General features: G+C 44.2%; 106 protein-coding genes and 6 tRNA genes (1 of these 112 cut by a window edge). 38 read left to right on the top strand and 74 right to left on the bottom strand.

Features of this window, described 5'->3' with window-relative positions; genetic code table 11:
* The first annotated feature begins 285 nt into the window (after window positions 1-285).
* A complete protein-coding gene (locus tag OO774_RS22135) occupies window positions 286-1158 on the top strand; it encodes an endonuclease/exonuclease/phosphatase family protein (RefSeq protein ID WP_264906788.1) in 873 nt (290 codons plus the stop codon).
* Window positions 1159-1350: 192 nt separating this feature from the next.
* Here OO774_RS22135 and OO774_RS22130 read toward each other — a convergent pair whose 3' ends face one another.
* The 5 genes from OO774_RS22130 to OO774_RS22110 form a co-directional block, all read right to left on the bottom strand.
* Window positions 1351-2406, bottom strand: coding sequence for an efflux RND transporter periplasmic adaptor subunit (locus OO774_RS22130; protein WP_264906787.1), 1056 nt, complete (start codon window positions 2404-2406; stop codon window positions 1351-1353).
* Window positions 2403-5711 carry an efflux RND transporter permease subunit gene (locus OO774_RS22125; protein WP_264906785.1) on the bottom strand — a complete coding sequence of 1103 codons (3309 nt, stop codon included), beginning with the start codon at window positions 5709-5711 and terminating at the stop codon, window positions 2403-2405. The genes OO774_RS22130 and OO774_RS22125 overlap by 4 nt, the downstream gene beginning before the upstream one ends.
* Window positions 5712-5741: 30 nt before the next feature.
* A complete protein-coding gene (locus tag OO774_RS22120) occupies window positions 5742-6197 on the bottom strand; it encodes a YeeE/YedE family protein (protein WP_264906783.1) in 456 nt (151 codons plus the stop codon).
* 264 nt (window positions 6198-6461) lie between these two features.
* Window positions 6462-6893, bottom strand: a complete 432-nt coding sequence (locus OO774_RS22115) for a YeeE/YedE family protein (RefSeq protein WP_264906781.1) — start codon at window positions 6891-6893, stop codon at window positions 6462-6464.
* A 73-nt stretch (window positions 6894-6966) separates the two neighbouring features.
* On the bottom strand, window positions 6967-7275 hold the full coding sequence (locus tag OO774_RS22110; protein WP_264906780.1) for a metalloregulator ArsR/SmtB family transcription factor: 309 nt from the start codon (window positions 7273-7275) through the stop codon (window positions 6967-6969).
* Window positions 7276-7452: 177 nt separating this feature from the next.
* Between OO774_RS22110 and OO774_RS22105 the strand changes: the two genes are divergently transcribed.
* Complete coding sequence (locus OO774_RS22105; protein ID WP_264906779.1) at window positions 7453-7638, top strand: DUF2892 domain-containing protein; 186 nt, start codon at window positions 7453-7455, stop codon at window positions 7636-7638.
* 62 nt (window positions 7639-7700) lie between these two features.
* Window positions 7701-9404, top strand: coding sequence for an FAD-dependent oxidoreductase (locus OO774_RS22100; RefSeq protein ID WP_264906777.1), 1704 nt, complete (start codon window positions 7701-7703; stop codon window positions 9402-9404).
* Between the two features lie 165 nt (window positions 9405-9569).
* Here OO774_RS22100 and accD read toward each other — a convergent pair whose 3' ends face one another.
* Window positions 9570-10436, bottom strand: a complete 867-nt coding sequence (gene accD, locus OO774_RS22095; protein WP_264906775.1) for an acetyl-CoA carboxylase, carboxyltransferase subunit beta — start codon at window positions 10434-10436, stop codon at window positions 9570-9572.
* A gap of 109 nt (window positions 10437-10545) precedes the next feature.
* Here accD and OO774_RS22090 point away from each other — a divergent pair, with 109 nt between their 5' ends.
* Together OO774_RS22090 and leuA are read left to right on the top strand one after the other, a co-directional pair.
* Window positions 10546-11451, top strand: coding sequence for a LysR family transcriptional regulator (locus OO774_RS22090; RefSeq protein WP_264906773.1), 906 nt, complete (start codon window positions 10546-10548; stop codon window positions 11449-11451).
* 280 nt (window positions 11452-11731) lie between these two features.
* Window positions 11732-13414 carry a 2-isopropylmalate synthase gene (gene leuA / locus OO774_RS22085; RefSeq protein WP_264906772.1) on the top strand — a complete coding sequence of 561 codons (1683 nt, stop codon included), beginning with the start codon at window positions 11732-11734 and terminating at the stop codon, window positions 13412-13414.
* On the opposite strand, the gene OO774_RS22080 is transcribed toward leuA, so the two are convergent.
* Entirely contained in the window at window positions 13411-14187 is a 777-nt protein-coding gene (locus tag OO774_RS22080) for a helix-turn-helix transcriptional regulator (protein ID WP_264906770.1), read from the bottom strand. The two genes, leuA and OO774_RS22080, sit on opposite strands and share 4 nt — an antisense overlap.
* Before the next feature lie 430 nt (window positions 14188-14617).
* Window positions 14618-15520 carry a LysR family transcriptional regulator gene (locus OO774_RS22075; protein WP_264906769.1) on the bottom strand — a complete coding sequence of 301 codons (903 nt, stop codon included), beginning with the start codon at window positions 15518-15520 and terminating at the stop codon, window positions 14618-14620.
* A gap of 144 nt (window positions 15521-15664) precedes the next feature.
* Between OO774_RS22075 and OO774_RS22070 the strand changes: the two genes are divergently transcribed.
* Together OO774_RS22070 and OO774_RS22065 are read left to right on the top strand one after the other, a co-directional pair.
* Entirely contained in the window at window positions 15665-16207 is a 543-nt protein-coding gene (locus OO774_RS22070) for a peroxidase-related enzyme (protein WP_264906768.1), read from the top strand.
* A gap of 137 nt (window positions 16208-16344) precedes the next feature.
* The gene (locus OO774_RS22065) at window positions 16345-16557 is read left to right on the top strand and encodes a hypothetical protein (RefSeq protein ID WP_264906766.1); all 213 of its coding nucleotides are present in this window, start codon (window positions 16345-16347) and stop codon (window positions 16555-16557) included.
* 173 nt (window positions 16558-16730) lie between these two features.
* Here the strand turns inward: OO774_RS22065 and OO774_RS22060 are convergent, their stop codons facing one another.
* The 5 genes from OO774_RS22060 to OO774_RS22040 form a co-directional block, all read right to left on the bottom strand.
* Window positions 16731-18617, bottom strand: coding sequence for a methyl-accepting chemotaxis protein (locus OO774_RS22060; RefSeq protein ID WP_264906764.1), 1887 nt, complete (start codon window positions 18615-18617; stop codon window positions 16731-16733).
* 184 nt (window positions 18618-18801) lie between these two features.
* On the bottom strand, window positions 18802-18942 hold the full coding sequence (locus tag OO774_RS22055; RefSeq protein WP_264906763.1) for a hypothetical protein: 141 nt from the start codon (window positions 18940-18942) through the stop codon (window positions 18802-18804).
* Window positions 18943-19139: 197 nt separating this feature from the next.
* Entirely contained in the window at window positions 19140-19442 is a 303-nt protein-coding gene (locus OO774_RS22050) for a Fis family transcriptional regulator (protein WP_264906761.1), read from the bottom strand.
* Between the two features lie 78 nt (window positions 19443-19520).
* Complete coding sequence (locus tag OO774_RS22045) at window positions 19521-19727, bottom strand: hypothetical protein (protein WP_264908740.1); 207 nt, start codon at window positions 19725-19727, stop codon at window positions 19521-19523.
* An 801-nt stretch (window positions 19728-20528) separates the two neighbouring features.
* A complete protein-coding gene (locus OO774_RS22040) occupies window positions 20529-22853 on the bottom strand; it encodes an FdhF/YdeP family oxidoreductase (protein ID WP_264906760.1) in 2325 nt (774 codons plus the stop codon).
* 629 nt (window positions 22854-23482) lie between these two features.
* Between OO774_RS22040 and OO774_RS22035 the strand changes: the two genes are divergently transcribed.
* From OO774_RS22035 to OO774_RS22015, 5 genes are all read left to right on the top strand, one after another.
* Window positions 23483-24364, top strand: coding sequence for a LysR family transcriptional regulator (locus OO774_RS22035; protein ID WP_264906759.1), 882 nt, complete (start codon window positions 23483-23485; stop codon window positions 24362-24364).
* 47 nt (window positions 24365-24411) lie between these two features.
* Complete coding sequence (gene fdhD, locus OO774_RS22030) at window positions 24412-25242, top strand: formate dehydrogenase accessory sulfurtransferase FdhD (RefSeq protein WP_264906757.1); 831 nt, start codon at window positions 24412-24414, stop codon at window positions 25240-25242.
* 175 nt (window positions 25243-25417) lie between these two features.
* On the top strand, window positions 25418-26680 hold the full coding sequence (locus tag OO774_RS22025; protein ID WP_264906755.1) for a hydroxymethylglutaryl-CoA reductase: 1263 nt from the start codon (window positions 25418-25420) through the stop codon (window positions 26678-26680).
* 252 nt (window positions 26681-26932) lie between these two features.
* Entirely contained in the window at window positions 26933-28492 is a 1560-nt protein-coding gene (locus OO774_RS22020) for a DUF1800 domain-containing protein (RefSeq protein ID WP_264906752.1), read from the top strand.
* A gap of 9 nt (window positions 28493-28501) precedes the next feature.
* Window positions 28502-29827 carry a DUF1501 domain-containing protein gene (locus OO774_RS22015; RefSeq protein WP_264906751.1) on the top strand — a complete coding sequence of 442 codons (1326 nt, stop codon included), beginning with the start codon at window positions 28502-28504 and terminating at the stop codon, window positions 29825-29827.
* A 67-nt stretch (window positions 29828-29894) separates the two neighbouring features.
* Here OO774_RS22015 and OO774_RS22010 read toward each other — a convergent pair whose 3' ends face one another.
* Window positions 29895-30989, bottom strand: coding sequence for a ketoacyl-ACP synthase III (locus OO774_RS22010; RefSeq protein WP_264906749.1), 1095 nt, complete (start codon window positions 30987-30989; stop codon window positions 29895-29897).
* A 167-nt stretch (window positions 30990-31156) separates the two neighbouring features.
* On the opposite strand from OO774_RS22010, the gene trxC reads away from it, so the two are divergent.
* The gene (gene trxC, locus OO774_RS22005; protein ID WP_264906748.1) at window positions 31157-31591 is read left to right on the top strand and encodes a thioredoxin TrxC; all 435 of its coding nucleotides are present in this window, start codon (window positions 31157-31159) and stop codon (window positions 31589-31591) included.
* 175 nt (window positions 31592-31766) lie between these two features.
* The gene (locus OO774_RS22000; protein ID WP_264906746.1) at window positions 31767-32927 is read left to right on the top strand and encodes an MFS transporter; all 1161 of its coding nucleotides are present in this window, start codon (window positions 31767-31769) and stop codon (window positions 32925-32927) included.
* 54 nt (window positions 32928-32981) lie between these two features.
* On the opposite strand, the gene OO774_RS21995 is transcribed toward OO774_RS22000, so the two are convergent.
* The gene (locus tag OO774_RS21995) at window positions 32982-33356 is read right to left on the bottom strand and encodes a nitrous oxide-stimulated promoter family protein (protein ID WP_263839603.1); all 375 of its coding nucleotides are present in this window, start codon (window positions 33354-33356) and stop codon (window positions 32982-32984) included.
* Window positions 33357-33502: 146 nt separating this feature from the next.
* On the opposite strand from OO774_RS21995, the gene OO774_RS21990 reads away from it, so the two are divergent.
* Window positions 33503-33694 carry a DUF2986 domain-containing protein gene (locus OO774_RS21990; RefSeq protein WP_264906743.1) on the top strand — a complete coding sequence of 64 codons (192 nt, stop codon included), beginning with the start codon at window positions 33503-33505 and terminating at the stop codon, window positions 33692-33694.
* 52 nt (window positions 33695-33746) lie between these two features.
* Here OO774_RS21990 and OO774_RS21985 read toward each other — a convergent pair whose 3' ends face one another.
* Window positions 33747-34499 (bottom strand): siderophore ferric iron reductase, encoded by a 753-nt coding sequence (locus OO774_RS21985; protein WP_264906741.1) that lies wholly within the window; start codon window positions 34497-34499, stop codon window positions 33747-33749.
* Window positions 34500-34895: 396 nt separating this feature from the next.
* On the opposite strand from OO774_RS21985, the gene OO774_RS21980 reads away from it, so the two are divergent.
* Window positions 34896-36227 (top strand): anaerobic C4-dicarboxylate transporter, encoded by a 1332-nt coding sequence (locus tag OO774_RS21980; protein WP_264906739.1) that lies wholly within the window; start codon window positions 34896-34898, stop codon window positions 36225-36227.
* 112 nt (window positions 36228-36339) lie between these two features.
* Here OO774_RS21980 and OO774_RS21975 read toward each other — a convergent pair whose 3' ends face one another.
* Window positions 36340-36828, bottom strand: coding sequence for an NYN domain-containing protein (locus tag OO774_RS21975; RefSeq protein WP_264906737.1), 489 nt, complete (start codon window positions 36826-36828; stop codon window positions 36340-36342).
* 119 nt (window positions 36829-36947) lie between these two features.
* Here OO774_RS21975 and OO774_RS21970 point away from each other — a divergent pair, with 119 nt between their 5' ends.
* A complete protein-coding gene (locus OO774_RS21970; protein ID WP_264906735.1) occupies window positions 36948-37388 on the top strand; it encodes a DUF4174 domain-containing protein in 441 nt (146 codons plus the stop codon).
* On the opposite strand, the gene cobA is transcribed toward OO774_RS21970, so the two are convergent.
* The 4 genes from cobA to nirB all read right to left on the bottom strand — a co-directional run bounded on the left by cobA (window position 37385) and on the right by nirB (window position 42266).
* A complete protein-coding gene (gene cobA, locus OO774_RS21965; RefSeq protein ID WP_264906733.1) occupies window positions 37385-38155 on the bottom strand; it encodes a uroporphyrinogen-III C-methyltransferase in 771 nt (256 codons plus the stop codon). The two genes, OO774_RS21970 and cobA, sit on opposite strands and share 4 nt — an antisense overlap.
* 174 nt (window positions 38156-38329) lie before the next feature.
* Window positions 38330-39178, bottom strand: coding sequence for a formate/nitrite transporter family protein (locus OO774_RS21960; RefSeq protein ID WP_264906731.1), 849 nt, complete (start codon window positions 39176-39178; stop codon window positions 38330-38332).
* 186 nt (window positions 39179-39364) lie between these two features.
* Window positions 39365-39688 (bottom strand): nitrite reductase small subunit NirD, encoded by a 324-nt coding sequence (nirD, locus tag OO774_RS21955; RefSeq protein WP_264906730.1) that lies wholly within the window; start codon window positions 39686-39688, stop codon window positions 39365-39367.
* 13 nt (window positions 39689-39701) lie between these two features.
* A complete protein-coding gene (gene nirB, locus OO774_RS21950) occupies window positions 39702-42266 on the bottom strand; it encodes a nitrite reductase large subunit NirB (protein ID WP_264906728.1) in 2565 nt (854 codons plus the stop codon).
* Window positions 42267-42677: 411 nt separating this feature from the next.
* Here nirB and rnk point away from each other — a divergent pair, with 411 nt between their 5' ends.
* Window positions 42678-43085: a nucleoside diphosphate kinase regulator gene (gene rnk, locus OO774_RS21945; RefSeq protein ID WP_264906726.1), complete on the top strand. Its 408-nt coding sequence runs from the start codon at window positions 42678-42680 to the stop codon at window positions 43083-43085.
* Between the two features lie 185 nt (window positions 43086-43270).
* A complete protein-coding gene (locus OO774_RS21940) occupies window positions 43271-44242 on the top strand; it encodes a diguanylate cyclase (RefSeq protein WP_264906724.1) in 972 nt (323 codons plus the stop codon).
* A 98-nt stretch (window positions 44243-44340) separates the two neighbouring features.
* Here OO774_RS21940 and OO774_RS21935 read toward each other — a convergent pair.
* Window positions 44341-44414, bottom strand: a tRNA-Cys gene (locus OO774_RS21935).
* Between the two features lie 103 nt (window positions 44415-44517).
* Window positions 44518-44604, bottom strand: a tRNA-Leu gene (locus tag OO774_RS21930).
* A gap of 436 nt (window positions 44605-45040) precedes the next feature.
* On the opposite strand from OO774_RS21930, the gene OO774_RS21925 reads away from it, so the two are divergent.
* The 3 genes from OO774_RS21925 to OO774_RS21915 all read left to right on the top strand — a co-directional run bounded on the left by OO774_RS21925 (window position 45041) and on the right by OO774_RS21915 (window position 48354).
* A complete protein-coding gene (locus OO774_RS21925; RefSeq protein WP_264906722.1) occupies window positions 45041-46411 on the top strand; it encodes a diguanylate cyclase in 1371 nt (456 codons plus the stop codon).
* 120 nt (window positions 46412-46531) lie between these two features.
* Window positions 46532-47461, top strand: coding sequence for a CHAD domain-containing protein (locus tag OO774_RS21920; protein ID WP_264906720.1), 930 nt, complete (start codon window positions 46532-46534; stop codon window positions 47459-47461).
* A gap of 104 nt (window positions 47462-47565) precedes the next feature.
* The gene (locus tag OO774_RS21915; RefSeq protein ID WP_264906718.1) at window positions 47566-48354 is read left to right on the top strand and encodes a lipase; all 789 of its coding nucleotides are present in this window, start codon (window positions 47566-47568) and stop codon (window positions 48352-48354) included.
* A 55-nt stretch (window positions 48355-48409) separates the two neighbouring features.
* On the opposite strand, the gene OO774_RS21910 is transcribed toward OO774_RS21915, so the two are convergent.
* From OO774_RS21910 to OO774_RS21885, 6 genes are all read right to left on the bottom strand, one after another.
* Entirely contained in the window at window positions 48410-49210 is an 801-nt protein-coding gene (locus tag OO774_RS21910; protein WP_264906717.1) for a metal ABC transporter permease, read from the bottom strand.
* A 3-nt stretch (window positions 49211-49213) separates the two neighbouring features.
* The gene (locus OO774_RS21905; RefSeq protein WP_264906716.1) at window positions 49214-50140 is read right to left on the bottom strand and encodes a zinc ABC transporter substrate-binding protein; all 927 of its coding nucleotides are present in this window, start codon (window positions 50138-50140) and stop codon (window positions 49214-49216) included.
* Entirely contained in the window at window positions 50130-51278 is a 1149-nt protein-coding gene (locus OO774_RS21900) for a hypothetical protein (RefSeq protein ID WP_264906714.1), read from the bottom strand. Before OO774_RS21900 ends, OO774_RS21905 begins: the two co-directional genes overlap by 11 nt.
* Window positions 51279-51611: 333 nt before the next feature.
* Window positions 51612-51685, bottom strand: a tRNA-Cys gene (locus OO774_RS21895).
* A gap of 123 nt (window positions 51686-51808) precedes the next feature.
* Window positions 51809-51895: transfer RNA gene (locus OO774_RS21890), tRNA-Leu, on the bottom strand.
* Window positions 51896-51969: 74 nt separating this feature from the next.
* Window positions 51970-52045, bottom strand: a tRNA-Gly gene (locus OO774_RS21885).
* Window positions 52046-52406: 361 nt separating this feature from the next.
* On the opposite strand from OO774_RS21885, the gene OO774_RS21880 reads away from it, so the two are divergent.
* Together OO774_RS21880 and OO774_RS21875 are read left to right on the top strand one after the other, a co-directional pair.
* Window positions 52407-53135, top strand: coding sequence for an AzlC family ABC transporter permease (locus tag OO774_RS21880; protein ID WP_264906713.1), 729 nt, complete (start codon window positions 52407-52409; stop codon window positions 53133-53135).
* Window positions 53132-53440, top strand: a complete 309-nt coding sequence (locus OO774_RS21875; RefSeq protein ID WP_264906712.1) for an AzlD domain-containing protein — start codon at window positions 53132-53134, stop codon at window positions 53438-53440. Before OO774_RS21880 ends, OO774_RS21875 begins: the two co-directional genes overlap by 4 nt.
* Before the next feature lie 108 nt (window positions 53441-53548).
* Here OO774_RS21875 and dld read toward each other — a convergent pair whose 3' ends face one another.
* The 5 genes from dld to OO774_RS21850 all read right to left on the bottom strand — a co-directional run bounded on the left by dld (window position 53549) and on the right by OO774_RS21850 (window position 60085).
* Window positions 53549-55255, bottom strand: a complete 1707-nt coding sequence (dld, locus tag OO774_RS21870) for a D-lactate dehydrogenase (RefSeq protein ID WP_264906711.1) — start codon at window positions 55253-55255, stop codon at window positions 53549-53551.
* A 384-nt stretch (window positions 55256-55639) separates the two neighbouring features.
* Window positions 55640-56542: a LysR family transcriptional regulator gene (locus tag OO774_RS21865; RefSeq protein ID WP_264906710.1), complete on the bottom strand. Its 903-nt coding sequence runs from the start codon at window positions 56540-56542 to the stop codon at window positions 55640-55642.
* Between the two features lie 203 nt (window positions 56543-56745).
* A tRNA-Cys gene (locus OO774_RS21860) sits at window positions 56746-56819 on the bottom strand.
* A gap of 140 nt (window positions 56820-56959) precedes the next feature.
* Window positions 56960-58414, bottom strand: a complete 1455-nt coding sequence (viaA, locus tag OO774_RS21855; RefSeq protein WP_264906709.1) for an ATPase RavA stimulator ViaA — start codon at window positions 58412-58414, stop codon at window positions 56960-56962.
* 9 nt (window positions 58415-58423) lie between these two features.
* Window positions 58424-60085, bottom strand: coding sequence for an ATPase RavA domain-containing protein (locus OO774_RS21850; protein WP_264906708.1), 1662 nt, complete (start codon window positions 60083-60085; stop codon window positions 58424-58426).
* 360 nt (window positions 60086-60445) lie between these two features.
* Here OO774_RS21850 and OO774_RS21845 point away from each other — a divergent pair, with 360 nt between their 5' ends.
* From OO774_RS21845 to OO774_RS21835, 3 genes are read left to right on the top strand one after another with little or no spacing between them, the layout of a single operon-like run.
* On the top strand, window positions 60446-60961 hold the full coding sequence (locus OO774_RS21845; RefSeq protein ID WP_264906706.1) for an NUDIX hydrolase: 516 nt from the start codon (window positions 60446-60448) through the stop codon (window positions 60959-60961).
* Window positions 60962-60980: 19 nt separating this feature from the next.
* Window positions 60981-61985 (top strand): low-specificity L-threonine aldolase, encoded by a 1005-nt coding sequence (gene ltaE / locus OO774_RS21840; protein ID WP_264906704.1) that lies wholly within the window; start codon window positions 60981-60983, stop codon window positions 61983-61985.
* A 60-nt stretch (window positions 61986-62045) separates the two neighbouring features.
* Entirely contained in the window at window positions 62046-63041 is a 996-nt protein-coding gene (locus tag OO774_RS21835; protein WP_264906703.1) for a succinylglutamate desuccinylase/aspartoacylase family protein, read from the top strand.
* Window positions 63042-63101: 60 nt separating this feature from the next.
* Here the strand turns inward: OO774_RS21835 and OO774_RS21830 are convergent, their stop codons facing one another.
* Complete coding sequence (locus tag OO774_RS21830; protein ID WP_264906702.1) at window positions 63102-63623, bottom strand: lipocalin family protein; 522 nt, start codon at window positions 63621-63623, stop codon at window positions 63102-63104.
* Window positions 63624-63893: 270 nt separating this feature from the next.
* On the opposite strand from OO774_RS21830, the gene OO774_RS21825 reads away from it, so the two are divergent.
* A complete protein-coding gene (locus tag OO774_RS21825) occupies window positions 63894-64274 on the top strand; it encodes a cystatin domain-containing protein (protein ID WP_264906700.1) in 381 nt (126 codons plus the stop codon).
* Window positions 64275-64387: 113 nt separating this feature from the next.
* On the opposite strand, the gene OO774_RS21820 is transcribed toward OO774_RS21825, so the two are convergent.
* From OO774_RS21820 to OO774_RS21810, 3 genes are all read right to left on the bottom strand, one after another.
* The gene (locus tag OO774_RS21820; protein WP_264906699.1) at window positions 64388-67444 is read right to left on the bottom strand and encodes an SMC family ATPase; all 3057 of its coding nucleotides are present in this window, start codon (window positions 67442-67444) and stop codon (window positions 64388-64390) included.
* Window positions 67445-67453: 9 nt separating this feature from the next.
* Window positions 67454-68587 (bottom strand): exonuclease SbcCD subunit D, encoded by a 1134-nt coding sequence (locus OO774_RS21815; protein WP_264906697.1) that lies wholly within the window; start codon window positions 68585-68587, stop codon window positions 67454-67456.
* A 224-nt stretch (window positions 68588-68811) separates the two neighbouring features.
* Window positions 68812-69807: an NADP-dependent oxidoreductase gene (locus OO774_RS21810; RefSeq protein ID WP_264906696.1), complete on the bottom strand. Its 996-nt coding sequence runs from the start codon at window positions 69805-69807 to the stop codon at window positions 68812-68814.
* Window positions 69808-70047: 240 nt separating this feature from the next.
* Here OO774_RS21810 and OO774_RS21805 point away from each other — a divergent pair, with 240 nt between their 5' ends.
* Window positions 70048-70476 (top strand): MarR family transcriptional regulator, encoded by a 429-nt coding sequence (locus tag OO774_RS21805; RefSeq protein ID WP_264906694.1) that lies wholly within the window; start codon window positions 70048-70050, stop codon window positions 70474-70476.
* A gap of 70 nt (window positions 70477-70546) precedes the next feature.
* Here the strand turns inward: OO774_RS21805 and OO774_RS21800 are convergent, their stop codons facing one another.
* The 7 genes from OO774_RS21800 to OO774_RS21770 all read right to left on the bottom strand — a co-directional run bounded on the left by OO774_RS21800 (window position 70547) and on the right by OO774_RS21770 (window position 77488).
* The gene (locus OO774_RS21800) at window positions 70547-71107 is read right to left on the bottom strand and encodes a DUF1439 domain-containing protein (RefSeq protein WP_264906692.1); all 561 of its coding nucleotides are present in this window, start codon (window positions 71105-71107) and stop codon (window positions 70547-70549) included.
* Between the two features lie 173 nt (window positions 71108-71280).
* Window positions 71281-71955 (bottom strand): response regulator, encoded by a 675-nt coding sequence (locus OO774_RS21795; RefSeq protein ID WP_264906689.1) that lies wholly within the window; start codon window positions 71953-71955, stop codon window positions 71281-71283.
* A gap of 46 nt (window positions 71956-72001) precedes the next feature.
* A complete protein-coding gene (locus OO774_RS21790) occupies window positions 72002-73435 on the bottom strand; it encodes an ATP-binding protein (protein ID WP_264906688.1) in 1434 nt (477 codons plus the stop codon).
* A gap of 164 nt (window positions 73436-73599) precedes the next feature.
* A complete protein-coding gene (locus OO774_RS21785) occupies window positions 73600-73863 on the bottom strand; it encodes a hypothetical protein (RefSeq protein ID WP_264906686.1) in 264 nt (87 codons plus the stop codon).
* Window positions 73864-74094: 231 nt separating this feature from the next.
* The gene (locus OO774_RS21780) at window positions 74095-75852 is read right to left on the bottom strand and encodes a DUF3466 family protein (protein ID WP_264906684.1); all 1758 of its coding nucleotides are present in this window, start codon (window positions 75850-75852) and stop codon (window positions 74095-74097) included.
* A gap of 432 nt (window positions 75853-76284) precedes the next feature.
* Window positions 76285-76728 carry a hypothetical protein gene (locus OO774_RS21775; RefSeq protein ID WP_264906682.1) on the bottom strand — a complete coding sequence of 148 codons (444 nt, stop codon included), beginning with the start codon at window positions 76726-76728 and terminating at the stop codon, window positions 76285-76287.
* A 169-nt stretch (window positions 76729-76897) separates the two neighbouring features.
* A complete protein-coding gene (locus tag OO774_RS21770) occupies window positions 76898-77488 on the bottom strand; it encodes a hypothetical protein (RefSeq protein WP_264906681.1) in 591 nt (196 codons plus the stop codon).
* A gap of 473 nt (window positions 77489-77961) precedes the next feature.
* Here OO774_RS21770 and OO774_RS21765 point away from each other — a divergent pair, with 473 nt between their 5' ends.
* Both OO774_RS21765 and OO774_RS21760 read left to right on the top strand, forming a co-directional pair.
* The gene (locus OO774_RS21765; RefSeq protein ID WP_264906679.1) at window positions 77962-78816 is read left to right on the top strand and encodes a helix-turn-helix domain-containing protein; all 855 of its coding nucleotides are present in this window, start codon (window positions 77962-77964) and stop codon (window positions 78814-78816) included.
* Between the two features lie 65 nt (window positions 78817-78881).
* Complete coding sequence (locus OO774_RS21760) at window positions 78882-79301, top strand: hypothetical protein (RefSeq protein WP_264906677.1); 420 nt, start codon at window positions 78882-78884, stop codon at window positions 79299-79301.
* A gap of 92 nt (window positions 79302-79393) precedes the next feature.
* Here OO774_RS21760 and OO774_RS21755 read toward each other — a convergent pair whose 3' ends face one another.
* From OO774_RS21755 to OO774_RS21690, 14 genes are all read right to left on the bottom strand, one after another.
* Window positions 79394-80779: an ATP-binding cassette domain-containing protein gene (locus OO774_RS21755; RefSeq protein ID WP_264906675.1), complete on the bottom strand. Its 1386-nt coding sequence runs from the start codon at window positions 80777-80779 to the stop codon at window positions 79394-79396.
* Complete coding sequence (locus OO774_RS21750) at window positions 80754-81563, bottom strand: ABC transporter permease (RefSeq protein WP_264906674.1); 810 nt, start codon at window positions 81561-81563, stop codon at window positions 80754-80756. The genes OO774_RS21755 and OO774_RS21750 overlap by 26 nt, the downstream gene beginning before the upstream one ends.
* Window positions 81560-82498: an ABC transporter permease gene (locus tag OO774_RS21745; protein ID WP_264906673.1), complete on the bottom strand. Its 939-nt coding sequence runs from the start codon at window positions 82496-82498 to the stop codon at window positions 81560-81562. The genes OO774_RS21750 and OO774_RS21745 overlap by 4 nt, the downstream gene beginning before the upstream one ends.
* Window positions 82498-84093, bottom strand: a complete 1596-nt coding sequence (locus tag OO774_RS21740; RefSeq protein WP_264906672.1) for an ABC transporter substrate-binding protein — start codon at window positions 84091-84093, stop codon at window positions 82498-82500. Before OO774_RS21740 ends, OO774_RS21745 begins: the two co-directional genes overlap by 1 nt.
* 702 nt (window positions 84094-84795) lie before the next feature.
* Window positions 84796-85524 carry an amino acid ABC transporter ATP-binding protein gene (locus OO774_RS21735; protein WP_264906670.1) on the bottom strand — a complete coding sequence of 243 codons (729 nt, stop codon included), beginning with the start codon at window positions 85522-85524 and terminating at the stop codon, window positions 84796-84798.
* Window positions 85511-86161 (bottom strand): amino acid ABC transporter permease, encoded by a 651-nt coding sequence (locus OO774_RS21730; protein ID WP_014234125.1) that lies wholly within the window; start codon window positions 86159-86161, stop codon window positions 85511-85513. Before OO774_RS21730 ends, OO774_RS21735 begins: the two co-directional genes overlap by 14 nt.
* Window positions 86162-86173: 12 nt before the next feature.
* Entirely contained in the window at window positions 86174-86842 is a 669-nt protein-coding gene (locus tag OO774_RS21725) for an amino acid ABC transporter permease (RefSeq protein ID WP_014234124.1), read from the bottom strand.
* Between the two features lie 12 nt (window positions 86843-86854).
* Window positions 86855-87646: a transporter substrate-binding domain-containing protein gene (locus OO774_RS21720; protein WP_264906668.1), complete on the bottom strand. Its 792-nt coding sequence runs from the start codon at window positions 87644-87646 to the stop codon at window positions 86855-86857.
* 372 nt (window positions 87647-88018) lie between these two features.
* Window positions 88019-88834 carry a MurR/RpiR family transcriptional regulator gene (locus tag OO774_RS21715; protein WP_264906667.1) on the bottom strand — a complete coding sequence of 272 codons (816 nt, stop codon included), beginning with the start codon at window positions 88832-88834 and terminating at the stop codon, window positions 88019-88021.
* A gap of 364 nt (window positions 88835-89198) precedes the next feature.
* A complete protein-coding gene (locus tag OO774_RS21710; RefSeq protein ID WP_264906665.1) occupies window positions 89199-89933 on the bottom strand; it encodes a beta-ketoacyl-ACP reductase in 735 nt (244 codons plus the stop codon).
* Between the two features lie 40 nt (window positions 89934-89973).
* Window positions 89974-91539, bottom strand: a complete 1566-nt coding sequence (locus OO774_RS21705) for a CoA-transferase (RefSeq protein WP_264906664.1) — start codon at window positions 91537-91539, stop codon at window positions 89974-89976.
* Window positions 91540-91634: 95 nt separating this feature from the next.
* A complete protein-coding gene (locus OO774_RS21700) occupies window positions 91635-92573 on the bottom strand; it encodes a LysR family transcriptional regulator (protein WP_264906663.1) in 939 nt (312 codons plus the stop codon).
* Window positions 92573-93202, bottom strand: coding sequence for a response regulator transcription factor (locus OO774_RS21695; RefSeq protein ID WP_014234118.1), 630 nt, complete (start codon window positions 93200-93202; stop codon window positions 92573-92575). Before OO774_RS21695 ends, OO774_RS21700 begins: the two co-directional genes overlap by 1 nt.
* Window positions 93199-94584 (bottom strand): cache domain-containing protein, encoded by a 1386-nt coding sequence (locus OO774_RS21690; protein ID WP_264906661.1) that lies wholly within the window; start codon window positions 94582-94584, stop codon window positions 93199-93201. The genes OO774_RS21695 and OO774_RS21690 overlap by 4 nt, the downstream gene beginning before the upstream one ends.
* A gap of 210 nt (window positions 94585-94794) precedes the next feature.
* On the opposite strand from OO774_RS21690, the gene OO774_RS21685 reads away from it, so the two are divergent.
* From OO774_RS21685 to OO774_RS21675, 3 genes are read left to right on the top strand one after another with little or no spacing between them, the layout of a single operon-like run.
* Window positions 94795-95868, top strand: a complete 1074-nt coding sequence (locus OO774_RS21685) for a TRAP transporter substrate-binding protein (protein ID WP_264906659.1) — start codon at window positions 94795-94797, stop codon at window positions 95866-95868.
* A 50-nt stretch (window positions 95869-95918) separates the two neighbouring features.
* Window positions 95919-96461 (top strand): TRAP transporter small permease subunit, encoded by a 543-nt coding sequence (locus OO774_RS21680; RefSeq protein WP_264906657.1) that lies wholly within the window; start codon window positions 95919-95921, stop codon window positions 96459-96461.
* Entirely contained in the window at window positions 96448-97833 is a 1386-nt protein-coding gene (locus OO774_RS21675) for a TRAP transporter large permease subunit (protein ID WP_264906655.1), read from the top strand. Before OO774_RS21680 ends, OO774_RS21675 begins: the two co-directional genes overlap by 14 nt.
* 96 nt (window positions 97834-97929) lie before the next feature.
* Here OO774_RS21675 and OO774_RS21670 read toward each other — a convergent pair whose 3' ends face one another.
* The 6 genes from OO774_RS21670 to OO774_RS21645 all read right to left on the bottom strand — a co-directional run bounded on the left by OO774_RS21670 (window position 97930) and on the right by OO774_RS21645 (window position 103659).
* A complete protein-coding gene (locus OO774_RS21670) occupies window positions 97930-98181 on the bottom strand; it encodes a DUF2999 domain-containing protein (protein WP_264906654.1) in 252 nt (83 codons plus the stop codon).
* A gap of 134 nt (window positions 98182-98315) precedes the next feature.
* Window positions 98316-98702, bottom strand: a complete 387-nt coding sequence (locus tag OO774_RS21665) for a MazG nucleotide pyrophosphohydrolase domain-containing protein (RefSeq protein WP_264906652.1) — start codon at window positions 98700-98702, stop codon at window positions 98316-98318.
* Between the two features lie 43 nt (window positions 98703-98745).
* The gene (locus OO774_RS21660; RefSeq protein ID WP_264906650.1) at window positions 98746-99171 is read right to left on the bottom strand and encodes a PaaI family thioesterase; all 426 of its coding nucleotides are present in this window, start codon (window positions 99169-99171) and stop codon (window positions 98746-98748) included.
* 114 nt (window positions 99172-99285) lie between these two features.
* Entirely contained in the window at window positions 99286-99561 is a 276-nt protein-coding gene (locus OO774_RS21655) for a nitrogenase-stabilizing/protective protein NifW (protein ID WP_264906649.1), read from the bottom strand.
* A gap of 189 nt (window positions 99562-99750) precedes the next feature.
* Complete coding sequence (gene katG / locus OO774_RS21650; protein ID WP_264906647.1) at window positions 99751-101922, bottom strand: catalase/peroxidase HPI; 2172 nt, start codon at window positions 101920-101922, stop codon at window positions 99751-99753.
* A 195-nt stretch (window positions 101923-102117) separates the two neighbouring features.
* Window positions 102118-103659 (bottom strand): glutamate synthase-related protein, encoded by a 1542-nt coding sequence (locus tag OO774_RS21645; protein WP_264906645.1) that lies wholly within the window; start codon window positions 103657-103659, stop codon window positions 102118-102120.
* 153 nt (window positions 103660-103812) lie between these two features.
* Here OO774_RS21645 and OO774_RS21640 point away from each other — a divergent pair, with 153 nt between their 5' ends.
* Window positions 103813-104292 carry a YbaK/EbsC family protein gene (locus OO774_RS21640; RefSeq protein WP_264906644.1) on the top strand — a complete coding sequence of 160 codons (480 nt, stop codon included), beginning with the start codon at window positions 103813-103815 and terminating at the stop codon, window positions 104290-104292.
* 79 nt (window positions 104293-104371) lie between these two features.
* Here the strand turns inward: OO774_RS21640 and OO774_RS21635 are convergent, their stop codons facing one another.
* Both OO774_RS21635 and OO774_RS21630 read right to left on the bottom strand, forming a co-directional pair.
* Window positions 104372-105064, bottom strand: a complete 693-nt coding sequence (locus tag OO774_RS21635) for a response regulator (RefSeq protein ID WP_264906643.1) — start codon at window positions 105062-105064, stop codon at window positions 104372-104374.
* Entirely contained in the window at window positions 105061-106635 is a 1575-nt protein-coding gene (locus OO774_RS21630) for a sensor histidine kinase (protein WP_264906642.1), read from the bottom strand. Before OO774_RS21630 ends, OO774_RS21635 begins: the two co-directional genes overlap by 4 nt.
* Window positions 106636-106910: 275 nt before the next feature.
* Between OO774_RS21630 and OO774_RS21625 the strand changes: the two genes are divergently transcribed.
* Window positions 106911-108314 (top strand): anion permease, encoded by a 1404-nt coding sequence (locus OO774_RS21625; RefSeq protein ID WP_264906640.1) that lies wholly within the window; start codon window positions 106911-106913, stop codon window positions 108312-108314.
* Window positions 108315-108376: 62 nt separating this feature from the next.
* Here the strand turns inward: OO774_RS21625 and OO774_RS21620 are convergent, their stop codons facing one another.
* Together OO774_RS21620 and OO774_RS21615 are read right to left on the bottom strand one after the other, a co-directional pair.
* Window positions 108377-108925, bottom strand: a complete 549-nt coding sequence (locus OO774_RS21620) for a GNAT family N-acetyltransferase (protein WP_264906638.1) — start codon at window positions 108923-108925, stop codon at window positions 108377-108379.
* A gap of 9 nt (window positions 108926-108934) precedes the next feature.
* Window positions 108935-109390, bottom strand: coding sequence for an NUDIX domain-containing protein (locus OO774_RS21615; protein ID WP_264906636.1), 456 nt, complete (start codon window positions 109388-109390; stop codon window positions 108935-108937).
* A 194-nt stretch (window positions 109391-109584) separates the two neighbouring features.
* Here OO774_RS21615 and OO774_RS21610 point away from each other — a divergent pair, with 194 nt between their 5' ends.
* Window positions 109585-110490 (top strand): DMT family transporter, encoded by a 906-nt coding sequence (locus OO774_RS21610; protein ID WP_264906635.1) that lies wholly within the window; start codon window positions 109585-109587, stop codon window positions 110488-110490.
* Window positions 110491-110541: 51 nt separating this feature from the next.
* Here the strand turns inward: OO774_RS21610 and OO774_RS21605 are convergent, their stop codons facing one another.
* From OO774_RS21605 to OO774_RS21595, 3 genes are all read right to left on the bottom strand, one after another.
* Window positions 110542-110928, bottom strand: coding sequence for an MAPEG family protein (locus tag OO774_RS21605; RefSeq protein WP_263839671.1), 387 nt, complete (start codon window positions 110926-110928; stop codon window positions 110542-110544).
* A gap of 63 nt (window positions 110929-110991) precedes the next feature.
* A complete protein-coding gene (locus OO774_RS21600; RefSeq protein ID WP_264906634.1) occupies window positions 110992-111714 on the bottom strand; it encodes a sulfite exporter TauE/SafE family protein in 723 nt (240 codons plus the stop codon).
* 383 nt (window positions 111715-112097) lie between these two features.
* Complete coding sequence (locus tag OO774_RS21595; RefSeq protein ID WP_264906633.1) at window positions 112098-112487, bottom strand: hypothetical protein; 390 nt, start codon at window positions 112485-112487, stop codon at window positions 112098-112100.
* A 364-nt stretch (window positions 112488-112851) separates the two neighbouring features.
* On the opposite strand from OO774_RS21595, the gene OO774_RS21590 reads away from it, so the two are divergent.
* Window positions 112852-113460, top strand: a complete 609-nt coding sequence (locus OO774_RS21590; RefSeq protein WP_264906631.1) for a response regulator transcription factor — start codon at window positions 112852-112854, stop codon at window positions 113458-113460.
* Here OO774_RS21590 and OO774_RS21585 read toward each other — a convergent pair.
* Window positions 113457-114344: a LysR family transcriptional regulator gene (locus OO774_RS21585; RefSeq protein WP_264906629.1), complete on the bottom strand. Its 888-nt coding sequence runs from the start codon at window positions 114342-114344 to the stop codon at window positions 113457-113459. The two genes, OO774_RS21590 and OO774_RS21585, sit on opposite strands and share 4 nt — an antisense overlap.
* A gap of 181 nt (window positions 114345-114525) precedes the next feature.
* On the bottom strand, window positions 114526-115343 hold the 3' portion of the coding sequence (locus tag OO774_RS21580; protein ID WP_264908683.1) for a GGDEF domain-containing protein. 544 nt of this gene lie beyond the right edge of the window; 818 of the gene's 1362 nt are visible here — the last part of the coding sequence; the start codon falls outside the window, past its right edge — the gene reads right to left on this strand; it ends in the stop codon at window positions 114526-114528.

Below are 115343 nucleotides of genomic sequence, written 5' to 3'. Positions count from 1 at the left end.
CCACAGAGTTATCCACAAATACACTATATGGAGTTGTTTTTTATTCTTTAGACACAATATATTGTGGCGTATTTAACGAGAAGCACCAGTCGAAAACATTGATTTTGATCAACAAAAATTGGGTAGCGGATAAGAACAAATCGATCTTATTGCTGAGGCACTGAATTGCAAAGTAATCGATGAAAATATCAAAATTTGGACGTAATCCACTTGCTTTTTTTAGAGGTCTTATAGGATAAAGGTTACAAAGGGACACATACTCAAACGGGAGTGAAACAAGCCAATATGCGATCACTTTTTACTACAGCCTTGTTAGTTTATTGCTCTTCTTCATTTGCTCAAAATTCAATCAGCCTAACCAGTTGGAATATTGAATGGTTAGCAATAGACGGAGGAAAAGTATCGAGAACCGATAACGATTTTGTCAAACTCAATCACTATCTGGATAAGTTGCAACCTGATGTATTAGCATTTCAAGAAGTTGATAGTGAAGCCGCGATTAAAAAAGTGGTAGGCGATGGATACACTATCTATTTATCTGACAGAGCTAAGTTGAGCAATAAACATATGCAGTTCTCAGACACCAACCAATACACAGGTTTTGCTGTACGTGAAGGCACTTCAATATCCGATCCCTCAGATTTTTCAATATCCCAAGGTAATGGCAAATTGCGCTTTGCGAGCTATATAGTGTTAAACCCAGATGAGAGTAATGAAACACATCTACTTTCTGTTCACCTAAAAGCAGGATGCAGCGGAGCTTATAAAAGCAGTCGTGAATGCAAAACGCTCAAACAGCAAGGTGAAGCACTGAGTAGGTGGATAAAAGCCCGTGAGAAGAACCAAGAGCAGTATGCGATATTAGGCGACTTTAACCATAATTTGGCTTATCAAGGTGATTGGTTATGGTCGACGATGACATCGAACACCAACGCCAGGCTAGCTACCAAAAATACCCAAGCAGAATGTAAGGTGCGTTCGAATCGTAACCCAAACAAAACCCATCAGTTCCGATCCGTGATTGATCACATCGTTGTGAGTGAGAGTCTGGCAGCGCAACCAGCAAAACAGTCGCTATTTAAATCGCAAGATGTGTTGGATTATCAGCTGAGTGATCATTGTCCGATCAGCACGCAGGTAAGGCTCTCTATAAACTGACCTCCCTTATACCACCCTGGGTCATTCCAGCGAGCATTAGCGAGACTAGGAATCTAATATCAAAGTGCTCGAAAATAGATCCTGAATCACGCTCCTTCGTCGCTGTTCAGGAAGACGGATTGGTTAGAATATGCCGCCCGCGTTTAAACGAGCGGCATTGAGCGGAATGTTGTACGTTAAACTCTTACCAAATTATAGCTCTCTCGGGTTGAGTATCACTACATCGCCCTGCTTGAGTCCGGTCCTTACTCTGTCCATCTCTCCTAACTGAACTAATCGCGTTTCAACTTCACCACCTTCTTGCAGCACCTTCACGTAGTCCAACTGGCCTACTTGATAAACGGCTTGTTGCGGGATGCGTAAAACGACATCATCCGTTAAGGTTAGCGCGACCTTTGCAAAGGTTCCCGGGTACACGGTATTCGGTGACTCAAATTGCAATTTGACCGTATAACTGCGTGAATTCGCGTCAGCAGAAGGGGTCACTTCCCTGATCGTCGCAGTTGCGCTCACATCATAAGACGGAAATGCCACGTCCACCTGTTTATCGTAACTGACATAAGGCATGACTGATTCGGCGAAGTTAACCTCTATTTCAAGTGATTCCGGGTTGTACATTGAGAGCAAAAGCGATCCGGGCGTTGCGGTATCTCCTCTGTTGATTGGTTTCTGAGTGATTAAACCGTCGAATGGCGCAGTGATGATGCTGTAACCAAAGGTGGTCTCGGCTTCGGAGACCGCCGCTTGAGAACGATTGAAGTTAGCTTGTGCAGTTTGCAGTGTGCTCTCGGCCTGATCAAACTGCGACTGTGGTATCAGTTTTCTGTTCAACAGTGTCTTAACGCGTGCAAACTCCTTTCGAGCGGCGTTAAGTTGCGCTTGTGCAGAAGACAACGCCTGCTCGCTCTGACGAACTCTCGCGTCCAAATCATCACTTTCTAAACGCGCTAACACGTCTCCCTGCTTGACGTTATCGCCCACTTTAACCAGTACCTCAACGACTGAGGCTGTAAGTCGCGCGGCAATATCAGCTTGCTGATCGGCTACTACAACGCCCGGAAATTCCCGCACAACCGGCTCGCTGGTCAACATCATCTCATGGGTTTTGACTGAGCTGGCATCAATCACGTTGGTTTTCGCGGAATGCTCAGTGGGTAACTTTTCGGAGAAAAAACCAGCCATATAGAGAAAAAGAAGCGCGAGCACAATAATTAAAATGATGCCGAGCAATTTGTTATCTAATTTCATTGTTCTTCCTCCACCTGAGGCAATCCATGTCCTTTCGTATTCTGGTATGCGAGGTTATACACCACTGGAACAACCAGAAGCGTAAATACCGTCGAGGCAGCAATACCAAATATGATTGCCCACGCCAAACCATTAAAAATCGGATCGAGGGTGATAATAATATTACCCAACAGCGTAGTCCCTGCGGTGAGCAGTATTGGCCGCATACGCACTACGCCAGATTCAATTAATGCATCATGTAAGCTACGACCCGCTTCCAGCGATTGCTGAATAAACTCGATAAGCACCAGCGAATTACGTACAACAATACCAGCTAGTGCGATCATCCCAATCATCGCCGTTGCAGTAAACAACGCAGGATTTGGGTAGTTGCCAATATCATTACTTAAGATATTCAATATCCAGAAGCCCGGCATGATGCCGATAACGGTAAGAGGAATGGCCAACATGATTATTCCAGACACGGCAGGCAAACCCGTCTGAATCAACATAACCACGAATACACCCAATAGCGCGGCACCATATGCGATGCCAAGATCGCGGAATACATCAACCGTAATCTTCCACTCACCCTCACCACTCCAGACAACATTAATATTCTCCGGAACGCTCCAGGCAACGCCGGCACCATTGCTCAAGTAGGTACGATCCTGCCAATGAACATGTGCATCACTCGCGTGTTTGGTATTTTGATCGGCAATCACATCCGCAACGATCTCCCCAGGTACCCGCCCTACTACCTCGGCATACACATACACGACCGGTTTGAGGTTTTTATGGAATATCGGTTTATCCGCTGCGCGCTTAACAAAATGACCAATTTCTGAAAGCTGGACAACGGGTTGAGGAGCGTCCACAACGGCGCCGCCCATTTCCACTTTTGCAATCCCAGGTCTGCCACGAACATACAGTTGCTCTAATCGGTTTAAATCATCTCTGTCTTCACGACGCAGCTGAACTTCAATCGGCAGCGGGTTCAGCTCCCTGCGATCCGAAATATGACCAAGAGTTTTGGCATTCGCCGCCGTAATTAACGTGTTATTTACCTCAGCAACAGACACACCGGATAACGCCGCTTTTTCCTGATCAACCACAAACTGCCAGGTCTCCAAGTCACCCTGAACACTCGTATCCACCTCTGATACCAACTGCTCTTTGCGCAGGCGATCTGCCACTTTCTCGGCCTGAACCATTAACTCCTCATAAGAGGTGGTTTCGTCGCCATAAACTTCAGCCGTAATGGTCGCGATAACCGGCGGCCCCGGTGGCACTTCCACCAGTTGGATGTCGGCGCTAAAACGCTCTGCTATCTGTTCTAAATCACTTCGTAACCGAGTGACAATTTCATGAGATTGCATAGAACGATGTTTTTTCGGCGCTAATACAATGCGCAATTCTCCTTGGTATGGCTCGCTACGCATGAAGTAATGACGCACCATACCGTTGAAATCCATTGGCGAAGCGGTACCCGAGAAACCAGAAACGCTGGTCACTTCAGGCACTGTCATCAGGTAATCAGAAAAGCTGTATAGTGCATTGGACGTCTCTACAAAGCTAGAGGACTCTGGCATGTTTAACACTAGCTGGAATTCATTTTTGTTGTCGTATGGCAGCAGTTTGAGTGGCACCAAACGTAATGCAGGCAACAACGCGGCGAGCACAAATAACAATGCTACCAATCCCAGGAAGGCCCAGGCTTTTTTGCGGCTTTCTAATAACGGGATTAAGACACTACGGTACAAACGATACATGGTTGAGGATTGGATATCGTAATGGCCGCTTTCTTGTGCGCCAGTGAGAATTTTTTTCGCCACCCAAGGCGTAATCATAAAGGCGACGACGGTACTGAACATCACACTAATCGGCACATTGAACGCAAGAGGCGCCATGTACGGGCCCATCATGCCGGTAATGAAAAACATTGGCGTAAACACAATGACAATCGCTACAGTCGACATTAACAACGCGCTGCGAATTTCTGCCATCGCCAACACAATCGCTTTGGTCCGAGTGATATCCTTACGTTTTAAGTAACGCTCGATGTTATCAATACTGGCGATAGGATCATCAACGATCAAACCGAGTGCTAAGATCAACGCAAACAGCGTTACCCGGTTAATGGAGTAACCAAAAAGTAAGTCCATGCCAAGAGCGGCGCCGTAACTGATTGGAATCGCTATTCCTACAACTAATGCGCTGCGCCAGTCAAGGAACAGGCCGACGAAAACCACAACGGTCAGTATGGAAACACCGAGACTGGAGACCAAATTGTTTACTTTGGCATTCGCGGTTTCGCCATAGTCACGTATGATGGCGACCTTAACTTGAGGTGGGAACTGCTCAGATTCTAGCTGAGCTAGTTTGTCATTCACCGCCTGCGCGACAAGAACCGCATTGGAGCCTTTTTGCTTAGCAACTGAAATGAACACTGCAGGAAGGGCTTGGTCGCTATTTTTGTCTCTGTACCAGGTATCTGACGTTGCCTCACTGGCTCCATCATAGATTCTTGCCACATCTTTTAGATACACAGGCTTACCATTAAGCACCGCGATCACGAGATCACCAACGTCCTTCGAACTGGTGAGGAACTGTCCAGATTCTAAAGTAAAATTACGTCCGTTAATCTGGATATTTTTACCCTGGGTTTTCGCATTGCTGTATTGGATTGCTTGTTCAAGATCATCGATAGTAACTTTAAAATTCGCCATCGCGACGGTATCGAGTTCAATTTGGACTTTTCTCGGCTCACCGCCAATGACTTCGACTTTGTTGGTTGCATCAAGAGACTTAATACCCAAAGTCGCCTGATCTGCGATTCTTCTGAGTTGATGACGATCGAGTATGGATGGATCCGTTGAGTAAAGTGCTGCAACCACAATAGGCACATCATCAATCTCAACCGGTTTAACCAGCCAACTAGTTACGGAAGGTGGGACTTTATCTTGGTTGGAGTAGAGTTTGTTGTAGAGTTTAACTAAGGCGTCTTCGCGGTTTTCACCCACATAAAACCGGACAATAACTTGAGCAGCACCTTCCATCGACGACGAATAAACGTATTCAACGCCGTCTATCTGACTGACTAACTTCTCTAAAGGTTCTGTGATTTGATTTTCGACTTGTGAAGCACTCAGACCCGGTGCAGAAACCAGAACATCGGCCATGGGTACCACGATCTGAGGATCTTCTTCTTTTGGCGTTAGCCACAACGCGGCTGCACCGACCACAAAGGCCAATAAGATCATGATCGGAGGGAAAAAGCTGTTCATCACGGATTGAACAAAACTGCGCTTTTGATTTCCGGGCATCCTACTCCCTCCATTTTTTGATCACATAATTTATGCTTTGGCTGTTTTCATCTTCTCTTCACGCGAGTTGATGACCAGTTTCGCAAACATTGAGCCTGCTAACATTGCAACAAAGAACAAAACAATACTGACATTACCTAACGCCAAACTTGCCACTGCAGGGCCAGGACAAATACCAGCCAATCCCCAGCCTAAACCGAAGATCGCCGCACCAGACAACAATCGAGAATCGATCTTTGTGTTTGTCGGGGTACACATTTCGGCACCACTAACTGATTGTTTTCTCGGCTTGATAATTAAAAAGTAGCTTGGCATAAACACAGCCAGTGCGCCGCCCATCACAAAAGCCAAACTTGGATCCCAATTTCCAGAAATATCTAAAAATCCAATAACTTTCGCCGGATCAATCATGCCCGAAACAGCCATACCCATACCAAACAAAATACCGCTCACAAGCGCAGCAATACGAAAAATAGTGTTGTTCATGGAATCTCTCTTATATAAGGGTCTGTTAACCTTTCGAGGTTAAATTTTGTTCGCGATAAAAGCGTTTTAATCGCGGCGAGAGGTTTGTAGCCTAGTCATTCTAAGCAAAATACCTCTCAACAAAGAGTAAAACGCTTTTAGCCGAACCCTTCGGGCAGCGTTTGTGGAGCCTTTCTACAGCGTTATCGGCTTTTCAGGTAGTAGAACTACACTTCAAACCCTCTGCCTTGTATAAAGGCCCCACAAACGCTGCAAAAATCAGCTCTAAAGGTCAACAGACCCTAAGTGAAGTCGAACAAAAACGGTCAAACCAGCAACGGCCATAAATACACATGTTGCAACGATAGAGCGCTTAGACAAACGCCCCATGCCACAAATGCCATGACCACTGGTACATCCGTTACCTAGTCTGGTGCCAATCCCAACAAGTAAGCCCGCCGCTAATACCAAACCTATTGAAAGATTTGCGGTACTTGGTACGGCTACGCCAAGTAATAAAACACTTACAAAGCCACCGACAATCATGCCAACTGCAAACAGAAGTCGCCATGAATAATCCCCTTTCTTCGGTGACATGATGCCATTCATAATTCCACTGATACCGGCAATTTTACCGTTAACTAACAACAAAACCGTGGCAGAAACTCCCAATAACATGCCACCAAACAACGATTCCCATGGAATGACGTCTAACATTGCTTACCTCTATAGATTATAGTTTAATGCGTTGATTTATATTTAGTTAACTACCAAAAAGAAGTTAAAATACTCAACTACAGAATACACCATGTAGTGCTTTAATTAATGACTCAACTCTCGGTTCAGACAACGAGTAAAATACCTGTTGTGCTTCTTTACGAGCGCTGATTAAATTGTGTTTACGCAACACGGTTAAATGTTGTGAGAACGCGGACTGGCTCAGGAAGGAATGTTTTTGCAACTCCCCAACACCAACCTCGCCTTGTGTTAGTTGGCACAAAACCATTAATCTTTCCGGATGCGCCATCACTTTAAGTAGATCTGCGGCTTCAATTGCGCTGCCTTTCATCTTCACTACGTCCGTTGCTGTATAGCTCATGACTCACCTCTACATTAACAACTAAATTAGAGTTTACTTAACAACAATATTTAGTCAACACTAAATTAGTTTTTATGAATTTAGCTCAATCAACATTAGACACATCTAATTTAGATGTTTATAGTGAGATTATTAAAGGATGGCTGTTTCAGTTTAACAGCTCTAAGGAGAAGAGTTATGACGTTAGAAAATGCAGTAAGAGTGTTTGCCGGGACGATGGTTTTAGTTTCGGTCCTACTCACCGTATTCGTTCACAGTAACTTCATTTGGTTTACCGTGTTTATTGGCGCTAACCTAATTCAGAGTGCTTATACCGGAATTTGTCCTGCCGCTTATTTTTTAAAAAAATTAGGTTTTAGTTAACCTAGATGATTCGAGCTGGCTCTACAATGTAAGTCAGCTCATCCTAAAACTTGGAGTTAATAATGACTAAGATTTTAATCGTCGGTGGTGTCGCTGGTGGCGCATCTGCAGCAGCGCGTGCTCGTCGTCTGAGTGAAGACGCAGAAATTATCATGTTTGAACGTGGCCCATTCGTTTCTTTTGCCAATTGTGGCCTGCCTTACCACATTGGCGGCGACATCGAAGATCGCAGTAAGCTGTTACTACAAACACCAGACAGTTTCTTAGCGCGCTTCAATGTCGATGTTCGTGTGATGAATGAAGTGGTCTCGGTAAACCGTCAGGAAAAGACGGTTACAGTAAAGAATCTTCTTGATGGCTCAGAGCACGAAGAATCTTACGACTTCTTACTGCTTAGTCCGGGTGCAGGCCCAATCGTTCCGCCAATTCCTGGTCTTGATAACCCGTTAACGCACTCATTGCGCAATATCCCAGATATGGATCGCATCATTGAAACGATCCAAATGAACAAACCTGAACATGCGACCGTTGTGGGTGGTGGTTTTATCGGCTTAGAGATGATGGAAGCCTTCCACCAATTAGGCATTAAAACCTCGCTTATCGAAATGGCTGATCAGGTGATGACACCTGTCGACCGTGAAATGGCGGGATTTGCTCACGCTGAAATTCGCGATAAAGGCGTTGATCTAAAACTTGGGGTGGCGCTTGAATCTGTTCAGTTCGTACCTAACGAGCATGTTGCCAGTTTTGACTCCGGTGAAAGTGAAAAGCACCAACACTTAGAAGGCGAACTGGAGCTAACACTGAATAATGGCGAGAAGTTAACGACCGATATTCTCATCATGGCAATTGGTGTTCGACCTGAAACCAAACTAGCGCAAGAAGCAGGCTTAGAAATCGGTGCCCTTGGTGGTATCTATACCAACGAATACATGCAAACCAGCGATCCTTCAATTTACGCTGTTGGTGATGCAGTTGAAGAAAAAGATTTTGTCACTGGCGAGCAGACACTTGTTCCTCTAGCTGGACCAGCAAACCGTCAAGGTCGTATGGCTGCCGATAACATGCTAGGTCGCAAAGAAACTTACCAAGGTACACAAGGTACTGCGATTTGTAAGATCTTCGACCTTGCTGTGGCTTCAACAGGTAAAAATGAGAAACAATTGAAACGCGCTGGCGTTGAATACGAAAAAGTTTACGTCCATACCGCAAGCCACGCGAGTTACTACCCTGGTGCAGAAGTCGTTTCATTTAAAATGTTGTTCGATCCAAAATCGGGCAAGATTTTCGGCGCTCAAGCAGTCGGTAAAGACGGTATCGATAAACGCATCGACGTTATGGCGGTGGCTCAACGCGCAGGTATGACGGTAGAGCAACTTCAACACTTAGAATTGACTTACGCGCCACCTTACGGCAGTGCCAAAGATGTGATTAACCAGGCCGCGTTTGTCGCGAATAACATCATCAAAGGTGATGCAACCGCGATACATTACGATCAAATGGATTCACTGACTGAAGATCAAGTGATACTCGACGTACGTAACCCAGGTGAACTTGAAGAGGTTGGTTATTTCGAAGGTGCAATCAACATTCCTGTCGATCAATTACGTCATCGTATGGACGAACTGCCAAAAGACAAAGAGATTGTGATTTACTGTCAAGTTGGGTTACGTGGTAACGTTGCTTATCGTCAGTTAGTTAACAATGGCTACAAAGCTCGCAATCTTATAGGCGGTTATCGTACCTATCTTCATGCCAAAATGTAATTACTATTAACAAAATTGATAGCCAGCAATAGGATTGCTGGCTATTGTGTAGCGATGACCACGTTACCTGCATACATCAACAACACCAACGTTGGCCATCTAACCAAGCCTAACGAGGTCTTCCTGATTCAGTTAGCTAGCTCACTTCGTTACAGAACCTATAAACTATACACCCAACGCAATAGTTGTATTTGTCATTTTAGCTATTAGCCCACCAACTCGTTTGCGCATCTCACGCCTATCCACAATCATATCTATCGCGCCATGCTCTAAGAGAAACTCACTCCGCTGAAAGTCCTCGGGTAATTTCTCTCGAACAGTTTGTTCAATAACGCGACGTCCAGCAAAGCCGATAATTGCCCTCGGCTCGCCAATGTTAATGTCCCCTAACATGGCAAGACTCGCCGAGACGCCACCCAATGTTTGGTCTGTTAGTACAGAAATATAAGGCAAGCCTCGACTGGATAAACGATTTAACGCAGCGCTCGTTTTTGACATTTGCATTAACGACATCAGAGATTCTTGCATACGAGCGCCACCACTGGCAGAAAAGCAAACTAATCCACAATTTGCATCAATAGCAGCTTCAACTGCCTGAACGAAACGAGCACCTACAACTGACCCCATCGAACCTGCCATAAAAGAAAACTCGAATGCACAGGCAACAACAGGTAAGCCCATAAGTTTTCCTCTTATCGCAACTAAGGCATCTTTTTCTCCTGAACTTTTCTGGGCTAAAGCAAGGCGTTCCTTGTAGCGTTTCAGATCCTTAAAATTCAGCAAATCTTTCGGCTCATGTTCGCTGGCAATCTCAATTTGCTTTCCTTTATCCAAAAAGCAGTCTAATCGGCGGCGTGCCGCCATCCTCATATGGTGATCGCATTTTGGACACACCTCCAGATTCTCCTCAAGGGCTATGCGGTATAAGATCTGGTCACAGGAGGGGCATTTAACCCATACACCCTCTGGAATCGACGCTTTGCGTGTACTGATAATATTCTTCTTATCTAATAGCTTTTCTAACCAACTCATGGGGAAACCTTATCCAAATAACTTTAGTGAGGAGTATTGTATAAGCCTGTTTCTGGTAATAAAGTGCGTAATATTGGTTTTATAATCCAACATAATGGGATTAAATGAAATGCTTGATAAGATTGACCAGCAGTGGCTAAAAAGTTTTCATTGTGTCTATGAGAACAACAGCTTTAAACGGGCTGCGGAATTTCTAAGTTTGCCAACATCAAATGTCAGTCGCCATATCGCTTTACTGGAAGAACGACTGGATATACGACTATTTGACAGAACCACACGCCGAATCGCTCCAACAGATGCAGGAGAGCACCTTTATTTACGCACACAGCCATTGCTTGACAAACTTAATGATGCTCTTGAGGAAGTAACACAGCACTCTCATGAAGTCATGGGGCAGCTTAAAGTTCTAATGCCTGATTCGCCTGCTTTAGCTCAAGCAGTGATTTCTTTTTGTACTCAGCATCCCTCAATTTCATTGTGTTGCGATACAACCATCAACCCGAAAGAGGACTTACTTGATGGGTTTGACGTCATTTTAAGTTTTCACCGAGGAAAGCTCGAAGATAATAATTGGGTAGCTAAGGAGATTAAACGCTGGACAAGTGCTGTTGTGGCATCCCCTAAACTCATACAGGCGTTTTTCAGGCCTTCTCAGATTACCGATTTGAAACACGTTCCGTGTATCAATAGCTTCACCGCGTTAAATGGAACACCGTGGGTCTTCAAAAACGCTAAAGGTGAGCTTATTACTCAAAAGGTACAGTCTTCATTTAAAGTCAATAGTGGGCATCTAGCTAAATCAGGCGCATTAGCTGGTTTGGGGTTCGCTATACTACCAACCGAATCCTGTCGTAATGAGATAAATTCTGGCTCTCTGGAAATTGTAAAAATGGAGTACGAGCCTGAAGATTTGGTTTTGTACGTCTTTTACGCTTCCAGAAAACACTTGGCAAAAAAGATCCCGATGTTTATTGAACACTTACAGCACCAAGCAAATTTAGATAAAAGCACATAGGCAGAAGAACGATATCAATGAAAGGCTTTTCTGAACCACTTTTTAGAGTAGGTGATTAGTTAAGCGAGTTTTTATGCAATTTCTTGTTACATGCCTCGTCATCAAATATGTGATCACCGTTAACAAAAAACTATTAGCAAATAAACAGGTAAGTGTCTCTTCTCACACGTTGATGTAGCCCCTGTCCAATATACAACGATTTTCGTCAACTTCTATTCAGATATCATTCACAAAGTCTTCTAGCATGAGCTTTTCTCATCAAAGAAAGGACAAATTGACAATGTTAGAAATGCCATCAGAAAAATACCGAGCAGCTCCTGTTATCAGCTTTCCACAAAGAACCTGGCCATCAAAGATATTAGACAAAGCCCCCCGTTGGTGCTCAACCGATTTACGAGATGGTAATCAGTCTTTATCTAACCCAATGAATATTGATAAAAAACTCAAGCTCTTTAACCACTTAGTTGAATGTGGATTCAAGGAGATTGAGGTAGCATTTCCATCAGCATCGCAAACGGATTTTGACTTTGTTCGATGTCTGATCGAGAACGAGTTAATTCCAGGTGATGTTACTATTCAGGTGATTACGCAATCCAGATCGGACTTGATTGAGCGAACTATTGATTCTCTAACAGGGGCGTCTAAGGCCATAGTCCATTTGTACAATGCTACAGCTCCGTCTTTTAGAGATATTGTTTTTTCTCAGGATAAAAAGTCTACTCTAGAACTTGCTGTAAATGGGGCTAAACAGATTAAAGCCTTGTGTGAAAAACGTCCTGAAACTGTATGGACTCTTGAGTATTCACCAGAGACATTCAATTTTACGGAACCCGAGTTTGCACTTGAAATCTGTGAAGCAGTAGCGTCCGTGTGGCAGCCAAGTAAGACACGGCAGCTTATCATTAATCTGCCAACAACTGTTGAATGTAACACTCCTAACGTTTTTGCAGACCAGATTGAACACTTCATAAATACATTTAGTTCATTAGAGCACGTTACTATTAGTGTTCACCCTCATAATGATCGAGGTACAGGTGTTGCTAGTGCTGAACTTGCCATGCTGGCAGGAGCAACTCGGGTCGAAGGTTGTTTATTCGGGAACGGTGAACGTACAGGTAATGTTGACTTGGTCACACTCGCACTAAACCTTTATTCACAAGGCATTGATCCTAAATTGCGCTTTTCTGACATTCGGCATACTGTTGAACTCGTCGAGCAGTGTAACGAAATACCTGTTCATCCTCGTCACCCATATGCTGGACGGTTTGTTTTCACCGCCTTTTCGGGGTCTCATCAAGATGCCATTAAAAAAGGATTTTCTTCGCATAGCTCTAAGTTGAAGAGCTTCTGGGATATCCCTTACTTGCCGATAGACCCTATGGATTTGGGGTGTAACTATGAAGAAGTGATTCGTGTAAATAGTCAATCAGGTAAGAGTGGTGCTGCATGGTTACTCCAAGAAAACCACGGATTGTTACTGCCTAAAATGCTCCAAGCCGATTTGAGTAAGAAAGTGAAAAGTCATACCGATAGATCGGGATGTGAAATTAATCTTTCGGAACTATGGCAACTATTCAGACAGTCTTATGGTCTAGTGAATAATTCGACCATAAGCTTGCAGAGCTATCACAGCCAAACAACAGAGCTTGGCCAAAAAATTCAAGCCAAAATTCATCACAACAACAAAATGATAAAATGTGTTGGTTCTGGGAATGGTCTAATGTCTGCGTTGCTAAAAGGGTTAATGGAACAATATGGTTTGCAGGTGAATATCGTTGACTATCACGAGCATACACTCGGTTCACGAACCCAAAGCAAAGCGGCCTGTTATGTGCAGCTACAGTCTACGATTTCTAACCTGAGCTTTTTTGGTGTCGCAATTGAAGAAGATGCAACAAAAGCGTCTCTTCAAGCACTGTTGAATGCCTACTCTAATTTACTACAGACTAACTTAGCGCTTTAATCGTGTTCTAATGGATTAACCATCGGACAATATTCCCTCGGAGACAGCCCTGTTCGACTTTTAAACATCGCGCTAAATGCACTAGGGCTGTCATATCCAATCGCCAATGCAGTATCTAACACACTCCACCCGCTGGCTAAAAGTTCAGACGCATGTAGTAATCGCTTCTGACGCAGCCATTCTGTGAACGTAAGACCTAGCTCTTGCTGAAACCGACGAGAAACAGTTCTTTCACTTTGGCCCAAATACTTGGCAGCATCTGAAGCTGTCCATGGGTGTGAAAGACGCTCTGATACGTTTGTGCAGAGCATGACCAATGCCTCTGTTCTTGGATTGGGGAGGTAAAAACCAATGGGGTTTAGCAAACGTAATTCATCAAGTATCAGTTCAAATATTCGCTCTTCTCGTGTTCCCGCTATCCGAATATCTGGTAGAGATACGGCCTCAACAATTAAACTGGTCAGCAACGACGAAACTTTCGATAGCACACAGGTATTGGGAAGGTCTGCCCTGGCCATAGGATCAACAAAAAGCGTACGAACTCGAACGTCCCCCGTAATTCTAAGGCTATGTGAGATACCAGCAGGTACCCATAGCCCTTGATTCGTTGTCACAACCCACGACTCTGATGGTGTATCCACTCGAATAACACCGCTTAAAGCATGTAAAAACTGAGCGCACTGATGAATATGAGTAGGCTCTACATCCCCATGAGAGTAATTGTGTGCATATGCCAGTATTGGAGGGGCCAACGTCTCGTCACAAAACTTCATAAATGCTCGAGTAAATCCTTATACCGAATGAAAAAATAATGTAACTAACTTATCCAAAATTCTCCAGAAGAAAGATAATCTCTGTTCCCTACAGAATAGTCATTTCAAGTTGCATCAGGGCGTGCTGAAATTCCCATGGACAAAAGTTTGACAGCGTTTGTACTCAATCAGAAAATTTTGGATAGCTTCAGGTATGGAAAGTCGCTTAACTTGCTGTTCATTAGGATGGCGCGTTTCAGTTGCAAACATAGCCTGTTACTTGGACATTTTTCTCTCGAGTGAAGGTGGTATCAATCACTACGTTTTCGAACCTGTCATTGCCCGAATAAGAAGAATTAAGGCAATACCTGACTTTTGCCAGATTCCTTGAATTTCAAACCTGCAGCTTGTTTCTATGGTTTCTTCCTAAAGCTGAATCCAATCATTGGACTTACTGATTAATCAAAGGGTTTCCCCTCAAGCGCTCGACCGCCAAATTAATAAATGCTCGGACCTTGGCGTTGGCCTGTCGCCCTTCTAGATGAAGAATACTTACTGGAAGTGGTTCTGATTCATACTCGCGTAAGATGCGCCTCAAAGTTCCAGCTTGAAGTTCCTCACCAACTTGGTAAGACATTAAACGTGTAATGCCGAACCCCTGCTTAGCTGCCTCAATAGCTACTCCGTTTTGGTTGCAATGCAGACGAGGGAAAACCTTCACAGATAGTTTCTCTTTGGATGATTCAAACTGCCAAGTTGTTGAAGGCTCAACTGTGGATGCAAGTATTATTTCGTGGTTTAGAAGATCAGCGGGGCTTTCCGGCGTACCATGTTTGTCCAAGTATTCAGGCGACCCACAGACAATCCGCTGGATACTCCCGACCTGAACGGCAAACATGCTCGAGTCTTTGAGATGCCCAATTCGGATTGCTACATCCAAGTCTTCGTCTAGTAGATTTCCAACACGATCATAGAACGTAGCCCGTACCTCTACTTCAGGGTTGTGCTGGAGATATTCAGTCAGAATTGGAGCTATGTATTTTTGGCCAAACAAAACAGGCGCTGTGACAGACAATACACCTTTGGGAGTAACATAACTTCCTGATGCGGCAGCTTCAGCTTGTTCCAGATCTTCCAGGATACGTTTGGCATCGACGAAAAAGCGTATACCAGAATCAGTGAGTCGAACGTGCCGGGTAGTTCGATAGAACAGGCGAACACCTAAAGTGTGTTCGAGATGGGCGATCGAGCGCGTAACAGTTGGTGGCGACAGATCCAGATTCCGGCTAGCCGCAACGAAGCTTTGGCATTCCGCTGCTTCGACAAAAACTCGCATTGTCTCCAGTTTATCCATTACACATTACCGAGAAATCAAAACCTCATTATTTCATTATTTGTAATAAACAATTATCAAATTGTCCAATTATTCCAATTTTGGTTAATTGTATATTGAATAACGAAACAACATAAAAGCCTCAACATAACTTAGGAGAATAACATGTCTCGAATTCCTACTCCGGCATCAATCGACGCAGCGCCGGAAGCGTCAAAAGCTTCTCTTCAAGCGGTTAACAACATGTTGGGAGCAGTACCCAACATGTTTCGACTAATTAGCAACAGTCCACAAACCCTTGAAGGCTATCTGAGCCTTAACGGTGCACTTGGAAACGGTTCTGTAGACGCTCCAACTCGCGAGCGCATTGCATTAGCCGTTGCTGAAATCAATGGTTGTGGATACTGTCTGGCAGCACACAACTATCTTGGTACCAATTTAGCCAAATTGAGTGCTGAAGAAGTTGAAGCCAATCGTCGCGGTTCATCAAGCGATCCCAAAGCTGCAGCTGCAGTAGATTTCGCAGTAAAAATAACTAAAAACCGTGGTCAAGTTTCAGACACTGACGTTCACACTATCCGTGACGCCGGATATTCAGATGCCGAAATCCTTGAGATTGTTGGTCACGTTGCGCTGAATACCCTGACGAATTACATCAATGAAGTTTTGGGGACAGAGATTGACTTCCCGACGGTCAACGCACTGTAGCACGATTTCTCAATAAGGCGGCGTTCTCCGTCGCCTATTGTTCTTTATGAATATTTGGTTACTATCCTAGACAGCTTGTGGCTGATAGCTCCTACCGCGACTACTTTAAAAGCAGTACGCAAAGTAAGGAGACTATCATGCGTAAGTTTGTACTTGGATCAATCTTGGCAACCAGTGTCATATTGGCTTCGCCGTATACCTTTGCCAGAGATCAGATAAGCATCGTCGGCTCATCTACTGTCTATCCTTTTGCGAACTCTATTAATTCTCCGCAAATGGATGTATCTATCCAAGAACTCTACATGGCGTTAGCGAAGGTACTTCCGAATGAAAACGGCAACTTGTCCTAGAACACTTCGCCTCCCTTATGCCAATATCAGACACGGGCACAACCTTTTCAACTATCAAACCCAAGTTAGGCGTGATTGTTCTGTTACGGGCTTGTTCATGCGCATCATAAGCAATACCTCCGTTAAAAAATCGGCGAGGTTCTAAGCCTAGCCGTTTTTAACACTGACTATCACTACGAAAGTTTAAACGTTGCCACCTTGTCCGTTAGTTCTTGCGCTTGTAGTTTCAGCTTGGTTGACTCTTGCGAGCTTTCTTGAGTACTGATGACAAGCTCATCGGCCACATCTTTAATAGAGGTGATGTTTTGCGTGATCTCACCTGTTACGTGTGTCTGCTCTTCCGCTGCTGTCGCAATTTGTGTTGCCATATCACTGATCAACGAAACCGCTTCATGAATTTCACTCAACGCATTCGTTGCTTGGTCTGCGTCTGATACCGACGTGTTTGCCAAGTTAGAGCTACTATCCATTAAACTCACCGCTCGTGTTGTAGTATGCTGAAGAATATCAATCGTCGCTTTGATCTCTTCTGTGGACGCATGAGTACGCTGTGACAGTACTCGAACTTCATCCGCTACCACGGCAAAACCGCGACCTTGCTCACCAGCGCGTGCTGCTTCGATTGCCGCGTTAAGGGCCAGTAGGTTTGTTTGCTCTGCAATACCTTGAATGGTCGAAAGGACGGTAGAAATCTCTTGCGCGTGGCGATCCAACTCACTGATAACGGAGCTTGCTTCGGCAAGCTCCGTCGCAAGACTGTTGATAGAACCCTTAGTGCGTTGAACCAAAGACTGACCGTTGTTCGTACTCGCGGTTGAATCCTGAGCCGCGTTGGCAGTTTGTTCAGCATGAGAGGCGATTTCACGGGTAGCACTCGCTAACTCTGTTACCGCTGTTGCGACCATTGTGATCTCTTGCTGCTGCTGATGGATCTCAGAAACGGCGTTGTTCGAACGCTGGGTGTTGTTGTCTGACTGCTCATTGATGAGGTGTGCTTGCTCACGAATATGACCAATCAATTTTTGTAGACTACCCACAAAGGTATTGAAGTTGTTTGCCAGGCGGCCTACTTCATCGCCACTCTCCAGTTCAATACGCTGAGTAAGATCACCACTACCATTGGCGATCTGCTCCAGCGCTTGAGAAACATTGTTTAACGGTCTAAACAGGATGCTACATAGCAGGTTGAACAGCAGAGTACAAATAACAACCACGATTGCTGTTGCTAACACTTGACCCCATACCGCATCAAATAAAGGCGCAACCAAAGAACCGTAGTTGATAATGGTTACTGTTGTTAGTGCTGTTCCATCAATTTTTTGAGCGTACAGAACATACTCTTCACCTGCGATTGAAATAGACTCCCCGTGACCACTGCGTGAAGCGCTTTGGATGGTCTTGAATTCCAACCCTAGCTGACTAACGGGTTGGTTGAGAAGCTTAGTCTCTTTATGGGTAAAAATATTGCCCTTCTCATTGGCAATGAACATGTAGCCGTCACCTGGAAGGATCACTTTGTCCATGCTGTTAAGAATATCGGTGATCTCAACATCCGCACCCAGTACCACTTGCTGACCATGTAGATTGAGCGCCTTACCCAGTGAAACAACGTTTGCGCCAGTAGCAGCGGCAACTGTTGGGTTATCCATAAAGACTTTGTTCGGGTCTGCGACAGCATTGATGTACCAACCCCACTTACGCGGATCATCATTCCCTGGCGGTAGTATAACGCCATTCGCATTTTCTTGACTACCGTCTGGATAAGCCAAGAATACGTTGTCGAAAGCAGCCGAGTGACTAATTTGTTTTAGGTGCGTAACGATTGCGGCTTTATCTACCTCTTGAGACAGCGAAGTCAACGCACGCTCTTTTGATAGTAACCAGTCAGCCACGTATTGATTGTAAGATGCCGTTGTACTCTCAAGGCGCTGCTCAACTTCTGCATCCATGCGGCTTAGCGAAGCGTTGAATGAAAGTGCTTCTACCAGTAGTCCCCCGACTATAATGGCAGTACTCGCTGAAATCGCGAGTTTGTTTTTAAGTGACAGTTTCTTAAACATTGGAAACCTTTTTATAGCGTCATGTTCAGTTCCAAATGGAACAAGCGAAAAGTACCGTAAATATAATTTCAAAGCGTGAATTAAATAATGACCGAAGTCTAGTTTTTTAAAGTTGTAACGCTCAGATATTCATGAAACTGTAATCCAATTCCCAATATTTATGTCGTTGCACAATCATATAAACCTACCAATGCTCTGGCTTATTGAACCCTGTAGCACATTTAGATTGAGCATTAATTTTACCTTTCGGTTTGACAAGATTTGTCAACACGCATACTTGAAAGAGGTTTTTGGCTATATCGATGCCGACAACTTTAATAGACATGATGATTACTCCTGTTCTTACTGGTTGCACCATTAGTTTGGTACAACGGTGCTAGAAGGGGGTGCGTCCATCACATCAAAGCCATTAGTCGCCCTAACTAAGAAGGTTGGCTCAGCCTTCAGGCTTTATATCAAAACTCGGAAAATAAAGCCTTAGATGCCCACTACAACCCTAATTCACTTTCATTGATGACTGCACTAACGCTTTTGCTGTGTACCATAACTGATTTGCTTACCTACGTTCTTTAGTTGCACCCCTACCTTATTAAACGCCTTTTGGATAGTTATTGAGACATGCTGGCGACCTTCTCCCACTAAAAATTTTTCTCTATCTTGATTTGTTTCGAATACGCAGACTATTTCTAAGCTTTGTGGAAAAGAAGAGAATTTGACCGTATGAGTCACCCAAAGAAAACCATCGTAGCCTTTTAACGTATCTTCACAAACTTCGGTCAACACGTCTCTAATTAGATTCTCGACCTTCTTATCTGATTTGCGCATGAAGCATACTTCCTATTTAACACCTTTAAAAAGGTTTACAGTTACCCCATTTATGTTCCGCTAGACATCCTAGACAAGTTACAAAGTGACTTGTATCTGAATTTCTGATTCTCGGGAAAAATCATGATGATCTGCCTGCTCACGGTTTCTCTGAGCTTGCATTTCCAACTTTTTTCTCTGTTTATCAACGCTTGCTAGTTTTCGCTCTACTGCTTGTAACTCGGCACTTTTCTGTTCGGAGTAAACATCATGCTTGCGCATCAAGATGGTTAGATGGTTCATCAAGGATGAGCGCTTACCTCAAGACAGAACGCCTCAGTCAATACACATTCTGAACAGGTCACGTTATGTTGATAAATGAGACCGCCTCACACCAAGTAGTCTTTTTCAAAAACTTATGCTTCTTTCCTATGACAGTCCATACGCAACTTGATTTATATTTAGTCGAGTTTTTAGCATATAATAGAAGTAATTTATAAATTGGGAAGTGGTATATGGACATTTCAGAACGACACCCTCTTATACACATAGATAGCACAACAAGACTAGCTCAGTTACTAGCAGATGGAGATCTTGATGGGGTGCACCTTTTTTGTAGTTTTAATTATGAGGCACTAAACCCTAGGGTAATTATGTCTTTGCGCGACAGCAGTTTGCAGTCTATAAGCTTTAATGACGCTCAAACCATATACCCTAAACTTTCAAGGTCAAATGAAAACTTTTGAGCCGTATGATTTTTGGATATCTTGGACAATTGTTCAACATCTTCAAGTGTTGCTTTGCCATATTCCATTGTTTCCTCGATAGTTACAATTTAACATTTAAACGGTAGTTACGTTTACCAAAGCAACACAGAACAGGACTATGCTCAATATTCAGAGGTAATAGGTCGGAAGAAGCTAGAGATTAATGTCTTTTATTTTGTATAAGCAGTAACAAATTTAGATCAACCTGTAATTCGCTAAAGTATAATCGCGATCATTGTAAACCAACTAACAACTGCTCGTCAGATAAATAAACACAACGGCTGATAGTGATTATCAGCCGTTTTTCTTATCCCGAATCTTGTCGCGCTATGTTTGTTAGCTACTCCGCTTCAACAAGTGCAATCTCATCTGATGTGGATTTCTCCAACTTAATTGCAATGAACTTAGAGGTTGGCGTAAAGGTTCTGTCCCCATAGCTGTCCAGTGGTACAAGCGGGTTTGTTTCTGGATAGTAAGCGGCTGCCTGACCAGCAGGAACATCATACGCAACCAACGTAAATCCGCTCACACGGCGCTCCACGCCATCTTCCCATAAAGAAACCATATCCACTTTATCACCGGATTCAAACCCAAGCTTTTTGATATCCGCTTCATTGATGAACAAGACTTCTCGCATGCCAAAAACACCACGATAGCGGTCATTTAAACCATATAACGTTGTGTTGTATTGGTCGTGTGAGCGCATGGTTTGCAGAATAAGATCGGGCTTGTGACCTTTTTCTAATAGCGCTTCACTGATCAGCTGTTTTGGTAGTTCGCTGTCGCTAAACTGTGCTTTGCCACTCGCCGTATTCCATCTGCGCTCAGCGGCTGGGTTCACCAAATGGAAACCACCCGGATTTTTAAGCTTTTGGTTAAAATCTGTAAAACCAGGGATCGTGTCAGCAATCAGATCTCGAACACGATCATAATCTTCTATCGCCCAATTCCAATCAATTGGATGCGTGCCTAGCGTCGCATTTGCAATCCCCGCAATAATTGCAGGCTCTGAACGTAGCGCTTTAGAACGAGGCTTCAGCTGACCATAAGAAATGTGCACCATGCTGAAGGTATCTTCAACCGTTACCCCTTGTGGCCCATTTACCTGAGTGTCAATCTCAGTGCGGCCCAGACAAGGCAGAATCAATGCGTCTTTACCCGTCACTAAATGCGAACGATTGAGCTTAGTCGAAATATGAACGGTTAGATTACAGTTTCGCATTGCATCGTGAGTACGTTCGGTGTCCGGTGTCGCTTGAGCAAAGTTACCGCCTAAACCAATAAATACTTTCGCCTGGCCTTCTTCCATTGCTTTAATAGCTTGAACCGTGTTGTGACCCACACCACGGGGTACTTCAAAATTGAAGCGACGCTCAATGCTATCAAGCAGTTGGTCAGATGGCTTTTCATCGATGCCCATTGTACGGTCACCCTGAACGTTACTGTGTCCACGTACCGGAGAAAGACCTGCGCCCGCCTTACCTACATTACCTCGTAACATTTGCACATTAGCCACTTCTTTAATCGTTGGCACAGAGTGACGATGCTGGGTCAATCCCATCGCCCAGCACATGATCACGCGCTCGGCACGTAAATACATGCGAGTAACCGTTTCAATTTCACTTAGATCTAAGCCAGATTGCTCAGCGATGTGCTCCCACGATGTAGCATCGACTTCTGTTAAGTAGTCATTGATACCTGTGGTGTGCTGTTCGATGAATTCGCGATCGAACACGGCTTTACCACCAGTTTCTAATGCTTCACGCTCCCATTGTAACAGGAACTTCGCAATACCACGGAACACTGCCATGTCACCACCAAGTGCAGGACGCAAATACGCCGTATTGGTTGGCTCTGAACCGTTGCTAAGCATTTCTATCGGTACTTGTGGGTTTTGAAAGCGTTCCAAACCACGCTCTTTTAATGGGTTGAAACAGATAACTTGCGCACCACGTTTAACCGCTTCGCGCAGTGGCTCCAGCATACGCGGGTGGTTCGTTCCGGGGTTTTGACCAATAACGAAAATAGCGTCCGCTTTTTCAAAGTCATCAAAAATAACCGTGCCTTTACCGACACCAACTGTGTCTTTCATTCCCAGAGCACTGGCTTCGTGACACATGTTTGAGCAATCAGGAAAATTGTTGGTGCCGAATGCGCGTACAAACAATTGGTACAAAAACGCGGCTTCATTGCTGGCACGGCCCGAAGTGTAAAACTCCGCTTGATGTGGCGATTCCAGGTCATTGAGGTGTTTCGCCACCAGTTCAAATGCATCGTCCCAAGAGACTGGGACATAGTGATCGGACTCTGCGTCATATCTCATTGGGTGCGTGATACGCCCTTGATATTCGAGCCAGTAATCAGTTTGAGTAGAAAGAGAGGACACACTATGGTTAGCGAAAAATTCCGGATCAACTAAACGATTGGTCGCTTCCCAGTTGACGGCCTTTGCGCCATTTTCGCAAAAGTTCACTTTACCGCTTTCTGGTGACTCACCCCAAGCACATCCAGGGCAATCGAAACCGCCATTTTGGTTGGTTTTCATCATGGTACGGATGTTTTTCACCGCATTTTCGCTTCCCCACCAGCTTCTGGTTACCGCTTTAAGCGCACCCCAACCACCAGCAGGACCGTTATATTGTTTTATTTTTTCTTTTTGGCTCACGACTTTACTCCTCGTATATAGGAACAACAGCAAACAGGCTGCCCTAGAAAACAAGCGCGTTATGTCGCGGGAGTGATGAAGGGGCGTTTTTCAATCTGGACAAGTAACGGCTCGTATGGATGAAGCCTTCACTTGTCCAGATTGTATGAGTTCTGATACCCGTCTACTGTCTCAGAATGTTCAGACACAATCTTTATTGTTGTGTTTTGATCTGAATCAAAGGTTAAGTCGTTATTTAATATGCGTCCAATTGATATCCCTGACCGAGTGATAAATAAAATCTATCACGACATCAAGACAAGACATTCATCACATTTTCAATCAATCGAGTTTATCAAAGGAAGCGATTTGTAACCTAATTAAACTGAGATCTAGCCCTCGACTTAGTCATTCCATGGTAATTCATGATAGACATCATCTATTACTCTATAGATACTTTGAATTTGACCCCATTCCGTTTCGGGAATAACCTTGATTTAGATCAATTTTGAATGTGCTTTTGACCTTGACTTTATGCTATTGAAAACCGTCAGTACAAAGCATGAAGGCCTTCAAAAGCCATATACGTTGCCCTATACAAGCGTGTTGCCCGTTACAGTGACTCATAAAGCAAGGTTAAGTTACCCAAGATGGATATCAAACAACTTAAATACCTGATTGCTCTTGAGCAAACCAAACATTTTGGTCAGGCGGCGGCGTTGTGTCATATCACTCAGCCGACACTCTCAATGAGATTGAGAAGCTTAGAAGAAGAGCTAGATTTAGAATTAATCCAAAGAAGTCAACGCTTTGAAGGCTTTACGGAAGCTGGAGAGCGTATTTTAGCCTGGGCAAAAACGGTATTGGCCGCGCATGATGGTTTACAAGCAGAGGCAGCCAATTGCCGAGGACAACTGGTCGGTTCGCTTAGGCTGGGTATGGTGCCTTTAGCCAGTCAAAACCCTATGCAGCTGATCAAACCGCTCGCGGAAGCGTTCCCGGAATTACAATTTCAGATCCTGTCGATGACGACAGAGCAGATCATAGACCAGCTCAATCGTAACCAACTGGACTTAGGCATGTGCTACGTCGACCAAGTCAACACGGCCTATTTTGACGTTATTGAACTGGACTCGACAAAATTAGGCGTATTATTTGACGAGCGATATTTTGATTTTGCCGAATCAGAAGTGATGTGGGAGTCATTGAACAGTATACCGCTTGGCTTGCTATCGAAAGGGATGCATTACCGTCACTCGATAGATATAAGCTTTATTAGCAAAGGGCTGGTACCTCAAACGGTCATTGAAAGTAACTCCACGTTTCACCTTGTCCAGGCGGTTACCAGCGGCCTTTGTTGTGCCATCATGCCTAGAAACTGTGGCTTGGAAGAGCTCAACGATTCGCTAAAAATCATCCCGATTGAAGAAGCGGCCGTTCATGCACCTTTAGGTTTGCTAAAACGTAAACAAGAGCCTTTCTCTGCACTCACAGATCAGTGCTTTTCCATCGCAAAAACCATATTTAATTAATTGATAATGCGCACGAGCTAAACGAACGTGGCGTATGAGGTGATTTCATGAGATGTACCACTCAATCTTACTTTGAACTGTCGGATTTCAATCAGGCCCCGCCTCAGCCAAACGCGTTTAACTATCGTGAAATGGAAGATGGCCGTCCTTTGCAGCAAACTTCGCTTGCGAGTGAGTCGGCGCTGGCAATTAGTTATAACGGGATTAGCCAAGCTGTAATGATGGTGACTCCGGGGCACTTAGAAGACTTTGTTAAAGGGTTCAGTCTCAGTACAGGAATCATCAACGATTTTAAAGAGATTAAAGATATTGAAATCGGCGGTGACAACGAATCGCATTACGCGGAAGTGGAAATCAGTAACCGAGCGTTCTGGTCGTTAAAAACGCAGCGCAGAAACCTGGCAGGTACGACGGGATGTGGCATTTGTGGTGTTGAAGCGTTGGAGCAGGCCTTACCTGATCTAGAGCCGCTTTCCCCTTCTCTGCCGCCTCGTCCTGGTGCTTTTGACGGATTAAGAGAGAAAGTCGCTTTACATCAAGATGCCGCGCGTGAATCCGGCGCTCTTCATGCTGCACTGTTTGCCGATTTACAGGGAAATATCGTGACATGCCGAGAGGATATTGGTCGTCACAACGCGTTAGATAAACTCATCGGCGCGATAGCTAATAATCACATCGTACCACAAAGTGGCTTCGCCATCATGACGAGCCGTTGTAGTTTAGAGTTGATCCATAAAGCGGTACGTGCGCGCATCCCTACGCTGGTTTGCCTTTCCGCACCAACCGCATTAACCGTGGAATGGGCAAGAAGAAATCACCTTAATCTGATTCACTTGCCAAAACACGGCGCACCAAGGCTTTATAGCCCAGCGCCGTAATCGAGGAGTATACTCAGTGGAGGTTTGATTCAGTGATAGTACCCTATCAAGATATTAAACCTATCGCTTATAAACGTTGGTTATCCGCGGTATTTGTTGCAAAACGTATAATCAACGTTGTAATCAAGGCTGTAATCACTACAATCTCTGGTTCGATTTTTCAGTGAACGTTTGTATGCCGAAGTTAAACCTAGATAATACCGCCCAACACTCCGCTCTTTCGAATATTGAGACCAGCAGTAAAATCCAATCGGCATTAGACCCGAAATTCCACAAGCCAACGACGCGCCTTTGTTTAAGTCCAAAGCTGTCGCATGGGCACTTAAACCGTCGCTGGGCAGTCCTGGAACAGCTCACGAATAAAGACCTTCTTCTCGATCCTTTTACCCGAGAACATTGTGAGTCATATTCCAACAATATCGAGCATTTCATTGGCACGGTAAATGTGCCCGTTGGTATTGCTGGCCCATTGCGAGTAAACGGCTTGCACGCAAACGATGATTATTTAGTTCCACTAGCAACCACCGAAGCGGCTCTCGTTGCCTCATACAACCGTGGCGCCAACCTAATCACTGCCGCAGGCGGAGCCAGTGCACTCCTACTTAGTGAAGGGGTGAGCCGTACGCCGGTGTTTGGCTTTAACAACCTGGCTGAAGCAGGACAGTTCGTAAGTTGGGTGACAACTCAGTTTGATACCTTTTGCCAAATTGCAGAGTCGACTACCTCTCACGGAAAACTCAAAGACATCAACATCAATATAGAAGGTAACCATGTCTATTTGGTTTTTGAGTATGTCACCGGTGATGCCTCAGGTCAGAATATGGTGACCATAGCGACTAACCAAGTGTTCCATCATATTTTAGCGGTCAGTCCGGTTAAGCCGATTCAAGCTTTTCTTGATGGCAACCTCTCGGGTGATAAAAAGCCAAACGCGCATACTCTGCGGTCTGTGCGTGGCAAAAAAGTTTCAGCCGAAGTCACGATTTCTGCAGAATTAGTCAAGAAGTACCTGCATACAACGCCAGAATCAATGGCTCAGTTTACCCATATGAGCACCGTGGGTGGTTTATTGAGTGGCACTATCGGCGTCAATGCCCATTACGCTAACGCACTCGCTGCACTTTATATTGCATGCGGTCAGGATGCAGCTTGCGTCGCTGAATCCGCGATAGGTATTACCCGAATGGAGGTTGATTCAAAAGGTAATCTATACGCTAGCGTTACTCTACCGAATATTATGGTGGGCACTGTTGGTGGTGGCACAGGGCTTCCTACACAAAAAGCTTGTCTGGATATTCTCGGCTTGCACGGAAGTGGCAAAGCCAAAGCTCTTGCCGAAGTCACTGCTGCACTATGCCTAGCAGGAGAACTTTCTATTGTCGGCGCATTTTGTGCGGACCACTTTTCCCGTGCCCACCACAAATTAGCACGAAAATGACACCATTTAGCCAAAGAAGGCAGATCTGCTTTATCTGATATTAACTCTCCCACAGAAGAAAATTACCCCTCTCTATTTAATTCAGGTACTCGTTGGTCTTCCCAAGCAACGAGTACCCGTCACTTACTCATCCTCAATGACCTAAAATAGTACTAATTTCATCCGGAACACTTTTTACAGGCGAATTTCGACCTCTATACTCGCTCACTAAGTGAATTGATTTACACTCTTTCTTAGATAAGCGAGTCATTGATGATACGTCAGAACAAGAATGGTATTTCTTATTGGTTATTGGGGTTGCTCGTGACACTCATTGGTTCGATACAACCTATTTATGCAGACAGTGAAACATCGGACGATATTGCTCGTATTCTTTATCAAACGACTTTTGGCCCAACGCCGACACTCATGGTAACCGTCGAAAAACAGGGTATGGAAAACTGGGTCAAGCAGCAGATGCTTCTACCTCCGACTTTTCACCAACCTCTGTATAACACGCCGTTTTCGAAAGGCGCGCAAGCCAATCGTGAAAACGCCTGGTACCAGATCGTCATCACTTCGGATGATCAACTCAGACAACGAATGGCCTTTGCACTCAGTCAGATTCTGGTGGTTTCACGCTATGGAGGCGTCCTGCCCAGCAAACCCACTGGCTTGGCGAACTATTACGATGTACTGGTAAAGCATGCATTTGGTAATTATCGGGATCTGTTATACGAAATCGCGACACACCCCGTGATGGGCAACTATCTATCAATGATGGGAAGTGCCAAGGAGAACCCTGCTACTGGTGCGCTACCAGATGAAAACTTTGCCAGAGAGCTAATGCAACTATTCACAATCGGTCTTTACCAACTTAATCTTGATGGCAGCGCAGTCGTTGATAACAATACAGGTAAACTTGTTCCGACCTACACACAAAACGACGTGCAAGAGTTGGCACGCGCATTTACTGGATGGAAAAGTAGCGATGTTGAGTTTGTGAAGCCTATGCGAGTCGTAAATAGTCTGCACGACTCTAGTGAAAAAACGGTCCTGAATACGATCATTCCTGCGGGGCTTACTGGTGAGGAGGAACTGTCCCAAGTTATCGATATTTTAATGTCCCATCCCAATATCGCTCCATTTATATCAAAACGGTTAATCCAGCGCCTGGTCACTTCCAATCCTAGTCCTGAGTATATAGCCCGTGTTTCAACCGTTTTTAATGATAATGGCAAAGGTATTAAAGGCGACCTAAGCGCAGTGATTACAGCGATACTATTCGATAAAGAAGCAAGGTTAAAATCAGAGCATCAAGCCGAAAAAGTGAAAGAACCCATTTTAGTTTTGACCAACTTTCACCGGGCGGCGGGCTTTACCTTAAATGGAACTCGATATGATGGTGCAACGACCGTTATGAATATCGCAAACCAAGGACCACTGCGCGCGCCTTCTGTATTTAACTTCTACTCTCCTGATTACCAACCATCGAATGAATTTATGCAGTCTTCGATGGTGTCACCTGAATACCAGTTGCTTAATTGGTCCGCCTATACCGATATCGTTAACTTTATGCTCAACGATATTCGAAATGGCGGGGATAGCACTTACAACCTTAACCTAAATGGACTTTATGCCCTACTTGACGACCATCATGCACTTGTCGAACAGATTAACGTGCGATTTTTTGCTGGCACTGCGTCTACCAAACTAAAAGCCCTCATGCTGAACGTACTGGATGATTATCAATCCGAATATACCCCCAAAGCCAAACTCTCAATCGTTATCTTCACCGCTATTTCTGGTGAGGAATTTTATCTTCAATTCTAGGAGTGAAAGATGGATCATTCACGACGTCACTTTATAAAAAGCACAGCCTCGCTTGGCGCTGTTGCATCGATGGGATTGCCAGCCTATTCACTTGCTTCGCCAACCAACGACTTCCGCGCGCTTATTTGTGTTTACTTAATGGGCGGAAACGATGCTATTAATACGATCCTGCCATTATCAGACTTCCACTATAAGCAATATGCAGAAGTAAGAAGCGCTCTTTCCGTCGCCAAAGACGAAATAGTCCCGACCGGACTGAGTGTATTGGATGCAAATGGTAGAAAGGTTCCACTAGGTTTGCATCCTCAACTTGGCATTCTTTCTTCACTTTTTGAACGTGGCGACGCCAATATTGCTGTCAATAGCGGCATTCTCAATCAACCTCTAACCAAACAAGCTATTGAATCTGGCGAGTTACCCTTGCCTGAGCAGCTTTTCTCTCACAACTCTCAAACGGAGTCATGGTTACGAGGAGGAATGGAAGCATCACGTAATTTGGGCTGGGCTGGGCGAATATTGGATGTGTTAAATTCAAACACTGAAATCACTCCCCTTTATAGTGTTCATGGAGAATCGCTCTGGTTGAGGGCAATGGAGCATCGACAGACTGTATTAAAAAAGGATCGCGCCATAAAACTGTCCGCATTAGACAATCTTGTCTATAAAGGGATTTACGGTCGATTACTGTCTCAAAGTACAAATAATCCCTTTAGTACACACTTTCATTTGATGATTGACGAATCGATGAAGATGAGTCAGGTACTCACTGACCAGCTGAACCAAATAGAGGACTCTCCACTCTTCACATCATCAGAACTTGGCAAACAGATGCAAACGGTATTTAAGCTGATTGCCAGTCAGAATGATCTGAACCAAAAGCGTCAAATATTCTTTGTAAACCACAATGGGTATGACCTTCACGATTCTCAACTCGCAAGACACCCAGTGCTCTTAGAAGACTTAGCCACCAATTTATTCGCCATGTATCAGTCGCTAGATAAGCTGGGGATGAGCAAAAATGTCACCTCTTTTACGATGTCGGAGTTTGGTCGTCGAATGACAAGCAATGGCAATGGCACAGACCATGGTTGGGGTGGGCACCAACTGTTGTTAGGTGGCGCGGTCAACAGTAACCAACCTATCGGTACGTGGCCCGAGTTGGTTCTGGGTGGTCAAGACGACTACTCGAGAGGCAGGCTTATTCCAAAAATAGCCGCAGATCAGGTCAGCGCAACACTCGCGCAATGGATGGGCGTCAGCGACAACACCGCACTGGAATACGTTTTTCCTAATATCCGTAACTTTACCGACTCAAATCTTGGCTTTATGTCCTAGTTGAGGAACATAAAAATGGACAATGGAAGGGAGCAGATTTGCTCCCTTGAACAATGATAACGATCAGTTATGCTTCGTTATGGCGACGTTCGTTACAGAGTCGGATTGCACGTTCTAGTAATTCTAGTGCTGACTTATCGCACTCGGGTAACGTTGCGTCACTTTCAGCAATTGGCGTTACACGGTCACCCCATTTAAGGACTGCCGCTCCCCAGGTTAAACCTGCGCCGAAAGCAGCAAGCAGCAGGTTATCACCAGGCTTGACTCGGCCTTGTTCTAACGCTTCACATAATGCGATTGGCACCGTAGCTGCTGACGTGTTGCCATATTTATGAATATTCACAAATGCTTTTTCTTGTGGAATACCTGAAAGGTCACACAAGGTCTGGATGATTCGAATATTCGCTTGATGCGGGATTACAACATCAATTTGTTCTGTTGTAAGCTCGGACTCTTTAAGTACATTCTTCGCTGCTAAGCCCATGCCCTTCACTGCACGTTTAAAGATCTCTTGGCCAACAAAGTTGAAATCCCAGAAACCGTTATCTTCTGCAAAGCGGTCCATGCAAGAACCAAACTCAGGCACCGCGAGTATGTCACGTCCTTTTGCATCACAACCGATTTTAGATTGCAGTAGACCAGTCTCTTTCTCAGTTCGAGATAAAACAACAGCACCTGCTCCATCACCAAACAAGACAGCCGTATCACGCATTGCCCAATCGATGAAAAAAGACAACCTTTCAGCGCCGATAATAATGGCGTGACGGTAATTTCCCGACTGAATCAAACGCGTTCCAGTTTCTAGACCATAAACAAAACCGGTACAAGCCGCATTTAGATCAAAAGCAGCCGCAGAACGAATATCGAGGTTTTGCTGAATCTTGGATGCGATATTGGGGATTAGGGAATCAGGGGAGCACGTCGCGACAATGATCAAGTCAACTTCACTCGCATCGACACCAGCACGAGCTAAAGCGTGCTTTGCGGCGACAGTTGCCATATCAGAGGTGTTTACGTGACTAATGCGGCGGTTTTCGATGCCAGTGCGAGAGCGAATCCACTCATCAGAGGTATCAAGGAATGTACTAAGATCATCATTAGAAAGTACAGTTGGTGGTACACATTTTCCCCAACCTGTAATTTCAGCATAGTAATTTGACATCACAGACCTATTTATTGTTGTAATTTAATTAAGTTTCTTAGAACCTAGATAGGTTCAAATAAGAACTTGCCAGTTAGCAGCAAGTCCAAAGTAAAGAAGAAATTATACGCTTTATGGAGCTGACTGATAAGTCAAGTTTTCACAAAGTTGTCATAAAGGAAGAAGTCATGTCATCGTTTAAAACTCGCTGTCCGTCATGTGGCGGTTTAAATCGTGTACCTAACGAACGCGTTGCAGACAATGCTACGTGTGGTAAATGTAAAAACCCTCTGTTAGATGGCGCGCCGATAGAAGGCACCGTGGAGAACTTTTCCGCGCTATTACAAAGCACTACCCCGGTAGTCGTTGATTTTTGGGCACCTTGGTGTAACCCATGTGTCGGCTTTGCCCCTGTTTTCTCAGATGTCGCAGAGGAAAAAGCGGGAACAGTTCGTTTTGTTAAGATTGATACCGAAGCGCAACAACAACTTGCGGCTCAATTTGGCATTCGTAGCATCCCAACTATCATGGTTTTCAAAAATGGACAGCGTGTTGACATGATCAACGGAGCGCTGCCTAAATCCCAGTTCGAACAGTGGCTGAATCAAGCTGTTACTAAGTGACCTATCAAGCCAGCTGCCTCTTTTAGCTGGCTTTTTATTCCGCAAAATCCCACCTCTTTTTGATAAAGAATATTTGTCGATACGACTTAAATTAATCATTTTACTTGACCAATAATTAGCTTCATATTCGCGCCCAATAACTCCTCGAAAAACTTAAACTAATAGGCGCAAAACAGTGGAAAACCAAGCTTTCCTTCCAACATCACCACGAATCACTGTTCCTGTCATCGCATTGTCTCTTTATGCGGTGGCTTCTGGCTATTTAATGAGTTTGATACCTTTAATGCTTACTGAGCACAACATTTCGGCCGACTACGCGAGTTGGTTGGCAAGCGTGTTTTATGGCGGTTTATTAACGGGTGCTATCTTTTTTGAACGTATCGTACGTTCCGTTGGGCACAGAAACGCATTTATTGCTTGCTTGATGGCTTTCTCGCTAACGATTGTTGCAATGCCTGTATTTGCAAACGGCTTTGTATGGCTAGTTGCGCGTTTTATCGCGGGCATCGCTGTTGCCGGCGTTTTTGTGATTGTTGAGTCATGGCTAATGTCTGGTGACGAAACCTCACGTGCAAAGCGTCTGAGCTTGTACATGCTATCACTTTATGGTGGTTCAGCGTTGGGTCAATTCGGTATTGGCGTACTCGGCGTGAGCGGCGGTGTACCGTTCATCGCGATCACAACGTTAATCTTAATGGCAATACTGGTACTTAAATTCATTGATTGTGAGCAACCCAATAGCCATGAATCAACCGCGTTATCATTCAAGCAGATTACAAAACTCAATCATGCAGCCATCATCGGATGCATTGTTTCTGGATTAACGCTTGGTGCAATATACGGCCTGATGCCTCTTGAGCTTGTTAATCGTGATATCAGCCATCAGCAAGTAGGAACATTGATGGCATTGGTTATTTTAGGTGGTATGGCAATACAACCACTGGTAACGATGTTGAACAAGTTCATGAGCCGCATTATTTTAATGGCGTTTTTCTGCCTGATTGGGATGTTCTCGATCGGTCTGACATTTATTTCTTCATCAACCGAAGTGCTAGCCGCAGCGCTCTTCCTGCTAGGAGCTGCAACTTTCGCGCTCTATCCAATTGCGATTAACCTGGGTTGTGAAGGACTTGAAGACCGTTTTATTGTTTCCGCAACTCAAGTGATGCTGTTTAGCTACAGTGTTGGTTCTGTTGCAGGCCCTGTTGTCGCAGATAGCTTCATGGGACAGGTACATGGGTTGTTAGGTTACCTATTTGCCGCTTTGGTCGCGACATGCCTATACATGTTGCTGGCAGCGACTAAAACAAAACGCCAAATGGCAGCTGGCCTCTGATCATTTATTGCTAAAATCTGAATATAAAAAACGAGAGCAATTCGCTCTCGTTTTTTATTTACTCCGTCGCTTGTAACGATTCGATGCATTTTCAGCAGGTTTGTCTGGAACGTCTCGCTTTTCGTGAAGCAAATGTCTGATCGCTAAAACAGGGTGTTTCAGCAGCATCCTTGGGCCCGAATAGCGCATTATCAAACGCATTTGCTCTTTCGGCTCTGGTTTGTAGCAGTGGATTGGGCATTTGTTGCAGGTCGGCTTATTCTCGCCATAAGGACAACGATCAAGACGCATTTCTGCGTAATCCAACAACTCACGGCATTCAAGGCAAAGAGCATCTTTAGAACCGTGATGAGCCTGACAATATACCTCCACCATCGCTTTAACGGTTTTAAATTCAGTAGCAAGTTTACCGAGTAAAATATCGCTCATTGTATCAGCCAAATTAAAAGTTTGTTTACACTCAATAGAAAGGGAGACAACCGCATAGTGCTCAGGAGTGTAATAAGGAATCCATTAAAGTTGTAACTTGGTGGAAAAATCACTATCCTGCCCCGCTAAATTAAAGGACCAGCACCATGAACCGCAAGAAAAAAATCAATCAGATCTTAAAAGCAAAACAGAAGAAACAAAACGCTAAGCTACATAAGAGTAACAAGCCACGCTACATCTCAAAAGCAGAGCGTGCCAAAATGGAAGCTGAAGAACGAGACCAATTGGCTGAGTCGCCTGAACAAAGTGCAAAAACGGAACCTAGTGACGAAGCATAAAAGAAGCCGCATAACAGCGGCTCTTATCTAACTAGGAAAAATATACTAGTAATCAATTAACTAGGTTGATCTTCATCACTTTTTCCGCAATAAGCTTTTTGTTTTTTGCTAGTCTAGGGCAATTCTCGCAAAGCTCTCTACCTTCACATTTATATACCAAGCAACAACTTTTTCTCACCAACTTCAGTGGATGCTCTACAGATTGCTCATACAGTGAATGCACGTTCTCGGTATCTAAATCAAGTGCTTCAAGCCATAGTACAGCATGCTCTCTTATCATTGCGTTGGTCATTTGTGGAAAGTGCTGCTGCAATCTCATTAATCCAGCCAAAATACCATCTGATATTAATTGATGAGTAAATCCCGGGCGAATCCGGGTCCATTCACTCATTTGGATTTGGTAGTAGTCGAAGAGCGATCTTATCTGAGCCCCAGCGGCGCTTATTAGTGTTTTGTAATCCCCTTGAACCAGAGATTCATCTTCAAATCGATAACCAGTGACAAAACATGGCTTAACAGATTGAGCCATTGCATAAAGGTTCGGTAGAGAACGAAAATGATAAATGGATATCAATGCCACGTACACGGGTTGCCAACATAATAAATCCCAAGTTCTCGTCAGCCAATAAGCTTTGCCCGCTTCCGGATACGCCTCGGAAAGCTGCTGGTATAAATCCTGAATAATTGGGTTAATGTCATTGTCAGTATGAATCTCGCCTTGGTTTACATTGCCCAATTCACCATGCAGATACGGCGTTACAGCATTTGTTGTTTGGAAAAGTTGCGGAAAGAATGACTCGGACATGACTGTTCAGTTTGATTGAAGATAAGCTGTATCTTTATACTTAAATATTAATATAAATGCAAACCATTATCTTTTGCGTTCACTTTTTAAAGCCACACAATTCGATAAAACTCTGTGCCTAGAAACCTGTAGTGACATATTTGGTTACGAAAATCCCGGGGAAATCACAACAATTATTCAAAGTGCGTCGCATTTTTACGCACTAGATGACCTTTTTACAAACACTATCAAAACACATCGATAAACAAATGTTAACAGATGAAGCCTGTAGCGTGAGTTGATACTCGTTCTTGAACATTGTTAATAGTCATATGAAGTAATGTGAACAACATAAAGTACTTTTCCCGAAAATGCAGAAACAATGGAAACAATTGTTTTGCATAAGGAAATCCACTCATGTTGTATCTAGAGTTTCTATTTTTGCTCGTGATGCTATATATCGGCTCACGGTATGGCGGTATCGGGCTCGGGGTCGTTTCTGGCATCGGTCTGGTGATCGAAGTATTCATTTTCAAAATGCCACCAACCTCTCCTCCCGTTACGGTGATGCTAATCATTTTAGCGGTTGTGACATGTGCATCGATCCTTGAAGCGGCTGGCGGTTTAAAATATATGCTGCAAGTCGCCGAGCGCTTGCTGCGTAAAAACCCTAAACGTGTGACCTTGATAGCCCCTTTTGTTACTTACTTTATGACCTTTTTGTTAGGTACCGGCCATGCTGTATATTCAATCATGCCGATCATTGGTGACGTAGCACTTAAAAATGGAATTCGTCCCGAGCGACCAATGGCAGCTGCCTCCGTTGCTTCTCAGATTGCGATCACGGCTTCTCCAATTTCAGCCGCAGTGGTTTACTATTTAGCGCAGTTATCGGATATTCAGCATGAAATTACCCTGCTTTCAATTCTGCTTGTAACGGTACCAGCGACCTTATTTGGTACACTGCTAATGTCACTTTACAGCTTGAAACGTGGTAAAGAGCTAGAAGACGATGAAGAATATCAAAACCGCCTGAAAGATCCGGTGTGGCGTGAAAAGATCTTAACCACAACCGCGACGTCATTAGACGAGGTGCTTCCAACCAGTGCTCGTAATTCCGTACTTATGTTCATTTCGGCTATCTTGGTTATTGTCGTTATCGCGATGTGGCCGGAAGTTCGCACGATAGTCGACGGTGAAAAACCAATCAGCATGGCAGTCGTCATCCAAATGATGATGCTCTGCTTTGGTGGTATTATTCTGCTGGCAACGAAAACCGATCCGCGTAGAGTGCCTGATGGTGTCGTTTTCAAATCGGGTATGGTGGCTGCTATTGCAATCTTTGGTATCGCCTGGATGTCTGATACCTATTTCCAATACGCAATGCCACAATTCAAATCCGGTATTGTTGAGATGGTAACCGACTATCCTTGGACATTCGCACTGGCGCTATTCATCGTGTCTGTAGTGGTTAACTCGCAAGCCGCAACAGCCCGTATGATGCTACCTGTTGGCTTGGGCTTGGGGCTGGATCCTGCCTTGTTGATTGGTTTGATGCCGGCGGTATACGGTTACTTCTTCATCCCTAATTACCCTTCTGATATCGCAACCGTTAACTTCGATACGTCTGGTACGACGAAGATCGGTAAATGGTATTTCAACCACTCATTTATGGCGGTAGGTCTGATTGGTGTGATTGGCGCTTGTTGTTTGGGTTACGTACTAGGGCAAATGATCATCCCATCATAGTTGTTCCAATTTGAATAAAGGCGAGTCATTGTACAAAGCGTACGCCTGAAATGACTCGTCTTTTTTCATGTCTGAAGCTTGCACTCCCGCCATCATCTCTTCTGTTGACTGTTTAAAGCAGAAAATTCTCGTCGATTTCAACGAAAGTGTCTGCACAGTCAATTAGAGTTTGAGATGTCAATTTCGGAACACCGTAAACCGTGACTTTCTTGTTGTAACGCTGTTGAATGCGTTCCACCAGCAAACTAAAGTCACCATCACCGGAAACAAGAATAACTTCATCAACATCAGCAGCAATCTCGATTGCATCTAGAGTAATACCGACGTCCCAGTCACCCTTTGCACTACCGTCACGTCTCTGGATATAAGGCTTTAACATTACCTCAAAACCAACCCCCCTGAGGATATGGTGAAACTGGCGCTGCTTAGGATCATTACTCGCAATCGCATAAGCCTTCGCACTGACGACCTCCTTGCCTTGCGTAGCAACATACCAAAACTGGTTGTAATCGAAGTTACTGCGGTAGGCTTCACGACAGGTGTAATACACGTTCTGTACATCAACCAGAATCGCGATCTTTTGTTTACTTTCCAAAGTCATTTCTTTCTATACATAGTTAGTTTGCTGCCTACCCTAAGCCAGTTTGTAAAAAAGCACAATGAGCCATTTCCACTAAACTTAACGTATAAACGGAAGAGTTAGCAGGTAAAGGATCTGTCATGAATAAAGCAATCATCTTGATACTACTTTTAGGATTGGTATCACCGTTCACCTTTAGCTACCCTTCTTACGTTCAATACTGGCCACATCGCAGCGTACTTTTCTTCGCGCCAGCAAACGATGCGCGCGTTAAACAGTTCCTACTCGAGACATTAATGAACGAATGTGAACTTGAAGAGCGTGACGTCGTCACTTTAGTCATAGCCGAGGATGGTTTTACGTTTCCTAAGGGGCTATTGGAAGAGCTGGATGTCTCTGTTTTATCGAAGAAATACGATGTAAAACAGGGCGAATACACGGCTATTTTGCTCGGTAAAGATGGACAAGAAAAGTATCGCTGGGGCGCAGAAACCGATTGGCAATTCATCAACGAGTTAATTGACGAAATGCCAATGCGTAAACAAGAAATGCAAAGCCAAAGCAGCCCCTGCAAAATTTAAACGTTTATATCCTGAGGGAACCAAGCCAACTTACTATGCAGTTGCGTAACGCTTCCAACCACAATCAGTGCCGGACTTTCAGCTTGCTCGGCCATATAGGATAATTCTTTTAATTTACCGAGAAGTACACGTTGCTCTGGTCGGGTACCATTTTCAATAATTGCACATGACATGTCTGGCTCAATACCATGAGTAATGAGTTTATCCATGATATACCCACTCTGTTTTAGACCCATGTAAAACACCAGTGTATTGTTAGACTGCGCTAATGAATGCCATTCAATCTCCCGGCCATCTTTCTGAACATGACCGGTAATAAACTGAACACTTTGAGCGTGATCTCGATGCGTTAGTGGGATACCTGCGTATGCGGTTGCTCCTGCCGCCGCAGTGATACCCGGAACCACTTGGTATTTGATTCCGTGCTCTGCAAGCTCTTCTAGCTCTTCACCACCACGGCCGAAGATAAATGAGTCACCACCTTTTAAGCGAACAACTCGTTTACCTTCCTGCGCTTTCTGCACCAAAATCTGGTTAATGCTTTCTTGCGGTACACAGTGAAAATCTAGCTTCTTACCCACGTAGATCATTTCTGCACGTGTATCAGCCAACGCCAATATGTCTTTCGACACCAGTCGGTCATAAACCACCACCTCCGCAGATTGAATCGCTTTCCAGCCCTTTACGGTGAGTAAATCCGGGTCGCCAGGACCTGCACCAACAAGTGAAACAAAACCGCTGTTTAACGAGGTGTGAATGGTAGTCATAAAATGGCCTATTGAGAAATTTAGATATAAAGAGTAACACTCTCACCAAGCTCTTAGGGCTAAAACCACTCTAAGGAGTTATTACTTTTTATCTCTAAACCTATAAAATATATAGCGAAAGTTAAGAGTAAAGAATGGTCCCACCCATCAAGTAGCGGGACCATAACAAGCGAATTATTTAGCCATTGCTGGCTCTGCTTTTACTTCTGTTTCCGCAGTTAGAGAAGGTGCAGTTTTTGCGTGCGTTAAGTACAGTGGCAGACATGTCATCACCAAACCACCAACAATGTTACCTAAAATGGTTGGAATAAGGTTGAAGTTCAGCCAAGTTGCAATACCAAAGTCGGCACCTAAAATCATACCCAGTGGGAATAGGAACATGTTTACCACGGTATGCTCGAACACAAGAGCAAAGAAGATGAAGATTGGGAACCACATCATCGCAACACGGCCAGATACAGAGCGTGCAGTCATGTTACCAATTACGCCTAAACACACCATTAGGTTACAGAAGATGCCGCGTACAAAGCAGGTGATCCATCCGTCCATTCCCATGTTTTCAAAGCCAAGGCTACGTGCCGTTGATACCGCGACAAATTTCTTCGCTACAGCATTGAGTTCCAAAGAGAAGTTACCGGTAAGAGAAATCGCGACTAGGTAAGCTACGATAAGAGAGCCGATAAGATTACCTAAACCAACAAGTCCCCAACAACGTAAAATACGACCCCAAGTAATACCCGGACGGTTTGCAAACTTAGCCAGTGGAGCAAGGCCAAATACGCCAGTAACCAGGTCGTAGCCCATTACACTTAGGATGACAAACCCAACCGGGAAGACCAAGGCCCCTACTACACCCATTCCTGTCTGCACAATGGTCGTTATTGCGACAACAACCGCCAGAGAAAGAATAATACCTGCCATCGTACCGCGTAACAGCAGATCTCGAGTGCTAGTATTGGTTTTTGCTTCACCAACGTTGATCATAGTTTGCACGAACTCAGCTGGTTTAAAGTCTGTAGACATGAACGTGTCCTTATTCAAAAATGAAAGTTAAAAGTTAGAGATTGAATAGAGAAAGGCTTCCCAATTACGACCCACGGTTGTCGTGGTCATTTCTCGGTGTCCTCCCAGAAGCGACCTCCGGGAAGCCCTTACCTATTAAATCTAAGCATTCAATAATGCCCTCCTCTTTTGAGGAGGGCATATTCGCTAAGCTTGTATCTCCACGTCACCATTGGTAACACGTGTTTTGTACGCTTTCACACTAAAACCTTCGTCTTCCATGCAAACACCGGTTGTTAGGTTAAAACGTTGCTTTTTAAGCGGACTTGCTACCCAAAGCTCACCTTGGTGCTGACAAATCAAACCACGCGATAACACGTTTGACTGGAAAAACGGGTCGGTATTGCTGATTGCCAACACGTCTTCGGCTTCAGTCGGGCGAAATACCGCAACTTGCTGACCATTAAACAGTGCACAAACACCAGTACCCGGTACGATATCGTTGATGTGACAGATTTTTTCAAATGACATAATCTACCTTCCCTTAAGCTTCAGTCATGGCTACGTGTAGGATGTCGCCTTTCGCTTCAGGGTGTTTCTCCGTGAAGGTCGCCGGGCGGTGCTGTTCGCGCTCAGGTACAAACACAACGTTTTCATCGCGTTTATCTGAGTTAATAAAGTGTGCAAAGCGAGTCAGTTGTGATTCATCGTTGATGGTTGCTGTCCACTCACACTCGTACTCGTCAACTAGCTTCGCTACGTCTGCTTCTAATTGATCATTAATGCCAAGTTTGTCGTTTACGATCACTTCACGTAGGTAGTCGACGCCACCTTCCATGTTTTCCATCCAAACTGAGGTACGCTGTAGTGGCGCAGCCGTACGGATATAGAACATCATGAAACGGTCGATGTATTTAATTAGCGTTTCCTTATCCAGATCGCTTGCTAACAGATCTGCATGACGAGGCTTCATACCACCGTTACCACACACGTACATGTTCCAACCAGCATCTGTTGCGATGATGCCAAGGTCTTTACCTTGCGCTTCGGCACACTCACGAGTACAACCAGACACACCGAACTTCATCTTGTGTGGAGTACGAATGCCTTTGTAGCGGTTTTCGATGAATGAACCCAGCCCAACCGAATCTTGAACACCGTAACGACACCAGGTAGAACCCACACACGTCTTAGCCATACGAAGGGCTTTTGCGTACGCTTGACCCGTTTCAAAACCAGCGTCGATTAGCTTGCGCCAGATCTCTGGGAGATCGTCTTTTTGCGCACCAAACAAACCAATACGTTGAGCGCCTGTCACTTTGGTGTATAAGTTGTACTCTTCTGCGACGGCTGCTAGCGAGCCTAAGGCTTGAGGGGTTACTTCACCACCAGCCATACGTGGAATCACAGAGTAAGTACCGTCTTTTTGAATGTTACCCAGGAAGTTATCGTTGGTGTCGTGTAACTTAACCAGTTGTGGCTGAAGGATGTGCTCACCCCAGCAAGACGCCAATATAGAACCTGCTAACGGCTTACATACTTCACAGCCGTAACCTTTACCGTACTTCTCTAGTAGCTCGTCGAAGGTTTTAATTTCTTCAATGCGAATAAGATGGAACAACTCCTGACGAGAGTACGCAAAGTGTTCACATACGTCGTTCTTCACTTCAATGCCAGACTTCGCAAGCTCTGCATTAAGTACCGAAGTCACAAGAGGAATACAACCACCACAACCAGTACCTGCACCGGTTACGGCTTTAATGTCGCCCAATGTGTGGTGGCCATCCGCTACCGCTTGTGCAATTTTGCCTTTTGTCACATCAAAACATGAACAGATCACCGCACTTTCAGGTAACGCATCGGCACCCAGTGCTGGTTTCTCAGCACCTGCGTGTGCAGGCAGGATAAGCGCATCCGGATGCTCTGGTAGGTCGATTTCGTTTAGCATGAGCTGCAGTAAATCACCGTAGTCAGACGTATCACCAACTAACACCGCACCAAGTAGCTTTTTGTTATCTGCAGAGACAATCAGGCGTTTGTAAACTTCTTGCTCTTCGTTTTGGTAAACGTAGCTCTTACAACCTTCAGTACGACCATTCGCATCTCCGATTGAACCTACTTTTACGCCAAGCAGTTTCAGTTTTGCAGACATGTCTGCGCCCTGGAATTTGCTTTCAGAGTTACCTAACAGATGATCAACTGCGACGGTTGCCATTTTGTAACCTGGCGCGACAAGGCCATAGAACATGCCATTCCAAGAAGCACATTCACCGATTGCGTAAATGTCTTTATCTGAGGTCTGACAGTGGTCATTGACCTCGATACCGCCGCGCGCACCCACTTCCAATTCCATTTGACGAGCAAGTTTGTCTTGGGGGCGGATACCCGCAGAGAAAACAATGAAGTCAGTCTCTAACTCTGTACCGTCAGCAAAACGCATCACATTGCGTGCGTTTTCACCTTCTGGAGCAATCTCAAGCGTGTTCTTGCTGGTGTGAACGTTCACGCCCATACGCTCGATCTTTTGACGCAGTTGATTACCGCCCGCAAGGTCAAGTTGTTCTGCCATCAGTTTTGGCGCGAATTCAACAACATGCGTTTGCACACCTAACGCTTTTAGCGCGCCCGCCGCTTCAAGACCTAGTAAACCACCACCGATGACCACACCTGATTTACTGTTCTTCGCACATGCTTCAATCGCTTTGAGATCTTCAATAGTACGGTAAACAAAGCAATCTTTACTTTCATGGCCTTTGATAGGTGGAACAAAGGGAAATGAGCCAGTCGCTAGAATCAACTTGTCGTATTGAACTTCACGGCCTGTATTTGAATACACAATACGGTTTTCACGGTTAACGTTGATGGCACGTTCGCCAATCAACATATTGATGCCATGTTTCTGGTAAAAACCTTCTTTTACCAATGAAAGTTCGTCGGCAGTGTGATGTGAAAAGTAAGAGGAAAGGTGCACACGATCGTAGGCAACTCGTGGTTCTTCGCAGAAAACGGTGATATCCAACTCGGAGACATCCGCTTTCTCGACTAAGTCTTCAATGTAACGATGCCCTACCATACCGTTACCGATGACTACTAGCTTCAACTTGCTCATTATAATTCCTAAGGGTTAGGTTTTTATCACTGAGCTCATTGTCATTTGTGTAAGAAAATTAATACATGATGTAAATCAATTACATTTTTAAACTACCCTAAAGGGGTAGACCTCTTTATTTACAGGCAATTTCAATAAAATATAGTAATTTAGAAACATATAATTGAACATTTACAAACATTGATAAGAGTAATTTAATTCATTAACTTTCATCTATCTTCAAACATGTAACCCCTTTGATTTATAAATAAAAATCAATCTTATCAATAAAAAACTTTTACTGGCTAATAGGTACTTTAGGGACTAGAATCAAAACTCATTCACGTTGTAAATCATGTGATATACACCCTATTAGACATATTAAAGCCGTCCCATATTTATGAGGCGGCCTTTTGTTTTTGGAGTTAGAAAATGTCAGAAAGCAACCCTATCTATATATCAAACATAGATATCAATAGAATCACAGCGATGCTGGACAAGATGCCAAGTGTCGCTGCAGAGTTAGTCAAGCTGGAAGAAGAACTTGATAGAGCTGTCGTTCTGGATCCAGAAGAAATGCCGGACAACGTCGTTCGTATGAACTCTACGGTGGAGTTTAAGTTCTCTGGTGATGAGAAAGTACTGACCAGAACACTTGTTTACCCACAAGATCTGAAAAGCAGTGACGATATCTCGATTTTCGCTCCAGTAGGTAGCGCGTTAATCGGCCTTTCTATTGGACAAAAACTCGACTGGCCAATGCCAAACCAGCAAACGAAAACCATTGAGATCGTCAATGTTACCTTTCAATCTGAGCAAAGTGGTGCCCTAACCCGCTAACCTCAGTTGTCCCGGTGCAAAGGAACATCAATAACTTTGCACCAGGAGCGCCTTTCTCGTCAGCTCCAGTATTCTGCATATTCAAAACCATTCTCTGATATTTTCTACTCAACCTATCAAAGTTAATAGAAAGCTATCGATATGTTTCGTATATTGAATGCATCGAAAACCGTCACAATCGGAACATGGAAGCGTATTTAAAGCAAATAGAGCAATTAGAAAAAGAAAACGAACAACTCAAACGTGAAAATGCTCGCCTGCAAGAAAAACTGAATGCAGCACTAGACAGCAATGGACTTTGTCTGTGGGAACAACATATCCCCTCCGGCACATTAACGATTTTCAATATGCAATGGGGAAAAATGTTGGGTTATCAGCCTCACGAACTGACTGCCACGGTCGAAACCTGGAAAAACAATCTGCATCCAGAGGATTACGATCTCGCTGTTGGTGCATTTGAGGATCACCTAGCAGGGAAGACCGATCTCTACCAAGTCGTTCACCGCATGATACATAAAGATGGGACTGACAGTTGGGTTTCCGACAGAGGCCGGATTGTAGAGTACGCAGATGATGGCTCCCCACTTCGTATGATGGGTACCCACATCGACATTACTAATGAAAAACGCTACGAGCAGCAACTGGCTAAACTCGCCAATAGCGATCCGCTTACCGGATTACTTAATCGAAGTGCCATGGAAAAATGCTTTAAAGATAACGCTGATCTGTGCCAATCAATTAAACGCTCTCTCATCTTTTTCGATGTGGATAATTTTAAAACCGTCAACGACGAACTGGGTCACCACGCTGGTGACAGTTTATTGATTAGTATTGCGAACAGTCTCAAAGAGTTCACACCAACTGACGCACAAATTGCTCGTATCGGTGGTGACGAGTTCGTAATCCTATGTAAAGAGTCCTCTCGAAAAGAACTGGGTGAGTTGTGTGACCGGCTTTTAACCTGCGTGCCTTCCACCATGCAGTCCATCATAAATCTAGACTCTGAAAACGCACTGAACGTTGGATTAAGTATTGGCGTGTGTATTTTCCAGGCAAGTACGGGTAACTTCGAAGAGATATATCAAAAAGCCGATGCCGCCATGTATGAGATAAAGAAGAACGGCAAGAATGGCGTCGCGTTTATCGAACTCACTTAACTTACTGACAAGTATAAATAGCCATTAATCAGCAATTACATACGAGCACAAATCAGAGACACAAAAAAACCAGTCATATAGACTGGTTCTAAGAATTTTGGAGGCGCCTCCCGGAGTCGAACCGAGGTCCACGGATTTGCAATCCGCTGCATAGCCACTCTGCCAAGGCGCCTTTTATAGATGTTTTGATGGTGCCCGGGCCGTGCTTGATGGTCCGAAACTCGGCCGGTCAGCTCGACGGCGGGATATTGAATCCACACATCATTTTTATAAGATGGTGCCCCGGGCCGGACTTGAACCGGCACAGCGCGAACGCCGAGGGATTTTAAATCCCTTGTGTCTACCAATTCCACCACCAGGGCAACGCAATCATGCGATGGGTTAGACACCATCCTCCTCAACGACCTTCGCCGTGAGAACGAGGCGTACTTTAACCTATTGAGATTAACCGTCAACTAAAAAGTTATCTTTTTGATTCAAGTGGTTAAAAACCATTCCCGAACGTATATTTCACACGCAGTACCCGGCCCAAATCAATATCAACGGTCATCTTGTTGATAAGCACGGCTTTACAATCTTTCTCATTACTTCGCTAGTTGGTGAGATTATTTTTTTGTTTGAACCATCATGTTTGAGAAAATAGCCTTTCGAAAATGACATTTTTACTTACTCCTTATGATGTTTAATAAATATCGATGAACCATACCCTCCCGGATGAATATGGTAAATAAACATCATGCTGTGCTAATGTAGCGACTTATTATTGACCGACTCCAACCCTAGACTACTTCAATAAACATGACGAAACTGCAAACACGGACATTCTTACCCGCTAAGTCATTGATGCGCACGATAACTTGGCTTTTATGTGTCATGGTGGTTTCTGTGTTTGGTTGTCTTGTGTTCTTTTTAAATTCATTAGATGACCTTGCAGCTGATGAATTAGCGCATAGAGTGCATTTAGCGATAAAGCTTGAGAAGCGATACGCAAGAGACTCCCTCGAAGAATATTCGTTCTGGGACCAGGCCTACCAAAAAATAGAGATCGAAAGGGACTTAGAGTGGGTCAAAATGAATTCTGGTGACTACCTAATGGGTAAGCACGATTTTGATTTCAGCGTCGCAGTGACTCAGCAGGACCAAGAAGTTTACCTAATAAAAAGTATCGATGCTCAAACCATCAGCTATAAAGACTTAAAAGGGCCACTTCTTGAGTTGATGAGTGTATCCAAACAACTGAATACCGCAAAGAAACTCACAAACGGCTTTTACCGCATTGGCCAAGATGTATATCACATTGTTGGTGGCCCCTTTGTCAGTGAAAAGGATAATAAACCCCACGACGGAACGTACTTGGCGTTAGGGAAGCGGATTGATGCTGACTACCTCCGAACTCTTGAAAACGACTATCAGCTATTTGGTCTCAATCTGATCAAAAGCCCAGATGATCTTACAAGCTTTATGACGCTCTACTCCCCTTCCGGTCGTGTCGTTGGCTACTTGTCTTGGCAGCCTCATGTTCCAAGCAAAGCGATCATCCCCACCATCACTCTCATCACTATCTTGTTTGCCTTCATTATTACTGCTGTGACGATGTATATTTTGAAGAAAGAACAAGTCAGCCGTGAAGAATATGAGGGGCAATTGTTTGAAGAAGCGACGACAGACCCTTTAACAAAGGTGAAGAACCGGCGCTACTTTATGATGATGGGTGTCACCGAATTTAATACCTGTCGCCTACTAGCAGAAAAACAGCTTTCCGTTTTGGTTTTGGATATCGATTATTTCAAAAATATTAATGACCAGTTTGGACATAGTGTCGGTGATAAAGCATTGACACACTTCACTCAAGTGTGTCGTACGGGACTGAGGAAGTCCGATACCTTTGGTCGAATAGGTGGCGAAGAGTTTGCCGTTATTTTGCCTTTGACCGAAGCCAAAAAAGCACAAGAAATTGCGAATAGGATTCGAATATTGATTGAAAAGAGCCCCTGCCTTTCTCATGGTAACCTGATCAATTTAACGGTTAGCATTGGCGTAGCAGCTTTCAATCAGCAAGACAACTTTGAAGCGTTGCTTGAAGAAGCGGACAAAGCTTTGTACGACGCTAAACACCATGGTCGCAACCAAGTTATCATTTATCATGACTATATGCAGAAGTTCGGCTAAACACCTAGACGCTTTAAGACGTATCCACTACGACTAATCAATACCCCTCGCCTCGAAGAATTTCGCATTTAGGTATACCATTTAACTATCTAAAGCATCTGGGTATGGGAGTTTCTGACCATGTATAAAAGGCCACCGTCTCGTTTACCGTTGTATTTTGATTCTGACCTTCACTTTATACTTCCTAACTATCTTATCAGCGAATTTGACTATGCAAAGTCCCTGGAGGAAGGCGTAATCCTTGGTCAAGATCCCGAGTTCAATCACCAATACCGTGTCTCACTGAGACGTATTCGCTCGCTGTGTCTTTTGTTAAAAGATCTCCTACCGCCATTTGATCAAAAAATCATCAAACCAAACTTAAAGTTAATGATGAAAAAAACCAATTTGTTGCGCGATCTCGATGTGTTCGTAAATGACAAACCACGTTACCTAGCGATGCTTCCTAACCAGAAGGCATCACTAGAGGGTATTTTTTCTATCATAGACGATCACCAATTTGAAGAGCAGCAGAAGGTGGCTGATTGGTTAAGAAGTAGTACCTACCTTAGCACATCAATATTGATTGAAAATAGTCTCTACCGTGCTCAACAAAACGAAAGTCACTGCGAAACAGTGAATCCCTTAAGTTTTGCAAACAAAAAAATTTTGACGCAATTTCAGCAAGTGAGTAAAGCGATCAACAAGATTTCCGATACAAGTCAGGACGAGATCATCCACGCATTGAGAATAAAATGCAAATCACTACGCTATCTTCTAGAGTGCTTTTCGACACTCTATTCGAAAGATCAGCACAAAGATAATGTTAAACACCTCAAATCGCTGCAAGATAAGCTCGGTGACTTTAATGATACCGCCACACAAATCACTTTCTTCTATCACCTGAGAAAAGCATCGACCAAGCAAAAACAAGAGAGAAAGGCGCTGAAAGCGTTAATTAACGCACTTAAAAGCCAACACAAACAAACTCGCGAGATAATCATAAGTGATGTAAAGCAGTTCCACGAATTCCTCCAACAATCATCCGCTTTGGATCTGTACCGCGTTTAGGTAAGCATCATGCGATAGAGTTTGTTCTCTCTTACATGGCTTTTCACGTATTCTTCATAATCTCGCTCTACAGTGTCGTATTGGGCAAAACTAAGTAAGATAACGTGAAACCATTAAAACGATACCAGTACGAACGTTACGCCGTGTTATGCAATCTGGCTTATCCACGCGTTTTTAAACAAACCCGTTACGGATTCGATCCCAACGGTCAGAGGGTCATTAAAAACCAACACGGCAAAATCATGATTCGTGTACTCTGGAGTAAAGAGCGAGAGGAGGTTGTTGTTGTCATCAAAGGATCTCACAGCCTTTCTGATTGGTTACTAAACTTCGCTATGTGGACCAGAAGCTGCCATCGATTAGGCCTTAAATATCGAATTCACGCTGGATTTTATCACCTGTTATTTCAAGAAAGTATGCCCAGTAGAAATGAGGATCGTTTAGGCTTGAGTGTCATCGAACGGTTAGAGGACACCATCGTTCCCCTTATCCTAGAAGGTAAACGTATTACCATTACTGGTCACTCTTCAGGTGGCGCTATTGGTAGTGTGTTTGCCGATTATATTGAGCGCAAGCACCCAAAAAGTATTAAGCGCGTAGTCACATTTGGACAACCCGCTATCGGTGACTGGACGTTTAAAAAACGCTATCAGTTGGGGCATAAAACCTATCGTATATGTTGCGATATCGATATTGTGACGTTTATGCCACCAGTCCCCTTTCTATACTGGCACGTCGGCAAAATGTTATGGCTATATAACGGTAGAATTTACGAGAATACACCAACAATGATTCGATTAGGGCGTTCATTAATCAGTTGGTTGCTGCGACCTTTCTCTTATCATTTGATGAGCAAGTATATCCGCAATAAAGACTTCTTTGATGAACGCTAAGCGATACGCCACTGATAAACACAAACTAACTGACTGTCCAAGGCTGTATGTTTTTTTAAGCTTTAGCTGAAGGAGGATGACCGGCTTTAACGCCTTTCATTAGAGGCTGAACCAATAGATTAAACAACAACCCTGCGATGAATAAGGTAATCACAATGCTCGCACCACTCGGTAAATCGTAATAAGCAGATACCGCAATCCCAGATAGAATACCAACTACTCCAATGCTAATACTGGCAACGAAGAATCGAGCCCCCTTCAACGCAGCAGCGCACAGAGCAGGGATCACCAACAAGGCAAACTCTAGGTAAATCCCCGTCAGCTTCACCGTAATAGGCATTAAAAGGGCGAAGATAGGATAAAAGCCATTACCCAACATAAATTCAGGTTTAAGCCAGACCAAAATTAGCATCGCGGCAGTTATCAGCGCTAAAGGCCAAACGTCATTCCATGTTGACCAAAGTAATTGGCCGTTCAGAATACCTTTAATAAAATCGGCACCATGCGGGTCTTTACTCACCAGTAAAATGGCAAGCGATGCCGACACCACGAACAAACTGCCAATCATTGGCTCTAAATACTCTCGGTAACGTTTTTCCATCAAAGCAATCACGCCACATAGCAACAATGACATCACCCAAGGCCAGAGCATTTCTCCAAAGAACGAATCTGAAAACAAAGTGTATTGGCTTAACCAATAGTGACTCAAAGCCGCGCCCAATGCCGCCACTTGTGCTACGGCTAAGTCGATGAAAATGATCTGACGTTTTAGCACTTGCTGGCCAAGCACCACGTTTCCGACCAAGGCAATCAGCCCACATAAAACAGCCGGCAGTAACCATGCGTACTCAACCATTTTTTAGATCTTCTCAGGGACAGGGACAACTAAGGCATTAAGCAAGTTATCAATCACCTGGTCATACATTCCATCAAGACTCTGAGTATCCATTACCGTCAATGGCAACACAATAACAGGCTTCCCCGTGCGCTGTTGCAGCCAATTGACCGGACGTTGGTCTTGATGAGATGAGTAAACAATCGCATCGAATGTATCCGCATCCAACTTGGTTAACGATTGTAGATGTGATGTGGTTGGTGAGATGCCCGGTTTCGGCTCAAGATCTGCAATTTGCTCTATCCCCAACCACTCGTAAAGATAACGATATGTCTCGTGATAGCCCACTACTCGCTTCCCCTGTAAAGGTGTGGCTTTTTCATTCCATTCATTGAGCTTTTGACGCCAATGTGCGCGGAATTTAATGCCGTTGAACTGGTAACTCTGAGCATTGTCTGGATCTATGGCTCTCAAGCGCTCTGTGATTGCACGGGAAAGTGGGATCATATCATTCGCTGCAAACTGCACGTGTGGGTTTCCGTGTGCATGTATATCACCCATGCTTCGGTCGACATGATCATGAGTGTCTAACATACGGACGAAATCGGTCGCGTAAATCATGCTCGGCGTACCATTTTGTACCGCACCGTTACTGCTAAGTGTTTGCAACATTGGTAGCCAGCCCACCTCTAATTCAGCCCCAGAACACATGGCCATATCCGCTTGACGCATCTTCGCTATCAAAGATGGTCTCGCTTGTACATAATGCGGGTCTTGTCTGGCTGTGGTCGCCGAATATATCGTTGCATCTGGCGCGTGACTTGCCAGGAACGCTTTCCACTCAGGCTCGCAAACAAAAATGTTCAGTGCCTTTGCTGGTGAAGCAATGACAGCAGCTCCTGCCGCTATCATTACTAAACTGCGCTTAACAAAAATTAGCTTAGAATGCATGAGCACCATGCGCTCCGAATGTCATTACATATTGCACAGTGAATACATTGTCTTTTTCACTGTCCTGGTTCTCAACTCGGGAATATTGGGCGCGGACAGTACCGAAATGAGAAGAGTCCCACGCGATCATGGCGTCAAGCTCTTTATCTTCAAGCGCGGTGAAATGCATGTGATCACCATGCGCATGACCATCATAGCTTTCAGCTTCTCCGTAACGCACACCTGCTGACCAACTTGGGTTAAAGCGGTAAACACCCGATACATAATAAGCACTTAGGTCGTCTGGTGATTCTGCGTCGTCTTTAAATTTACTATCTACCACACCGTCCAACAACATGTATTCCGCAGATAACGTAAAGTTGCGGTACTTGTAGTTCCCATCTGGAGCCCACTTCCATACAAAGTCAGCGCCATAGAGATTAGAACCAGTTACGACTGCGCCATGGCTATGATCGTGTTCATGATCGTGCTCTTCCTCATGGTCGTGATCATAGTCTTCGAACTCTTTTACTTTGCCATTTTCATTGCGTAAGTAACTCAAACCAAGCTGCCAGCTTGATGATTCGGAAAAGTCATCACCTAGCGTTAACGTTGTGGTATACACGCCCACTTCTGAACCATCTTCAACGGAAGACATTTTATCGCCACTCAATGCTTCCACTGCGAATTTTACATATAGATCGGTTGGCAACACGATGTTGGCACGCACGCCGTCATCGTAGTAATGCGACCCCAGGAAAGTACGGTAAGCGATTGGTCGCTCTACGAAGCTGTCACTATGCATGTGTTGGCTGTTTAGGTAACCGAAATCAGACAAGAATCGACCACCACGCACATTCAAGCCGTATGGCAGAGACAGAGTTTCAATAAATGCTTCTTCTAGCAACAGTTCAGTTTCATCACTATGACTCTCAAGAACCGCCGTTAATGCACCAAAAAACTTGTCATCAATATTTGCCGACAGATTGAGCTCTGTATGCCCAAGACCAAAACCTTCTTCTCGCTCAGAATTGTTGCGCTCACCGTCTTGATAGTATCCATCCAGCACCACGCCAATCTGAGGGTTAGAAAGCGTATCGGCAAAAACTGGAGAGATAAACAAACTACCAACAGCTAAAGAGACCAACTTCTTATTCACTACGTCATTCCTTATTGTTATGTTATAACATTATAATTACGAGCAAATGTTATATTATAACAATATAAAGTAAACGCTTGACATGTAACAAATTGTAAATATTTATTTGTGTATATTATCAATAACTTAACAAAAAGACCTATAGCGATTTAATTTGACGCGACGGTTTTATATTCTACTCGTGGTTAAAAGGATGGCATTAAACTGCAGTTGTTAGGCTCTCTCTGGATTACAAAGATGCGATTTATTTATCACCTGGCGTGAATAAGAATGGAAAATTTTTTGAGAATTCAAAACGACGAAAGCCAGTCTTGAGACTGGCTTTCTAAATAGTGGAGGCGCCTCCCGGAGTCGAACCGAGGTCCACGGATTTGCAATCCGCTGCATAGCCACTCTGCCAAGGCGCCTTTAATATTTTCTTGATTCTCTGTAAAAAGAGATTAGATGTTGCTCCGTGTCGTGCTTGATGGTCCGACACTCGGCCGGTCAGCTCGACGGCGGAATTTTAAATCCACACATCTGTTGTTTGATGGTGCCCCGGGCCGGACTTGAACCGGCACAGCGCGAACGCCGAGGGATTTTAAATCCCTTGTGTCTACCAATTCCACCACCAGGGCACGCAATTCTTTGCGATGCCGTTTAGTACGATAAACACCATCTTTGATACCGCTTCTGCGTTATCTTTTAAATTTGGAGCGACACACGAGGTTCGAACTCGTGACCTCAACCTTGGCAAGGTTGCGCTCTACCAACTGAGCTAGTGTCGCTTTGTTCTTTCAGGGCTTTGCCGTGAGAACGAGGCGTACTTTAACGGATTAATTTGTCTGGTCAACAAAAAATTTTATGCTTTTGATTTAAGTGCTTAAAAAGCGATCCGACCGGTATAAACCGCGCGCAAACTGAACATAATTCACTCATTAGAGTTACTCCAATTCCTTCGCAACTTATTTTCATTCAGCCGTAATGTATCATCGAGTCTATGTGATGCTGGCACTTCAAATACTGGATCTTCTTATAAACACCGTTTGTGTTTGAAAACCGCCACAATTGATGATAGAGATACGCTTTACAAAAACATAACAAACAGCTTATTTGGCTAACCCCTTTTCTTGCTGGCTAGGTATCTTTATGACAGAAAATCAACAACTCTATCCTTCTTCTAAAGGACTACACGAGTTTACTCGTTTAGATGTATGGGGTGGGTTTACACAGCTATTACCGCTTTCCATGTTCGTGGTGATATTCGGCCTCGCGTTCGGTGTCGCTGCGGTACAAACTGGCTTAGACGCTTTTCCGACATTGCTAATGAGTGGACTCGTATTTGCTGGCGCTTCTCAATTTGCGGCGTTGGAAATGTGGGGAACTGAGGTCCCATTGGTTCCGGTACTGATCACCGTATTCGCGATCAATGCACGTCATCTTCTTATGGGCGCAACACTTTACCCATGGTTACGCCAACTACCACCTGCTAAACGTTACGGTGTCATGCTAGTAGCATCAGACGCAAACTGGGCAATGGCAATGAACGCATTTGCGAAGAAAGAGCCCGGACTGGGTTTGCTCGTTGGCGGTGGTTTAGCATTATGGGGGTTCTGGATTGTTGGTACTTGGTTAGGCATTTACTTTGGTGGCGCGATAAAAGATCCGGTAAGCCTTGGTCTGGATATGGTCATGGGCTGCTTCTTACTATCTATGGTTGTCGTTGGGCCTAAAAACTTGCGTATATTTGCCATTTGGTGCGTTGCCGCAGGCTCTTCATTGCTGGCTTACTGGTACTTACCTGAGAACAGCCACGTGGTGGTTGGTGCTTTCGCGGGTGGAATACTAGGAGCGTGTTGGAAGGAGAAAAAAGCATGAGTATAGAAACCAGTTTTGCTGGCACGCTTGTTATTATCTTTGCCATGGGAATGGTGACCTTAGTAGCACGCTGGGGCGGCGTATTTATAATGTCATTTGTTCCGATCAGCGAACGAGTACAGCGTTTTATCACGGCTATGTCGGGCTCGGTATTAGTAGCACTATTAGCCCCCCTTGCCGTTGAAGGTGATAATGGAGCCCGCATGGCACTCCTGTCTACAGCGGTCGTGATGTTTGTCGTCAAAAAGCCACTACCTGCTATTGCGGCTGGCATTATCGCAGCTGCTGCAGTACGTGCGATATAGCCTATATTGACCCTCATTTTACTGAACGTCTGAAACAAAAAACCCTTCTACGATGAAAAGTGGAAGGGCTTAACATTTTATATCGGCTCACCTAAGGGCTGTCATGAACTAGGCGCAGCAGTTACAGTTGCGCTTATATTTATCCATTTTACCTATGCCTGGATTGAAAGTATTAGTCGGGTCTAACTGATGATAGAACTTTTGCAGAGTGTTTTCCGCTTCATACAAATGGCCGACGTTGTGCTCAGCAGGATACTTAGCACCACGGCTATTTAAATGCTCCAGCATCAGCTTCTTCATCAATTTGGTATCTGTACCCTTTTTGAACACATAATCCTGATGGAACACATAACACATAAAGTGACCATAGTAGAGCGACTGTACCAGGTTCTTACTTACCTCTTCAGGCAAGGTTTCCAGCCACTCCTCGTCATTACGACGCAGAGCAATATCTAGTGCGACGATATCCTCGACTTCTTGACGATGAATGGTTTCATAACGAATAGCTGCGCCAGCCGCCGCAAAACGATGTAGGAACGCTTTTTTACCTTCGTCTGGGGTACATTCGAAGAAATCACAATCGTTTTCAACCGCCCATACTTCTTTCAAGTACTGCTCGGCTTCTGCTATACCAGCATCGCTCATTTTTAGAATCAGGTGGTGTTCGTATTTATCGCGGTAATCTAACATGCGTTCAGGTAAGTGCTGCGGGAATAGCTTACTTGCGTAATACAGAATCGTGTCTGGCAGGTATTTACTCACAAAAGGGACGCGCTCTAAGATGTTTTCTACTTTCGCCTTTAGGGCGAACATTTTAGGTAACCTATCCGTTCCCAATTTGTCTATCGAAAGAAACACATCCTTGCCGTACTTTTCTGCCATATTGAAAATGTCTCGATGCAGATATTCCCCCATCTCAGGCAGGTTTTCAAAATTGGATAAGAAGTCTTTTCGTAACTTAGTCAACTTAGCAGGATCATTGGTGCCAAGATAAAAAACCTGCTCCTTGTCTGGCACAGGGTAGCTGTCGACACGAACGGCAAATACACCGAGTTTACCCGCACAACCACTGGCTTCGAATAGTCGACGCTCATCTGCATTAAATCGTGATGGAATATCCGAAGAAACATCACGAACACGCTCATCATATTCTTTATCTGAGGCCATACGGTCATTGTGGATGATTTTGGCTGGGTCGAAGTTACCTTCCTGCAAGTTTGTCAGTATTTCTTCCGGAGTGACACCTAATCCTTCAATACCAAGGTGGTTAACAAGGTGCAGTTTGCCCTCTTTATCTACCTGAGCATAAATCGCCAGTTCCGTGTATGCCGGACCACGTTTAACTAACGCGCCACCAGAGTTATTGGCAATACCGCCCACGACCGTCGCTCCTAACGATGAGGAACCGATAATAGAGTGCGGCGCACGGTTAACCGCTTTTAGCGACTTTTCTAGTGAATGTAAGCTTGCACCAGGTAGACAGACAGCCTGCTTGCCACCATCCAGTAAGTGAATGCTCTTTATCTTAGTAATGTTGATAACAACAACATCGCGATCATAATCGTTACCACTCGGAGCAGAACCTTCAGTAAGTCCGGTCTTCGCCGCTTGCATAATGATGATGCAGTTCGCCTCGACACACTGTTTTATGATCTTCCACTGTTCTAATAAGGTGTTAGGAAACACGACAGCAAGCGCTGTACCACTACCCGAGCGAAAACCTGAGCGGTAGTACTTGGTTTTAACTTGATCAGTTAGGACGTTGTCTTCACCGACTATCGTTTTGAATGCTTCTATCAGCTGCTTTTGTTTCATATCCGTATCTCTAATTCTTATCGCCACATTAGCCGTGGTTGATTGAGTTTGGCTCACTATAAGCAGTCCTTTTTCCTGCGTCTATCGATGGAAATCACACAACCCGCACTTAGTAACAAGCGAACTATATTTACTTTTTATTTTTCAATAATTTAAATTATGAATACGCACAATTTAACCAAAGAAACAGACTGTTTCCCTAAAGAAACAATATCAAAACCATTCTTTAACATATGTGCTCAATATCGAGTTATTCGACTCGTTGATAATTTGGCTTAGTCACGTAACTTTATTAATGGGAAGGATATTTAAGGTAGCTGCCGTACAGGTAAACGCAACACCATGCTCACAGATGATGTTGCATTTATGATCATAATTGAGGAGTTAAAAACGGTGCTTCTGACTTTGAAAGCAGGCGTAAAGGTGGTCGATAAAGATCTTAACCTTTTCTGGCTGCTGCCGTGTATAAGGGTACACGGCATAAATACCAAGACACTTCGCGGTCTCTTCCTTGAACAGTTGAATCAATCTGCCTTGTTCTAAGTCTTCATAAACCAAAACGCGTGGCACGTAGATAAGCCCCTGTCCTAGTAGTGCAACATTTCTTAATACGGACGAGTTATTGATACAAAGATTACCGTCGACCGTCACCTGATAAACACTGTCCCCATCCCTGAAAGCCCATTCACGAGCCCCCGTTTCCTGATATGCATACACAAGACAGTTATGCTTTTCTAACTCAGATGGCTGCTTCGGTATACCGTGTCTGGCGAGATACTGCGGAGATGCACACACGATCCAGTTAACATCGACAAGCTTTCTGGCGATTAAGCTAGAGTCTGGCAACACGCCCGTTCTGATTGCAAGATCAAAGCGCTCATTTACAATATCGACAAAACGATTATCAAGTTCCATATCGATATTGATGTCTGGGTATTTGTTATTAAATTCAGCGATCACAGCAGGAAGAATTAATTCACCAGAAATGGTCGGAACGGTAATTTTGATGTTACCAGATAAATTACGCCCTAAACCAACAATGGCCTCTTCAGCATCAGCAACTGCCTGATAAACCGATTTCGCATGCTCGTAGAAAGACTGACCGGCTTCACTCAACTTGATTGTTCGTGTAGTGCGATACAGCAATTGAACACCGAGATCTTGCTCAAGCTTTGCAATGCGTTTACTGACCACAGACTTGGTCAGATCCATTTGCTTAGCCGCGCCACTGAACGAGCCTTGTTCGACCAGGTGATAAAAGATGATGTAATCGTCGGTATTTCTCATGCTACTTCATTAAATCCTTTAGAAGAGCGTATTGTAGGCGGATTCAGTTTCTGGTGCTGAAAGTAGAGTCACACTAATCGAACCACCTAGACTGCAGAGACAAAAAAACCAGCTTTCGCTGGCTTAATGTGGATGCTTTAAGCATCGAGATATCACTAATACTAATTTTGAAAAGTATGGAGCCATATCTGAACAATTTGATATGGAGGCGCCTCCCGGAGTCGAACCGAGGTCCACGGATTTGCAATCCGCTGCATAGCCACTCTGCCAAGGCGCCGTCACATTAACGCATTAAGAGGCCTCCCCCGTTGCGTTGGTTGCTACTTTACGGATTCGAAAAAGATAGTCAAACATAAATCACTCATTTGCCGTTTGTTTGCTTTCTTTTAAGTCAGTTAGGTGAAGATTCGATCAAAACTAACTATTACTGACTCTTTTGAGCAGGCGACCAACTACGTTAGGATGATAAGACCAGACATGATCAAACATCGACATTAACGCCGGATTACCATACTTGGACAAACTGATCGCATGAAAACGGTTTTTCTTTGCTTTCAGCGCTGTTACTTTTTCGAGTAACTCATCCTGCTGCTTTGGTGCAATAAAATCTGAAATCACCACCATATCAGCGTTTTTGTACTTGTCGCCACTCATCAGATCGATAGATTTAATCAAAGTCGGTTCCAAATCAGTACCGCCATGAAAGCTATAGGTCAGGAAATCAGCCGCTTCGCGCAAACCATCTTGTTTAGTCAGTTCGTACGTAATGTGCTCGGTAGAGAATATGATGACGTAGCAGTCACGCTGTTCTGCTAAGGCAATTTGCATTAGCGCGTAAGCCATCGCCTTAGCACATTGTTCTGGAAACCCACTCATCGAACCAGAAGCGTCTACACAGACAATAAATGGACCTTTTTCGATATCAACCGCTTTGTTATCAGGGCGATGCGCTTTTACTTTTCGCAGCGTACGCGATTTGCCCTGAGTTCGATAGTTCATCAAACGCTTGTCGACAAGGTGTTTATAGAAGACCACTTCAAGCTCTGGATATGCCAAAAACATGGTTTCATTTGGGAGGAGTTTATTTAAATCGTCACTTTCGTGAATACCCACAATGTCGTCGGTCGCTTCGTCACTCTTTTCCTCTACCATTTGCAACTCTTCAGCAGGCGCACGGTTAAGATCTGGATCATTCACCTGCCCTGCCATACGACCAAGTTGCTCGGCGATTTCTTGTAAACCTTTATGCTTTTTCAAAAACTCGGCATGGCGCTTCATTACTGTAAGGTCAGTCTTACTCAACTTGGCAGACGCCATATCCCATAAACGGCCTACACTTTCTGCATCACCAGACTCCGTCACTTTATCCATATTACGCATGGTTTCCATACGCTGATAAAGGTCGTTGAGAACTTTCTCTTTGTTGGCTTCCAACTCACTCAACTGCGCCTTTTTAATAGCATCGGCGAGACTTTGATACCACTGGTCGCAAAAGTAATGTGGGAACATTGGGTTGTTAACCCCTTTATTCTTCTCCAACATACGACGGGCTTGCATGTAAAATGCAGAGTGCCATTCGAGCTTTTTGATGACGTCTTCTATGCGATCAAAAAACTCATCTTCACTCCAGTGAATGACTTCCTGGTACAAGGCGAGTTCTTGCTGAAATCGCTCTGTTTCACATACCTTAGTAATGCGCTTTTTCACGTTGCCTCGCCATTTCAAGAGATGGCTTTTTACTGAGGATTTTACCCCTCGGTTTTCTGCCATCATCATGACTTGAGAGCGCGCCATTAGGTCGTTTACTGCACTGTCGATGATACCCGAATCTGCAATCATCAAAGCTAAGTTGAGTCCGTCCGCACCTAACATGAGGCCTCCTTACGAGAAAAACTGTGGTAAGTTCTTAAAGCGCTGAACAATTTTCTCGCTTTCACCCTGGATAGATTCAAGCCTCTGGCTTACGTGTTGCAAACTCGATTCCATTGAACGCGGCAGCTCTGGGTCGACAAAACTGTGCGGTAGCGCATCATGGAAGTTCGCTTTTACTTTACGTATGTGATGCTCTGCTCCACTTAACTGACTTATTGCTTTTTCACTTTGAGTAAGCCAGTTTTCGTATCGCTCCATATCTAAGCCTTCTTGCGTTACTAAACCGACTAGAATGCCTCGGTTAGCAATATCACGAATCACCAAGTTACTTTCTGCATCGACATCAAAGCGCAAGCGGCACATATTGGTGTTTTGGTTAACATAACCATACACATCACCTTGGCCATCTTTGATCACGCGGTCTAATTCATCTTTCGGAACATACACCCAGCGGCTGTCACCTTTCTCAGATTCAGACACTGACATATTACTCTGTAGAATCACCAGTTTCACTAAATTCACCGCAGCACCGACTTTGTAGCTTTTCGCTTTGGAAGTATCGAAGCGCATGGTTTCTTTACGCAGAATACCCGTCGCCGCTTCTGACGTAAGTGTCATGCGGTAGGCATCTTCGAGCTCGTGTTGTACTTCAACGAGTGTTTCTCGGCAGTATTCGATTTCTTGTTCGGCATCTTGCTGATCAAAAGCGTGTTTGAGCGCAAACTCTTGAACAACGCCACGAACGACATCACGCGATTCAGGGCTATTCCACAGACAATCTTGCAGAAGCAGAAGATCGAGCGGATTTATCTCATCGCGGCCATTAAAGAACGCACTGGCTTTAAGTAGTTTTACCGCTTTCTTCCAGCGTCGGTCAGAAACATACATGTCTGTATTTGCGATATCACCGAACTCAGCTTCAACTTTGCTTTCTAACATGGTCTTAAGCTGGAAGAGTTTTTCAAAGGCATTGTCTGTAAGAGCCAACTTATCAAACTGTTGCTGCCACTGATGGTATTCTTCATCAGTAATCGCCAAACCTTCCGGTATTTTTGCTTCCTGAGAAGTGCCTACGGTTAGCATTGACTTAAAATTCTGTTTGTTCTGAATACGGTTAACAAACACACGTACCAGCATACGGTCATATAATGCGTCTAAGCCGCTGTCTTCGTCTGGTAGTTCATTCGATGCCGACACTAACAAACGCATTGGTACGCGCTCAATGTCACTGCCGTTTTTAAATGTTTTTTCGTTCACTACTGTCAGCAAAGTATTCAGGATTGCTGGGCCTGCTTTCCAGATCTCATCTAAGAAAACGACTTGTGCAGTCGGTAGGTAACCTTTGGTCAAACGGACATAACGGCCGTTGTCTTTCAGTTCTTGGATGCTCAGAGGGCCAAACACCTCTTCCGGTGTCGAGAAACGAGTCATCAAATATTCAAAATAGCTGCTGCTATCAAACGCCTGAATTAAGCGCTTAGCAATTAAACTTTTCGCAATACCAGGAGGGCCGAGAAGAAACACGCTTTCACCCGCAAGCGCTGCTAGCAGACAAAGTTTAATTGTATGTTCACGCTCATAAACGCCATCAGTCAACGCTTTCGCCAACTTATTGATTCGCTCGGAAAGAAGTGCTTTATCGGCATTTGATGCAAAAGAGGGTTGTATCATGAGAGCTCCGGCTGCTGAACTGATATTGTATATTTATTTTTATACATTTGTTATCACTTTGTTACAAGTGCAATTTTATCTAACCTCCCTTATAGCAGATGCTTGCTCGATACATCACTTAGCAATCATAGTTTCCATATATGAGATGCAAATCACTAAAAATATGTACGCTTTTGTCGATTAAGAATTACTTTAAGTTAAAAAGAGCAAGGTTTTCTCGCTAACACAAGCTCAAGGAAACCACACAGCAGAATTGCTTGCTCTTTCCAAGTTATTAGGTTGTAAACACACTTTTTCTTTTGTTTGATGACGAATGTCGTTAATGTTCATACAAGCCTTAATAGTTTGGATTATCACTTCATGACTAAAACCATTCATCAATGGAAGCAAATCTCATTGATAGAAGAAGACGTTGAATTACCCACTGGTCAGGTAATTACACACACAACGATTCATCATCCTGGCGCGGCAGTTATCTTGCCTATAACCGAGAACAATGAAATCGTACTTGTGAATCAGTTTCGCCCTTCTCTCAATAAATGGTTGCTTGAACTTCCGGCAGGAACCCGCGAAGGTGTTGAAGATCCCCTAGCCTGTGCGCAGAGGGAGCTGGAAGAAGAAACAGGGTTTAGCGCAAAGAAATTTATATCACTCGGACAAGTTACGCCTTTAGCGGGCTTCTGTGATGAAATCCAATACTTATTTATCGCACAGGAGTTAACCGCAACTCATCGTTATGAATGCGATGAAGATGAAGTGATTGAGGTGGTGACAATGTCACTGAAACGACTAGAAGAAAAAATTATCGACGGCACGATTACCGATGCTAAAACTATCGCTTGTTTAAGCAAAGCTCGCCTTTGCGGTTATATTTAGGGATTAAGAGGAGATATTCATGGACTTTCGATCAGATACAGTAACTCAACCGACTCAAGCCATGCGCGAAGCCATGTTGACCGCGCCTGTTGGGGACGACGTTTACGGTGATGATCCAACAGTGAATGAGTTGGAGCAATACGCTGCAGAACTAGCAGGCTTTGAAGCAGCACTATTTACCACATCCGGCACTCAAGCGAACTTGTTAGGTTTGATGGCTCACTGTGATCGCGGCGACGAGTACCTTTGTGGTCAACAAGCGCATAACTACAAATACGAAGCGGGTGGCGCGGCGGTTTTAGGCTCCATTCAACCTCAACCAATCGAGAATAATCCCGACGGTACTTTACCTTTTGATAAGCTCGAAGCGGCCATTAAGCCAGACGATATGCACTTCGCACGTACGCGCCTATTGAGTCTTGAAAATACCATTAACGGTAAAGTTCTACCGCTTACCTACCTTGCAGAAGCTCGTGATTTTGTTAATAAGCACAACCTAAAACTACATCTTGATGGTGCACGCGTGTTTAACGCAGCAGTGGCACTCGATGTACCTGTAAGAGAAATTGCGCAGTATTTTGATTCAATGACCATTTGTCTTTCTAAAGGACTCAGCGCACCTGTTGGTTCTCTCCTTCTCGGCAGCAAAGAGTACATTGCAAAAGCACGACGCCTAAGAAAGATGGTTGGCGGTGGAATGCGCCAGGCAGGTATCTTAGCCGCTGCGGGTAAACTCGCGATTACCGAGCAAGTTCTCCAATTAAAGCAAGATCATATTAATGCTAAGACCCTAGCACAAGGATTGGCAGAACTCTCAGGATTCTCTGTTAAGCCCGGCTTGGTTCAAACCAATATTGTGTTTGCTAAGTTAGCGCCACAAGTAGACATCGCAGCCATCGCTGAGAAGCTTAAACAGCAAGACATCATTATTACGCCAGGAAACCCTATCCGCTTTGTGACCCATAAAGACATTTCAGAGCAAGATGTCACGCGATTTTTATCTACCCTGAAGTCACTTGTTTAACTTGGTCTTAAGCACCGTGAGTAAAAATAGACACAGATGTATTTGGAGTAAAAGATCTTAATGGCGACACGATTTTCCGATGATGTAATTCAAGGACACAAAGTAATACAAGATCTAGATGTTGAAGACCTCCCATCCGGTGAACATAAGTTCTGGTTTCGCATTGCAACCAACGCGCTTTCGCAATGGCAACATCTGCCTGTATTGGTGTTTAAAGGTCAACGTCCAGGCAAGAAAGTTATGATTACCGCTGGTGTTCACGGCGATGAATACAGTGGTGTGTTGGCAGCGCAAAAAACGGCGCGAAAACTGGTTGGAAATGATCTTGCCGGTACGGTAACCATCGTACCCGGAATTAACCTGAGTGGTATGTTGAATAAAAGTCGCGACTTTTGTTCACCTGACCCAGACGCCGCCCGCGCGAACCTAAATCGTTTCTTTCCGGGCAATGAGTTTGGTAATGAAGCCAATCGCTACCTGCATACGTTATGGAATAACCTGCTAAAACCAAACGCTGAATTAGCGATTGATTTACACACCCAAACCAGCGGTGCAGCCTACCCACTTTATGTTTTCGCAGATTTCCGTATAGAAGACGCTTTCAACATGGCGCGTCAGCTCAATCCAGATGTCATTCTGGATGATCCAGGTGAAAGTGGCGTACTAGAAACGGCATGGAACAATGTGGGTGTACCATCTATCACAGTGGAAGTGGGGGCGGGTCGCTATACCGATCAACCTCTCATTAATCGTACAGTTAACGGCATCATAAACATCCTTAAATATCATGACGTGTTGTCCGGAGAGCCAGAAGCGATTGAGTCCTGCATAGAAGGGGCAGAAATCGTCAACGTGCGCGCGGAACTTGGCGGTTTTGTTCTGCCACAAGTCAATGTCTTAGATGCTGTGGAGCAAGGCCAACTTGTCGCAATCCAATACGACGGGTTTGGTGACGAAATACAGCGCTATACCGCTCCAAAAGCAGGCATCGTCATCAGCCATAATGTCGAGTCTATGCGAGCTGCGGGTTCACTTATTATTCGTCTGATTAAATAGCGTTAAACAGCTCTATCATATCCCCCGATTCAGGGGGATTATTCTATCTACGGTCTTAGACTAATGAGCCTGATCAACCAGAATTAACTTGTCTACATCAAAACCTTTTTCTCGGGCTACTTGTTTGAATCTTTCAAGGGTTACTGAATCTACTTTCGGCTGACGTGAGAGTAACCAAAGGTATTCGCGATTGAAACCAGATATAAATGCGTAATCATAATCTTTACCGAGCTCAAAGATGATATACGACGAATAGAATGGCCCAAAGAAAGAGACTTTTAAATGGCCAGTTGACGGTTCATCGACAAAATACGCTTTACCTTCCGCTTGCTTCCAGTTTTGTTCTTCTTGTGAATAGCCACGGTTTATCACCGTCACACCGCCGTCTTCACGAAGTTCATATTCAGCGGTTACATTGGTTAATCCACGCTCAAAAGAATGGTCTAATCGCGCAATTTCATACCATTTACCCAAATAAGGTTTAAGCTCAAAGTTCTTAACTGGCTCCACACCATCCGGTTTAGAAGTACAACCAAATAAAACAGCAACACACAGCAATAACAGTAACTTTAGTGTTTTCATTACAGGTTCCCAAAATGAGTTAGTGACTGATTTTACTGTATAAGATTTAAAACAGATCACAAATTTCTATTCGTTTATGCTTGATCGAGTATCTTTCTTGAAAAGGAGGTATTTTTAAAACAAAAAGTACCGTTCCTACAAATATTCCTACAAATTCAGTTATTTATTTTACAATTTAACGTCCTACCTATCGAAAGTTTGCACAACATAGACATTTCTCTTTATTAGGGGCTTTTATAATACGCCTCGATATAAATTGAGGTTATTGTTATGAAGTTTAAGACAATGTTAGCTTACGTACTTTTGGGTTTGCTTGTTGGTTGCCAGCAAAACAGCCCCGAAGGAACGACAGAAATAACAACCTCGGCAGACGTATGCAATACTCAGGGAAATATGCCAGGTGGGTGGAAAATTTTCGAGTCTACACCCGACGTTCAAAAAGCAATGGCTTTTGTTCTGACAAAAATGGATACCCTTTCATCATTTAAACAGATTCTCAATGTGCATGCACAAATCGTCAGCGGCGTGAATTACGCAATTGAGTTTGAAATGAATGATGGTGTGGTTTGGAACACGATTGTTTATCGTAACCTTGATGGTGATTACACTATTTCACAGTCACCAAAAGAAGGGAAATTCTGTCAACCGTGATTTCGAATCAAACAAAGCCCCTATCCTGGGGCTTTGAGTTTTTTAATACCACTGTGATTGATTTTTTAGCGCAGCAGTAACAATAAGATCAACTTTGAATGCTGGGTTGGTATTTAATCAGCTAGCGCCATTTGAGACTTAACCGAAACGGTTGACCCAATACGAGAAGGCTCTACATCAATGCGTTGTGCCATCTGTTCTTTAAGCTCCGATACGTGAGAAATCACACCGATCATTCGGCCTGTTTGCTGCAGATCGACTAAGGTTTGAATCGCAAGATCCAAAGATTCAGGGTCCAGGCTACCAAAGCCTTCATCAATGAACAGTGTATCCAAGCGAATCCCCCCGCTGTAGGATTGTACGACATCAGAAAGACCAAGCGCTAAAGCCAGTGCAGCCATGAAAGACTCACCACCAGAAAGCGTTGCAACATCACGCATTTTACCGGTGTAACCATCTTCAACCACGAGATCAAGCCCACGGCCTGCAGCTCCTTTAAACCCTTCCGTCTTGCGTGCAAGAATGTAACGGCCTTTACTCATCAAACTTAATCGCTGCGAAGACTGAATCAATACATCATCTAAAAGAACGCCGAGTACAAAACGATGCAAACTGATACGGCTACCGGTTTTACCACTCGCCACGTCATAAAGCGTACCAAAGACTTTATACTCTGCTTCGAGCTTGCTGTTCTTGTCATGTAAAGCGACAATATCGTCGCTAACCTTTTCAATACGCTCAAAAGTAGAACGTACAGAATCTAGCTTGTTGCGAGACTCGACGTAGTGTTGTTGCTGAGCGTTTAACTTGGCGTTAATTTCTTCAAGGTTCGGTTTTTCTTGATCTTTTAACACTTGATTAAGGTCATACAAGGTTTGTTCTAGCTTGATTTGAACCTGCTTAAACTCGTCTATTTCTTGCAGCCAGGATTGCAGCTCTTGTTCTGTCGCTTTGCTTTGAAGATAATTTTCTTCATCCTCAAAACGGCTTTCGCCCAGTGCTTTTTGCCAGTTCGATTTTGCCTCATCGAGTTTTAGCTCCGACTCCGCTAACCACTGCTTGTTGGTGGTTAGCTGACTTTCAATATTCGACTTAGCTAACATCGCTTGTTGAAGTTGTTTCTGAGCACTTTCCAGACTTTCGTTAAGACGTTTAACCTGCTCTTTCGTTTGCGTTATTTCGTGCTCAATCACTTCCACCGAACGGTATTTCGGATCAAGGTTTTCCAACAATTTATTCAGCTGACCCTGATTTGCCTTAATTGTTGATTCGTTGGCCGCCATTTGATTTTGCAGCTCGTTGATCTTTGTTTCGCCAACAACACAGCGCTGGTTAAGCTGTTCAACGTTTTTCTCTAACTCTGCGATATCAATAGCCGTCAGTTTTTGCAATTTTTCATTTGCTAACTGAAGCTCAGCCTGAATCGTGATTACTTCGGTTTTAGCATGCTCACCAAGTTCTTGTGAAAGCTCATCCACTTGTTTTTGGTACTGTCGAGCGACAACATGGTGCTGTTCCAGTTGGTTGCTAAGCTGGTTATATGAAGCTTGTGCCTCTCGCTCCTGAGCTCGAGCCGTTTGAACTTGCTCTTTGGTTACCTCTTCTTCGCTAAACTGTGCAGGATGAGGATGTTCGCAACTGCCACAAACCGGACACGCCTCCCCTGTTTGTAGCCTTCGGGCTAAAACCGCCGCTTGTGCGTTGTGCCATTTTAGCTCTATGCGATCCGCTAACTGCTGAGCTTTAAGATACGTTTGATTTGCTAGTTCAACCTTCTGTTGCTTGTCAGCGGTTAACGTATCATGTTTCGCGTACTCTTGTTTTAAACTAACCAGCTTTTGGACATCCTGCAAAAGGCGTTGCTTTTGCTTGATTTCGGCCTCAATGCTACCAACTAAAGCAACATCAACACGGGCCTGATCCAGGTTCTTCTGCCCTTGCTGCGCATCTAGGGTCAGCTTGTCTTTTAAACTGACGTATTGCTGCAGTTTGGTTTCGAATTGCTGTTTCTGTTGTAACCCGTTGGCGATTTTCGCTTCCCAATCTGACTTTTCGATCAGTTTCTCTTTCATTACTTCGAGATTAAACTGCAACTGCGTCAGCTGGGGAACTTGCTCTACATTCTGTTTTGCTGTTTTCAGCTCTGCTTCTTTTACCGTCACCACGTTCGTGGCTTCGTTTAAGTTTTGGCTGAGTGCGGAAATCTTCTCAGATAGCTGTTGTGATTGCGCCTTGGCGTTTTGTAAAGCGACATACTGCAGCTCAATTTTACTGGCACTCTTTGCTGTGTCTAATTGATCCTGGCGAACCGCTATCTCCTCGGTGTTCTCTAAGTGTGTCTTTAGCGCTACCTCGGCTTGCTCACGACGAGTAAACTCTCCAGCAAGTGCTTGTGCCTTCTGTAGCTCAGACTTAATGCTGTTAAGAACTTCTAGAGAGGCTTGTTCGCTCTTTTTCTCTTCTTCAAGTTGCGTTGAAATAGTCTCTCGTTGCACACCCAGTTCTTCTTCTGAACTTACTCCCGCCACTTGCAATGCACCGCGAATCTGGTTATCAAACTCGTTCTTCGCTTTACTGATCGCGCTTGCTTTATCTTTCAGGGCGTACTCAATTTTCTTGTAGATATCGGTCTGAAATAACTGACCGAAGATCTCCTCACGTTCTTTCGAGCTCGCCAGCAACAACTCGCGAAATTTTCCCTGAGGGAGCACCATCACTTGGCGAAACTGCGTTTCTGTTAAGCCAATGATGTTAGTGATTTCGGTTTTAACCTGAGTGGTTTTACTGGTAATCAGCTTCTCGCTATCACCTAATTCATAAAGTGATGCCATGTGCTTTCGTACCGTCATGCCATCGCCACGAGCCTTCGGCGCTTCTTGCTCTGGTGAACGGACAACGCGGTATACTTTATTGTGAAGTGAAAATTCCAACGTAACTTCGGTAGGTAAATCAACAGCTGCTAGATCACATCGCATCTGAATACCCAGACGTTCGTTACCTGTCGTTTCGCCATAAAGCGCAAAACAAATCGCGTCGAGGATAGAGGTTTTGCCCGAACCGGTTGGGCCATTAATCAAAAATAAAGGATTACTACCAAGCTTTTCGAAATCGATGGTTTCCGTTTTTGCAAAGGGACCAAAAGCTTGCATGGTGAGTTTAATAGGCTTCATGTTTGGTCCTTACTGCTGTGATAATTGCTTGATAATATCGTTGACGGCTTGTTCTTGTTCTTGCGATAACTGACTGTCCTGCGCTTCAGTGAAGAAATCACGGAACATATCAATTTCACTGCGAGCAAGTTTGGCTTGCGCCATTTCCTGTTCAACGCCAATCAACATGCCCGGTTTCTCTAGGTGTAAAACATTTGGGTAGACCGCACGCAGTTTTTCCATTGGGTTCAAAATGGCGTGCTTATCCATCAGACGTACAAGTAAGTAGTCTTCATTCTTCGGATCCGTTTTCCCTTTCTCAATGACCTGCTCTAAATCACCTTCAATAATTCGCATCTCATGCGGGGCGATAAGCTCAATATGCTCAGCAGACGCAAAACCACTCTCGTTGATTTCCACCAGCGTGAAACCTTTCTTTTGGTTCTGCTCACCGAAACTGTATTTCATCAAAGAGCCAGAGTAACGAATGTACTCTTCACCCTTCTTCTGCGGTTGATGCAAATGGCCAAGAGCAACATAGTCGAAGCTCAGAAAGTGTTCGTGACTTACGCGATCAGACCCACCGATAGAAAGCGGTCGCTCCGAATCCGACTCAATAGCACCATCAACGAAACAGTGGCTGATAAGCACCTTTTTTTGTTGTGGCTGAAATTGCTCAGTGATTTTTTCTACCAAGAGTTTATGCGCTTCATCATGGGTAGAAACGGCTTCTTTATAAGCAAATCTGACCTGTTCAGGATCGTTGTATGGCATACCATAGAGCGCGACCTCACCTGCTGACTTGGTCGTAATCACCACAGGTGAAAGCATATCTTCAAAGTTACTGATGATATGCAAACCCGAGTTTTTCATCTGTTCAGAACCGAAGCCCAGGCGCTCGGCACCATCGTGATTTCCGGAAATCAAAATCATCGGTGTTTTAAGCTCGGTACAAATTCGCTTTACCACTCGGTTTAATAATTCGATGGCGACCGTAGGCGGTACAGAGCGATCATACACATCCCCAGCCACCACGACAGCATCGACGGGGTTGTCTTCAATGTATTTAATCAATTGATCGAGAACCGCTTGTTGATCATCGAGTAATGAAACGTTGTGGAACTGTCGGCCTAGGTGCCAATCTGAGGTATGGATAAACTTCATTCGAATTCACTTTCTACCGTAAACATAGTGCAGTCTGAACTTAAGCTCAGATTGCTTTATTATCCTGCTAGGATATCGTGACTTTGTAAGCTTTTCATGTGGTTTGTGCCATTAACGCGACAAGTGGCTAACCATTGTTCCGAGCAGAAACTATCGGATATAAAAACGCCAGTCAGATTAACTGGCTGGCTTTTGTGAATTGGCTATGGCTTTAATTTGCCTGGTTAAATCTTAACCAGCATCTTACCTTTGTTTTTGCCTTCGAATAGACCGATGAACGCTTCAGCAGCGTTTTCTAGCCCTTCGTATACGGTCTCTTCAGACTTCACTTTGCCTTCTTTGATCCACTGACCCATTTGTTCAACGAACTCACCAGCAAGATCCCAGTAATCCATTACGATAAAGCCTTGCATCGTCAGCTTCTTGGTGTTGATTTGCAGTAAGTTGCTTGGTCCTGGCTGAGGCTTGTCTGCATTGTAGTCTGCAATCATGCCACATACCGGAATACGACCGTATGGGTTGATAACTTCCAGCGCCGCTTCCAGGTGTGCACCGCCGACGTTTTCAAAATACACATCGATACCTTCTGGCGCCGCTTCGCGTAATGCCTGTGTCAAATCGTCTACTTTCTTGTAGTTGATAACCGCATCCGCGCCCATTGCTTTCACCATTTCTGCTTTCTCATCTGAGCCTACAGAACCAATCACTTTACAACCATATAGTTTAGCAATCTGACAAACCACGCTGCCTACTGCACCAGATGCAGCAGAAACAAATACCGTATCTGTCGGCTTAAGTTGAGCGACTTTAAATAGCCCAACCCAACCCGTTAGGCCAGGCATACCGATAACACCCAGGAAGTGTTGGTCTGGCAGACCAACCGCTGGTAGTAAGGTCAAATCAGTACCATCACTGATAAAAGTTGTACGCCAACCGCTAATGTTGCTCACTTTTGAGCCTACAGGGAAGTTGTCATTTTTTGATTCGATAACTTCACCAACGGCGCCACCTTCCAGTACTTGGTCAATTTCAAATGGTGGAATGTACGATTCTCTATCGTACATACGGCCGCGCATGTACGGGTCAACAGACATCCATGTGTTCTTAACTAACACTTCGCCTTCTTGAATTTCCGGTAGCTCAACTCCAACAGATTTGAAGTTTTCTTTTGTCGGCATACCGACTGGGCGTGATGCTAAATGGATTTGTTGGCTGATCATAATGCTCTCTCTTACTTTTGCTTCAATGTGCGCTTAGCTGTTAGTAATAAACCGCTTTCGCCTCTGAGTGGCTCTCATTAATTGGTAGGCAAATAATTTGTGCACAAACAATTTGCAAATAAGTTAACTTGAGATTGAGAGGAATGCAACTACTTTGCTCAATAATATTTTGCGCACAATGTTTTTTAAATTGCTTAGAATTTGTTACTATTGTCGCCTTGCTTAAAACTGGACTCTTTCATGGCCGAGAAATTATCAGATAACGTATGTTTTGCTTTGTACACGGCAACCAATTCATTGGTGCGCGCATTTAGACCTCTGCTTGACGAATACGACCTCACCTACCCTCAGTACATTGTGATGCACTCACTTTGGTGCAAAAGCGACGTTAGCCTGAAAGAGCTATCTCAGGATACCCATTTAGATTCAGGAACGCTGACTCCAATCGTTAAGCGTCTGGAGTTAAAAGGGTTATTAACTCGAACAGTCTCTGATTTGGATGAACGTAAAAAAGTCATCTCACTGACTGCAAAAGGCAGCCAATTACAGGAAGATGCACAGGAGTTAACCGCGAAGCTAGAATCAAGATCAAGTATGTCGGCAGAGAATATTGAAGCGTTGCGAGTATTGTGTCTTGAGCTAGACACTAATTTACGCAAGAGCGAATAGAAGTTGTTGTTCTGCATTCCGCCGAGGCTTTAACTGATAAGTCTACGGCGGATTGCGACTGACGGTGTGGCTAGTCGAACAGTTCGATCACCAGTTGATTGTTTTTGATAACTAAATTCGGGCTGGCAGATTTCAGAAGAATTGACTGTACTTTATCGCTCTCAAGCTTGTAGACAGGCTGGTTTGATAACGCGTAACCGATCATCGAAACAGCAGGTTTAATCAAATTGCTAATTTCCGATGTCAACAAATTGCTTTTGTCTTCAAACTTCTCTAAGCGAAGTGATTGTAGAAACACTTCACCCGTTTTTTGGTCGTATCTGGGAATGGCACTAAATTCAAGGTCAAGATCCAAACCGACCGTGCGTTGAGTCAAAAACTGTATGTCCGCCGTTGTATTAGCGAAAACCGATATGCGGTCATCGTCTACACGACCAATTTTTACTTCAAGATCATCAACGGATACTTGCGCATACATGACGTTTTCAACCCCTACGGATTGATTAATTGTCGCTTTGTCTTGCAGATATTGATTCATATCTCGCTCAGTGATGCTGTAACTGGCACATCCGTTAAGCAGCAAAGCCGCAGCAGATAAGACAAAGAGTTTTGCTTTAATTTTGGTCTTCAATTGTTCGCTCTTTTGTATTCAATGTCGTCCATTAAATTCTATACCTAAGGCTTAAATAGAAATAGTCTAAACCAAAGAGAACGATAGGATTTCACCAAATGCTGACCGTGAAACAACGTCGTTGAAGTAAGAATCGATCAAGTTTCTATTGTCTTCATTTAGGCTAGTTTTATCTATTCCATCTCGAAACGATAGCCGACACCATACACCGCTTTTATCCAGTCATAGGCCGAGTTGACTGCAAATATCTTCTTGCGTAAGTTTTTGATATGCGTGTCAATGGTACGATCGGTAACAATACGCTCATCGTTATAGATCTTATTCATCAATTGCTCACGGCTGAAAACTTGTCCTTCGTGCTGGTGGAAATAAGAGAGCAATTTAAACTCCACCGATGTCAGCGTAATCGACTCACCATCGACCCACACTTTCATTTGGCCTTGTTCAATGATTATTGGGGAAGTTTCTTCCTCGCTTTTTGGTGTATTAACACTGTTGTATCTTCGTAGCACGTTACGTACTCGCACAACCAGCTCACGCGGGCTATATGGTTTACAAACGTAGTCATCAGCGCCCAGCTCTAAACCCAGTAATCGGTCGATCTCCTCCACTTTTGCAGTCGCCATGATGGTAGGAATATCACTGAAGGTTCTAAGCTCTCGATAGATACTTAATCCGTTACGATTCGGCAGCATCAGATCCAATAAGATCAGTTCAGGTTTACGAATCTTAACCCACTCGATTACGTCATTTCCATCACTGATGATATGGGTTTCGAAACCGTTGTGAACCAGATAGTCGGAAACAACATTTGCCAATGAAGGCTCATCTTCAACAATTAGTATCATGGTTTTTCTAATTTTGTCCTAAATACGTACAACGGGAGTACCTGCCCTATTCGGTGGGTAAACGCACAGAAACTTTCAAGCCACCTAGCTCGGAATGTTCGAGTTTTAGCTCACCGTTATGAGCCTGAATGATATTTTTACATATGGATAACCCAAGTCCCGAGCCACCATAAGCTCGACTACGCGATTGATCAACTCGGAACAGTCGTTCACAAAGCTTGGGCAACGCATCACTTGGCACACCTGGTGAGCTGTCTTCTATGGCAAGTAAAACTGAGTTTTGTTCCTGTCCCAAATAGACTTTTACCTTCCCACCTGTATCTGTGTAACGATAGCTGTTTTCTAATAAGTTGTTCAACACCTGGCTCAGCTTCTGTCTGTCGGCATGGATGTAAACATCCGAGTCGATGTTTAAATCTATTTCTAAGCTAAGAGATTTTTTTTCAAAGCGGTTTAAGTGACTAACGAGAACATTATCGACGCCGTTTTTTACATTCACGCTTTCTTTTTTCAGATGAAGCTTGATGTCTGCTTTTGCAGAGGCACGTAAATCTTCCACTAACTGAGCCAAAGTCAGAACTTGTTGATGTAAAGATTGAATATAAGCAGGTTCAGGACGACGAATCCCATCTTGAAGAGCTTCAAGCTCGCCTCGAAGCACAGCTAATGGTGTGCGCAACTCGTGAGAAATATCTGACAGCCATCTTTCACGCATCTCTTCTTGAGTTTTCAAAGAGTCTACCAAGTGATTAAATGCTTGAGTTACATCTGCGATTTCGTCATTGCTGTGGTATTCAACCTGATAGCTGAGGTTGCCATCTCGTACCGCATTCGCACCCTGATGCAGTGCTCGCAAGGGCGTTAAAAGATAACGCACAAACACGAGCGCAAAGAGCAAACTCACACAGATGGCAGCAAAGCTCATGATCATCAGGTTAGTGGTTTGAGACTTTAAGAATTGGTCAGCCAAATGATTGTTGAATGAATCGCTTTGTAGGATTGAGATATAGCCGACTACACTTCCGTCAAAGACAATTTCTACTTTATGTAGATGCATCCCTTTTTTAACGTTAAGATTTTCTGCGTGGCCAAATAACGCACGTCCATCGGCATCTAACAAGTTCAATCTTGCACTCAGTGGTGACATCATGGGATCTTTAAGGGGATTCCCGTGCCATGATGGTTGGCGTTTGCCAGGTGGAAGCATGTCATCTCTGGGTGGCGGCATTTCACCAGACAACATCAGAAAATCCGCCCACCAATGAGGGGAGTCCTTAAAGCGCGACCAGTCTTGTGACTGAGAGTAATATTGACTTGCCCGCTCCGACAATAAACTCGCTTTGGCAATTTCTTCCTGATTCAAATACTGCTGAAAGCCATCTTTAAAACTGGCGTTAATTTGTAGTGCCATGATCACGATAACTAAGGCACTACTTAGCAGTAATGCAGAAAACAGTTTTTGAAACAGGGAAATACGCACGGTGGACCTATGGGAAATGATAATACTATTTTTGTTCAATGGGTGAGTTACAACGCTTGACGCTCTTTTACAATAACTGATTATATCTTAAGTCACCATCACCATGCGCCTTACAAACGTAACTCACACTAATGCTATTCTCTTTTCAAACTGGTGAACGGTTTTTATCGAGGTTCAGGTGGCTTAGGCAGTTCATCTTCAGTGAGTGAACCACTTCCATCAACATCCAGCTTGTCGAAATCCTCAAGGAACGGACCTCGAAGCTCGTCCTTAGTCAAAACGCCATCACCGTTAGTATCAATATCACTAAACGATGGTGGCTCTGGACGGTCGCCATTTGGTGGAGGCGCAGGTCGATCGTCTGCGAATACGGACAATGAGCCGAAAGTCATCATTATTGTCGTTACGACTAGTACAATTTTTTTCATGTTTTCTCTCCAGTTAGACAGTTCATACAATTTATGCGTACGACTGCCCTATTAAACCGACGCTCAATGTATCGGGAAAATGTGAGTAGATTATGGAGTAATGCGAAATTAGTAAGGCAAGGGAGATTGACTGCGTTGATTTGCAGATACAGTAAAACGAAAAAGAGCGAACTCAAAGTTGAGCTCGCTTCAAAATGGCTAAAGTGAAATTAGCCAAGCAACAAGATGGTTTTATGTTGACTGTTCTTTGCTTCGTGGGAACACTCCATTGGAGAAACCACGATATCCAAACAAAGCAAATAGAGTAAACAATAAGAAATAGTTTAAGCTTCCACCTGAACGGCTTGAAGTAGTCGATGTTTCATCACTCCGCGCTGCAATATCATCAGATGTAGCGCCTACGATTGGTACGAGTTTAACTGCAACGGTTTCTTCATCGACCTCGCCATCACCACAGGTTGCGAAGTGACTGGTATCGTCGTAGCCAGAATCACACTTAAGTGCAGTCGCAGAGATGACGCCGGCGTCATTAATTCCTGATGCATCAATGATTCGGTACTGGTTATTATCATCTGAATAATCACCACCATTGGTCAAATCATCTAACCACCAAGCTTGCTCACTCAACCTTGCACTACGTGTATCGTTGGTGCCTTCACCGTCATATGGGTAGATAAAGCCACGCTTTCGTCTTGGTTTACCGCTGCTCTCGTTAGTATTTTCGGCATCCACTTGCCCAACAATTTCATTGAAATTATTGATAGCTCGCGCTTTGCCTCCGACACCGTCAAAGAATATACCACCACTCAAGTAGCTCGCCGATAAGGAATCCTCTGATATATCGTCGACGACATACATTCGATTCGACGCGGCGTTTTCATAAGGGTAGCTACCAGAACGTTTTGATTCACCAATAGCGACTAAATTACTGTTTACGCCAGTTAGCAAAGTATTGCTGTAGATGTAATCATCGCTACTTTCTACGCCAGCTCCGGAAATTTTCTTTGTTTCCCAGTTATCTGTATCAAAAGCATCGCTCTCTAAGTCAACAGAAAACACCGTTGCTTCCATGAAGTAGTAATAAGAATCATGTACGTACGTATTATAACCCACGCCATAAAGAGTATTATCCACAATCACGAAATCTCTTAAGCTGCCCTGAGCGGTTCTGTTTTTATAGACCGCAGTATCAGACACCGAACTTGCCCAGTCCAGCTCAACTAACGAACCTAAAGACGAACTCCACAGCGCAGCTTTTGACGAATAGAAATCACCGTAATCATTCGATGCGCTTGTCGACACACTACCTACGGTGTAGTCGCCGTTTGTCTTCCAGGCTCTAGATTGAAGATAAGAATCCGTGATTGGGTTTGCGTCGTCTAAGGCTTGGGTATAATTTCGCATATAACTGGTTACATTTCCCAAATCATGCAGAATACCCACGGGTTCAGCGTCTTCAGTTAATGAGTTAATTACGATGTTGTAGCTTTCGTCGTAAGTGGTACCCGTTTCGTAATCACCAAGGAACGCAATCGAGTTTGGCTCTGTACTTCCGCTGATTTCATTGCCCCACTGCGCCCAATGTAACTCAGCCCATGATTCACACGTTGCGTATAAAAGTTGGGCATCGCAGTAGTTTTCAAAATCATCTTGATCCTGAACGTACATAAAACGGTTATCGATACCAAATGGCGTTTCGTCACGATAACTCAGGCCGTCAACAGCCTTACCTTCACTTGGCTCACTTAGGCGCGTTTCTCCCGCTAACATATAAGCTGAGCACGAGATTCCATCCCCTTCCACATACGACGATTCAAAACAGTTATCACTTTCGCTGGTTACTGTAGCCGGTTGAATCGCGACACCGTAAGCACTTTCGTAGCTAAAGCTTGTGTCAGGAGTGACTTCAATGACTTGGTACAATGCAGCTGAGGACTGAGCAGACGTTATTATCAACAAAGTAACACTAGAAATTTTTAGCGCTTTCATATTTAAACTAACTTATCAATTTTAAGAGCAAATCTAATCAGAGTGCTCACCTGGAACACCCTCGATTAAACTTAAACATCATGAAATGTAGCTTCATGATGGCTTCTTGTTTATAGACGATTGCCGAGCAACTTAACGATGCAATGTGAGGGAATTAAGGAGTAAAAGAGGATATTAGGAACAATACCCCAACAAAGTAGGGGCATTGTCTTTGAGGACGGTAACAATCCAGGTTTTTAACAATGGATATCGCTGAAGAGAAAAGAACCTGCCGGACACGTTACGCATAGCAACCGGCGCAGAAGCCTAAAAAAACCGCTACAATTACAGCCAGTTTTAATGTATTTACAATAGCTGTCATGGACACCTCTTTCTACTGATGATTGTGGTTTCGACAGCATCAACTTCCAATGCCATCACCTTATTCACACGTTATAGCTGAGCGTTTATATATTCGATGTAACTGCGCTTATAACTGTCGCTGCGTACCCACAGGTCATGGCATTGATATAAGGCAACCTGATATTCGGACAAGGTAATTTGCACCACCTGAGGGAACATTTCCGGACGCTCTGTATAAAGAACATACTTTTCTGAATCGAATACATATTGAGTACCATACGCACTGATATGATTCACCGTGATATCCAACGCAAAGTCATGAAAACTTTTTAAACCCTCATATTTGGCAATGTTACTCGCTATATAAAATTCATCCATTGTCTCGTTTGTGCTTTGCTGAACAATGTTGTAATGAGTTGAGCCATCATATAGTGGTAACCATTCGCTATCGTCAAAGGTTGCCGCGTTAACACTGCTAAAAAATGTTGGAATAGCAATGAGACAGATCACTATAATATTTAGGATGTATTTCATTAATAATTTCTCTAGTGAGGTGTCATGAATAAAATCTTCGCCTCTACGTGGAGTAACCATTGTCCCTAAAAATAAATTCCTTGATGAGGTCACTAAAAATTGATGTGAATAACATATAATTCGGAGAGCGTAGTACAACTCTCTCCGGAATATCGTTATTATTTATATGTTAGCTGCAGTTATTAGATGTACATTCAAACTCATCTTCAGATACTTTGACTACTCCAGTTAGTAATCCTATATCTCCATTTTGAACAAATTCTAGAGATTCACCTGATGAACCAAAGTTTTTATTGTCGATGATATTATGTGCATCAAAATCAACAGTAATATGATTAACATCAGTCACATCAATTACTAGCTTATGGTCTAAACTGCTTGAACTTGAGTAGGTGATTTTTAAAAATTCATCATATTCAAAGTACTTGCCAGAGTTATCTGACGTAAGCGTAATAAGGTGTTCCGCCGGGTCATACGTGACCTTTAAATTTAGATCATCATCCCTATCGGTAAAGACATCCATTAACTCTTCGTCCGGGTTATATTCGGTATCATTGATAGCACAAGTCGTAGGATCAGTTTGAAACTCACACTTTTCAACAATATCTGCCACTAGCCATCCTGTAGCAGCTAAAATATCATCTGCTGCTTCTCTGGCCTCTGTTGACGAGAGTTCTGTTGAGAATGCATCCTCTACATCATCCGCACTACAACCTGCCAGTACACCTACAACTGCCGCTGCGAGAATAAATTTTTTCATAGCAATTTTCCATTGTCATTTCAAATTCAGTTAACTATCGGTAGTGCGGTAGAGAAGACTTCGCTTACCTCCAACGCTACTACACTTACGTTTTTTATTTTTAGCCAATACGTTGTTATTTGATTGACTGGAAGTCTATTCCTAGCACTATAAAAAGTAGACTAATTAAATTTAATAATATTAATCACATTATAATTCAATTAGTTAAGACTTAAATTTAATGCAGAAAGTAAAGAGCTATAACCCTTTGGATCTGATCGCTATTGTGTATTTTTAAATTAGCTATCGATAAATCGTGTTACAAATCAGTAAATTGCTACCATACAAGCAACATCTTCACGCCAATGCCTTTGAGGCTATAAAATTATACGAATAAAAGTTGGCTTAGTTAGAGGATAAGTAGCGGTTTTTATAGTATATTTTTGTAAAACGTAACGGTAAGTTTGTGCTAGCAAGTAAGAGAAATCTTTAAAATGAATAATAACAACATACAGGTGAGCATTAGTGATGAAGGCGGCAGTTACTTCATTATTGTTGATAAAGTAAAATATAAGTGCTCCTATGCCGAGTCTGTAATCCTAGCTAGTTTGTTGAAAAACAAAGAAACATTCTTTACTAAGGAAGAGCTGGCTGAGATTGGGTGGCCAAACAAATTAGTTTCAAAAAATTCAGTACCAGTGGCCATCGCTAACATCAGAAAGATCCTTAAGCAACATACCAACCTGGACGTTATCACTAATGAAAAAAACAAAGGCTATAGCGTTCTAATAAACAAAGTTGAGCTTTCAAGTAGTGACGTAGCCAACGACATCGCAACTGAGGATCAAGAACACTCCGAGAGGGAAGATGGAACAAACAGTGACGAGCCATTAGAAGAAGTAAAAGTCGCGCTGCCCGCTACCGAAACTAAATTCGGGACTCATTCTATTAAAACATGGCTGTCGAAGGGAATAGGTTTCCCTCTTCTTATCATTAATATCGTAATTGTCATGTTTTTTATTTTTAAGGATAGTAATACTCCAGAATTACCAAAATTTAACGTTATTAATGGAAATGATTATATTGCAGTCTTTCCAGAAAAAGATAGAGAAAAGTTCACGACACTATTCAAAGATAGAATTAATTCTGATGTAAAAAGCATTAATATATCTAGTCTTGAGGACAAAGTCTCTGTCGCAGTCAAAAGTAGCAAAAGCGTATTATTCATGAATAAAATAGTTGATAGACTTGTAGTCGACTGCTTACTAAATGATGAACTACTCTCCTATTCTGGCAATGATGTAAACACGATTATTAATGAATTGAAAATTAGAGGGTGCAAAATATGAAATATCTTAAATCTATTAATGTACTCGTTTTTGTTTGCCTTTGTGCCTTCTTAGCCACCAGTAATATGACAGATACTGTACTTGTCGATGGTTACTATAAAAGAAAAGAGATCATCATTTCGAAAGGTGAGGACAAAATAGAACTTACGACTAATATCGACGTTTTTGCCAATGAAAAAAAGTACACATCGATCATTAATATTATCGATGTCGATACAGATAACCAATACAGTTCCTTCTCAATAGATGGCGATATGTATAGCAAAAACGGTGTACTCATTGCAAAGACGAACAAAGTCGAAGAAGTAGATTCCATAAACAAACCAGTGATGTTTGTTGCATCCGCATCTCCGATTGTCAGTCAAATTCAAAAGTCATTGTTAGGTGTGGATATCTACGATGAAAGGCAATACAAACATATTAAGGTCGACAATTTTTTCTGCTATTACGATCTAAATAAACAGATTACACGTTGCATGAAGTGATACCCGATAACTAGCCGTGATCGAAACGTCATTGATAAAAAACGCCTTTGACTTTATCAGTCAAAGGCGTTTTTGTTTCTGTAAGCCGATGTTTAATTCAAGCTAATCACAGTATCGCAACACTTTTCAATCAGGTTTGGATCATGACTGACTAGCAGCAGCGCACATCCCTGCTCTTTTGCTAGGTCAACCAATAAGTCAGTCACTTCTTGAGCAATAATCGGATCGAGTCTTGAGGTTGGCTCATCTGCGAACAAAAATACCGGATCCAGTAATAAAGCTCTAAGAATAGCAAATCGCTGTAATTCCCCACCAGAAACTCCAGTACTGCTCCTCTCTAGTAGTTCAGGAGCAAGTTTCAGTTTATCCATCAATGGTGGAATGCGTTTTCGGTCTATCTTGTGCAGCTTGACCAAATCATCCAAAAGCACACCAAGCGTCACACTAGACGTAAACGCTGCGGGAGGATCCTGAAACAACTTAAGCCATTGATAAGTCATAGTATTAGGTGCCAGCTTCGTTACCGTACCGTCTAACGCAGGTAATAAGCCAAGCAAGGTGTCCCCAAGTGTACTTTTTCCGCAACCACTATCACCAACGACGCCAATCACTTCCCCTTCATGAATCGTAAAATTGATTCCTTGAGAAAGCACTGTATTACCGCGTCCAACCGAAAGGTTGTCTACCTTCAGCACTGGGGTATCAGTGAGTAAGTTTTTCTCTCTCTCATTCCAATGCTTTGGATCCGCGCCAATTAACGCTTGCGTGTACTCGTGCTGAGGGTAATTCAACACTTGCTCTGCCGTACCCTGTTCAACAACGACGCCTTTTTTCATCACAATGATGTCACCACCTATTTGGCGTGCAACATCAATATCGTGAGTGATGGTTAGTAAACCACCACCCTTAGCACTTTGGATCAACAGACGAACGATATCATCTCGACGGCTGACATCCAGACCTTTTGTTGGTTCATCAGCCAATATCAGCTTAGCCCCACCCGACGTTGCAGCAGTGACCGCTAAGCGCTGAGCCATACCGCCCGACAACTGCCCCGGTCGTTTATGAGCACTGTTTTTAAGCCCGATGTTCTCCAAGTCATCTATGGCTCGATGAAAAGCCGTCTCTTCATCCAGACCCTGAACGCATTCATAAACCTCAGCCACTTGTCTGTATGCGGGCATTAATGGGTCAAGTGCGCGCCAAGGCTCCTGAGGGAGCATAGTGATCTCACTTCCCCACAGTTTTACCAGAGAGCGTTGATCCTGTTTTTTCCCAAAGACTTCAACGGTTCCGTATTGTGACAGTGAGCTTGGTAATAGACCGATCACGGCCTGCGCTAACAAACTTTTGCCTGAGCCAGTCTGACCAAGAATAGTGACAGGCTTGTCCTGATAAAGCTTCAACGAAAGCGGCTCGAGAAGCTCGACATCTTTTGCTTTGATCGATAAATCAGTCAGTTGAATTAAGAGATTCACGGCTCGCTCCTGCTATTAAATGAAAGCCCAATACCAACAACGCAACAACCAGTAACGGCTGAGCTAATATCCAAGGCGCATCAACGTAGAACGGGAAGAGTTCGACACTCATCAGCCCCAGTTCAGCAAGCGGCGGCTGAATACCGACTGCGACAAAGCCTAACGAAGCCATCATTAGAATGGCATTCGCACCGCCAAACGCCGCCATAGTAAAGACTGATGCTGAAAGTGCCGGCCAGATATGACGTTTGAATTGATACCATTTACCAAATCCCATCATCATCGATACTTGTCGCTCCGGGCTATCGATGACAGTGCGAGTAATCGCTCTTGTTACTCGGTAATACTCAACCCATTGAACCAGTGAAATCGCCAGATACATTACTAAGAATGATCCCGGCGCTATGGCTGACAACAGAAGAACTAATACTAACCCAGGCAGCGCGAGTAAAATATTGACGACAATATCGAGCCCCTGCTCTACTCGGCCGCCAGCCCATGCTGAACAAACACCAAAGGCAACGCCCAACGTCGAAGAACTGATGACACACAACACACTCAGCGTAAAAGATAAGCCAATCGCGCTCGCAAGGCGCGTCATCATATCTCGGCCAAAATGATCGGTACCAAACCAGTGTTCACCGCTTGGTGGCAATAATCGAATAGAAAGGTTTTGCTCGTCAATGGAGTATGGAGACAACCATCCAACAAAAAGCGAAAAGCTAAACAAGCCAAGTAAGAGTAATAATCCGAGCTTTTGATTTAATGTAAATTGTTTCATCATTTTTCTTGCTGACCTCTTGGATCAATCCAGTAGCACAGCACATCAATAATACTATTGAGGAGCACAAATAGAATGCCCATTGTCAGCGCACAACCTTGAATAACGGGAATATCACGCGCGAAAATCGCGTGTGCGAGACCATGACCAACACCCGGCCAAGAGAACAAAGACTCAATCATAACGATGCCTTCGATCACGCTGACTAGCTGAATACCGACAAACGCCACAATGGGAACGGCCATATTCCGTAACCCATGGCGGAAGAAAGTTTGTCTTTCGCTTAGCCCTTTAACTCGCGAGAATGTGTAAAATGGAGATCGCAAAACGTTTCTAACGCTGCTATGTACAACTCGATTAGAAACGGCGGCCAAACTGACAGCTAAGGTAATGCTTGGCAAAACCAAGTGCTGCCAGGTACCAAACCCCGCGACAGGGAACCATTTCCAATTGATTGCGAAAATAAGAATCAGCACCAATCCAAGTACAAATACCGGCATCGCTCGGGTAAACGTCGAGAACCAAACCATAAGCGAATTGACCAGCCCACCCTTGTTTGCTGACCAGGTTCCGAGAGGAAGCGCAACCAAAATGGATAACGCGATACCAAATCCAGCGAGCAGCAAAGAGTGTCCAAGCTGGTGTTGGACGACTTCACTTACAGGCAAACCACTCACGAGGGAATTACCTAAGTTGAATTGCAAAAGGTCACCCAGCCAGCTTACATAACTACTGAACCACCCTTGATCTAAATTCAGTTCCTGACGCACAAGGTCAGCAGCCGCAGAGTCCACGTTATCCTGACCATAACGACTTGCCGCAATTCGATACGCCATGTCTCCAGGCAGGCTACGCATAAGCACAAATGTGAGTGTACCGACGCCCCAAGCCACCAGAATGAGTTGGTACAGACGCTTTTTTAAAATCCCCAATAACATCAGTTAATTTCCATCTGATTGATGAAGTAGTTACGCTCAAACGGGTCAAATTTGAAGTTTTTTACGCGTTTGTTAACTGAGGTATGTTGGCTATAACTCGAAATCGCGATCACTGGCGTATCTTGATAAATTTCTTTCGCAACTGTCTGGCTTAGTTCAAATGCACGTGTCGCGTCGTCAGTATGAAGTAAACGTTCAATCGTACTGTCCACTTTTGCGTTTTCCCAGTTCATCGTCCCCCAGTCACCACCTCCGTTCGCGAAATCAGAGCTGATGATCGGCAACGGATCCGCGCTAAAACCAAAGTTACGAGCGATCAATGCCATTTCTAGTGAGCCATCTTGGTGGCCAGCAGGGATCATACTTGAGTTGGTGACATCCACTTTTAGCTCAACACCTAGCTTTGCCCATTGTGCTTGAATCGCAGTGGCAACCGTTGTTAACTCAGGACGATCTGCGTACGTGATCATAGTAAGTTTGAACGGAACACCATCACGTTCAAGGATGCCACTTTCTCCACGTTCCCAACCTAATTCAGCCAAAGTTGAACGCGCCTGTTCTAAATTGAAGTCATCATTTCTAACGTCTTTAATAAACCACTGAGACATGGAACTTGGCATGAGCTGAGTGGTTTCAGCGCCAGGGACACCAAGTACATTTTTGGTGATCGACGCTCGATCAATGGCCATACTCAATGCCTTTCTGGCTCTCGCTTCATTCAGGAAAGGATGACCAGCATTCACTTTTACAAACATAGTTCGCGGGATCAGGTCGCTGTGAACGTTAACCTCGTTTCCTGTTTTTAGTTGCCCGAGCATCGCTGGTTCTAGGTTAAAGACAATATCGGCTTCACCAGATTTCGCTTGCAGCAATCGGCTTTCTGCACGATGACCCGCTAAATAAGTGGCAAAGTTGATTTTTGCTTCTTCACCCCAGTAACCGTCAAACTTCTTTACGGTAAATTTGTGAGGAGGCAAAAAGCTCTCCATTTGGTATGGTCCGGTTCCGTAAAGCGTCTTTACTGCACCGTCAGCGTCATAAGATGCCGGTGACAAAATGGCATTGGCGTAGTTGGTTAACAAAGAAGCAAATGCGGCGTAAGGTCTGCTTAGTTCGATTTTTATCTCATTGTCACTCACCGCTGAGATGCTGCGAATGTCTGCTTTGTTAAGCGTGCCATGTTTACGCTGGGCAAAAGCAAGACTACGAACGACCGCTGCAGCATCCAGTTTGGAGCCATCATGAAACGTTACGTTGTCTTGCAGAGTAAAATACCACGATAATCCATCTTCACTGCTTTTCCATTTACTCGCCAATCCTGAGGTAATAATCCCTTTACCATCGACGTTGAGCAGCGTTTCTATGACCTGCATGCGAGTTAACATATAGCCCTGCTTTGAAGGGTCTAAGCTGGACACCTCCCAAGGACCGCTAATCGATAATGTATTGCTCTTGTTTGGCGTAACCTGCTCCGGTGAGGTCTCTTGATTACTGATGAATGCGATAGCAGCACCCGCTGCCACTAAGGTAGCCAAGCCCAGGCCACGAATAAGCTTCTTCTTTTTTGCGATAGAAGTATAAGAAATTTCAGTCATAACAATCTCTAACGTATTTTTTAACACAATGTCCCCAGATGCCGAGTGCTCGTAGCAGTTGTGTTGTTGTGAATGTTTGACGAACACAAGCCTAACCAACGTCGAAGTGCCAAGCCATGACGAGGTTATGGGGTATAAAAATGAAAAGTATTTGGTTCTCGTAAACGGAGAAAGCGTTAGACGAAATTGGGTGGTGAACGCGTTCGCGGAAGCTCTGAGGAAGCATGAGTCGCGAACTGGATAGCAAATTTTTGATAGCATCGCGCCTTATCAGACGGTACAACCAGCGTAGACTGCGAATTTAAAGCGTGACAAATTGCATCATAAACTTCACAGGTATGATGTTCGTGAACGTTTTGATCCATTTCCATCGAGTGCGCAAGCGAAATCGCACTCAATCCCAGAGGGATCAAGAGCATCGCAAGGAGCAGCAATTTCTTTAGCTTAAGATGATGGAAGTAATACACGACTAGAGCAATGAGGTAAACGTGACGTTATATTATTACATTTTGATATAAATCAAAGCACTTTGTTTGTGATCAGCGTGCATTTGTTTAATTATTATTCAGAACACGACTTTCACTAAGAATAGTCAGTCTAAGAGACTCAGCCCTACTCCCGACCACCTTGATGGCACTTCTTCAAAGAAAGGCAACCCACCAAATCCGCTGTTTTGGTGGGTTAGAAAATAGAACCTGTTTATTACTTCACCGCAGATAAAAAGCTACGCAGTTCTTCGGTTTGAGGTGCGTCGAAAACTACTTCACTTGGGCCACTTTCCCACACTTTCCCTTGGTTCATGAACACGACTCTATCGCCAACTTCACGGGCAAAGTTCATCTCGTGAGTAACCAAAATCAGCGTCATCCCTTCTTTCTTTAGCTGCTCTAGTACTTTTAGTACTTCACCAACTAACTCTGGATCGAGCGCAGAAGTGATTTCATCACACAACAGCACCTTTGGATTCATTGCTAGAGAACGCGCGATGGCAACACGCTGTTGCTGACCACCAGATAGGTTCGCTGGATAAGCATCAAATTTATCGGCTAAGCCAACCTTTTCGAGTAACTCTCTCGCCTGAGCCTCACAGGCTTTAGCGTCCTTTTTCAATACTAGCTTTGGCGCCAACATCACGTTCTCGCCCACGGTCATATGAGGGAAAAGATTGAAGCTTTGGAATACCATACCGACACTTCGGCTCAGCAGGCGCAGTTTATAGTCATCATCTTCTACGGCCTGACGGTCTACGATGATCGCGCCATCCTGATAGGTTTCCAGGCCATTCATACAACGCAATAACGTACTCTTTCCAGAACCACTGCGACCGATAATAGAGACAACTTCACCTGCCTCAACTTTCATGTCCACACCTTTGAGAACATGGTTTTCACCGAAGTACTTATGTACTTGATCAACACTAACGAGAGACATAGGTTTTTTTCTCCAAATGACGAGCCAATAATGACAGAGGGAAACAGATAACAAAGTAAAGTACGGCGACCATGGCAAACACTTTAAAGGGTTGGAATGTCGCGTTATTCAGCATGGTTCCGGCTTTGGTTAACTCGACAAAACCAATGATCGAAGCGAGCGCGGTGCCTTTAACAATTTGTACCGAGAAGCCAATTGTCGGTGCGATGGCAATACGATAAGCCTGAGGAATGATGACATTACGCATGGTCTGCATGTAATTGAGACCCAGTGTACGACATGCTTCCCACTGACCTTTAGGTAGCGCCTCAATACAACCACGCCAAATGTCGTGAAAATAGGCGCTGCTGTATAGCGTTAATGCCAACGCAGCGGCGGACCACGCACTGACTTCTATCCCCAGCAGAGATAAACCGAAAAAAGCCATAAAGAGCTGCATCAGAAGTGGCGTTCCCTGAAAAAGCTCAACATACAGTTGAATGCCTTTTCCAAGATGAATATTCTTCATACTTCTGAGTAAAGTAAGTCCAAGCCCTACCAGACCACCACCTATAAAGGCAATAATGGATAGCAGTACGGTCCAACGCGCTGCAAGTAGTAAGTTGCGCAGAATGTCCCAGTCTGTAAATTGCATCATAATCGTCTTCTCCTACAGCGCTGGGTTTTTGAATACGCGAGCTTTGATCAATGCAAACAACTGACGCATTAAGATCGCAAGGACAAGGTAAATCAGTGCAGTAACAGCATAAGATTCAAAACTTAAAAAGGTTCTGGACTGCACAAAGTTCGCCGCAAAGGTCAGCTCCTCGACTGAAATCTGAGAAACAACGGCAGAGCCGAGCATGACGATTATGCACTGACTGACCAATGCTGGATAAACCTTCTGATAAGCCGGCGGCAATACGATTCGAGTAAAAATTTGGCGTCTGGTTAAGCCTAACGTTTTACCCGCCTCCCATTGACCTTTAGGTGTTGCATCGATACCTGCCCGGATGATCTCCGCACTGTAGGCACCAAGGTTAAACACCATCGCGATGAAGCCTGCCTCCCACGCGCTTAGCTTGACACCTAACGCTGGTAAACCAAAAAAGATGAAAAATAACTGAACAATGAACGGGGTATTACGTGTTAACTCGATATAAGTCGCACATAACCAACGTAACCATGCTTGCTTACTTGTGCGTCCTGCTGCGCACAATGTTCCCACAGCCAGCCCAGCAACGGTTGAAATAACGGTTAACTCGACGGTTGTCCTTAAACCTGCCACAAACTGTGGCAGGTAGGGAGCCAAGCCAGTAAATTCTAACTGGTAACTCATTGAACTTATTCCTTATGCGCCAAGATCTTTAGGGAAAGGCGCTTTCAACCATTTTTGCGATAGTGACTCTAGCACCCCTTCAGCTTTCGCTTTTGAAATAAGCTTGTTCACTTCTTCGACAAGCTCAGTTTCACCTTTCATTACACCCACATAACACGGAGAGTTCTTCAGCATGAACTTCGCTTCAGGTGCTTTAGCTGGGTAACGAGTAGCGATTTCTGTGACGACTAGGTTGCCCGTTGCAATGAGGTCAATCTGACCAGATAGGAAAGAAGACAATGTCGCGTTGTTATCTTCAAAACGCTTGATCGTTGTCGTCTCTGGCGCAATTTTGCTTAGCTCGATATCTTCAACAGAGCCACGCGTTACACCAATGGTTTTATCAGCAAGCTCTGCTGCTCCGGCGACGTTCTCATCTGAAGTGCCGAACACGCCGAGGAAAAACGGAGCGTATGCTTCGCTGAAGTCGATCGCTTTTTCACGCTCTGGGTTTTTCCCCATACTGGAAATTACCAAATCAACTTTTTGAGTTTGTAGATAAGGAATGCGGTTTGCACTGGTAACGGGTACTAACTCCACTTTCACGTTGAGTTCTTTGGCCAGATATTTGGCCATATCAATGTCATAACCTTGTGGCTTTAAATCCGTCCCGACAGAACCAAAAGGAGGAAAGTCTTGTGGTACCGCAACTTTGAGTACCGCTTTTTCTTTAATGGCTTCCAACTGGTTTGCAGACGCAGCAGAAACGTTGGTAACTAATGCCGCAGCAACCGCGACTAAAGACACTAACTTAGATAATTTCATGGCTATTTCCCTATACAAATAAGATACGATTGAAACACTTATCTAGTACACTGCAACGATCGTACCCATTTGAAAAAGATTTATATTTGACTGATTTTTAAAGAAAATATTTTTATTAAGCATTTGAAATTGGATAATTTGATCATATTAACCAAAAAGTGGGGATCATTTTTGGTGCAATAACCACCATTATGTAGCAAAGCCATTCTACTTTTCGACGCAAACGGGATCGCATCACTTCCTTAGTGATCTTTCTTGTAATTGAGTAGTGAAGAGAAACAAAGGTGAATGAAAATAGCTGTGACTAAATGCAGCCACAGCTATTTATTAAGTAGGAAAGATTGAGTTGGGATAACACGGCTAATGGGCCATTTATTCCAATTCGCTCAACTGATGATAATTAGCGCTGATCGTTTGACTGAGGTTTGAAGCCTCTTCTTTTAGCAATATAAAAGTTTCATTTACAAAGTAGTGAATAAGACTCATCGGAACCGCGTAACTGTCTAGTGGTAGTTCATTATTCATATAGCAAACGAAAACCTCGTTTACCGTCGACGCATACTTCTGCCCCGATTGATCGGTGATCAATAAACAATCATAGGGTTTAAGAAACTCAACAATTCGCTCAAAGTTCGCAACGCGACGACGAATACCGAACAAAATGACAAAGTCGTCTTCGTTTATCGACGCTAAATCTTCACCAATGGTTTGTCCCGGAAGAGGCAACAGCTCGACGCCCTGACGACATTGGGCTAGTTGTTGGCGAAAATGCATGGCTAATGGATAGCTATTACGATAACCAATAATTTTTATCCGCTTTGCAGTCGCTAGCTTTCTGATAATGTGCGTAGTGTTTCCTTCCGCTAACTGCATCCATAACTTTTCTAGCGAAATTGCATCCTGGCAAAAGCCTGTATCCTGCAGCTCACCAGTGATTACCGGGTTGCCTTTATCCCGCTCAGACATCATCTCATTTCTCAACGCGACATGATCGTTATAACCAAGTTTGCGAATAAAACGGCTGACACTTGTCTTGGATACCAAGCATTCCTCAGCAATTTCACTGGTAGATAACATCAGTATTTTTTCGGGGTTCACCTGAAGGAAATCCGCAATCCTTCTATTCCCCTCACTGAGTGAAGAGTAATGCTCCGTAATACGGGCACTTAATGAGTTGTTGTTCGTCATTAGCTATTGTCCGGTCACTCTGTTAACGACGTCATCGTTAATGTACATTTCTGACTTTCGTGTTCCAAACGAGCCAAACCTTTCACAGCTTTATTCTGCCAGAAAGAAGCGATTGAAACACCAAAGCTAAATCACTGCAACGATTGTACCACTCGAAAGAAAAACAGTAACTTATTGATTTTTAATAATCTAAACTTCAGAAAGTTGCGACTTTTGCCTAACGACGAACTTGTGCAAAAGAATCGTTCGCGTTTACGTGCACGATTCACCAAAATGGGGCGACCGATATCTCTCTACGGCGAGACTGGTTTATCTGCAAACCGCGAGGTTATCATGTCGCTCTCCAACGGTTATCTTCATGACGTTACAAAACTAAGCCGCCATCGATCTTTAACACCTGACCAGTAATAAAGCTAGACTTGTCACTGGCCAAAAATTCGACGCCATTGGTGATATCTTCTGAGGTGCCCATTCTGCCGAGCGGTGTCTTCTGTTTCATGAGTTCGAGGACTTTGGTAGGTAAGTCGGCTGTCATCGGGGTCTCAATAAAACCAGGAGCAACACAGTTAGCGCGAACTTGGGCACCTTTACGAGCAAACTCTTTAGCCCAGCCTTTCGTCATCGCGATCACGCCACCTTTGGTTGCTGCGTAGTTAGACTGTCCAATATTACCGTCGGTCCCCACTACCGAAGACATGGTGACAATAGAGCCATAATTGTTTGCCATCATAATTGGTGCAACTGCTTGAGTGAGATTAAAAACACCTTTGAGGTTAACGTCGATCACCAAGTCCCAGTCTTGTTCCGTCATTTTTTCCAATAGTGCGTCGCGGGTAACTCCAGCGTTATTCACTAACACATCGATTCGACCATGGGTTTCTCTGATGTTTTCAACCAAAAGTTGAATGGCCTGTCTGTCACAAATATTGATGACCACTGGTTTAACATTTTCGTTGTCACTAAACGCACTTTGCAAAGTTTGAGCGTTGACATCCAAGGCGTAAACACACTGTGCGCCATTGTTGGCAAATCGTTCCACAATCGCTCGGCCGATACCTTGCGCCGCGCCAGTGACTAAGCAGACTTTGTTTTCAAACATATCCTAATCCTTTGGTAGAAATTAAATAGTTATCCAGCATTTATAAAGTAAGTTCGAATGATGGCTGGAAGATGGCATTTGGCATTACTTTCAGTGACGGGCTGATGACAGGTGTGAACTCCATCCGCTGAAGGATGTCTTTGTCTAAATCCACCCCAGGGGCGATTTCAATCAGCTCTAATCCAGACGGAGAGAGTTGGAACACGGCACGCTCAGTAATGTACATTACCGGTTTATTTTTGTTTAATGCTTGGGCTGCGCTGAAAGTGATTTGCTCAACCCGCTTGATGAACTTCTTCTGCTTCCCTTCTTGGGCGATACTAACAGCCTGATTGTCCACTTCCACTGCTAGGCCTTGCGCGGTAAAGGTGCCACAGAAGTAAACCTGTTTGGCGTTTTGAGTAATGTTAATAAAGCCGCCACAGCCAGCGATTTTACTACCAAAGCGTGATACGTTTATATTCCCAGTAACGTCACTTTGCGCCAATCCGAGAAAGGCTTGGTCAACACCACCACCATCATAAAAATCAAACATCTGGTCTTGGCCGATAATCGCCTGAGGTAAACGAGCAGCACCAAAATCGAGACCGCTTTGCGGCATCCCACCTACTGCTCCGGGTTCTACGGTTAAGGTAAATTGATCAAGTATGTCGGCTTGCTTAGCGACCTCAGCAATGTATTCCGGCGTACCAATGCCCAAATTGAGAATGGAGTTGGGTTTAAGCTCCATTGCCGCTCGGCGGGCAATGATGGTTTTTGCGTCAAGCTTTGATTGGGTCGATGAGAATGAGTTTTTTGTGACGTTGTCACTTACATTTTCAATACCAACAAACTCGGGGTTCATCATGGTTGCGAAAGTTTGCATGTGCTCCGTTGGATCTTCACACACAACAACCGCATCGACGAAGATTCCCGGAATCTTAACCGCATGAGGGTCAAGTTTTCCGGCTGGCACTATTTGTTTGACCTGTACAATGACCTTACCGCCGTTGTTACGTGCCGCTTGTGCCGCCGCCAGACTTTCGACGATCAAGCATTCATCTTCCATGGTAATGTTGCCATTCTCATCTGCGGTCGTTCCGCGAAGGATAGACACCGTCACAGGTAGCTTATGATAAAAAAGATGCTCCTCTCCACCGAGCTCAATCAGTTCTACCCAATCATCGGACGTCGCCTGATTTATTTTTCCACCCTCTAAACGCGGGTCCACAAAGGTACCTAAGCCAACTTTACTCACGGTGCCCAACTTACCTGCCGCCGTATCTCGGAGTAAGTGGGAGATGATACCCTGCGGTAAGTTGTATCCTTGTATGAGGTTATCTACCGCTAACTGCTGAAGTTTAGGAACCAGCCCCCAGTGCCCGCCAATAGCGCATTTCACTAACCCTTGTTCCGCTAAGTGGTTGATTGCCCGGCCTTGACCGTCTCCTTGGCCTGCAGCAAATAACAGCGTTAAATCTCGCGGTGACTGAGTGTCTCTAAAACGTTCGCCTATTGCTCTTTCAATCGCTTCCGGTACTACGCTACCGATAAAACCACCCAGTAAGACCGCGTCGCCATCTTCAATCCACTCTGCCGCTTGTTCTGCTGTCAATTTAGTAACCACATTAACCTTCCTTAGTTACTGTACTTTATTGGTTTTCAGCTTAGTGCGATGTTACCCAGATGTTAATTGCAGAATTAGAGATTGAGAATTTCATATTAGGAATGATCGCATAGCTCTCCTACTCGTCTATAGAGGTATTCTTTGAAACCACTGCAACGCTCTGGCATTGGTGAGCGTGGACGGTAAAACATATTGATATCGAAACTGGCACAGTGGTGATCTTGCAGGATATGAACAAGCTCACCTCTCTCTATTGAGTCAGAGACCAAAGAGTGCGGAAGATAGGCAATGCCGGCGTGTTCCAAGGCAAGATCCAAGAGCATTTCACTGTTGTCACACTCCAGGGTGTCACAAATGGTCACGATTTCTACCTCTCCCTGATACTCAAAGCACCAACGATTCCCACCCACCAGCGTTCGAGCATACAAACAGCGATGTTGGCTGAGGTCTTGAGGATTTTCAGGCGTTCCATGCTGCTCCAGGTAGTATTTGGAAGCACACAAATACAAAGGCTCTCGTAACATGCGGCGCTTAACGAGTAACGAGTCTTTCTCTGGTTCACCCTGATAACTCGCGCTGGCACGAAAGGCAAAATCAACATTGAGAGGATCAAATTCCCCCGCTTCAATGAATATTTTGAAATTCACCTGCGGGTGCAGCGTCATATACTCTGCAACAATTTTAGTTAAATATTGCCGGGCGAATAAGGGCGTCGAAGAAAGCTTTATTTCACCCTGTTGTTCCTCTGCCAGATTTTGCACCTCTTCGCATAAACTGGCGATATCTGGCAGTAAAGGGGCGAATTTATCATACAGAAGCTGACCTGCTTGTGTGGTCACAAGCTGGCGAGTGCTTCGCTTTATCAGCTCAACCGACAGCGACTCTTCGAGCTCTTTCACCCAGCGGCTTCCTGCGGCAGGCGAGATCCCTTGCTGCAACGCGGCTTCTCGAAACGAGCCTAACCGGACAACCGCGCAGAAAAACACAATTTTATCTAGGATCGGCTGACGGCTCGACAGTAAGTTAGCGACCATCAGCTCACCAATCCTTTCTGCAGAGCGAGCTTAACCAAAGCTGCTGTCGAAGTGGCTCCGAGTTTCTTTTTGATCCGCAGCCGGTGCGTTTCTACCGTACGAACACTGATATGGAGCGAATCCGCAATTTCCTTGTTGCAGGCACCATTGGTGATCGCTTTGAGCACATCCGATTCTCGCTTTGACAGCGTGTTATCACTTGGTTCTGGTTTTTGGTTGATCTGTTCAAGAAGACGATCAGACGCCTGTGAACACAGATACGAGCGACCTTCCGCGACTTGGTTAATTGCCATAACTAACTCTTCTGAGCCAACGTCCTTTAATACGTAGCCCTTAGCGCCAGCTTTGATTGATCGCATAACGTAGTCACGACTATCATGCATAGAAAGCATAATTACTGCCGTTTTGCTGGCGCTTTTTGTCAGCTTCTCTAACACTTCAATCCCATTAAGCTTCGGCATATTAATATCAAGCAGCAACACGTCCGGTTTTAGGGTCAATGTACTATTCAAAGCATCCTTGCCATTTCCGACGCAATCTAGGATCTCCAAGTTATCTTCTCGTTCTAACCGTGATTTGAGCCCGTCTTGCATCAACCTATGATCATCGGCCAATACCAACTTAATCATATAAACTCCATGTTTAAACTCACACGAATCTCCGTGCCTTGTCCTGGTTCGCTATTGACCTCCAACATGCCGCCAATAGCTTGAATTCGTTCTTTCATATTTTGCAGCCCCATATGCTCTAGCGTCGATTGCTTGTTTTTATACGCTTTGAGATGGTTAGCAGGGATTCCGACACCATCATCGCTGACTGTCAGAATCAACATCCTTCCTTCACGCTGCATGATGATATCGACACCTTGCGCGTTGGCGTGTTTTTCAACGTTGTGCAACGCTTCCTGTCCGACTCGATAAAGAGTGGTTTCAACTTGAGGAAGAAACTCTTCACCTTCGATATCGTGTTCAAATATCACCTCTAATTGGGTACGCTCGCGTAACTCGTTCAGATATGCCTCTATACCTGCCACCAAGCCTAAATCATCCAACTGTGGTGGTCGCAAGTCTTTTGAGATGCGCCGAACTTCGACAATCGCCTGTTCCATAGCATTTTTACTCGCATCTAATTCAAGCTGTTTCTTTGCATCATCTTGCTCTTTAGTCACGTTATCTAAGCGATATTTGGCAGCCACCAGCAGTTGATTTACTCCGTCATGTAATTCGCGCGAGACTCGATGTCGCTCATTTTCCTGAGAATCAATAATCTGCTGGTTTAAGACGCTGAGCTGCTCGTTGGCTAAACGACGCATGTTTAGGTTCAGTGACGCCCCCAACCCAGCGATGACCGTAATTGCAACAAACATCAGTACAAAAAGCGCACTGCTGGTTTTTCCGATATTCTGATCGAAGCCATTTTCCATCTGCGCGACTTGTTTCTCGATATCGTCTATGTAGACACCCGTTCCAACCATCCATTGCCACTTATCAAGAGAAATCGCATAACTCAACTTGGGTAGTGGTTCTTTTGTCGATGGTTTATGCCAGAGATAATTAACAAACCCGCCCCCCGCTCGCCCTGCGTGAATCAGCTCCTGAAGCAGCTTTTTGCCCGTAAGATCTTCAACGCCCCACCAATTTCTACCAACCCTTTCTGGTTGATAAGGCAGGACTAGAGCATCACCTTGCCAGCTGTAGACAAAAAAGTATCCGTCTTCCCCATATGTGAGTTGGCTCAATTTTTCGGCCACTAGTTGCTTAGCGACTTGGGGAGGTAATGACGCATCTTCGTAGTATGGCTTGATACTTTTCACTGCCATTTCTACGTACTGCTTCAGCTCTTGCTTTTTGACCGATAAGACATTGAGTCGTGTTAATGCGACTTGGTCATCAACCAACTGTTTTGCCTGACTAAATAAGATACTTGCGACGATAACCACCACAACAACCAATGGAACGATTGAGAGTAATATGATGTTTATTGTAAGCCTGCGGTTGCTAACCAATCCCATTTTCCGAATCCGTTCTTATACGTAGTTTTACTGAATCTGCGTAGCAAAAACTGCACTTATTACCGACTCAATTTGCGCAATTTTGCTAATGGAGAGCGTCCAATCTCCCTCCTAAACTAAACCCCAATGTAACATTGCATTAACATCAATTAATACGCTCTGTTCACATTTAGCAATATTAACAAGGAATACCCAAACAAGGAGATCTCCATGAATCTTAAGAAAGTTGCCATTGCTACTGCGTTGATGCTCACCGCTTCTGGTCTTTCTGTTAGTGCTCAGGCTGCTGATAAGAAGATACTACTAAAAACCCCTATTGCTTTTGGTAGCCACCTTCCAGCTCTAGGTACCCCTATCCAATGGTTTGCAGACAGAATTGAACAAACCTCCGGTGGCACCATCAAAATGAAAATCTACGAGCCGGGTAAGTTGGTTAACCCACCGGAGATTCTTGATGCCGTATCCACGGGTAAAGTGAACGCTGGCTACGCCATTTCCGGTTACTGGCAAGGTAAACTTCCAGCTTCAGCAATTTTCTCGTCTATCCCTTTCGGCCCTGAAGCCCCTGAGTTTATGGCGTGGCTTTTCTTTGGTAACGGCTTGAAGCTCTACCAAGAGATGTACGACCAAGGCGGCTTCAATGTCAAAGTAATGCCATGTGCGATGAACTCTCCTGAAACATCAGGCTGGTTCCGCAAACCTATTGAAAAACCAGAGGATCTAAAAGGTCTCAATATGCGCTTCTACGGATTAGGCGCGTCTGTGATGGAAAAACTTGGTGTGGGTACAGTGCAGATCCCAGGTGGCGAGATCTTTGGTGCACTTGAGAAAGGTGCAATTGACGCCTCTGAATTTTCGCAACCGGCCGTTGATGACCGCTTAGGCTTCCACAAAGTAGCCAAGTACAACTACTTCCCAGGCTGGCACCAACAATCAACGGTATTTGAACTGTTGATCAACAAAGACACTTGGAATGGCATGAGTGCAACTCAGCAATCTGCAGTCGAAACCACGTGTATGGCGGCAATGACTTACTCGATCGCAGAAGGTGAAGCGATGCAATACGCTGCCATGGAAAAAGCGAAACAAAATGGTGTTGAGATTCGCTACTGGAACCAAGATATGTTGAATCTATTCAAAAACACCTGGATGGAAGTCGTGGAAGAGAAAAAAGCAGAAGACCCATTCTTCGACAAAGTTTGGACCGACCTGAACAATTTCCGTAAGGGTTACGCGTTGTGGTCTGCGAACGGCTTCCTGCCGCGTGAAACACAAAACCAATAGTCGATGTTAATACAAGGCCAGCGTCTCTCGCTGGCCTTTAGGAGTAGCCAATGAGCAAAGTGCTATATTCTTCCCCAACCGTCCCACTCTATTTTCAAATCGAGAGGCTGGTTATTTCCGCGAGTAAAGCGTTGGCCTGGACAAACCTCGCGTTAATAGCGGTTATCATCATTCAGGTCGTAATGCGCAAAGTCTTTTCCAACGGGCAAATTGCGCTTGAAGAACTGCAATGGCACCTCTATGCCACAGCAGTCATGTTCGGAACCGCGTATGCACAGGTGACCAATTTGCACGTTCGAGTTGACCTGTTTTATCACAAGTTCTCCGCTCGCAAAAAAGCCCTCGTCGACATACTCGGTATTCTGTTTCTTGCGGCACCATTCGTTGTTATCGTCATTCTCCATTCCTACGACTTCGCTTACGAAGCTTGGCGCGTCAACGAGAGTTCAGCCGCACCTTCCGGCTTACCTTATCGCTGGATGATAAAAGCCGTGATCCCTTTAAGCTTTAGCTTGCTGTTGCTCTCAATGGTGGCGAAATTATTACGCGATATGGATACCTTAATCAAAGGAGACGATCATGGAAGCGAATGAATGGATTGTAATCGCCATGTTTGGCTCGTTCATCCTGCTGTTATTCACTGGTATTCCCGTAGCGTACGTGCTTGGTGGGATTGGCATCGTCTTCGCGGCAATCGGTTATTTTGCCGATCTCTATCTTGATACGTTTACCGGGCTCGATTACACCACCCTCGGTCTCGTTGTTAACCGTATTTATAAGGTGATGGATAACTGGATATTAGTTGCCCTGCCGATGTTTATCTTTATGGGCAACATGCTCGATAAGTCTGGTATTGCCGAAAAACTGATGACCTCGATGCAGGCGCTATTCGGCAAAGTACACGGTGGTTTAGCGATTACCGTGATGGCGATTGGTATCATACTCGCCGCCTCTACAGGCATCATTGGTGCATCGGTTGTGCTGTTAACAGTGATGTCTCTGCCGAGTATGATGCGTCAGGGCTATCATCTTCCTCTGGCACTTGGGACGGTCGCCTCAGCAGGTACATTAGGCATACTGCTTCCACCTTCCATCATGTTGGTGATTATGGCCGACCAACTTGGGTTGTCGGTTGGCGATCTGTTTATGGGCGCGATTATGCCGGGTCTGTTACTGGGCAGTTTATACATTATGTATATCCTTACCGTTGGCAAAATGACACCTAGCAAAGCACCCATTCCAGAAAATGTAGAGCCTGTTGACTGGAACCTTATCTTACAAGTATTCAAAGATATCACACCGACCGTTATCCTGATTTTCTGTGTGTTAGGTTCGATATTTGCGGGTATTGCTACTCCAACAGAAGCTTCTGGCATAGGCGCTTTAGGGGCAACATTACTTGCAGCTTATAACAAGAAGCTCAACTTAAAAGTTTTGAAGGAAGTAATGCTTTCTTCATACGGAACGACTGCCTACATATTCATGATCTTCTTGGGTGCTTCCTGCTTTGCTTTGGTACTAAGGGAGTTAGGCGGTGACGAACTGATCGAGTCGTTCCTGAGTGGCTTACCTTTCGGTCAATACGGCATTATCGCGTTTATTCTGTTAATCGTATTTTTGCTTGGATTCTTCCTCGACTGGATAGAAATTACCCTTATAGCGCTGCCTCTGCTAGCACCCGTGGTAGCAAGCTTAGGCATTGAGCTTGACGGTCATGGCGTGGTGGATAACCCAAGTTTGGTATGGTTTGTTATGCTCGTCGCAATGGCGCTACAAACCAGTTTCCTGACCCCACCGGTTGGCTTCGCTCTGTTCTACTTAAAAGGCGTTTGTCCTGAAGGTGTTTCCCTGAAGGATATCTATCGTGGTGTGATTCCGTTTATCGCGATTCAGTTAATCGCCTTAATCTGTCTGGTCGTATGGCCACAATTGGTATTGTGGTTCCCTAGTGTTGCCTATGGTTAACCGAGGTCGCTGACAAGCAAATAAAAATCGCGTAAAAATAAAGCCGCTAAAACGTAATATTTTAGCGGCTTTTTATATTTATTTGAGAAGACTCTGTTACTGCTGAAGTTTTTCTTTTGCTTCTACGACTTTTGAAAAGTCCAGACCTAATTCCTCTACGGCCTCTTTGATCATCACTGGGTTTTGCATCACCTGCGCCATTAGCGCTTGAAGTTGATCCTGAGGTAGACCCAACTGGCTGATAGTTGCCATTGCTGCAAGAGGGTTTTGCGTCAGCGCCTGAAATAGCTCATTAACTTGAGCATCACTAATATTGTTCTCTTTCAACATTGCAAGAATCGGGTTCATCAAATTACCTTTAATCACTAAGTAAAACAGACGTGTAGTTTAGCACTTGGTTTTGTCGGTTTATAGTAAGACATGGCTATTAAGACTTGTACGACTTTATGCTCAATACCGGAGCTTGATTGTAACCAAAGTTGCTATGCTTGCTTTCGAGCTTCTTGTTGCTCAGCCAACTCCTCACGCAATGCTTCTTTCTGCTTAGACTTAACCGTTTCCCAACTGCTGCCTGACTCGATAGCGGAAATGCGTTGTTCGTATTTATTACAAGCCCTATCCAGAACTTTCTTAGGGTCAATGCCTTTCTCTCTTTCCAGCGCTTTCAGCACATTCAAATAATTCCACAGCACATCACCAAGTTCATCTTCCAGGTAGCAGAGACGATCTTCAGCTATCTCTTCGCGTACCTCTTCCACTTCTTTTCCGATAGCAACCAGATAGGTCTCAACACCTTTAAACCAGGTATTGGTCAGATCAAACTCTGACTTCCTCGTCGCGATTGAGAGTAGTTCATCAAATTCTTTCATATTCCCTCCATGGAATCATCATTAGGTACGAGTATACGGTTAGCTATGTTTTAGGGCGAATAAATTTTCCTATTGCACTGACTCTGACTTCTTCATTGACACTTAGCTGAGCGACTAACTGATAAACGCCACGCTTTTCCCTTTCGCAATGCGCAGTTATTTCAATATGTTCCTTTAAAGCGATAGGCGCGTGATAGCGGACATCGAGCTGTGCTGTTAGTGCTTCGACACCCATCGACAATAGGCAGTTGGTCATCGCGCCATCGAGCAGTGAACTGGCAATACCACCATGCAACAACCCTGTGTAACCTTGATGACGGTTAAGCACATCGAATTTGCCAAAAATGGAATGATCCGATAGCTGTTGGTAATGGACGGATAAAGAGTGGGGATTGTTTTCAATTGGTGCGCACACTGCGCAATGGTTGTGGGACTGATGAGGTTTATGATGTTCAGTATCTGTTAGCATAATGGCACTTCACACGGTCTAAAAATGTGTAATTAGCATATGCCAAATACTCTAGCGTAAGTCGCGAGTAATCTATGTTTGCAGTATGTAGACATTCAACGCCGAATAATAGCCTTAGCGTCTTTGACACGACGTGCAGCCTCGACAGGCTGATCGAGTCGTTTTGTCCAGCAAGCCGCGTTGTACTTTGCAGTATGCATTTTTGAGTGCTCGACGTGCTGAGAACCAATCATCGGGCTTGGTCAAAATTAAATAGCCGTTAAATCGCTTTACTAATTCGGTGCGATGACTCTCGATAAACCGGCTGTCGAATTCGATCTCGAAATAATTCAGCGCCTCTTCTATGCGAGAGAAGCTAGCGATTTTGTCTTGAATAGCGTTTTGAGTCATAACTCTGGCACTTTGGTTGGTCGTTCAACGCAGTTTAATCGCTATTCATTCCGCTTTCTTTGATTTCCAGAAGGTTAATGTTCAGAACTGGTTTGATTATTAGATGGGATGCCTACAGTACCAATAAAAAAACAGGCGAACATTAAGTCCGCCTGTATGACATTTAATTAAAAGAACTCGTTTGTTTCCCTATAGATCAAAACGATCGGCATCCATCACTTTTGCCCACGCGTTGATGAAATCATGAACGAATTTTTCCTGATTATCATCTTGAGCGTACACTTCTGAGTAGGAGCGTAAAATAGAGTTAGAACCGAAAACTAAGTCGACTCTTGTTGCCGTCCATTTCACGGCACCCGATTTACGATCGACGATTTCGTACTGATTCTCACTCTTTGGTACCCAACTGTTTGCCATATCTGTCAAGTTGACAAAAAAGTCGTTTGACAGGGTGCCAACGCGGTCAGTAAACACGCCATCTGAACTGCCGCCATAATTGGTTCCAAGTACGCGCATACCACCAACGAGTACTGTCATTTCCGGTGCTGTCAGACCCATTAACTGCGTACGATCTAGCATCAATTCTTCTGGTTTGACCACATAATCTTTCATCAACCAGTTTCGGTATCCATCTGCCAAAGGTTCGAGAACTTCAAAAGACTCGACGTCAGTCATCTCTGGAGTCGCATCACCGCGACCAGGTGAGAACGGAACTGTGACATTGTAACCCGCTGCACGTGCCGCTAGTTCAACGCCAACGTTACCAGCAAGAACAATCGCATCTGCAACGCTACATCCTGATTCAGAGGCAATTTTTTCTAGAACAGGTAGCACTTTACTCAAACGTTGTGGCTCGTTACCTTGCCAATCTTTTTGCGGTGCGAGGCGAATTCGAGCACCATTTGCACCACCACGACGATCCGAGCCGCGGAATGTACGTGCGCTATCCCAAGCCGTGCTGACCAACTCACCAATGCTTAAACCACTCGCTTCAATCTTGGTTTTGACTGAATCAACATCATAGCTGGTGCTGCCTGCCGGAACTGGGTCTTGCCAAATCAGATCTTCAGCGGGAACGTCTGGCCCAAAGTAGCAAGATTTTGGTCCCATATCACGGTGAATAAGTTTGAACCAAGCACGAGCAAACGCATCTTCAAAAGCCGCTTGATCGTTTAAAAATCGTTCTGAAATTTTGCGATATTCCGGATCCACTTTCATTGCCATATCAGCATCTGTCATGATCGGGTTGTATCGTTTCGAGCTGTCTTCGACATCAACGGGTTTGTCTTGTTCGTCGATATTGACTGGTTCCCATTGATGAGCGCCAGCCGGGCTCATTTTCTGTTCCCAGTCGTACTTAAACAACAAATGGAAATAACCGTTATCCCACTTAGTCGGGTGCGTTGTCCATGCGCCTTCAAGGCCACTGGTCACGGCATCGCGCCCAATGCCACGTGTTTTGTGGTTCATCCAACCCAGACCTTGCTCCTCGAGATTTGCGCCTTCCGGATCTGGGCCAAGATTGCCCGCATCACCATTACCGTGACATTTACCTACGGTATGACCACCAGCCGTCAGTGCCACAGTCTCTTCATCGTTCATCGCCATACGCGCAAAGGTTACTCGTACGTCCGCCGCTGTTTTCAACGGGTCTGGGTTACCGTCAACGCCTTCGGGGTTCACGTAAATCAGGCCCATCATTACTGCAGCTAGTGGGTTTTCTAAGTCACGCTCGCCCGAATAACGTGTTCCTTTGCCTCCACTGGGTGCCAGCCATTCTTTTTCAGAACCCCAGTATGTATCTTGTTCAGGATGCCAGATATCTTCACGGCCGAAGCCAAAGCCAAAAGTTTTAAAGCCCATCGATTCATAAGCCATGTTCCCAGCCAGGAGAATAAGGTCTGCCCAGCTTATTTTGTTACCGTACTTCCTTTTGATTGGCCAAAGGAGTCGTCGTGCTTTATCTAAATTAGCGTTATCTGGCCAGGAGTTAAGCGGAGCAAAACGTTGGTTACCAGTTGCACCACCACCTCGACCGTCGGCAATGCGGTAGCTACCTGCGGCATGCCAAGCCATTCGGATCATTAGACCACCGTAGTGGCCCCAGTCCGCTGGCCACCAGTCCTGGCTGTCTGTCATTAGGTTTTTCAAATCTTTCTTCAACGCCTCGACATCTAACTTTTTCAATTCTTCTTTGTAATCGAAGTCGTGACCGTATGGATTTGTTTTGGAGTCATGCTGATGCAAGATGTCTAAATTTAACGCATTTGGCCACCAATCCATCACTGACTTGTCTGTCGATGTTTGTCCACCATGCATGACCGGACATTTGCCGACTGAACCGCCGCTTGTATCGCTCATAAAAACTCCTTTGTTAGGGGCACAGAAGCCACTAATAAAAAATATTCACTGGATTAAATGAACAGAAAACATTCATTTATAACAGCGTAGTCTATACACCGAATTGCGGATGAGTTTTTAGTCAATATTTTGTTCTATCCGAAATGGGTATGCATCACCAAATATGCCCCCATTTAGGGTTAAGCCCCATTACGTTTAAATGTCGGTGACTCCCGAATACTTTATTCCTGATAACTGTGCCATATTCCTGTCCCATGTAGCTAAATCATTGATGTTGAACTGACTAAGTGCATTGTGCCCACATGCTCTGGCCATCACCTGCATCAGCTCTGCGGAAGCATCAAAAAAGTTCTTCAATTGTTGGGAGGATTTGTCGATATCAAGACGCTGCCTTAGATCCAGTTTTTGTGTGGCAACCCCAGCAGGACAGTTGTTGGTGTTACAAATTCGTGCCGCTACGCAGCCGATAGATTGCATCGCACTGTTAGCAATGGCAACACCATCCGCCCCTAACGCCAAGGCTTTAACAAAGTCCATCGGTACTCTTAATCCGCCAGTCACAATCAACGTGACATTGTCACTAACACCCTTTTCATCCAAGTATTTGCGCGCACGAGCTAAAGCAGGAATGGTTGGTACACTAATGTGATCACGAAACATAGAAGGAGCAGAGCCAGTACCACCGCCACGACCATCAAGAATGATGTAATCCGCACTGGCTTCCAGAGCGAACTGAATATCTTGCTCGATATGATTTGCGCTGAGCTTAAAGCCAATGGGTATACCTCCGGTAATGGCACGTACTCTGTCAGCAAATTTCCTGAAATCTTGAACGGAATGAAGATTTCTAAATGTCGGAGGAGAAATCGCTGGTTCTCCTTCGGGAATACCACGTATTTCAGCTATTTTCCCTACGTTTTTACTGCCCGGCAGGTGTCCTCCGGTTCCCGTTTTCGCGCCCTGTCCGCCTTTAAAATGAAAAGCTTGTACACCATGCAATTTAGACTCGTCATAGCCAAATTGTGCGCTGGCAAGCTCGTAAAAATACCGTGAGTTTGCGGCTTGCTCTTCAGGCAACATTCCCCCTTCACCTGAACAAATTCCTGTACCGGCTAATTCTGCGCCTTTAGAGAGCGCAATTTTTGCCTCTTCTGATAACGCGCCAAAACTCATGTCCGAGACTAACAAAGGGATCGCCAATTTGAGAGGCTTACGTGCATTCGGCCCCACAATTAACTCGGTTGCGACTGGCACATCTTCCATCAATGGCTGAGTGGCCATCTGAGCGACCATAATTTGTATTGCGTCCCAATGTGGTAACAGATGTCTAGGCACCCCCATTGCTACCATTGGTCCATGATGGCCAAATTTAGATAGACCTTCTCGCGCCAGTTGGTGAATGAACTCCAAAGTAGGTTCTTCTTGTGTCGACGCCGCCGCTGGTTTTCCACTTTTCTCTTTTTTCACTTCAGGTGCTTCGTGCCCCACTTGATCTACCGTGAATTGTTTATGGGTACCATCGCAAAAAGGCGCGTTGGCGGTCTGCTTACAGCGACATAAGTACGCCTCTTCATCTTTTTCGGCAACAAAGCTCATCGGTTTCAAACCAGTTCCGGAATGTGAACCATCACAATAAGGTTGGCTTTTCGATCGCCCACAACGACAAAAATAGTATTCTTTCCCTTCCAGCAAATTGACTTTGATCGGCTTGTTGTCGGCGATAATTGGTTTACTCATGTTGCCTCCAGTTCAGTTATTGCCCGTCGTTCACGCAGGCTTTAACGTAAGCGTAGGACAGGCGCTTAATAAGCGTCATTGAACCGAGAGAAAATAAGCGATGACTTCACTTATCTCCTATACTCTTAAAGGTGTAATACACGTGGAGGTTTTATGACGATTGCAACCCGATTGGATCAATACCTGACTGATCACAATATTCACTTTCAAACAGTGAATCACAGCCACAGTCATAGCTCTCTTCAAAGTGGTGTATCTGCAGGTATACCTTTGATGAACTTGGCGAAAGCCGTGATCCTTGAAGATCACGACGGTCATCATATGATGGCGGTATTACCGGCCAACAATAAAATTAGCTTGTCGAGATTAAACGACGAGTTCAACGCTTCTTTCCACTTGGTTAAAGAAAGCATGGTTTATCGTCTTTTTACCGACTGCGAACATGGGGCGGTACCGCCAATTGGTAGCCCATACCACATGGCAACGGTGTGCGATGAAAGATTAGCAAATCTGGATCATGTCTATCTAGAAGCGGGTGACCATGAAACATTGATCAAACTAGACAGAGAGTCGTTTAAAGAATTGATGAACGACTGCAAATACCTAAGGTTCAGTAGTGAGGTTCTACATTGATATTCCCCCAAACCTCAAAGAAAAAGGCTCTTATTGAATTCTCTTTAAGAGCCTTTATTTTGCTTAAAATTTGATTCAGTTAATTTTCTGAGATGTGTTTATTGCGATACACCCGTGTTGGGCGCCCTACCTTGCCATGCTCTAGAAACGCCACCAAGTCTCCTTGTTCAACCGCTTTATCCAAATAGCGACGAGCCGTACTTTTACTGATCGGCAACTGTCCGGATACACTGGCAGCAGTATGTTCGATATTAATGTGAGTGAACAGGCCGATAACCTGTCGATACATAAAAGGGTCAAGCCCAGCAAGCTCGACCTGATTCAGTTCAACTGTGTTCGACTTGCCAGAATGAAACAGATCATCCAATTGAGACTGCCGAAAAGAACCTTGGCTGCTCATGTGATTTTTCACTTTTGCAAATCGCTGCAAGCTTTCAGTAAGGCGTGAATAGTCCATCGGCTTAATCAAATAATCAAACGCACCAAACCGATGAGCTTTTTGAACGGTATCAACATCATTTGCCGCTGTAACCAAAATGCACTCGGGCTTGTGTTCATTAGTGAGCCATTGATAGACCAGATCGACACCCAAGCCATCGGGAAGATAATTGTCGACGATGACCAAGTCTGGTTGCACTCTCTCGACTAACTGGCGAGCAATATGGACGCTACCAGCGATACCAACTACCTGATATTTTTCGACTTGTTCTACAAAGTGGTGATGCAGCTCAGCTATGCTAGGATCATCTTCTACAATCACAACTTTTATCATGCTATCTCCTTAGAAAAATACACGGTGAATGCCGTTTCTAATTCGTCGCTATCAAGTTCCATATGGCCGCGACCTTGCTCAACTACAGAGCGAACGATATGCATACCTACGCCATGTTCGGAATTGCTTAGTTTGCTGGTAAACCCAAGCTCGCACAAGGTTTCCAGTTCACTTTCAACCATCGGTCCATTGTTGACTATTTGGATAGTGTACTCGCACTCAGATTCTGAGATATGAATATCAACGCGACCATCCTCTTTTCCTTTCACAGCATCTAATGAGTTTTGTGCCAGATTACCTATCAAAGCGCACAACTGTTCTTCCGATAGACGCTTAGAGAGCCGACTCAAATCGCTTTGACAATCAATGCTGAAGGCAACATCGAGTTCATTTGCTTTACTCGCCTTCGCCAAAATCAACGCAGATAACGTAGGACGGCCCTTAAGAGCATTTAATGAATCCAGCTGTGACTGGCTGGCTTTGGCTTGCGACAAACAAACCGCTAATGCTTTTTCGTAGGCCCCCATCTGCAGTAAACCTGAAATCGTCGAGAGTTTATTTTGATATTCGTGCCGAGCCACTCTCATATTCTCCATGTACTGATTTACCTGACTAATTTTCTCTGAGAGTACATGCAGCTCATTTTGGTCACGCAAACTAAACACGGCACCATAAGGTTCTCCGGTTGAGGTTCGTAACGTTACTCGGTTCACCACCAAGTTTTTTCCATTCACGCGAATCAAACCATTGATGTAGTCTTCTCCGGCAAGAGAGAAGCTGGTTGGGTTATCAATACCATCAATGAATGCTTCACCGTGTTCTAGATTATAATTCAACATCGAACGAGCAGAATCATTAATCAGGTATACATGGCCTTTTGAGTTTATCGCGACTAACCCTTCATAAGTGGCTTCCAATACGCCTTGATAGGTTTTTAATGCTTGCTTAAGCTGCCAGGGTTCCATCTCTTGCATCTGTTTTCTGACATAGTGTGAGAACTTCCAGGACAACCAAATACAAATGCAAACTGCACCAAGCCCAAATACGAGCAAAGGTAACAGCTGTTCACTGGTCCATAAGTCGACCGTATCAATGAGGTATCCGACTTTGATCATTCCAATCACGTTGCCATCGTCAGACAAAATTGGCGAGATGTAACGAATAGAAGGACCTAAAGAGCCGATACCGTACGACAGATAAGAATCACCAGTGTTTAACGCTCTTTCGATATCGCCGCCAGTAACATGCAGGCCAATGCGTGCTTCAACCGGATGTGCCAACCTGATACCGTTTTTATCGCTAACGGTAATAAAGTCGGCATCACTTACCGCCTGAACTGCAGTAATGATCTCTGACACCGCTTCGGCTTTTCCAGATGAAACAGCGGTAACGAGACTGGGTAACAGAGATAGCTGCTGAGACTGGACTTGTGCTCGCAAACTGATTTGATGAGTGAGGACCTCATCCAATTGATACGCACTGTAACTCCACCAGCTCAGCATAACAAATAGCATCACGCCACTCAGTAATGCGGCCAATTGCTTGGTGAAGGTAAAAGAGGTGATAGCCACGTGAGAATTCCTAAAGATTACCTAGACCAAAGCTTACCGTAAGTCTGTACCAATTATTGAGGAATACGCGATAAAACTTGACCGATATCTCAATGATGAATTTTATGATTTTTATTATTTTAATGAGTTTATTCTCAATGCGTTTGCAGCCCGAATCTACCTCAGCACCCAAGTTAAACAAGTGCAAAAACCACTTCCTCATGAAATTGATTTGCCTCAGTTTTCCTCACCATCCAGACCCTATTATGGAGAAAAATTAACTTGGAGATGGATGTATGAATAATTCCAAAATGAAAATGCTCCTGCTGGTTGCGATAGGCTGTATATTGTGGTTTCTCCCGGCACCTGAAGGACTATCCGATCAAGCCTGGCATATGATGGCTATTTTTGTCACGACTGTGTTAAGTTTGATTCTTGCTCCTTTACCTCTTGGCGCAATGGCCTTAACCGGTTTAACCGTAGCGACATTACTAGATGTGCTACCGATAAAGACCGCTCTCACTGGCTTTGCACACCCGACTATCTGGATGATCGCCGCTGCGTTTTTCATCTCCCGCGGTTTTATCACGACTGGGTTCGGGCGTCGTGTGGGTTACTGGTTTATCGCCAAATTAGGCCACAACTCACTTGGCCTTGCGTACGGCCTTGTTCTAACCGATTTGCTTTTTGCACCTGCGACGCCAAGTACAACAGCACGTTGTGGCGGCATCATCTCTCCTCTATTCCGTTCTGTCGCCAGCGCATACGATTCTGATCCAGAAAAAGGCACAGAAAACCGTATCGGTTCTTTCTTGGTTCAATGTATCTTCCAATGTAATGCGATCACTTGTGCGATGTTCCTGACTTCAATGGCAGGTAACCCTCTCGCCGCTAACTTCGCAAAAGAACAAGGCGTCGAGATCACATGGGCGGGTTGGGCAACGGCAGCGATCGTACCGGGCCTGCTGTGTTTATTCCTTATTCCACTTGTGATGTACTTCGTGTTCCCGCCTGAGTTAAAGAAAACGCCAGAGATGCGCGAAATCGCTCGTCAGAAATTGGCAGAAATGGGCAATATGACTCGTGATGAAATCATGGTTGGTATTACCTTCGTTGGTATGGTGTCACTGTGGGTTCTTGGCCCAACGTTAGGCATTCATTCGACCGTTACTGCACTATTGGGTTTGGTGTTCTTGCTGATGACACGCACCATTACCTGGGACGCAGTACTCGGAGAAAAAGAAGCCTGGCATACCATCACTTGGTTCGCCGTTCTGGTAATGATGGCAGCACAACTTAACAGCCTTGGCTTTATCGGCTGGTTCAGCCAGTCTATGAGCGAATCGTTATCTGGGTTTGGCTGGGTTACAACGGTTGTTGTATTGCTGCTGGTTTACTACTACAGCCACTATCTAATGGCGAGCGCCATGGCTCATATCAGCGCAATGTACTCAGCATTCCTTGCCATTGCTATTTCGGCAGGAGCGCCACCTATGTTGGCCGCTATCGTACTGGGTATTTTCAGTAACCTTTACATGTCAACTACCCACTACTCTTCTGGCCCCGCGCCAATTCTGTTTGGCGCAGGATTCCACAGCCTGCAAAGTTGGTGGAAAATTGGTTTCATCTTCTCTCTCATCGTTATCCCGATTTTTGTTTTCGTGGGTGGCGCATGGTGGAAATTACTTGGTCTTTGGTAAGTCTGGCGAAGGCCTTTCCGAAAAACAAAAAACCGCCGATTAAGGCGGTTTTTTTAAATACGTTATCTTAGAGGCAACTCATAGACTCCCAACCTCTGAGAACGATCCAACATATCAAACTCATGATCCAGGTAGTGTTTCAGTTTCGCCCCAGTACGCTCGGCAATTCTGATACTCGGGGTATTCTCTTCTAAGCAGTGGAATTGGATCGATTGAGCATTCCCTTTCTTTTTAAGGTAAAGGATCAGAATAGAAAGCACCTGATCAATTAGCTGATTACCTCTGCCATGATCCGCAAGCCAATAAGCTATCTCGGTCGCGCGTGTCTCTGGATCGACCCCTTTTGAGCCAATCACTCCAGCAAAACGATCATCGAAATAAATCGCAAACCAATATGCATCGACTGCATTGCTATCGACTCTTTGTGAAATGTAGTGGCGAGCTTCACGTCTGTTGGTCACAAACTCAGGCCAGGGTAAATAAACCGTTAGCCTTTCACGATTGGCATTGACGGTTTCTAGCAGCTCTAAGGTGTGTTTCGACGCCAACGGCTCCATCGATATTCTGTCAGATATCGCAGCGCGTTGTTGTAAATTATCGGCTTGCAGCATTATCTTCCTTTATTCTTGTTCTATGAGTGTGAAAGGAGTCAGTTTGGACTTATCAACGTAATTCATCCACACGTGTTCATAAAGTTTGTGTTGATTTGCAAAAGGCGCCAATTGTTTCGCTTCTTCTAATGTACACCAGCGATATTCAGTATGCTCGTGGTTTAGCGTGACACCTTGATTGGGCTGGCAGAACATAACAAAACAAGGGATCACCATGACACGGTTCTTTTTCGCTTCATAAAACTGCTCTAGAAAGTCGGCGGTATGCAGCTCTACATTGGTTATCTGTGTTTCTTCTTTAAGTTCTCTTAAGATGGTTTGCCACCCTAGCTCTCCCTCTTCTACACCACCTGCGACGTGACACCAGTAACCGCCTTTCACACGTTTTAAGAGCAACATTTTGATCACGCCATCAATCTCAGAAATGACGACACCTGACACGTGGGTTGCTTGTACTGGAATCATGTTATTTCCTCGTGAGTTAGGCAAATTTATACCAACCATAAAACGTAATGTATCGATGCATTGCTAATGATTGGCGAAGCGGATAAATATCAAAGTGTAATGCCATTTTATCGGCAAATTTCATTTTATCTAGTGGCATATTTTGAACGCTGAGTATGTTAAAGTGAGATCTCACGCAACAATCGAGCATTCTCATGTCTAATTCTTTAAGCACCATGGTTCCCATTGGTGTGCGCTTTATGGTTCTTTCGGCTTTTGGTTTCGCACTGATGTCCGCGACGGTCAAACACGTCAGTTTATACGGTATCCCCGTTTTTGAGATCGTCGCAGCAAGGGCTCTGGTTTCCTTAGTGATTAGTTACTTAGATGTGAAGCGTAAACGAATTTCTATCTGGGGAAACAACAAACCTTTATTGTTCATTCGAGGGGCTGTGGGCACCGTTGCGTTAGTCTGCGTATACTACTCTGTCACCACGCTACCTTTGGCAGAAGCGACCATTTTCCAATATATTCATCCGGCATTTACCGCTTTGCTCGCGGTATTTTTCTTAAAAGAGCGGATTCAACCATCAACATTGGTTTGTATCGCGTTATGTTTGCTTGGTATCTACGTGATGGTGCGCCCCGAAACCGGTGCATCAGCGGAACATGCACTACCTCCATTTAGCGTCATGATGGCACTGTTAGGCGCGTTTGGTAGCTCTATCGCATATGTAATCGTCAGAAAATTGAGCCGGACAGAAGACAGTTCAGTCATTATTTTCTATTTCCCTCTTGTCGCCCTGCCTGCGTCGATAATATTGATGGGAGACAATTTTGTTGTGCCTGATCTTTATCTGACCATCATGTTGGTTTTAATTGGTGTTTTCACCCAAATTGGTCAACTTGGTATGACGAAAGCTATGCAGACTCAAGAAGCAGGCAAAGCCTCAGCCTACTCTTATATTCAGATAGTCTTCTCTGGCCTGATAGGTATTGTCGTCTTTGGTGAGCTACCGTCAGTATGGACGTACATTGGCGCAGGGTTAATCGTCACAGGTGCGATGATTAACGCGTTTGGTCGACATATTCGATTACCCTTCGCTCGCAGAAGTGCTTAAAATAGATTGTCAAAGTAACAAGCCCGGCAGAAAACATTCATGCAGGGCTTTTTACCAAATCTTGTCGTAAGGCAGATAAATCACATTCAAAACAACCAACGCAACCATGATTAGAAAAGTCAGCTGCATCCCTTTAACCCGACCTTTAAATCTCTCTTGCAAAATACCTCGCGCGTGAATAATACGCCCAATCACGAAGATGATACCGGTGAGATGTATCCAAACAGGTTGCGCGCCGTTGTACTCCAATAGCGCCATTAATATCAATGTAATGGGAATGTATTCACTCGCATTGCTTTGCGCACTTCGCGCTATTTGAAGCGCTTCGACCCCACCATCTGCGTAAGCGACCTTATTCTTGCGTCTCAGTTTAATAACCTGAATTGCCAGCCAAATCAGTAGTACAGTCAAAATACAAGCGTAGAGAGCGGTAATCATATCCATTCCTTTTGATTTATCGTTCTATCACTATAGTTAATTCACAACGCAGTATCAGACAACCTACAAAGTCACACCCTGCACAATGGCCGTAAAGCCGCTAACAAAACAGAGTGTCAGTGCACCAATTCGGATTTTTTCTTTTGGTAAAGACTGAGTCGTTTTAATCGCTAGCCAATAGCCAAGCGCCGCTGCAGGCAGCAGAGGAATAGTGATAAGCAAATGATTCCATGTGAAAAAGCCAGCGGGTATCTGAACGATCAATGAAATGATAGAGCTTACGACGAAAAAAGCCGATAGGTTACCGCGTAACTGATTAGCTTCTTGATGTTGCAGCAAGAGCGCCATTGGTGGGCCCCCGATAGCTGAGCTGGTACCAAACAAGCCAGAAAAGAAACCCGCAAATGTCATACGAGTTGGCGTTGGTTCAATTCTAAACGGCAAAACACTCACAATCACGGCGAACAGTACTAGAATACCAATCCACAGCGTAAGTGCTTCTGTTGATACAAAGAACAACATGACGCCACCGGCAATAGAACCCGGAATACGCCCTATCAGCGCCATTTTCAAGCCACCAATCTCAACGCTGCTTCGGTGCTTCATTGCGTTCATCAATGAAATAAATAAAGCGACTAAACAGATAGGCGCAGGGACATATTCTGGAGACCAGATAATAAGTAAAGGAGCAGCAACAATTGCTAAGCCAAAACCAATCGCCGTTTGAACGTAGGAGCCAAGAAAGATCAAACCTAACGCAACCAAGTTTATCGAATCGAATTCCATCGAGACCATTCTTATTTTTAATGAGACATCGAAAGCGTCACCAAGTCTCTTACGAACGTGATTCGCTTAACCTCGTGTAGCATTCATGAAAGTAAATGAAAATACAACGTATTTATCCCAATTTACATTGAGAAACCTTACTCAGCGAAAATTTGCTTAGCCATCGTAAAGCTAGCGTCACTTCGTCCCTTTGCCTATCAAGGTGAATACCGAATTTTTAATAAGCTTAATGAATGTCATTAGGTGGTTACAAATACATACAGCAGAGAAGAGCTAAGTGATATGAGCTACGCAGCGATGTATCGGTCTGCAAAAGATAACATTAGATTAAACAGTTAGGCTGGAATGGACAAAAGCACATTAGGTAATAGCCACTGACGTACTTATAAACACTCAGATTCATGCTGTTCTGCTTTTAACTCGAGAACCTGAGTAACGACTTTATCAAACTCAACGCGATCATTACTCAAGCACAGTCCTGACTCAACGACTCCGACCTCATCATTATTGTAGACGGCAACACGAATCTCATATTTCTTAGTCAGGAGGTAGCTTGATCCAAACACAATCGTAAATACAACTACCGACAGGATTGGATGTGCTAAAGCAGCGACAAAACTAAATACAAACCCTATTAGCGCTGCGCGTTTTACCTTGCTCTTACTGTCGTACTCTTTAACGTAAATACTTTTTACATTGGAAATTGCTAATGGTTTCGGGCTGTTTTTACTAACAATAGCCCGACGTTCAACCCAAACTCGCTGTTTAGTCATTTTTACTCCCGAGGCACAATGCATGCTCTGCAACTTAAAGACAATTACTCTGAGGTTTATTATGCAATCTCACTCGTAATTCATCTTCACTAAATCTGAGAGTTAACTCGCATATTAATTCCCAGCTTCAGACACTCAATTTTGTAAAAATATTACACAATTCATTTTTAAGTAGTGTTTTTTCGCCAGAGCCTCCAATTAAGAATCCTATCTTAGCGTTGATAAATCGAATCATTTTGTGAATTTCGTTTTTCGAAAATGTCATTTTCCTTCAGTTATTCAGGAATTTTCCTACAATCATACTCAATCCGATAAGGTTGTATGCGGACAAACCATTAACTTTAATAATTAAATGAGGTCCACTGTGAAAAACGTTCTTATTATTGATGCACAACCACTTTACAGTGATGCACTTGCGACTCTTGTAAACAATGTAATGAATACTGCCGACGTAAAACAGTCTACAAGCAGCGCAGAAGTCATGGACTTAGTTCGAAATCAACGGATTGATTTAATTATCTTAGACGTGGTCGTTGGCGATAGAGATGGTATGCGTTTAGCAAAAAATATTTTAGCAACCGGATACCAGGGTAAGATCCTGTTTATCTCTTCCAAAGACTATTCAAGCTTATCTAAAGCGGCTTACGAGCTTGGCGCGAACGGCTTTTTGAACAAGAACGAGAGTAAGCAAACTATTATGGACGCTATTGTCAGTGTCTCTCGTGGTTACTCCATGTTTAAACTGAAACACACACAGTCTTCAAACAGTGTCGCTTTGTCAAAAAGAGAAGCAATGGTGTTCCACTACTTAGCTCAGGGTTACTCAAATAAGCGAATTTCTGAACAGCTGTCACTAAGTGCCAAAACCATCAGTACTTATAAAACCAGAATTTTGAAAAAGTATCATGCAACGTCTCTGATAGAACTACTGCATACGCTTCCGCAGTCAGAGAGTTCTCGGGTGTTCGGTTAAATCGCCATATGTTTTGCAATGGCACCAGTTAAAAGCTGGTGCATTGCGTCGTGCCGATGGCTTTGCTTCATCTGCAAGACGACTTTTGGCCAACCATCCACGTAGTAAGATTCAGGAACACGTATAAAACGATAACCATCTATCGGTGATTGAAACTCGTGCAATACTGTTGCTGCGCCCATCTCTTTGACGAGTTTAAGAACAGCACTGACGTTATCAAACGTAGCAACTCTATCAATCGTTAAACCTTTCTCTTCCATCACTCGCTTAGCTATTTGTTCGCGCTCTTTCCAGCCAACTATCCCAAGCATGACGAAAGGTAATTCGGCGGCCTCTTCTAAAGTGGTAATACCCGATTCCTCTGACACAACAACAACCGCTGGCGCATAACCAACAAAGTGCTGGTAAATAGATTTTGGCAGCTCATCATTAAAATAGTGCAGTTGAACATCCACTTTACCAAGCAAGATGTCTTCAACTGTATGATCATTATTGGTTGTGATTGTGATATGGGCTTTTGGGAACAGCGCCATCAATTCCATCGCGAGCAAGTGACCGAACGAGTATTGTGCGACTTGAGGCAAAGAGATGGTGATATCTTTCTCGTAGTTTTCTGGATCAAACTCAGAGCGAAGCAAGCATGTTTCTAATTGGTCAAGCGCTTCAGCAATTTGAGGTAATTGGCGCACTAAGTAGTCTGTCGGTTCAAAACGGTGAGGATGGCGAATAAATAACTCGTCATCAAGCTGCTCCCGTAAACGGGAAAGGTATTTACTGACCGATGCTTCGCTTTTCCCTAGTGCTTTGGCCACAGGTTTAAGTTGACGATGCTTTTCTAGCAAAACCAGTATTTTCAACAGGTTGAGATCGAGATCTTTATTCAAAACGAGACACCACTTACGCCGGATATTCTTGAGTACAAAAAGTAAGGCAGCCACCTTTTCAACAAGTGGCTGCCTTAATATAAAAGACTAAAGTTCTCGTTTGGTCAAATTTATCAAATAGTTATGTCATCACACTGTTTGTAGTTTCTTATATTCGTAGCATCAAACCAGCTCCGTGGAGCTAATCTCGTCGTTTTTTCATCTCATACAGCTCTTCATCGGCGCGTATAATCACATCTTCCAGCACTTCATGCTCTTCGCTTGTGGCTAATCCAGTACAGACGCTAATTTCGATATCAAGTGTTTTTAGACGATTGTCCTTGACGACACCCTGTAGTTTTTTTGCAAGCACGGACGCCTGGCTTTGGCTGCAACTAGGCAAGATAGCCAAAAACTCGTCTCCTCCGGTTCGTATAAGATAGTCGCTATTTCTGAATACTTTCTTCATCGACTCAGCAATGATAGCGATCGCATCATCACCAACATGATGCCCATAACGATCGTTAATTTTCTTAATGCGGTTACCGTCTATCGCCATCACGGAATACGGTGCTTCTGCTAAACGGTTTTTAAACGAGTTATCTTTAAACAATCTGCGATTATAGAGCCCCGTTAACTCATCTTTTGTCACATCAGTCAATGCATTAGCAAGTTGCATTTTGTTCTGGTTAGACTCATGAACCTTAGAGAAGTAAGCAAAAGCAACAATAAAAAAGATGAAATACAGATAGCTATAATCCAAGATCAACTTACTGAACGGATACTGGTAAACGATAAGGTTATTGTTATCTGCCATATAAGATTGGGTATAAGCAAAATGCGCCCATGGGTAGTCAGGAAAGTAGATGATCACCTTCTTATTGCCATTATTGATGATCGACCTTACTGCTTTTCCTTCTTCGTAAAGCGCCGTTAAATGCATCTGATTAGAGAATTCCCCAACCAAGTTACCCTGATGGTAAACCGGGCTCATGACGCTCAACGCGTATTCACCTGTAG

The sequence above is a fragment of the Vibrio sp. STUT-A11 genome, from assembly GCF_026000435.1.
Lineage (GTDB): Bacteria > Pseudomonadota > Gammaproteobacteria > Enterobacterales > Vibrionaceae > Vibrio.
The sequence above is the reverse complement of the archived record's forward strand: the minus strand, read 5'-3'. Positions and strand labels throughout refer to the sequence as shown.

Bases quoted from the DNA above. Each gene is read 5' to 3' on its own strand.
- OO774_RS21985 (WP_264906741.1), bottom strand. From the start codon at position 34,499: ATGTCCGAGTCATTCTTTCCGCAACTTTTCCAAACAACAAATGCTGTA.
- OO774_RS21750 (WP_264906674.1), bottom strand. From the start codon at position 81,563: ATGATGAAACAATTTACATTAAATCAAAAGCTCGGATTATTACTCTTA.
- OO774_RS22020 (WP_264906752.1), top strand. From the start codon at position 26,933: ATGATACGTCAGAACAAGAATGGTATTTCTTATTGGTTATTGGGGTTG.
- OO774_RS22055 (WP_264906763.1), bottom strand. From the start codon at position 18,942: ATGTCTATTAAAGTTGTCGGCATCGATATAGCCAAAAACCTCTTTCAA.
- OO774_RS21835 (WP_264906703.1), top strand. From the start codon at position 62,046: ATGGCGACACGATTTTCCGATGATGTAATTCAAGGACACAAAGTAATA.
- OO774_RS21825 (WP_264906700.1), top strand. From the start codon at position 63,894: ATGAAGTTTAAGACAATGTTAGCTTACGTACTTTTGGGTTTGCTTGTT.
- OO774_RS21795 (WP_264906689.1), bottom strand. From the start codon at position 71,955: ATGATACTAATTGTTGAAGATGAGCCTTCATTGGCAAATGTTGTTTCC.
- OO774_RS21975 (WP_264906737.1), bottom strand. From the start codon at position 36,828: ATGACTTTGGAAAGTAAACAAAAGATCGCGATTCTGGTTGATGTACAG.
- OO774_RS21850 (WP_264906708.1), bottom strand. From the start codon at position 60,085: ATGATACAACCCTCTTTTGCATCAAATGCCGATAAAGCACTTCTTTCC.
- OO774_RS22065 (WP_264906766.1), top strand. From the start codon at position 16,345: ATGCGTAAGTTTGTACTTGGATCAATCTTGGCAACCAGTGTCATATTG.
- OO774_RS21685 (WP_264906659.1), top strand. From the start codon at position 94,795: ATGAATCTTAAGAAAGTTGCCATTGCTACTGCGTTGATGCTCACCGCT.
- OO774_RS22070 (WP_264906768.1), top strand. From the start codon at position 15,665: ATGTCTCGAATTCCTACTCCGGCATCAATCGACGCAGCGCCGGAAGCG.
- OO774_RS22120 (WP_264906783.1), bottom strand. From the start codon at position 6,197: ATGAACAACACTATTTTTCGTATTGCTGCGCTTGTGAGCGGTATTTTG.
- OO774_RS21940 (WP_264906724.1), top strand. From the start codon at position 43,271: ATGGAAGCGTATTTAAAGCAAATAGAGCAATTAGAAAAAGAAAACGAA.
- OO774_RS22125 (WP_264906785.1), bottom strand. From the start codon at position 5,711: ATGCCCGGAAATCAAAAGCGCAGTTTTGTTCAATCCGTGATGAACAGC.
- OO774_RS21695 (WP_014234118.1), bottom strand. From the start codon at position 93,202: ATGATTAAGTTGGTATTGGCCGATGATCATAGGTTGATGCAAGACGGG.
- OO774_RS21810 (WP_264906696.1), bottom strand. From the start codon at position 69,807: ATGATCAGCCAACAAATCCATTTAGCATCACGCCCAGTCGGTATGCCG.
- OO774_RS21690 (WP_264906661.1), bottom strand. From the start codon at position 94,584: ATGGGATTGGTTAGCAACCGCAGGCTTACAATAAACATCATATTACTC.
- OO774_RS21635 (WP_264906643.1), bottom strand. From the start codon at position 105,064: ATGATAAAAGTTGTGATTGTAGAAGATGATCCTAGCATAGCTGAGCTG.
- OO774_RS21905 (WP_264906716.1), bottom strand. From the start codon at position 50,140: ATGCATTCTAAGCTAATTTTTGTTAAGCGCAGTTTAGTAATGATAGCG.
- OO774_RS22050 (WP_264906761.1), bottom strand. From the start codon at position 19,442: ATGCGCAAATCAGATAAGAAGGTCGAGAATCTAATTAGAGACGTGTTG.
- OO774_RS21605 (WP_263839671.1), bottom strand. From the start codon at position 110,928: ATGATTACCGCTCTCTACGCTTGTATTTTGACTGTACTACTGATTTGG.
- OO774_RS21775 (WP_264906682.1), bottom strand. From the start codon at position 76,728: ATGAAATACATCCTAAATATTATAGTGATCTGTCTCATTGCTATTCCA.
- OO774_RS21655 (WP_264906649.1), bottom strand. From the start codon at position 99,561: ATGACTCAAAACGCTATTCAAGACAAAATCGCTAGCTTCTCTCGCATA.
- OO774_RS21715 (WP_264906667.1), bottom strand. From the start codon at position 88,834: ATGACGAACAACAACTCATTAAGTGCCCGTATTACGGAGCATTACTCT.
- OO774_RS21875 (WP_264906712.1), top strand. From the start codon at position 53,132: ATGAGTATAGAAACCAGTTTTGCTGGCACGCTTGTTATTATCTTTGCC.
- nirB (WP_264906728.1), bottom strand. From the start codon at position 42,266: ATGAGCAAGTTGAAGCTAGTAGTCATCGGTAACGGTATGGTAGGGCAT.
- OO774_RS21620 (WP_264906638.1), bottom strand. From the start codon at position 108,925: ATGCTGCAAGCCGATAATTTACAACAACGCGCTGCGATATCTGACAGA.
- OO774_RS21600 (WP_264906634.1), bottom strand. From the start codon at position 111,714: ATGGAATTCGATTCGATAAACTTGGTTGCGTTAGGTTTGATCTTTCTT.
- OO774_RS21765 (WP_264906679.1), top strand. From the start codon at position 77,962: ATGAATAATAACAACATACAGGTGAGCATTAGTGATGAAGGCGGCAGT.
- OO774_RS22130 (WP_264906787.1), bottom strand. From the start codon at position 2,406: ATGAAATTAGATAACAAATTGCTCGGCATCATTTTAATTATTGTGCTC.
- OO774_RS21730 (WP_014234125.1), bottom strand. From the start codon at position 86,161: ATGATGCAATTTACAGACTGGGACATTCTGCGCAACTTACTACTTGCA.
- cobA (WP_264906733.1), bottom strand. From the start codon at position 38,155: ATGACTACCATTCACACCTCGTTAAACAGCGGTTTTGTTTCACTTGTT.
- leuA (WP_264906772.1), top strand. From the start codon at position 11,732: ATGTTAGAAATGCCATCAGAAAAATACCGAGCAGCTCCTGTTATCAGC.
- OO774_RS21760 (WP_264906677.1), top strand. From the start codon at position 78,882: ATGACAGATACTGTACTTGTCGATGGTTACTATAAAAGAAAAGAGATC.
- OO774_RS21740 (WP_264906672.1), bottom strand. From the start codon at position 84,093: ATGACTGAAATTTCTTATACTTCTATCGCAAAAAAGAAGAAGCTTATT.
- OO774_RS21735 (WP_264906670.1), bottom strand. From the start codon at position 85,524: ATGTCTCTCGTTAGTGTTGATCAAGTACATAAGTACTTCGGTGAAAAC.
- OO774_RS21720 (WP_264906668.1), bottom strand. From the start codon at position 87,646: ATGAAATTATCTAAGTTAGTGTCTTTAGTCGCGGTTGCTGCGGCATTA.
- OO774_RS21675 (WP_264906655.1), top strand. From the start codon at position 96,448: ATGGAAGCGAATGAATGGATTGTAATCGCCATGTTTGGCTCGTTCATC.
- OO774_RS21615 (WP_264906636.1), bottom strand. From the start codon at position 109,390: ATGATTCCAGTACAAGCAACCCACGTGTCAGGTGTCGTCATTTCTGAG.
- OO774_RS21910 (WP_264906717.1), bottom strand. From the start codon at position 49,210: ATGGTTGAGTACGCATGGTTACTGCCGGCTGTTTTATGTGGGCTGATT.
- nirD (WP_264906730.1), bottom strand. From the start codon at position 39,688: ATGTCATTTGAAAAAATCTGTCACATCAACGATATCGTACCGGGTACT.
- OO774_RS22060 (WP_264906764.1), bottom strand. From the start codon at position 18,617: ATGTTTAAGAAACTGTCACTTAAAAACAAACTCGCGATTTCAGCGAGT.
- OO774_RS22110 (WP_264906780.1), bottom strand. From the start codon at position 7,275: ATGAGCTATACAGCAACGGACGTAGTGAAGATGAAAGGCAGCGCAATT.
- OO774_RS22115 (WP_264906781.1), bottom strand. From the start codon at position 6,893: ATGTTAGACGTCATTCCATGGGAATCGTTGTTTGGTGGCATGTTATTG.
- OO774_RS21680 (WP_264906657.1), top strand. From the start codon at position 95,919: ATGAGCAAAGTGCTATATTCTTCCCCAACCGTCCCACTCTATTTTCAA.
- OO774_RS21645 (WP_264906645.1), bottom strand. From the start codon at position 103,659: ATGAGTAAACCAATTATCGCCGACAACAAGCCGATCAAAGTCAATTTG.
- accD (WP_264906775.1), bottom strand. From the start codon at position 10,436: ATGAGTTGGTTAGAAAAGCTATTAGATAAGAAGAATATTATCAGTACA.
- OO774_RS21700 (WP_264906663.1), bottom strand. From the start codon at position 92,573: ATGGTCGCTAACTTACTGTCGAGCCGTCAGCCGATCCTAGATAAAATT.
- OO774_RS21640 (WP_264906644.1), top strand. From the start codon at position 103,813: ATGACGATTGCAACCCGATTGGATCAATACCTGACTGATCACAATATT.
- OO774_RS21725 (WP_014234124.1), bottom strand. From the start codon at position 86,842: ATGAGTTACCAGTTAGAATTTACTGGCTTGGCTCCCTACCTGCCACAG.
- OO774_RS21960 (WP_264906731.1), bottom strand. From the start codon at position 39,178: ATGTCTACAGACTTTAAACCAGCTGAGTTCGTGCAAACTATGATCAAC.
- OO774_RS21815 (WP_264906697.1), bottom strand. From the start codon at position 68,587: ATGAAGTTTATCCATACCTCAGATTGGCACCTAGGCCGACAGTTCCAC.
- OO774_RS21980 (WP_264906739.1), top strand. From the start codon at position 34,896: ATGTTGTATCTAGAGTTTCTATTTTTGCTCGTGATGCTATATATCGGC.
- OO774_RS21845 (WP_264906706.1), top strand. From the start codon at position 60,446: ATGACTAAAACCATTCATCAATGGAAGCAAATCTCATTGATAGAAGAA.
- OO774_RS21610 (WP_264906635.1), top strand. From the start codon at position 109,585: ATGTCTAATTCTTTAAGCACCATGGTTCCCATTGGTGTGCGCTTTATG.
- OO774_RS21970 (WP_264906735.1), top strand. From the start codon at position 36,948: ATGAATAAAGCAATCATCTTGATACTACTTTTAGGATTGGTATCACCG.
- OO774_RS21785 (WP_264906686.1), bottom strand. From the start codon at position 73,863: ATGAAAAAAATTGTACTAGTCGTAACGACAATAATGATGACTTTCGGC.
- OO774_RS21990 (WP_264906743.1), top strand. From the start codon at position 33,503: ATGAACCGCAAGAAAAAAATCAATCAGATCTTAAAAGCAAAACAGAAG.
- OO774_RS21865 (WP_264906710.1), bottom strand. From the start codon at position 56,542: ATGAGAAATACCGACGATTACATCATCTTTTATCACCTGGTCGAACAA.
- OO774_RS21665 (WP_264906652.1), bottom strand. From the start codon at position 98,702: ATGAAAGAATTTGATGAACTACTCTCAATCGCGACGAGGAAGTCAGAG.
- fdhD (WP_264906757.1), top strand. From the start codon at position 24,412: ATGAGATGTACCACTCAATCTTACTTTGAACTGTCGGATTTCAATCAG.
- OO774_RS21595 (WP_264906633.1), bottom strand. From the start codon at position 112,487: ATGACTAAACAGCGAGTTTGGGTTGAACGTCGGGCTATTGTTAGTAAA.
- OO774_RS22090 (WP_264906773.1), top strand. From the start codon at position 10,546: ATGCTTGATAAGATTGACCAGCAGTGGCTAAAAAGTTTTCATTGTGTC.
- rnk (WP_264906726.1), top strand. From the start codon at position 42,678: ATGTCAGAAAGCAACCCTATCTATATATCAAACATAGATATCAATAGA.
- OO774_RS21920 (WP_264906720.1), top strand. From the start codon at position 46,532: ATGTATAAAAGGCCACCGTCTCGTTTACCGTTGTATTTTGATTCTGAC.
- OO774_RS22135 (WP_264906788.1), top strand. From the start codon at position 286: ATGCGATCACTTTTTACTACAGCCTTGTTAGTTTATTGCTCTTCTTCA.
- OO774_RS22105 (WP_264906779.1), top strand. From the start codon at position 7,453: ATGACGTTAGAAAATGCAGTAAGAGTGTTTGCCGGGACGATGGTTTTA.
- OO774_RS22025 (WP_264906755.1), top strand. From the start codon at position 25,418: ATGCCGAAGTTAAACCTAGATAATACCGCCCAACACTCCGCTCTTTCG.
- OO774_RS22015 (WP_264906751.1), top strand. From the start codon at position 28,502: ATGGATCATTCACGACGTCACTTTATAAAAAGCACAGCCTCGCTTGGC.
- OO774_RS22035 (WP_264906759.1), top strand. From the start codon at position 23,483: ATGGATATCAAACAACTTAAATACCTGATTGCTCTTGAGCAAACCAAA.
- OO774_RS21660 (WP_264906650.1), bottom strand. From the start codon at position 99,171: ATGCTAACAGATACTGAACATCATAAACCTCATCAGTCCCACAACCAT.
- OO774_RS21925 (WP_264906722.1), top strand. From the start codon at position 45,041: ATGACGAAACTGCAAACACGGACATTCTTACCCGCTAAGTCATTGATG.
- OO774_RS21780 (WP_264906684.1), bottom strand. From the start codon at position 75,852: ATGAAAGCGCTAAAAATTTCTAGTGTTACTTTGTTGATAATAACGTCT.
- OO774_RS22075 (WP_264906769.1), bottom strand. From the start codon at position 15,520: ATGGATAAACTGGAGACAATGCGAGTTTTTGTCGAAGCAGCGGAATGC.
- OO774_RS21830 (WP_264906702.1), bottom strand. From the start codon at position 63,623: ATGAAAACACTAAAGTTACTGTTATTGCTGTGTGTTGCTGTTTTATTT.
- dld (WP_264906711.1), bottom strand. From the start codon at position 55,255: ATGAAACAAAAGCAGCTGATAGAAGCATTCAAAACGATAGTCGGTGAA.
- OO774_RS21625 (WP_264906640.1), top strand. From the start codon at position 106,911: ATGAATAATTCCAAAATGAAAATGCTCCTGCTGGTTGCGATAGGCTGT.
- ltaE (WP_264906704.1), top strand. From the start codon at position 60,981: ATGGACTTTCGATCAGATACAGTAACTCAACCGACTCAAGCCATGCGC.
- OO774_RS21710 (WP_264906665.1), bottom strand. From the start codon at position 89,933: ATGTTTGAAAACAAAGTCTGCTTAGTCACTGGCGCGGCGCAAGGTATC.
- OO774_RS21805 (WP_264906694.1), top strand. From the start codon at position 70,048: ATGGCCGAGAAATTATCAGATAACGTATGTTTTGCTTTGTACACGGCA.
- OO774_RS22100 (WP_264906777.1), top strand. From the start codon at position 7,701: ATGACTAAGATTTTAATCGTCGGTGGTGTCGCTGGTGGCGCATCTGCA.
- OO774_RS21995 (WP_263839603.1), bottom strand. From the start codon at position 33,356: ATGAGCGATATTTTACTCGGTAAACTTGCTACTGAATTTAAAACCGTT.
- OO774_RS22010 (WP_264906749.1), bottom strand. From the start codon at position 30,989: ATGTCAAATTACTATGCTGAAATTACAGGTTGGGGAAAATGTGTACCA.
- OO774_RS21670 (WP_264906654.1), bottom strand. From the start codon at position 98,181: ATGAACCCGATTCTTGCAATGTTGAAAGAGAACAATATTAGTGATGCT.
- OO774_RS21770 (WP_264906681.1), bottom strand. From the start codon at position 77,488: ATGAAAAAATTTATTCTCGCAGCGGCAGTTGTAGGTGTACTGGCAGGT.
- katG (WP_264906647.1), bottom strand. From the start codon at position 101,922: ATGAGCGATACAAGCGGCGGTTCAGTCGGCAAATGTCCGGTCATGCAT.
- OO774_RS21880 (WP_264906713.1), top strand. From the start codon at position 52,407: ATGACAGAAAATCAACAACTCTATCCTTCTTCTAAAGGACTACACGAG.
- trxC (WP_264906748.1), top strand. From the start codon at position 31,157: ATGTCATCGTTTAAAACTCGCTGTCCGTCATGTGGCGGTTTAAATCGT.
- OO774_RS22080 (WP_264906770.1), bottom strand. From the start codon at position 14,187: ATGAAGTTTTGTGACGAGACGTTGGCCCCTCCAATACTGGCATATGCA.
- OO774_RS21745 (WP_264906673.1), bottom strand. From the start codon at position 82,498: ATGTTATTGGGGATTTTAAAAAAGCGTCTGTACCAACTCATTCTGGTG.
- OO774_RS21820 (WP_264906699.1), bottom strand. From the start codon at position 67,444: ATGAAGCCTATTAAACTCACCATGCAAGCTTTTGGTCCCTTTGCAAAA.
- viaA (WP_264906709.1), bottom strand. From the start codon at position 58,414: ATGTTAGGTGCGGACGGACTCAACTTAGCTTTGATGATTGCAGATTCG.